Source organism: Streptomyces sp. NPDC027185 (assembly GCF_055567035.1).
Window position 1 is genome coordinate 114000 of the sequence record NZ_JBVHRF010000009.1, and the last position, 115343, is coordinate 229342.

Annotated in this window: 79 protein-coding genes and 1 pseudogene (2 of these 80 cut by a window edge); 33 read left to right on the top strand and 47 right to left on the bottom strand. The window is 73.6% G+C overall.

Annotated features, from left to right (window positions below):
* Together murC and msrB are read left to right on the top strand one after the other, a co-directional pair.
* Window positions 1-1163, top strand: partial view of a UDP-N-acetylmuramate--L-alanine ligase gene (gene murC, locus ACZ4M8_RS26640; protein WP_467611492.1) — the 3' portion only. Its footprint begins 235 nt before the window's first position; only the last 1163 of its 1398 coding nucleotides appear in the window; its start codon lies beyond the left edge, outside the window; it ends in the stop codon at window positions 1161-1163.
* Window positions 1164-1177: 14 nt separating this feature from the next.
* Window positions 1178-1585, top strand: coding sequence for a peptide-methionine (R)-S-oxide reductase MsrB (gene msrB / locus ACZ4M8_RS26645; RefSeq protein WP_467611494.1), 408 nt, complete (start codon window positions 1178-1180; stop codon window positions 1583-1585).
* Between the two features lie 48 nt (window positions 1586-1633).
* On the opposite strand, the gene ACZ4M8_RS26650 is transcribed toward msrB, so the two are convergent.
* From ACZ4M8_RS26650 to ACZ4M8_RS26660, 3 genes are all read right to left on the bottom strand, one after another.
* Entirely contained in the window at window positions 1634-2293 is a 660-nt protein-coding gene (locus ACZ4M8_RS26650) for a 4'-phosphopantetheinyl transferase family protein (RefSeq protein WP_467611496.1), read from the bottom strand.
* Window positions 2290-3225 carry a metallophosphoesterase family protein gene (locus ACZ4M8_RS26655; RefSeq protein WP_467611498.1) on the bottom strand — a complete coding sequence of 312 codons (936 nt, stop codon included), beginning with the start codon at window positions 3223-3225 and terminating at the stop codon, window positions 2290-2292. The genes ACZ4M8_RS26650 and ACZ4M8_RS26655 overlap by 4 nt, the downstream gene beginning before the upstream one ends.
* 447 nt (window positions 3226-3672) lie before the next feature.
* Window positions 3673-5202: a PucR family transcriptional regulator gene (locus ACZ4M8_RS26660; protein WP_467611500.1), complete on the bottom strand. Its 1530-nt coding sequence runs from the start codon at window positions 5200-5202 to the stop codon at window positions 3673-3675.
* Window positions 5203-5628: 426 nt separating this feature from the next.
* Between ACZ4M8_RS26660 and ACZ4M8_RS26665 the strand changes: the two genes are divergently transcribed.
* Complete coding sequence (locus tag ACZ4M8_RS26665) at window positions 5629-6174, top strand: FHA domain-containing protein (RefSeq protein ID WP_467611502.1); 546 nt, start codon at window positions 5629-5631, stop codon at window positions 6172-6174.
* Window positions 6175-6419: 245 nt separating this feature from the next.
* Here the strand turns inward: ACZ4M8_RS26665 and glgX are convergent, their stop codons facing one another.
* On the bottom strand, window positions 6420-8567 hold the full coding sequence (glgX, locus tag ACZ4M8_RS26670; protein ID WP_467611504.1) for a glycogen debranching protein GlgX: 2148 nt from the start codon (window positions 8565-8567) through the stop codon (window positions 6420-6422).
* A 610-nt stretch (window positions 8568-9177) separates the two neighbouring features.
* Here glgX and ACZ4M8_RS26675 point away from each other — a divergent pair.
* Both ACZ4M8_RS26675 and ACZ4M8_RS26680 read left to right on the top strand, forming a co-directional pair.
* Window positions 9178-10422 (top strand): SAV2148 family HEPN domain-containing protein, encoded by a 1245-nt coding sequence (locus tag ACZ4M8_RS26675; RefSeq protein ID WP_467611506.1) that lies wholly within the window; start codon window positions 9178-9180, stop codon window positions 10420-10422.
* A gap of 196 nt (window positions 10423-10618) precedes the next feature.
* Window positions 10619-11341: an exonuclease domain-containing protein gene (locus ACZ4M8_RS26680; RefSeq protein ID WP_467611508.1), complete on the top strand. Its 723-nt coding sequence runs from the start codon at window positions 10619-10621 to the stop codon at window positions 11339-11341.
* A 24-nt stretch (window positions 11342-11365) separates the two neighbouring features.
* Here ACZ4M8_RS26680 and ACZ4M8_RS26685 read toward each other — a convergent pair whose 3' ends face one another.
* On the bottom strand, window positions 11366-12256 hold the full coding sequence (locus tag ACZ4M8_RS26685) for a phosphotransferase (RefSeq protein ID WP_467611510.1): 891 nt from the start codon (window positions 12254-12256) through the stop codon (window positions 11366-11368).
* Window positions 12257-13089: 833 nt separating this feature from the next.
* On the opposite strand from ACZ4M8_RS26685, the gene ACZ4M8_RS26690 reads away from it, so the two are divergent.
* The 3 genes from ACZ4M8_RS26690 (at window position 13090) to ACZ4M8_RS26700 (ending at window position 17522) form a co-directional block, all read left to right on the top strand.
* The gene (locus tag ACZ4M8_RS26690; RefSeq protein ID WP_467611512.1) at window positions 13090-14307 is read left to right on the top strand and encodes a S8 family peptidase; all 1218 of its coding nucleotides are present in this window, start codon (window positions 13090-13092) and stop codon (window positions 14305-14307) included.
* A gap of 887 nt (window positions 14308-15194) precedes the next feature.
* Window positions 15195-16208, top strand: coding sequence for a terpene synthase family protein (locus ACZ4M8_RS26695; protein ID WP_467611514.1), 1014 nt, complete (start codon window positions 15195-15197; stop codon window positions 16206-16208).
* A 21-nt stretch (window positions 16209-16229) separates the two neighbouring features.
* The gene (locus ACZ4M8_RS26700; RefSeq protein ID WP_467611516.1) at window positions 16230-17522 is read left to right on the top strand and encodes a cytochrome P450; all 1293 of its coding nucleotides are present in this window, start codon (window positions 16230-16232) and stop codon (window positions 17520-17522) included.
* A gap of 535 nt (window positions 17523-18057) precedes the next feature.
* Here the strand turns inward: ACZ4M8_RS26700 and ACZ4M8_RS26705 are convergent.
* Complete coding sequence (locus ACZ4M8_RS26705; protein WP_467611518.1) at window positions 18058-19092, bottom strand: serine hydrolase domain-containing protein; 1035 nt, start codon at window positions 19090-19092, stop codon at window positions 18058-18060.
* Between the two features lie 575 nt (window positions 19093-19667).
* On the opposite strand from ACZ4M8_RS26705, the gene ACZ4M8_RS26710 reads away from it, so the two are divergent.
* Entirely contained in the window at window positions 19668-20759 is a 1092-nt protein-coding gene (locus tag ACZ4M8_RS26710; protein WP_467611520.1) for a glycosyltransferase family 2 protein, read from the top strand.
* 65 nt (window positions 20760-20824) lie between these two features.
* Here ACZ4M8_RS26710 and ACZ4M8_RS26715 read toward each other — a convergent pair whose 3' ends face one another.
* The 3 genes from ACZ4M8_RS26715 to ACZ4M8_RS26725 form a co-directional block, all read right to left on the bottom strand.
* On the bottom strand, window positions 20825-20971 hold the full coding sequence (locus ACZ4M8_RS26715) for a hypothetical protein (RefSeq protein ID WP_467611522.1): 147 nt from the start codon (window positions 20969-20971) through the stop codon (window positions 20825-20827).
* Window positions 20972-21161: 190 nt separating this feature from the next.
* Window positions 21162-44444, bottom strand: coding sequence for a protein-glutamine glutaminase family protein (locus ACZ4M8_RS26720; protein WP_467611524.1), 23283 nt, complete (start codon window positions 44442-44444; stop codon window positions 21162-21164).
* A 175-nt stretch (window positions 44445-44619) separates the two neighbouring features.
* Window positions 44620-44928: a hypothetical protein gene (locus ACZ4M8_RS26725; protein WP_467611526.1), complete on the bottom strand. Its 309-nt coding sequence runs from the start codon at window positions 44926-44928 to the stop codon at window positions 44620-44622.
* A gap of 155 nt (window positions 44929-45083) precedes the next feature.
* On the opposite strand from ACZ4M8_RS26725, the gene ACZ4M8_RS26730 reads away from it, so the two are divergent.
* Window positions 45084-45215, top strand: coding sequence for a hypothetical protein (locus ACZ4M8_RS26730; RefSeq protein ID WP_467611528.1), 132 nt, complete (start codon window positions 45084-45086; stop codon window positions 45213-45215).
* Window positions 45216-45721: 506 nt separating this feature from the next.
* On the opposite strand, the gene ACZ4M8_RS26735 is transcribed toward ACZ4M8_RS26730, so the two are convergent.
* The 14 genes from ACZ4M8_RS26735 to ACZ4M8_RS26800 form a co-directional block, all read right to left on the bottom strand.
* Window positions 45722-46489: a sirohydrochlorin chelatase gene (locus tag ACZ4M8_RS26735; RefSeq protein WP_467611530.1), complete on the bottom strand. Its 768-nt coding sequence runs from the start codon at window positions 46487-46489 to the stop codon at window positions 45722-45724.
* A gap of 3 nt (window positions 46490-46492) precedes the next feature.
* Window positions 46493-47509 (bottom strand): ABC transporter permease, encoded by a 1017-nt coding sequence (locus ACZ4M8_RS26740; RefSeq protein ID WP_467611532.1) that lies wholly within the window; start codon window positions 47507-47509, stop codon window positions 46493-46495.
* Window positions 47496-48323, bottom strand: coding sequence for an ABC transporter ATP-binding protein (locus tag ACZ4M8_RS26745; protein WP_467611534.1), 828 nt, complete (start codon window positions 48321-48323; stop codon window positions 47496-47498). Before ACZ4M8_RS26745 ends, ACZ4M8_RS26740 begins: the two co-directional genes overlap by 14 nt.
* Before the next feature lie 31 nt (window positions 48324-48354).
* A complete protein-coding gene (locus ACZ4M8_RS26750; RefSeq protein ID WP_467611536.1) occupies window positions 48355-49464 on the bottom strand; it encodes an aliphatic sulfonate ABC transporter substrate-binding protein in 1110 nt (369 codons plus the stop codon).
* Window positions 49465-49678: 214 nt separating this feature from the next.
* Entirely contained in the window at window positions 49679-51022 is a 1344-nt protein-coding gene (locus ACZ4M8_RS26755) for a sulfate adenylyltransferase subunit 1 (protein WP_467611538.1), read from the bottom strand.
* Window positions 51023-51024: 2 nt separating this feature from the next.
* Window positions 51025-51969, bottom strand: a complete 945-nt coding sequence (gene cysD, locus ACZ4M8_RS26760; RefSeq protein WP_467611540.1) for a sulfate adenylyltransferase subunit CysD — start codon at window positions 51967-51969, stop codon at window positions 51025-51027.
* A 77-nt stretch (window positions 51970-52046) separates the two neighbouring features.
* Window positions 52047-52580, bottom strand: coding sequence for an adenylyl-sulfate kinase (cysC, locus tag ACZ4M8_RS26765; protein ID WP_467611542.1), 534 nt, complete (start codon window positions 52578-52580; stop codon window positions 52047-52049).
* A 47-nt stretch (window positions 52581-52627) separates the two neighbouring features.
* Entirely contained in the window at window positions 52628-53320 is a 693-nt protein-coding gene (locus tag ACZ4M8_RS26770) for a phosphoadenylyl-sulfate reductase (protein ID WP_467611544.1), read from the bottom strand.
* Window positions 53317-53523 carry a hypothetical protein gene (locus ACZ4M8_RS26775; protein WP_467611546.1) on the bottom strand — a complete coding sequence of 69 codons (207 nt, stop codon included), beginning with the start codon at window positions 53521-53523 and terminating at the stop codon, window positions 53317-53319. The genes ACZ4M8_RS26770 and ACZ4M8_RS26775 overlap by 4 nt, the downstream gene beginning before the upstream one ends.
* On the bottom strand, window positions 53520-55217 hold the full coding sequence (locus ACZ4M8_RS26780; RefSeq protein ID WP_467611548.1) for a nitrite/sulfite reductase: 1698 nt from the start codon (window positions 55215-55217) through the stop codon (window positions 53520-53522). Before ACZ4M8_RS26780 ends, ACZ4M8_RS26775 begins: the two co-directional genes overlap by 4 nt.
* A gap of 212 nt (window positions 55218-55429) precedes the next feature.
* The gene (locus tag ACZ4M8_RS26785) at window positions 55430-55513 is read right to left on the bottom strand and encodes a putative leader peptide (protein WP_467611848.1); all 84 of its coding nucleotides are present in this window, start codon (window positions 55511-55513) and stop codon (window positions 55430-55432) included.
* Between the two features lie 195 nt (window positions 55514-55708).
* On the bottom strand, window positions 55709-56323 hold the full coding sequence (locus ACZ4M8_RS26790) for a GNAT family N-acetyltransferase (RefSeq protein ID WP_467611550.1): 615 nt from the start codon (window positions 56321-56323) through the stop codon (window positions 55709-55711).
* A 12-nt stretch (window positions 56324-56335) separates the two neighbouring features.
* Window positions 56336-57019 carry a class F sortase gene (locus tag ACZ4M8_RS26795; RefSeq protein WP_467611552.1) on the bottom strand — a complete coding sequence of 228 codons (684 nt, stop codon included), beginning with the start codon at window positions 57017-57019 and terminating at the stop codon, window positions 56336-56338.
* Window positions 57020-57281: 262 nt separating this feature from the next.
* Entirely contained in the window at window positions 57282-58571 is a 1290-nt protein-coding gene (locus tag ACZ4M8_RS26800; protein ID WP_467611554.1) for a GAF domain-containing protein, read from the bottom strand.
* A gap of 399 nt (window positions 58572-58970) precedes the next feature.
* Here ACZ4M8_RS26800 and ACZ4M8_RS26805 point away from each other — a divergent pair, with 399 nt between their 5' ends.
* From ACZ4M8_RS26805 to ACZ4M8_RS26820, 4 genes are all read left to right on the top strand, one after another.
* Complete coding sequence (locus tag ACZ4M8_RS26805) at window positions 58971-59381, top strand: hypothetical protein (RefSeq protein WP_467611556.1); 411 nt, start codon at window positions 58971-58973, stop codon at window positions 59379-59381.
* Between the two features lie 73 nt (window positions 59382-59454).
* Complete coding sequence (locus ACZ4M8_RS26810) at window positions 59455-60624, top strand: YihY/virulence factor BrkB family protein (protein ID WP_467611558.1); 1170 nt, start codon at window positions 59455-59457, stop codon at window positions 60622-60624.
* A gap of 131 nt (window positions 60625-60755) precedes the next feature.
* Window positions 60756-62396, top strand: coding sequence for a purple acid phosphatase family protein (locus ACZ4M8_RS26815; protein ID WP_467611560.1), 1641 nt, complete (start codon window positions 60756-60758; stop codon window positions 62394-62396).
* A gap of 198 nt (window positions 62397-62594) precedes the next feature.
* Complete coding sequence (locus ACZ4M8_RS26820; protein WP_467611562.1) at window positions 62595-63110, top strand: DUF1203 domain-containing protein; 516 nt, start codon at window positions 62595-62597, stop codon at window positions 63108-63110.
* A 129-nt stretch (window positions 63111-63239) separates the two neighbouring features.
* Here ACZ4M8_RS26820 and ACZ4M8_RS26825 read toward each other — a convergent pair whose 3' ends face one another.
* The 3 genes from ACZ4M8_RS26825 to ACZ4M8_RS26835 all read right to left on the bottom strand — a co-directional run bounded on the left by ACZ4M8_RS26825 (window position 63240) and on the right by ACZ4M8_RS26835 (window position 65063).
* Window positions 63240-64274 (bottom strand): PP2C family protein-serine/threonine phosphatase, encoded by a 1035-nt coding sequence (locus ACZ4M8_RS26825; RefSeq protein WP_467611852.1) that lies wholly within the window; start codon window positions 64272-64274, stop codon window positions 63240-63242.
* A gap of 221 nt (window positions 64275-64495) precedes the next feature.
* Window positions 64496-64747 (bottom strand): hypothetical protein, encoded by a 252-nt coding sequence (locus tag ACZ4M8_RS26830; RefSeq protein ID WP_467611564.1) that lies wholly within the window; start codon window positions 64745-64747, stop codon window positions 64496-64498.
* 187 nt (window positions 64748-64934) lie between these two features.
* Window positions 64935-65063 carry an LPFR motif small protein gene (locus tag ACZ4M8_RS26835; protein ID WP_467611566.1) on the bottom strand — a complete coding sequence of 43 codons (129 nt, stop codon included), beginning with the start codon at window positions 65061-65063 and terminating at the stop codon, window positions 64935-64937.
* Between the two features lie 355 nt (window positions 65064-65418).
* On the opposite strand from ACZ4M8_RS26835, the gene ACZ4M8_RS26840 reads away from it, so the two are divergent.
* From ACZ4M8_RS26840 to ACZ4M8_RS26860, 5 genes are all read left to right on the top strand, one after another.
* Window positions 65419-65814 (top strand): hypothetical protein, encoded by a 396-nt coding sequence (locus tag ACZ4M8_RS26840; RefSeq protein WP_467611855.1) that lies wholly within the window; start codon window positions 65419-65421, stop codon window positions 65812-65814.
* Window positions 65815-66085: 271 nt separating this feature from the next.
* Window positions 66086-66727 (top strand): 2Fe-2S iron-sulfur cluster-binding protein, encoded by a 642-nt coding sequence (locus ACZ4M8_RS26845; protein ID WP_467611568.1) that lies wholly within the window; start codon window positions 66086-66088, stop codon window positions 66725-66727.
* Entirely contained in the window at window positions 66724-67713 is a 990-nt protein-coding gene (locus tag ACZ4M8_RS26850; RefSeq protein ID WP_467611570.1) for an FAD binding domain-containing protein, read from the top strand. The genes ACZ4M8_RS26845 and ACZ4M8_RS26850 overlap by 4 nt, the downstream gene beginning before the upstream one ends.
* Before the next feature lie 44 nt (window positions 67714-67757).
* The gene (locus ACZ4M8_RS26855) at window positions 67758-69881 is read left to right on the top strand and encodes a xanthine dehydrogenase family protein molybdopterin-binding subunit (RefSeq protein ID WP_467611572.1); all 2124 of its coding nucleotides are present in this window, start codon (window positions 67758-67760) and stop codon (window positions 69879-69881) included.
* A gap of 227 nt (window positions 69882-70108) precedes the next feature.
* A complete protein-coding gene (locus ACZ4M8_RS26860) occupies window positions 70109-70600 on the top strand; it encodes an ATP-binding protein (RefSeq protein ID WP_467611574.1) in 492 nt (163 codons plus the stop codon).
* A 63-nt stretch (window positions 70601-70663) separates the two neighbouring features.
* On the opposite strand, the gene hutG is transcribed toward ACZ4M8_RS26860, so the two are convergent.
* A complete protein-coding gene (gene hutG / locus ACZ4M8_RS26865; protein ID WP_467611576.1) occupies window positions 70664-71629 on the bottom strand; it encodes a formimidoylglutamase in 966 nt (321 codons plus the stop codon).
* A gap of 214 nt (window positions 71630-71843) precedes the next feature.
* On the opposite strand from hutG, the gene hutC reads away from it, so the two are divergent.
* The gene (hutC, locus tag ACZ4M8_RS26870) at window positions 71844-72599 is read left to right on the top strand and encodes a histidine utilization repressor (RefSeq protein WP_467611578.1); all 756 of its coding nucleotides are present in this window, start codon (window positions 71844-71846) and stop codon (window positions 72597-72599) included.
* Between the two features lie 43 nt (window positions 72600-72642).
* Here hutC and ACZ4M8_RS26875 read toward each other — a convergent pair whose 3' ends face one another.
* Window positions 72643-73458, bottom strand: coding sequence for an IclR family transcriptional regulator (locus ACZ4M8_RS26875; protein WP_467611580.1), 816 nt, complete (start codon window positions 73456-73458; stop codon window positions 72643-72645).
* 142 nt (window positions 73459-73600) lie between these two features.
* Between ACZ4M8_RS26875 and ACZ4M8_RS26880 the strand changes: the two genes are divergently transcribed.
* Window positions 73601-75067, top strand: a complete 1467-nt coding sequence (locus tag ACZ4M8_RS26880) for an amino acid permease (RefSeq protein WP_467611582.1) — start codon at window positions 73601-73603, stop codon at window positions 75065-75067.
* A gap of 545 nt (window positions 75068-75612) precedes the next feature.
* Here the strand turns inward: ACZ4M8_RS26880 and hutU are convergent.
* Together hutU and hutH are read right to left on the bottom strand one after the other, a co-directional pair.
* Window positions 75613-77280, bottom strand: a complete 1668-nt coding sequence (hutU, locus tag ACZ4M8_RS26885) for a urocanate hydratase (RefSeq protein ID WP_467611584.1) — start codon at window positions 77278-77280, stop codon at window positions 75613-75615.
* A 60-nt stretch (window positions 77281-77340) separates the two neighbouring features.
* Window positions 77341-78879: a histidine ammonia-lyase gene (hutH, locus tag ACZ4M8_RS26890; RefSeq protein WP_467611586.1), complete on the bottom strand. Its 1539-nt coding sequence runs from the start codon at window positions 78877-78879 to the stop codon at window positions 77341-77343.
* 124 nt (window positions 78880-79003) lie between these two features.
* Between hutH and ACZ4M8_RS26895 the strand changes: the two genes are divergently transcribed.
* On the top strand, window positions 79004-79768 hold the full coding sequence (locus ACZ4M8_RS26895; protein ID WP_467611588.1) for an IclR family transcriptional regulator: 765 nt from the start codon (window positions 79004-79006) through the stop codon (window positions 79766-79768).
* Window positions 79769-80186: 418 nt separating this feature from the next.
* On the opposite strand, the gene ACZ4M8_RS26900 is transcribed toward ACZ4M8_RS26895, so the two are convergent.
* From ACZ4M8_RS26900 to ACZ4M8_RS26915, 4 genes are all read right to left on the bottom strand, one after another.
* Window positions 80187-80591, bottom strand: a complete 405-nt coding sequence (locus tag ACZ4M8_RS26900; protein WP_467611590.1) for an SH3 domain-containing protein — start codon at window positions 80589-80591, stop codon at window positions 80187-80189.
* A gap of 223 nt (window positions 80592-80814) precedes the next feature.
* Complete coding sequence (locus tag ACZ4M8_RS26905) at window positions 80815-81003, bottom strand: hypothetical protein (RefSeq protein WP_467611592.1); 189 nt, start codon at window positions 81001-81003, stop codon at window positions 80815-80817.
* Window positions 81004-81136: 133 nt separating this feature from the next.
* Window positions 81137-82054 (bottom strand): DUF6777 domain-containing protein, encoded by a 918-nt coding sequence (locus ACZ4M8_RS26910; RefSeq protein ID WP_467611594.1) that lies wholly within the window; start codon window positions 82052-82054, stop codon window positions 81137-81139.
* Window positions 82055-82204: 150 nt separating this feature from the next.
* The gene (locus ACZ4M8_RS26915) at window positions 82205-82591 is read right to left on the bottom strand and encodes a nuclear transport factor 2 family protein (RefSeq protein ID WP_467611596.1); all 387 of its coding nucleotides are present in this window, start codon (window positions 82589-82591) and stop codon (window positions 82205-82207) included.
* Between the two features lie 102 nt (window positions 82592-82693).
* Here ACZ4M8_RS26915 and ACZ4M8_RS26920 point away from each other — a divergent pair, with 102 nt between their 5' ends.
* Entirely contained in the window at window positions 82694-83272 is a 579-nt protein-coding gene (locus ACZ4M8_RS26920) for a TetR/AcrR family transcriptional regulator (protein WP_467611598.1), read from the top strand.
* A 97-nt stretch (window positions 83273-83369) separates the two neighbouring features.
* Here ACZ4M8_RS26920 and ACZ4M8_RS26925 read toward each other — a convergent pair whose 3' ends face one another.
* Window positions 83370-83831: a hypothetical protein gene (locus ACZ4M8_RS26925; protein ID WP_467611600.1), complete on the bottom strand. Its 462-nt coding sequence runs from the start codon at window positions 83829-83831 to the stop codon at window positions 83370-83372.
* 633 nt (window positions 83832-84464) lie between these two features.
* On the opposite strand from ACZ4M8_RS26925, the gene ACZ4M8_RS26930 reads away from it, so the two are divergent.
* Window positions 84465-86843, top strand: a complete 2379-nt coding sequence (locus ACZ4M8_RS26930; protein ID WP_467611602.1) for a glycosyltransferase — start codon at window positions 84465-84467, stop codon at window positions 86841-86843.
* Complete coding sequence (locus tag ACZ4M8_RS26935) at window positions 86840-88075, top strand: acyltransferase family protein (RefSeq protein ID WP_467611604.1); 1236 nt, start codon at window positions 86840-86842, stop codon at window positions 88073-88075. Before ACZ4M8_RS26930 ends, ACZ4M8_RS26935 begins: the two co-directional genes overlap by 4 nt.
* A 45-nt stretch (window positions 88076-88120) precedes the next feature.
* Here ACZ4M8_RS26935 and ACZ4M8_RS26940 read toward each other — a convergent pair whose 3' ends face one another.
* On the bottom strand, window positions 88121-89356 hold the full coding sequence (locus ACZ4M8_RS26940) for an MFS transporter (RefSeq protein ID WP_467611606.1): 1236 nt from the start codon (window positions 89354-89356) through the stop codon (window positions 88121-88123).
* 116 nt (window positions 89357-89472) lie between these two features.
* On the opposite strand from ACZ4M8_RS26940, the gene ACZ4M8_RS26945 reads away from it, so the two are divergent.
* A complete protein-coding gene (locus ACZ4M8_RS26945) occupies window positions 89473-90261 on the top strand; it encodes an AraC family transcriptional regulator (RefSeq protein ID WP_467611608.1) in 789 nt (262 codons plus the stop codon).
* Between the two features lie 42 nt (window positions 90262-90303).
* Here ACZ4M8_RS26945 and ACZ4M8_RS26950 read toward each other — a convergent pair whose 3' ends face one another.
* Window positions 90304-91308, bottom strand: coding sequence for an alpha/beta hydrolase (locus tag ACZ4M8_RS26950; protein ID WP_467611610.1), 1005 nt, complete (start codon window positions 91306-91308; stop codon window positions 90304-90306).
* 334 nt (window positions 91309-91642) lie between these two features.
* Here ACZ4M8_RS26950 and ACZ4M8_RS26955 point away from each other — a divergent pair, with 334 nt between their 5' ends.
* Both ACZ4M8_RS26955 and rsgA read left to right on the top strand, forming a co-directional pair.
* The gene (locus ACZ4M8_RS26955) at window positions 91643-94612 is read left to right on the top strand and encodes an AfsR/SARP family transcriptional regulator (RefSeq protein WP_467611612.1); all 2970 of its coding nucleotides are present in this window, start codon (window positions 91643-91645) and stop codon (window positions 94610-94612) included.
* 302 nt (window positions 94613-94914) lie between these two features.
* Window positions 94915-96135, top strand: coding sequence for a ribosome small subunit-dependent GTPase A (rsgA, locus tag ACZ4M8_RS26960; RefSeq protein WP_467611614.1), 1221 nt, complete (start codon window positions 94915-94917; stop codon window positions 96133-96135).
* A gap of 281 nt (window positions 96136-96416) precedes the next feature.
* On the opposite strand, the gene ACZ4M8_RS26965 is transcribed toward rsgA, so the two are convergent.
* The 3 genes from ACZ4M8_RS26965 to ACZ4M8_RS26975 form a co-directional block, all read right to left on the bottom strand.
* The gene (locus ACZ4M8_RS26965; RefSeq protein ID WP_467611616.1) at window positions 96417-97418 is read right to left on the bottom strand and encodes a 3-hydroxybutyryl-CoA dehydrogenase; all 1002 of its coding nucleotides are present in this window, start codon (window positions 97416-97418) and stop codon (window positions 96417-96419) included.
* Window positions 97415-98527 (bottom strand): NAD/NADP octopine/nopaline dehydrogenase family protein, encoded by a 1113-nt coding sequence (locus ACZ4M8_RS26970; protein ID WP_467611618.1) that lies wholly within the window; start codon window positions 98525-98527, stop codon window positions 97415-97417. The genes ACZ4M8_RS26965 and ACZ4M8_RS26970 overlap by 4 nt, the downstream gene beginning before the upstream one ends.
* A gap of 78 nt (window positions 98528-98605) precedes the next feature.
* Window positions 98606-99991: an MFS transporter gene (locus tag ACZ4M8_RS26975; protein ID WP_467611620.1), complete on the bottom strand. Its 1386-nt coding sequence runs from the start codon at window positions 99989-99991 to the stop codon at window positions 98606-98608.
* Window positions 99992-100421: 430 nt separating this feature from the next.
* Between ACZ4M8_RS26975 and ACZ4M8_RS26980 the strand changes: the two genes are divergently transcribed.
* Window positions 100422-101930 carry a DNA-3-methyladenine glycosylase 2 family protein gene (locus tag ACZ4M8_RS26980; RefSeq protein ID WP_467611623.1) on the top strand — a complete coding sequence of 503 codons (1509 nt, stop codon included), beginning with the start codon at window positions 100422-100424 and terminating at the stop codon, window positions 101928-101930.
* A 50-nt stretch (window positions 101931-101980) separates the two neighbouring features.
* Here ACZ4M8_RS26980 and ACZ4M8_RS26985 read toward each other — a convergent pair whose 3' ends face one another.
* On the bottom strand, window positions 101981-102463 hold the full coding sequence (locus ACZ4M8_RS26985) for a DUF456 domain-containing protein (protein ID WP_467611626.1): 483 nt from the start codon (window positions 102461-102463) through the stop codon (window positions 101981-101983).
* A 1921-nt stretch (window positions 102464-104384) separates the two neighbouring features.
* Here ACZ4M8_RS26985 and ACZ4M8_RS26990 point away from each other — a divergent pair.
* The 3 genes from ACZ4M8_RS26990 to ACZ4M8_RS27000 all read left to right on the top strand — a co-directional run bounded on the left by ACZ4M8_RS26990 (window position 104385) and on the right by ACZ4M8_RS27000 (window position 108331).
* Window positions 104385-105338, top strand: coding sequence for a PP2C family serine/threonine-protein phosphatase (locus tag ACZ4M8_RS26990; protein ID WP_467611629.1), 954 nt, complete (start codon window positions 104385-104387; stop codon window positions 105336-105338).
* Window positions 105339-105935: 597 nt separating this feature from the next.
* Window positions 105936-107678, top strand: coding sequence for a pyruvate dehydrogenase (locus ACZ4M8_RS26995; RefSeq protein ID WP_467611632.1), 1743 nt, complete (start codon window positions 105936-105938; stop codon window positions 107676-107678).
* A gap of 179 nt (window positions 107679-107857) precedes the next feature.
* Window positions 107858-108331: an ATP-binding protein gene (locus ACZ4M8_RS27000; RefSeq protein ID WP_467611635.1), complete on the top strand. Its 474-nt coding sequence runs from the start codon at window positions 107858-107860 to the stop codon at window positions 108329-108331.
* 21 nt (window positions 108332-108352) lie between these two features.
* Here the strand turns inward: ACZ4M8_RS27000 and ACZ4M8_RS27005 are convergent, their stop codons facing one another.
* The 6 genes and pseudogenes from ACZ4M8_RS27005 to ACZ4M8_RS27030 all read right to left on the bottom strand — a co-directional run bounded on the left by ACZ4M8_RS27005 (window position 108353) and on the right by ACZ4M8_RS27030 (window position 115071).
* Window positions 108353-109462, bottom strand: coding sequence for a DUF2637 domain-containing protein (locus ACZ4M8_RS27005; protein ID WP_467611858.1), 1110 nt, complete (start codon window positions 109460-109462; stop codon window positions 108353-108355).
* A gap of 185 nt (window positions 109463-109647) precedes the next feature.
* Complete coding sequence (locus tag ACZ4M8_RS27010; RefSeq protein ID WP_467611861.1) at window positions 109648-110121, bottom strand: ricin-type beta-trefoil lectin domain protein; 474 nt, start codon at window positions 110119-110121, stop codon at window positions 109648-109650.
* 130 nt (window positions 110122-110251) lie between these two features.
* Window positions 110252-110992, bottom strand: a pseudogene (locus ACZ4M8_RS27015) (PIG-L family deacetylase); the annotation flags it as partial.
* 140 nt (window positions 110993-111132) lie between these two features.
* Complete coding sequence (locus ACZ4M8_RS27020; protein WP_467611638.1) at window positions 111133-112638, bottom strand: DUF6056 family protein; 1506 nt, start codon at window positions 112636-112638, stop codon at window positions 111133-111135.
* Between the two features lie 52 nt (window positions 112639-112690).
* Complete coding sequence (locus ACZ4M8_RS27025; protein WP_467611641.1) at window positions 112691-114130, bottom strand: glycosyltransferase; 1440 nt, start codon at window positions 114128-114130, stop codon at window positions 112691-112693.
* Window positions 114131-114489: 359 nt separating this feature from the next.
* Entirely contained in the window at window positions 114490-115071 is a 582-nt protein-coding gene (locus tag ACZ4M8_RS27030; protein WP_467611643.1) for a TetR/AcrR family transcriptional regulator, read from the bottom strand.
* A 66-nt stretch (window positions 115072-115137) separates the two neighbouring features.
* Between ACZ4M8_RS27030 and ACZ4M8_RS27035 the strand changes: the two genes are divergently transcribed.
* A protein-coding gene (locus tag ACZ4M8_RS27035; RefSeq protein WP_467611647.1) for a hypothetical protein crosses the window boundary here: on the top strand, window positions 115138-115343 show its 5' portion. It continues 805 nt past the right edge of the window; 206 of the gene's 1011 nt are visible here — the first part of the coding sequence; it begins with the start codon at window positions 115138-115140; its stop codon lies off the right edge, out of view.

The following is a 115343-nucleotide window of genomic DNA, read 5'->3' on the forward strand; positions in this document are numbered from 1 at the left end:
TCCGCGAGGACAATCCGGAGCTGGCCGCCGCCCGCGAGCGCGGCATCCCGGTGGTGCACCGCTCCGACGCGCTGGCCGCCCTGATGGACGGCGTCCGCCCGATCGCCGTCGCCGGCACCCACGGCAAGACGACGACCACCTCCATGCTCGCCGTCTCCCTCACCTCGCTCGGGCTCAAGCCGTCGTACGCCATCGGCGGTGACCTCGACGCCCCCGGCTCCAACGCCGAGCACGGCACCGGCGAGATCTTCGTCGCGGAGGCCGACGAGAGTGACCGCAGCTTCCACAAGTACGCCCCCGAGGTCGCCATCGTCCTCAACGTCGAGCTGGACCACCACGCCAACTACGCCTCGATGGACGAGATCTACGAGTCCTTCGAGACGTTCGCCGGCCGCATCCGCCCCGGCGGCACCCTCGTGATCTCCTCGGACCACCCCGGCGCCCGGGAGCTGACCGCGAGGATCGCCGGGAAGTCCGACATCCAGATCGTCACCTACGGCGAGTCCAAGGACGCCGACGTCCGCATCCTGAAGATCAACCAGCGCGGTCTGACCAGCGACGTCAGCGTCTCCCTGGCCACCGGCCGGATCCTGACCTTCACCGTCTCCGTCCCCGGCAGCCACTACGCCCACAACGCCGTCGCCGCCCTCGCCGCCGGTATCGCCCTGGGCCTGCCGCCGCACAACCTCGCCTCCGCGCTCGGCACGTACACCGGTGTCAAGCGCCGCCTCCAGCTCAAGGGCGAGGCGGCCGGCGTGCAGGTCATCGACTCCTACGCGCACCACCCCACCGAGATGACCGCCGATCTGGAGGCCATCCGCGGTGCCGCCGAGGGCGCCCGCGTTCTCGTCGTCTTCCAGCCGCACCTCTTCTCCCGCACCCAGGAGCTGGGCAAGGAGATGGGCCAGGCGCTCGCTCTCGCCGACGCCTGTGTCGTCCTCGACATCTACCCGGCCCGTGAGGACCCGATCCCCGGCGTCACCAGCGCCCTGATCACCGACGCGGCACGCGCCGCCGGCGCCGAGGTCACCGCCGTCGCCGACCGCGCCACCGTCCCGGACGCCGTCGCAGGAATGGCGAGGCCCGGCGATCTCGTTCTCACCATGGGAGCGGGGGACGTCACCGACCTCGGCCCCGCGATCCTGTCCCGCCTGGCCGGCTGAGCTGAGGAGACCCGATGCCGTACGAGATCGACAAACCCGACGAGCAGTGGCGCGCCGAACTGACCCCCGCCGAGTACCAGGTGCTGCGGCAGGCGGGCACCGAGCCCGCCTTCGTCGGTGAGTACACCGACACCACCACCGAGGGCGTCTACTCCTGCCGCGGCTGCGGCGCCGAGCTGTTCCGCTCCGCCACCAAGTTCGCCAGCCACTGCGGCTGGCCGTCCTTCTACGACCCGAAGGACTCCGACGCGGTCGAGCTGATCGAGGACCGCTCGCACGGCATGGTCCGCACCGAGGTCCGCTGCGCGAAGTGCGGCTCCCACCTCGGCCACGTCTTCGAGGGCGAGGGCTACCCCACCCCCACGGACCAGCGGTACTGCATCAACTCCCTCTCGCTGCGGCTGACGCCGGACGGGGAGTGACGGCGGGCGGGCCGGGGCTTCCGCGGAGCACGCCCGGCCCGCCCCGCCTCAGCGCTCCACCGTCACCGCCGTCACGATGAAGCCGTCGGCGACGAGCCAGCCGCCGTGGAAGAGGGCCAGGCGCCGGCCGTCGATCTCGGGGCCGTCGACCAGCAGCCGGGCGGTGAACGACGCGTCGGTGGGGTCGAGGGTCAAGGAGGCGTCCTCGAAGCCCAGCCAGCGGCCGGTGAGCGGGTACCACGCCTTGTAGACGCTCTCCTTGGCGCTGAAGATCAGCCGGTCCCAGTGGATCTCCGGCTGGGCCGCCTGGAGCGCGGGCAGCGCGGCGCGCTCCTCGGGCAGGGTGATCAGGCCGAGGACGCCGGGGTCGCGGACGGGCTCGTTGGGTTCCGCGTCCACGCCGACGGAGCGGATGTCGGTGCCGCGGGCGACGGCCGCCGCGCGGTAGCCGGTGCAGTGCGTCATCGCGCCGACCAGCCCCTCCGGCCAGCGCGGCGCCCGGTCGTCGCCGGGCAGCAGCGGCGCCGGGGGGATGCCGAACGTCGCCAGCGCCGCGCGGGCACAGGCCCGTACGGTGCCGAACTCCCGCTGGCGGGAGGGGACGGCGCGGGCCACGGCCGCCCGCTCCTCGGGGAACATCTCGTCCAGCGGCCGGTCCTCGAACGCCTCGGCGGTCGCGATCGGCGGCGGCAGCAGCTTCTCGATCATGCCGGGACCCCGGCGGTCACCGGCGGCAGGATCTGCACCGGGCGGCCCGGCTGCTTCGCCCGTGGCCGCCATTCGCGCGGATACCCCAGCGACACCTCCTGGTGCGGGATGCCGTCGCAGGTCAGCAGGCGCGGGATGTGCAGATGGCCGTAGACGACGGTCCGGGCGCGGAAGCGGCGCGGCCAGTCGGCGGTGGCCTCACTGCCGCACCACAGGGAGAACTCCGGGTAGCGCAGCGGCAGCAGCGGCTCGCGGACCAGCGGGAAGTGGTTGACGAGGACGGTCGGCAGGTCCTCGGGGATCTCTTTCAGCCGCGCCTCGGTGACGGCGAGCCGCTCCCGGCACCAGGCGTCGCGCGTCGGATACGGGTCGGGGTGCAGCAGGTATTCGTCGGTGCAGACCACGCCGGCTTCGTGGGCGGCGGCGAGGGCGGAGTCCTTGTCGTGGGTGCCCGCCGGCCGGAACGTGTAGTCGTAGAGGAGGAACAGCGGGGCGATGACGGCGGGGCCGCCGTCGCCCTCCCAGAGCGGGTACGGGTCCTCGGGGGTCAGGACGCCCAACTCCCGGCAGATGGCGACCAGATGGTCGTAGCGGGCCTGGCCGCGCAGGTTCACCGGGTCGTCGGGCGGGGTCCACAGCTCGTGGTTGCCGGGGACCCACACCACCTGGGCGAAGCGGTCGCGGAGCAGGGCGAGGGCCCAGCGGATGTCGGCGACCTGTTCGCCGATGTCGCCGGCGACCAGCAGCCAGTCCGCGTCCGACTCGGGCCGCAGCTGTTCGACGATCTCGCGGTTCTCGTCGTACCGGACGTGCAGGTCGCTGACGGCGACGAGCTTGCCGGGCCGGCCGCCCGGCGTGCCGGGGCCGTCGACGGGCCGGGGGCGGTCGGGGACATGGGGCAGGGGGCCCGTGGCACGGATCTCGTAAGTCACCTGGGCAGTAAAGACCGTGGGGCAGGGGGGAGGGAAGAGGCTCCCGGTGCGGCCGGGGCGCGTCGCCCCGGACCGGCGGAGCGGTGCCGGGGCCGGTCGGGGGTTCCGCGGGGCGTGCGGCTGTCACCGGGCGGGGCGGGGTGTACCGGCGCGCCCGGGTGAGTGCGGCTGCCCCCCGGGCTCCCGCCCGTGTGTCCCCGGCTGTTCGTGGGTGTGGGCCGCCCTTCGGCGGGCCGGGGCGCACGGCCGTACCCGGGAGGGAGGCGTACGGCTGCTCCGGGGGGGGGGGGGCGGGCCGGTGCGTTCCGGCTGCCGCCGGGCGTGGAGGCGTACGGCGGTCGGTCCGTACGGCTGTCCCGGGGGTGCGCCCGTACGGCCGTTCCCGGGGGAAGCGGGTGTCCGCACGTCCCCGGGGCGGGCCGGTCGCCGCGGGAGTGTGGCCGGGCGCTACGGGGCGGTGCCGCGGCGGATGCGGGTGGCGAGCCAGAGGTCGAAGCGGTCGTCCGGGTCGTCGAGGCGCCGTCCGGTGAGGGCCATGGCCTTGTCGAGGCGGTTGCGTACGGTGTGCCGGTGGACGCCGAGGCGGCGGCTGGTGGCGTCCCAGGCGCCGCCGGTCTCCAGCCACGCGGTGAGGGTCGCCACCAGCTCCGCGCCGTGGTCGTCGAGGTCGAGCGGGCCCAGCACGGCGTCGGCGTAGCCGAGCAGCGTCGGCCGGTCGCCGAGGTCCAGCAGCAGCCGGCTGGTCCCGGAGGCGCGGGCCTCGGCCGGTTCGCCGGTGGCCCGGCTGACACCGAGCAGCCCGGTGGCCTGCCGCAGCGACACCCGGGCGGACGCGGGGGCGGTGACCGGCCCGATACCGGCCGGGCGGCCCGCCGCGAACCGTCCCAGCACCTCGCGCACCTCGCACTCCTCCCCGGCCACCGCCTCGACCACCGGGCCGCGGACCCGGACCAGACCGCCGGGCAGCGCCAGCGCCAGATCGGCGGCGAGATCCTGGGCGGCCGCCGCCCGCGCCGCCTCGTCCGGCCCGCCCGGCGCCTCGACGGCGACGCCCCGCACCCGCCCGGCCGCAAGACCCGCCGAAACCAGCAGCTCACCGGCGCGTTCGGCGCTCGGGCCGTCGTCGGCGAGGAGTTCGGAGAGCAGCGCCGAGCGGCGGCGGCGCTCCGGCTCGTCCCGCAGATGGCGCCGCTCCAGCTCCAGGGAGAGCAGGGAGACGAGACCGGGGACGACGGCGCGGGCGGCGCCGTCCGGACGCCCGGTGAGCAGCAGCAGACCGCGCAGCCGCCGGGCGCCGAGCGGCTGTACCTCCAGGTGGTGCCCGTCCGCCGTGCTGGTGGCGCTGGTGCGCAGCCCGTGGGCCGCGACCCGGTCGAGCAGTTCGCGGGCCGCGTCCGGGGGCGGTACGTCGTCCCCGGGGGCCGCGCCGGTCGCCAGGGGGCGGCCCAACGGGTCGAGGACGGCGGCGCCCACCGAGGTGGCGGCGGTCCACTCGCGCAGCACGGACGGCAGTCCGCCGCCGACCGCCGCGGCGGTCAGCCGCCGCTGGGTGGCGAAGGACCGGTGCAGCGCCGCGCGCCGCTCCTCGGCCCGCGCCGCGAAGACCGCCTTGGTGACGGCGATGAACGGCACCCCGTCCGGGACGGTCAGCAGCGGCAGCCCCGCCTCCCGCGCGGCGTCGATCAGCGGCCGGGGCGCCTCCTGGTACGGCAGCCCCTGCCCGAGGCCGAGCGCCAGACAGGCGGCGCCGCCCCCGGCGACGTCCCGTACGTACTCCCGGCAGCCGGCCGCGTCGCCGGGCAGCAGCAGTCCGGTGGTCATCAGCAGTTCGCCGCCCTGGAGCCATTTCCCGGGCCGCAGCAGGTCGGAGACGGTCGCGGCCTCGACGGCGCGCTCGCGCAGCGGCGGCGGCACGTCGTACCCGGGGGAGAGCGCGAGGTCCGTCCGGGCCAGCAGGTCGGCGATACGCAGGGGCATGGGAACAGTCTCCGCCACCGGTGGGTGCGGGGGCGCGCGGGCGCCCGTACGCGCCGTCGCGGTGCGGGGCCGCGCCCCTTCGCGCCCGGTGGGGCCCGCGTCCCGCCGCCGTTCACCGGGCCGGGAACCGTGTCTCTTCGCGGCCGGTGGAAGGGCCCGTGCCCCGATGCCGTCCACCGGGCCGGGAACCGCGTCTCTTCGCGGCCGGTGGCGGACGCCGTTCCCCTCCGGCTCCGGGTGCGGCGCCCCGGGCCGGGCGGATCGCGGGCCCGTCCCCGTACCGGGGTGTACCGGGGCGAGCCCGGCGGGGCCGCGGGCAGCGCTGCCGGGCGGGCGGACCTGGTACGACGTCAGGGGCGGTGCCGGGGCGTCCGGAACGGCCACCTCGCCTGGACAGCGGGTCACCCGCCCCGCAGAATTCACCGCATGACTTCGCTCGATTTCCCCGCCCGACCGACGCGCCCGTCGGACGCGGACCGGGAACGTGCGCTGCATCTGCTGCGCGAGGGCGCCGCGGAGGGACGGCTGTCGCAGGACACCTTTCTGCGCCGGCTGGAGCTGGTTCTCACCGCGCAGCAGCACTCCGAACTCTCCCTGGCCACCGCCGACCTGGAGAGCCGCGGCCGGGTCCAGGGCGTGCTGCTCCGTGCGGTGGGCCGCGTCTCGGCGTTCCACCTGCGGATCCGCCGCGCCTGGCGCACGGAGCGGCTGCCGAAGCTGATGCTCCCGGTGCCCGGCCCGATCCCGCTGAGCATCGGCCGGGCCCCCGGCGCCGGTCTGCGTCTCAACCACGAAACGGTCTCCCGCCTCCACGCCGAACTCCGCAGCGAGGGCAGCGGCTGGATGCTCCGCGACCTCGGCTCGACCAACGGCACCTGCGTCAACGGCCTCCGCGTCGTCGGCGAGGTCCCGGTGGGGCCCGGCGACCACATCAGCTTCGGGAACATGGATTACGTGTTGACGGAGCGGTGAGCCGGAAGAGCCGGCGTAAGGACCGGAACGCCTGGCCCGGTGGAGCATGCTTGAGGGGCGAGCCCCACTGGTCGGAGCCGCAGGTCAGACAGCCCGCTTCCCGCGTGCGCGGGAATGGCCCCACCTACGGGGTGGTCATCTGGCATGAACAGATCCGCTTCCCGCGTGTGCGGGAATGGCCCCAGCAGGCACGGATGGTCACCGTTGCTGGTGGTCCGCTTCCCGCGTGCGCGGGAACACCCCCGTCACCCCTCCGCAGGCCGTTGCAACACCACCAAACTCCGCCCGGCCAACACCAGCCGGTCCCCGGCCTTCACCCCAGCACCACCGGAATCGGCACCGGCATCACTCGCCCCGTCCCCCACGTACACCCGCCCCGTATCCACCACCACCCGCCACCGCAACCCATGCCCGAGCGGCACCGTGAACTCCCGTTCCTCGGGGTGGGCGTGGAACATCAGCAGGAACGAGTCGTCCGTGATCGGTTCGCCGCGGGGGCCCGGTTCGGAGATCGCCGCGCCGTTGAGGAAGACGGTCAGGGAGCCGGCCTGGGCGCGTTCCCAGTCGTCCGGGCACATCTCCGTGCCGTCGGCGGTGAACCACGCGATGTCCGGGAGACCGTTCCCGGCTCCGGGGAGCGGCCGTCCCCGGAGGAACCGCCGGCGGCGGAACACCGGGTGCGCGCGCCGCAGCCGCACCAGACGCCGGACGAACGCGAGCAGGTCGTGCTCCCCGGTGTCCTCCGGTTCCGGCCAGCGCACCCAGGAGACCTCGCTGTCCTGGCAGTACGCGTTGTTGTTGCCGTGCTGGGTACGGCCGAACTCGTCGCCGTGGGAGAGCATCGGCACGCCCTGGGACAGCAGCAGGGTGGCGAGGAAGTTCCGCACCTGGCGGGCCCGAAGCGCCAGGACGCAGGGGTCGTCGGTCGGCCCTTCGGCGCCGCAGTTCCACGAGCGATTGAAGCGCTCCCCGTCGCGGTTGTCCTCGCCGTTGGCCTCGTTGTGCTTCTCGTCGTACGCCACCAGATCGTGCAGGGTGAAGCCGTCGTGGCAGGTCACGAAGTTCACCGAGGCGATCGGGCGGCGGCCGTCGCCCTGGTAGAGGTCCGAGGAGCCGGTCAGCCGGGAGGCGAACTCGGCGAGGGTGCGCGGCCGGCCGCGCCACAGGTCGCGCACAGTGTCGCGGTACTTGCCGTTCCACTCCGTCCACAGCGGCGGGAAGTTGCCCACCTGATAGCCGCCCTCACCGAGGTCCCAGGGCTCCGCGATCAGCTTGACCTGGCTGACCACCGGGTCCTGCTGCACCAGGTCGAAGAAGGACGACAGCCGGTCCACCTCGTGGAACTGCCGCGCCAGCGTCGCCGCCAGATCGAACCGGAACCCGTCGACGTGCATCTCCCGCACCCAGTACCGCAACGAATCCATGATCAGCTGGAGCACCTGCGGACTGCGCATCAGCAGGGAGTTCCCGGTGCCGGTGGTGTCCGTGTAGTACCGCCGGTCCTCCGCGAGCCGGTAGTACGAGGCGTTGTCCAGCCCCCGGAACGAGAGCGTGGGGCCCAGGTGGTTGCCCTCGGCGGTGTGGTTGTAGACGACGTCGAGGATCACCTCGATGCCCGCGCGGTGCAGCGCCCGCACCGCCGACTTGAACTCCAGCACCTGCTGCCCCCGGTCGCCCCAGGACGCGTAGGCGTTGTGCGGGGCGAAGAACCCGATCGTGTTGTAGCCCCAGTAGTTGGTGAGCCCGGCGTCCGTCAGCCGGTGGTCGTGGACGAACTGGTGCACCGGCATCAGTTCCAGCGCGGTCACCCCCAGCCGCGTCAGGTGCCCGATGACGGCGGGGTGCGCCAGCGCCGCGTAGGTGCCGCGCAACTCCTCGGGCAGGTCCGGGTGGCGCATCGTGAGGCCCTTGACGTGCGCCTCGTAGAGCACCGTCTCGTGGTACGCGGTGCGCGGCGGACGGTCGTCGCCCCAGTCGAAGTACGGGTTGACCACCACCGACGCCATGGTGTGCGGTGCCGAGTCCAGGTCGTTGCGGGAGTCGGGGTGGCCGAAGTGGTGGCCGTAGACCGCCTCGTTCCAGTCGATGCGGCCGCTCAGGGCGCGTGCGTAGGGGTCCAGGAGCAGTTTGGCGGGGTTGCAGCGGTGGCCGCGGGCCGGGTCGTGGGGGCCGTGCACCCGGAAGCCGTAGCGCTGGCCGGGCATCACCCCGGGGAGATAGGCGTGGCGGACGAACGCGTCGGTCTCCCGGAGTTCGACGGCGCTCTCGCTCCCGTCGTCGTGCAGCAGGCACAGTTCGATGCGCCGGGCGGCCCCGGAGAAGACCGCGAAGTTGGTTCCGGCGCCGTCGTAGGTGGCGCCCAGTGGATACGTCTGTCCCGGCCAGACCTGCATGCGGCGGCTTCCACCTTTTCGTCGGGGGCTGCGGCGGGCCCGCGGCGCACGGCCGCGGACCGCCCCGGATCCTTCCCCGACCCGGCCCGCACATCTGGGTCATTCCCCGATATTCGCTGGAAAGCGGGCATTTTCGAGCCTAGTGGGACCTTCCCGTCGTGTCGTCGGAGCCCGCGACCGGTGACCATCTCGCGTACGCCAGATGCGGTAGCGGCTAGCTCATCCAGGCGGAGCCCACCAGTAGTGCTCCGGCCAATCTCCCGGCGCTCCGGTGGCCGTCCGGGGCGTGCCCGGTGCGGGGCCGCGCGCCGCCGTGCCGATCGCCCCGGACCCCCGCCCCGGGCGCGGACCTGCGGCGGGTGGGGCGAAGGGCGGCGTCCGGACGGTGGTCCCCGATATGGCGCGGGGTTTGCGCCGCGGCGTCGCGCCGAGGGCTGCCCGGCCCCGTCGCGGCTATGAATCCGCTCACGTCCGCCCCGTGCCCCGGGACGCAACGGCGGGGTGTGACATGGGCAGTTGGCGGACCGGTCGCCCCATCCTGCTGCACCGTTCCCCGCTCCGCAGTAGTCTGCCTTGATCGTTGGCGCGGGGGTTCGGAAGGCGGTGGCAGGTGAGCGGCGGGCTGGAGTTGCCCCCTGGTGACGAGGGTCACGAGGGCCATGAGGGCGGCTCCGTCGACGCGCCGCCCGGTGCGGTGTCCCTGGCGCGGCCACTGGAGATCGGTGCGGAACTCGACTGGGGCGCCGACGCCTGGAGCGAGGTGCGCACCCGCGCCCGCCGGGCCGGTCGCGCCTATATCTGGCTGAATCTCGTCGAGCAACGGCTCCGCGCCGTGGTCTCCGCGGTGCTGCGTCCCGTCTACGAGCCGGTGCACGGCGACGAGTGGGTGATCGCCGCCGCCGGGCCGGCCGGGCAGGAATGGGTCCAGCGCGCGGTGGCCGTCCGGGAGGTCAGCCGCCGCAAGGGCTACCTCCTCGACCCCGCCGACGACAACATCGTCAGCTTCCTGACCCTCCCGCAGCTGCGCGAGCTGATGGTCCAGCACTGGCCTTGCTTCGCGCCGTACTTCGACGACCGCCGGGACGTGGAGCTGGGCCTCGATGAGCTGGAGGTGGCCCGCAACATCGTCTCCCGCAACCGCGCCCTGTCGGAGACCGTCCTGGCCCAGGCCGAGCGCGCCTCGGCCCGCCTGCTGGATCTGCTGGGCTCCGGGAGCGGGACCCGTACCTCCGGGCGGCTGCCCATCGACGCCGTCGAGGACCTGGTGGGCGACCGCTACGCCGATGTCGTCGGGGTCCACGCCGACCGGGTGCGGCTCCAGCGTCAGCTGCCCGCCGAGGACCTCTTCGGCGGCGCCCGGCGCCTCGACGCGGTGGGCATCGGGCTCAACCTCCTCGTGCAGAACTACTCGGGGCGCCGCCTGGTCCACCTCGCCGAGTCGGGCTGCCGGATCCGGCTGCTCTTCCTCAACCCCGCGAGCAGCGCGGTCCGCCGCCGGGAGCGCGAGATCGGGCTGAAGAAGGGCGAGATGAGCCGGTCCATCGAGATGAACATCCTGCACATGCGGCGGGTACGGGCGCGGCTGCGCGACCCGGGGGCGTTCGAGATCCAGGTCTTCGACGAGACCCCGCGGTTCACCGCCTACCTTGTCGACGGTGACGGGCCCGACGGACTGGCCGTCGTCCAGAGCTATCTGCGCCGCAGCCGTGGCATGGAGTCGCCGGTGCTGGTGCTGCGCGGCGGGGGCAGGGACGTGGTCCGGCAGGGCGGTGGCCGGGAGGGCGAGGCCGGGCTGTTCGAGACGTACCGCGAGGAGTTCGAGAGCGAGTGGGCGGACTCCCGGCCGGTGTCATGACCTGGGACGGGGCCGGGCCGGGAGCGACCGGGGTGCGCGTCGGCCGCTCCCGGCCCCGCTGCCTCACGTCCGTCCGGGGCCCGACGCCCCACTGACCGCTTTGCCCCGCTCTGTTCCTCGCCGCCGGTCGCGTTGTCAGTGGCGCGTGCGAGAGTGGCGGAGCAACGGGGGACGCACCACCGAAGGAGGCCCCGCCATGAGCTGGCATCAGGACTTGTTGGCCGGTTTCGACCTGGAGACCACGGGCACCGACATCGAGCGGGACCGCATCGTGACCGCCGCGCTGATCCGCCTGGACGGCGACGGCACGACCGCGGTCCGGCAGACATGGCTGATCGACCCGGGCGTCCCGGTCCCCGAGGAGGCCGCCGCGATCCACGGCATGTCCACGGCCTACGTCCGCGAGCACGGCGCCCCGCCCGGGACCGCCGTGGAGGAGATCACCGCATCCCTGGCCGCGACCCTGCGCGCCGGGATACCCGTGGTGGTGATGAACGCCCGGTACGACCTCTCCCTGCTGGACCGGGAGTGCCGCCGCCACGGCGTACGGCCGCTGACCGAGCGCCTGGGCCGCGCCCCTTCCCCGGTCATCGACCCGCTGGTGCTGGACCGCCACGTCGACCGCTACCGCAAGGGCAAGCGTGCCCTCCAGGCCCTCTGCGGCCACTACGGTGTGCCGCTCGTCGGCGCCCATGAGGCGGGCGCCGACGCCATCGCGGCCGCCGGTGTCGCCCGGCGGATAGGCGAGCGGTACCCGGACGTCGCCCTGCCGTCCCCGGAGGCGCTGCACACGCTCCAGGAAGGCGCGGCGGCGGAGCAGGCCGCCGACTTCCAGGCGTATCTGCGGCGTTCGGGCAAGCCGGAGGCGTACGTCGAGGGTGCCTGGCCGCTCATCCCGCACCAGGCGTCGCGCGACTGACCCGCCGGCCGCCCCCGCGCTCCGTCAGAACGGATACCACCGCACGGTCGCGTCCTTCTCGCGCAGCGAGGCGATACGCCGGGCGAATTCGGTACGGGCCGCCGGGTTGCCGGGCGCGTGCTGGGAGACCCAGGCGCAGCTCGCGGTCTCCCGGGAGCCGCGCAGCACCGCGCATCCCTCCCACTCCCGTACGTCCCAGCCGTAGCCGGAGACGAAGGTGTCGTACGCCTCGGCGGGCAGTCCGTAGCGATCGCGGCTGAGGGCGAGGACGACGAGGTCGTGCTCGCGCAGATCGGAGGAGAACGTCTCCAGGTCGACCAGGACCGGCCCGTCGGGCCCGACATGGACGTTGCGGAGCAGGGCGTCCCCGTGGATGGGGCCGCGCGGCAGATGCGGCTCCAGCGCCGTCGCGGCGAGGGCGAAGGCGTCCCGGCGGCCGCGCAGGTACTCCGCGTCCCGCGGGGAGACGGCGTCCCCGGCAAGCCGCAGCCACCGCTCGACGCCGCCGAGCAGATCGCGGCGCGGCAGGGTGAACGGCGGCTCCGGCAGGGCGTGCACCAGCCGCAGCAGCGCCGCGAGGTCGCCCGCCGCGGCGGGGCGGACGGACTCCGGCAGCCGCTCCCAGTACGTCACGGGGTGACCGTCGGCGAGCTGCGCCTCCGGCTCGGCGGCGCGTACGGCGGGGACGCCCGCCTCGGCGAGCCAGCGGGCCACGGCCAGTTCCCGTTCGGCGCGTTCCAGGAGTTCGGCGCTGCGGCCGACGCGGATGACCGGCCCGCGCTCGCCGAGCGCGAAGACGGCGTTCTCGCCGAGCGAGAGCAGCCGGGCGTCGGCCGCGGCGTCCGGCCGCCCGGCGGCCGCCAGCGCGGCGCGGGCGCGGGCCTCGGTGAAGGCGCCGGGGCGCGGTTCGTTCATGGTGATTCCTCCTGCCGGGCGTGACGCGCCCAGTTTCGCAGGTACCCGCACCGGGCCCGGCGGGCGGACCGGGTGGGTGGCGTCGGGGGAGAGGCGCGAGGGCCTCGGGGCGCGGGGCCGACGTCGAGGCGGGCGGGGCGCGGTCCGAGGCGGAACGGGGCCGGCGGCGACGCTCGGGGCATGGCGGGCTCCGCGAGGAAGCGGTTCACGAAGCCCGTCCCGTTGCGCCCTTGGGCTCGACCCGGACCTCATGCGAGGGGGACGCCCCCGGCATCCCTCACGGCAGCCCTTGGGGTGGACCGACCCGGGCACTGTCTGGGAAGAGGCGACCGCGCCGCCTTCCGCTCCTCCGGGCGCTTCACCCGGACCGCGCGGGCGAAAGAGGGGTCCGGGTACCGCCGTCCCCGGACAGGACCTTCCGACGGCGCTTCCGTGTCCGCGCGCCCCTCGCCGAACCGCCCCTGGCCTCCCGAGGGCTGACGTAGCGATGCCTGACGCTCACTCCGCCCTCCGGACCATCAGCTCCCGTACCCACGGGCACCCCTGCCTCAACGGGCTGTCGGTAGCGGGCAATCCACCGTCAGTAACCGCAGATTGCCGAAATGTAAACGCCGTTGAGGCTCGAATGTTCAACTACTCGATTCTTTTGCTCCACTTGGGACCGATTTTGACTTTATGCAGGGTTGTTGTTTATCTCACACGACGCGGCTGGCCTTGAATTGAACTCGTCAATCCGACAGGGTTTCGAACCAGCCCGGCCGCAGGACTTCCTGTCGATTCGGGCTGTTGCGCAACGCTTTCCCCCCACACCACGAACGAGGAGAACCCTCGCTATGGCTCACAAGCGTTCCAGCAAGAAGCGGCTCGTCACGGCCATCACCGCCGCCGTAGCCGCCACTGGTATCGCCGCCGTCACCGCGGTCACCGCTGGTGCCGCCCCCGCCGAAGGCAAGATCTACGGTGCCGAGGCGAAGGGCGCCGTCAACGGCAGCTACATCGTCATGCTCAAGAAGTCGGTCGGCAGCGCCTCGGTGTCCGCCACCGCCCACAACGACCTCGCCTCGAAGTACGGCGGCAAGGTCAAGCGGAACTACACCGCCGCCCTCAACGGCTTCTCCGCCACCGGCCTCAGCGCCGACGAGGCCAAGCGCCTCGCCGCCGACCCGGCCGTCGACAAGGTCGTGCAGAACAAGAAGTTCCACATCGACGCCACCCAGGACAACCCGCCGTCGTGGGGCCTGGACCGCATCGACCAGGCGGACACCGAGGGCGACAAGAAGTACACCTACCCCGACGCCGCGGGTGAGGGCGCCACCGCCTACGTCATCGACACCGGCGTGCGCATCTCGCACAAGGACTTCGGCGGCCGTGCCTCCTACGGCTTCGACGCCGTCGACAACGACAACGACGCCAACGACGGCAACGGCCACGGCACCCACGTCGCGGGCACCATCGCCGGTGCCGAGCACGGCGTCGCCAAGAAGGCCAAGATCGTCGCCGTCCGCGTGCTGGACGACCAGGGCTCCGGCACCACCGAGCAGGTCGTCGCCGGTATCGACTGGGTGACCAAGAACCACAAGGGCCCCTCGGTCGCCAACATGTCGCTCGGTGGCGGCGCCGACGAGGCGCTCGACGCGGCCGTCCAGAAGGCGATCGCCTCCGGTGTGACCTTCGCCGTCGCGGCGGGCAACGAGTCCGCCGACGCCTCGCAGAGCTCCCCGGCGCGGGTGAAGGAGGCCCTCACGGTCGCCTCCAGCACCAACAAGGACGAGCAGTCGGACTTCTCCAACTACGGCAGCATCGTCGACATCTACGCCCCCGGCTCCGACATCACCTCGGACTGGAACACCGACGACAACGCCACCAACACCATCTCCGGCACCTCCATGGCCACCCCGCACGTCGTGGGCGCGGCCGCGGTCTACCTCGGCTCCCACCCGGACGCCAAGCCGGACGAGGTCGCCAAGGCCCTCACGGACGGCGCCACGCCGGACAAGATCTCGAACCCGAGCGAGGGCACGCCCAACAAGCTGCTGAAGGTCGTCGAGTAACCGACTTCCCCTCAGTACCGCACGCCGGCCGTCGCGCTCGCCCCCACGGGGCGCGGCGGCCGGCGTCGTCGTGTCGAAGTCCCGCCTGGCGCGGCGAAGCCGTCCACAGGAAGACGGCTCCGGAACCGCGGTCTACGTCCCTTCGCTACCGTCGGTCACACGCCTGAGAGGCAGGGGAGGGCAAAGGCGGGGCAGGCGGCGCCTGCCGTCGACGACTGCGCCCGATTCGTGTCGTATCGGCCCGACGGCCTCTCTTTGGTGGCGAGTTGGAGTCGAGCGCGCGTGTGGGGCGGGCAGGTGGCGACGTTCGCGTGGGGGAGAAGGGGGGAGGGGGCCCGAAGGGGCCGTTCAACTGACATGTGCTGCTGTACAGCCCCAGGCGGCAGCGGCGCGCTCCAACCCGTCGAAGGCCCGTCAGGTGTCGGTCTCAGGACTCGCACCTGCTTCCGAAGCCGAAGGTCCGACGACAGCACCTCGGCAGGCATGCGGCACATTTCCTCCAACAGGCCCCGCAGGGTATTGCGCAGTTGAGGGTGGGGATGATGAGGTCTGCAGGTATCGGCGGTTTCCCTGAACGGAGCGGAGGGATTTGCTCCCATGTCTGCTCTGCCCAGCCCCGCAACGGCTCTGGCGGCTTCGTTCACTTCCCCGGGGAAAGCAGTCCGGCTGGCGGCAGCCGAGAAGGTGCGGTTCTTACCCCCTGCATAGGATGTGTGTAAGAGCGAAGATCGGTAGGGCTCTTCCGAGCGCGCCCTCAGCTCAGCTCCCTTCGCGCTGGGCGACGCGCATTTTCCGGCTCGCTGGGCGAAAAAATTCACCTTCTGGCTCAACTTTTCCTCGGAAGCGGAACCGGATGTGCCGGATCGAACCATGATCAAGGGGGGCGCGTGAGCGACTTTCCACTGTTTCCCTCTCAGCAGCCACCTCACGTCCTGGAAGCAGCGAAAGCCCTTCACCGGGACCTCCTCGTATGGACCTGTAAATTTCCCACGATTGCATACGCCCGCCGAGGTAAGGCTGTCCCGTGGGCGGCCTACTCGATTTCTGTCGCCTTTGATGGTCGAGTTGACGAATCGGCGGTCCATCTGGCGAGGTTCACCATTGCTTCGATTGAACTTGACGATCTGCTTGACGGCGGTCCGGAAATGCGAGACGGGAGTACTGCCGAGGACCTCATTGAGATGTGCTGGGACGCGGTAGCTCGTCCGACTGCAATGACGTACACCATTGCTGAAGAGCGTGTGAGACTCCCCGAGGTCGTTGTGGCGCTGAATGATGTCGCGAGGCAGCTGTACCGGCGGAATCTTCCGGCTGATTACTGGGAGCACTTCCTCACCTTGTTCCGGAGCATGCTTGACGCCGGCAGGCAAGAAAATAGGTGGTGGTCGGAGGGATTCCCGCGGCTGACGCTCAGCCGTTACCTTGACTGCGGTATGCATACGATCAACAGCCCATTGGGCTGGTGGATCACGACGATGTGGGCGGCACGGCAACCCGTCCGGCACGAAGAGATCGACGGTCTCCGGCAAGTCGCCCTGAATTCTGGGTGGTGTGTGCGCGTCGCCAACGATATCAACGGGCTGGAGGATGATCGCCGGGCAGGTCGTCCCAACGCGGTCCTGGTCGCGGCTTCGGAGTGGGGCTGCGATGAAGCTGAGGCTCGGCGGAGGCTCTCCGGCATGGTCAGTCGACGTCTAGCCGAACTGGCACAGACCGCAGGGAGCGAAGGGCATCTCGCCCGAGAAAGCCGTCGTGTTATTGCTCGGGGAACAGCATTTTTGATCGGATGGTATATCGCTCGAAGCGATATTACTCTCGAATCCGTCGACCGAGCCGTTCTCGCGTCCTTTGGTCTGCTTCCTGATCATCGGAGCGCGAGCGTCAAAAATCCCTCATTGTGATGGCAAGAACGGACGTGAAACATGGACACCAATAACCCATCACCATATGTGTGCCTGCGGGATCCGGTTTCTCAGTCCACGGGCGAGACCGTGTACCGGGAAAGCATGGAGCCGGATGTGAACGGCCAAACTCTCACACGGTACGACGCTGAAGGGGGAGGGGCGTTGTTGTGGCCGCCGGAACGGGTCGGCGAGATACAGTGCCGTTACGCCAGTGAGTGGCGGCGTTCACCGATCCTCCAGGTCACGACGGCAAGTGGAAGGCCTGCCTGGCTGGTCACCGGGTATCGGGAAGCCCGGATGGTGTTGTCTGATCAGCGGTTCGGTATGAGTGCTGAACCACTGCACAGAGGCTCGGAAAAAGCAGCACAACGAGTGGGGAGAATTCTGCGGATCGATGGCGCTGAGCACCGCAGGCTCCGCCGAATCATGATGCGGAGCCTGGACGCCCGGACCGATTGTCTGGAGCCATTGATCGAGGCTGTGGTCCGGAAACAGCTCGACCGAATGGCCACCCAGGGCCCGCCCGTGGACCTCGTCGAAGCTTTTGCGCTACCCGTTCCGTTGCTCATCACCTGTGTCCTGTTGGGGCTGCCGTACGAGGATCGGGAAATATTTCACGACCGAGGTGCGGCGCACCTTCTGGCCATCAGGCCGGACCCACAACGAGCCGAAGCGCATGCTCTCACGGTTCTGACCTACCTCGGTGAAATCGTCTCCAGCAAACGCCGTGTGCCGGGCGAGGATCTGCTCAGTCATCTCATTCAGCATGAGAAGCTGAGCGACGAGGAGGTCGTTGAGATCGGGGTGACCTTGCTGCTTGCCGGTTACGAGGCGCCAGCCGGAATGATCGGAAAAGCGGCTCTCGAGCTGATCAGGAATCCGGGCTTGCGTACCGCTGTTACTGGTTCTCCCGAAACGTTCCGCGATGCGGTCGATGAGTTGTTGCGCGGCATCACGATAATTCAATACGGAGTCGATCGGGTGGCGCTCCAAGAAGCGACGCTGGGTGATTATACCATCCGGCGTGGAGATTCCGTCATTGTGATGCTTCCTGCAGCGAACAGAGACCCGGAAGTTTTTCCTGAACCGGATGTCATGGATATCGGCCGCCCGTCGGCCCCGCATATCGCCTTCGGGTATGGCCCTCATGCCTGCATCGGTCAAAGGCTTTCGCGCACCATGATGCAGATCTCTCTTACGCGCCTTTTCGAGAATTTTCCATCTTTGCGTCTTGCTGACGAGGAGGAAGAACCCCTGGAGCGTGATGAAATGGTCATAGGGGGGTATCGGCGCTTGGAAGTGACCTGGTGAGGCCTGACGAAGAGTCGAAGAGGGCGAGGCGGCGGGGGTGAAAGTTTTCCTTCGCATTCACTGCGTCGAGGGTAGCCTTGGTAGTCGCTCGGTCACAACGGTGGAAGTCTGTCTCGGGCGGCGGTCAGGCGAATCGCTGTCCCCGTCTTCCCTCTGGTGTCGGGAATGGAGCAGGTCGGGGTAATCTGTCACTTCCCGGAAAGCTGGAGTCCCTCGACAGTACGGCCGGACCGGTATGTCCATTCATTGTATCGAATAACGTCCTGGAGCCAGGTCAGGACCCTTATGCGGTACACGCCCGCTGCGCGAAAGCCTGGTAGGCCGATGAGGCAGGAAGGGCGCGAATGCCGGCGGAAGGCCCCTGCTATGAAACACATTTCAGGAGTCATCGGTTGCGAAACCGAGCTGGCGCTTTGGGGCGGGAACGGCAGTTCCCGACTCCCCGCACGCTCGCGAGCCGGAATGGTGCAACGTGTCGGGGCCGGTTTCGGCGTGCCGGTTTTCCGGCGTGACACCCCACGGGGCGCACCACGAATTATCCGCACACGGCGGCGTCGAGGGTGGCCCGGACGTCGGCGGGGCCCTGCTCGGTGGGTGCTCCGTCGGCGGTGACGGCCACCGTGATGGAGCGGCCGTCGGCGGTGACACCGGTGCGTGTGCTGTAGCCGGGGATGTCGCCGCCGTGTCCCCAGACCAGGCCGCCGCAGGTCAACCGGGTACTGGTCGCCCCCAGCCCGTACCGGACGCCCGGCCCGAGACCGAAGTCGTCGGGGACCTTCACGGTGGTGCGCATCTGGGCGAGCTGTGCGGGCTTGAGCAGCTTGCCGCCGAACAGGGCGGTGAAGAAGCGGTTCAGATCGCTCGGGGTGGAGATCACCTGCCCGGCGGCCCATGTCCAGGAGGGGTCCAGCCGGGTGATGTTCTCCAGGGTCCCCCCGGGCGTCGCGAAGTACCCCTGCGGGTGGGGTTCGCGGATGCTTTCGTCGCCCACACCGGGGAAGTAGGTGTGGCGCAGCCCCAGCCGGCCGATGACCCGCTTCGTGATCTGCTCGGCGACCGGGCGGCCGGTGACCTTCTCGATGAGCAGACCGGCCAGGACGTAGTTGGTGTTGCTGTACGACCAGCGGGCCCCGGGAGGGAACAGCGCCTTGTGCGCGAGTGCGGCGTCGAGCAGGGCGCGGGGTTCGAGATAGGTGTGGCGGGCGTCGCCGGTGAGATCGCCGATGTGGTCGGCGTAGTCGGGAAGTCCGCTGGTGTGCTGGAGCAGCTGCCGCACCGTGATGCGTCGGCCGTCGATCCCCTCGCCCCGCACCAGGTGGGGCAGATAGTCCTCGATCGGGGCGTCGAGCGCGACCTTGCCCTCGCCGACCAGCTGCAGGACGACCGTGGCGGTGAATGCCTTGGTGTTGCTCCCCGCCCGTACCTGCCCGTCCACCGGGACCTTCGCACCGGTCCTCACGTCCGCGACGCCGGCGGTGAAGTGGTGGACGCGACCGTCACGGCCGAGGACGGAGGCCAGGGCGGCGGGGTACCGGTCCTTGTGCACGAGGCGGCCCAGGCTCTTCTTCATCGCGTCACCGGAGCCAGGGGCTCGCGCGGCGGACGCGGCGGGCGCGCTCCCCGCCACCAGGGCCGCAGCCACCAACGCGGCCGTCGCGCTGCCCGGCCGCCGCCTGGTCGACGAGGCGCGCACACGCGATATCCAATGGGAATGATCGCTCACGGTTACCCCTCCCTGCGCACCTCACCGAGTGCTCGGAACCCTGGAACCGCTCCAGCCTACGGCCGAGTCCGTGCCGAACGACGCTGAACGCCGTCCCATGAAAAGGGGTCCCGGGCGGGTCGGGATGCCGTTCGCCCCGTCAACACGCAAGAGGTAGAAGCAACTTGGTCTCCTGTGCGCTTTCGTCCCTCCGGTGCGCGGGAAGTTCCGGCCGGGGTGCCGGGCCGGAGCCGAAGGACTGCCCGGACCCGCGGAGTTATCCACAGGAGGGTGCCTCCGGAAACGCGATGCGCGTTCTCTCCCTACTCTCGGTGACATGCACGGAGGACTGCCGTTCATCGGCATCAGCACACTCGTCTACGGCCTGATCGGGCTGCTCACGCTCGTGGCCGGAGCACTTCGCACCGCAGGGGGAGTTCGGCATGCACACCATCACCGTCATCGTTCCCGCACACAACGAGGAGGAAGGGCTGCCCGCGACGCTGGAGTCACTGGCACGGCAGACGGTGCCACCTGACCGCGTCCTCGTCGTCGACGACGCCTCCACCGACCGCACCGGCGAGGTGGCCGCCGCTCACGGCGCGACCGTGCTGCGCCCGCCCCGAAACCTCGGCAGCAAGGCCCGCGCGCAGAACCACGCGTTACCGCACTGCACCACCGACCTCGTCCTCGCCGTCGACGCGGACACCGTCCTCGCGCTTGACTACATCGAGACACTGCTGCCGGTCTTCGACGACCCGGCCGTCACCGTCGCCGCCGGCACGGTCCGCACCCGCCACACCCGCACGATCTGGGAGCGCGGCCGTTCCACGGAGTACCTCTTCGGCTTCCACTGGCACAGGCCCATCCAGGCCCGCGCCAACAGCCCCATGGTCTGCTCCGGTTGCTGCTCGGTCTTCCGCCGCGCGGACCTGACGGCCTTCGGCGGCTTCCCCGAGCGCACCATCGTGGAAGACATGGATTACACGTGGAGTCAGCAGATCGCCGGCCGCAAGGCGGTCTACGTCTCCGACGCCGTGGCCCTCGCCGCCGATCCGGAAGACCTCACCTACCTGCGGAAACAGGTCTGGCGCTGGATGGCGGGCTTCTGCCAGAACGTCCGCCTCCACCTCGGCGCCCTGCTCCGGCACAAACCGTTGCTCGCTCTGTGGGTGGCGCTCGCCGTCTTCGAGATCCTGACCGCGCCGCTGTGGTGGGCGACCCCGTTCGCGATGGCGGCGCTCACCGACCGACCGCTGCCCGTCACCTTCGGCTGGTGGGCCGGGACGGACCTGCTCCTGACCACACCGCCCCTCCTCTACGCCGCCCGCCGCCGCAAACTCCGGACCCTGGCCGTCCTGCGCGACCTGCCCTGCGTCTACGCCACCAAGGCCGTCAACCTCGTCTACGCCTGGAAGGCCCTCGTCGTCGAGTTGCTCCTGGTGCCCCTCGGCCTGTCGAAGGGGCTGACGGTCTATGAGAAGGGGCGGGCCGATACGCCCGGAGCGGCCGGGGTGGTGCCGGCGCCGGGGTGAACGGGATGCCGTGACGCCATGTGGCCGCCGCCGGCGCGCCTCCGGCCTGTGCCGGTCAGCGGGATTCAGGGGCTCTTGGCGGAGGCGGGCCGGGTGACACCGCCGAGGTCGGTGAGGAATTCGATGGGGCGGGTCGGCTCGGCGGCCGGGGCGTTCTGAAGGAGGGTGTACAGCGCAGGGTGAGGGCGACTGCGCGCTGCTGAACGCCTCATGATCAGGCATTCCAGCGACTGCATGTCATCCAGGTCGACGGGCCGTCCGGGGCGGCGGGGCGATACCGATCCGCGGGCATCCTCCTGTTCGGTCCGGCACCTGCATGTCCGTTCGGAGCCCTCCCGGGCCGCACCGGTCCTCCCGTGGCAGCCGGTTCCGGGACCCTACAACGGGCCCCGGAACCGGCGGCTACCGGGCGGATTCGCAGTTGTTGACCATCAGACCCTCCGGCCTGGCCAGTTCGTGCATTCTGGCGACCAAGGCAGCGGCCTCGATGTGCCACAGGCCGCGGCCTTCCAGGCGTCCGAGGCCCAACACGCCGAGCATCTCTGGGGTCAGTACGGCACCGTCGGTTTCCACGAGCACGAGATCGGCCCCGGGGGCGAGCTGGTTGCCTTCGGCCAGTTCCGCGGCCCGCCGTAGCAGTGCCGTGATGATCTGCTGGGCCTCGCTGCCGTCCCCGCACACTGCTCCGGTCAGGTGCAGGACGCGGGGCGGCTTCCCGCCGCTGTGGACGTCCGTAGCCGTCTTCAGCACGGAGTCCTCCGGGGCGAGGCTCCTGGTGTCGAGCGCCCCGAGCCGGTAGCGGATCTCGCCGACCGGCGCACCGGACCGCTCCGGTGCATCGGAGGTTACCCACCTCGACACCTGCAGGTGCCCGCGGATCAGACTCTGGTCGGCGACGAGCGGTACCAGGGGTGCGGGGGCGACCGGGGTGGGAGCTGAGGGAGCGGCCGGTGCGTGCTGCGGCATGACACCCAGGTTGGCGATCGGCAGCGGCGCGGGCTGCGCGTGCGTTGGCCGTACAGGCGGCGCTGCCGGCTGCGCCGCCTGGACCGGCTGCCTGGCCGAGACCGTGTTCTCCCCCGAGGGCGTGTGCTCCTTCGAGGCCGTGCGGGCGTGGAGCGTCTTCGGCAGGGGCTCCAGGAACGAGGCCGCGGGCAACGCCGCGGGTATCGTCACCGTCTGCGACGAATCCTCGCCATGCGTGAGCGGCTCCTCGGTGGTCGCATCGTTCCCGGAGACGTCTCCGGTCTCGTCGTCCAGCCAGGGCGCCACCGGATGCGACCGGGAGAGCGCGCTCTCCCCGCCCTCCGTCTCCGTGGCACGCCGCTCGTCCACGGCGGGGACCTGAGAGGCGACGGGAGCCTGCTGCGCCGCCGCGTCCTGCACCGCCGTGTCAGGCGCCTTCACCGGTTCGGTGGACGGCCGCACCGGGATGCCTACCGTCACCGGTGTCATCCCCTGGACCGAGCCGAGGAGCGTCTCGCCACGGTAGTAGTGGAACGTCACCCGCAGATGGCCGGTGCGGATCTCGTGCGGCCGGGGCGTCTTGGTACCGCTGATCACCCGGCCGTTCTCGATCAGGATGCCGCCGTCACGGGACTGGCGGCCACCGCCCAGGGAGACGGTGCCCCGCACCTTGACCGCGCCGGCGTTGCCCTCGGCGCCGAACTGCGCGCGGCCGGAGCCCTGCGTGGTGTCGTGCTGGGCGACGCCGTAGCGGTGCCCGGCGTCGCTGCGCTCCGCCGCCTCGGCCGCCTCGTCGACCCGGGCCAGCTCCAGTTCCTCCGGAAGGTCGATGGTGGCCGTGATCCGCAGTTGTTCGCCGTGCTCCTTCCACAGGTCGAAGCCGAGCGAGGTGCTGGGCGGCAGGTAGCTGATCTCCGGGCCCGACTCCGACTCGGGAACCGACTCCGGCACCGACGCCATGTGCACCAGCCACGCCTGGAGCTTCGCGTGCTGGAAGGCGTTCTCCGCCTGCTGCTTCCAGGTCCGGCGGCTGCTTCGCGGCGCGGTGTTCCACCGTGCCGGGCCGAAGTGCTCGATGGCGCCCGCCGACAGCATCTGGTGCACTCCGCCGATGGAGTCGAGGCTGCGGATCACCCAGTCGCCGGTGGGCCGCAGCTTCGCGGGCCGCGGGTCGGTGACCGGTGGCACGTCCTCCACCAGTACGGCGAAGCCGACGGAGACCGAGCCGAGGGAACGGCCGGCGCCCTTCCGCGTCAGCGACGCCTGGAGGGACGTCAGCAGCGAGCGCCACTCCTCGGCGGACTTCAGCTGCCGGTCCCGCAGGGATTCACGCCACGCCGCCAGGACGCCCGCGATGCCGCCGGTCCGCGTGGCGGTACCGGTGTCCGACGCCGTCCGCCGGGCCAGCCGTTCGCGCTTCCGGTGGAGGCTGCCGAGGGCCTCCTGCGCACTGCGGGCCCCCGTGCGGTACAGCGAGCGGAGCGCCGCGTGGTGGACGCCGTTGTCCGTCGCCTGCAGGTCGAAGTGGAGCAGGACACGGCCGTTGTGGAGCGCCGAGACGACCTTGCTCTTGGTGGTCTTGGAGGTCTTGGCGGTGGTCCCGGCGATCGAGACGGTGTCATGGCCGGTGTCGGTGGCGATGCTGGCGCCGCCCACCAGGCTCACGCCGGGCGCGACCTGACCGCTTCCGGTGACCTCCAGGCTGTGGCCGGTGGCCGTACCGCCGGCCAGCGCGGACACGCCGTCCGTACCGCCCTCGCCGTGGACCTGCTCGGCGCCCACGGTGAACTCGGTGACGCCGGCCTGCCGGCTGCCCGTCAGCTTCTCCACGGAGGCGGTGACGCGGACGACACCGCCGCGCACCTCGATGTCCAGCGGCTGATCCGCCGACATGGTGCGCAGGTTCTGCGCGATCCGGTCGGTGGGCAGCGCAGCCGCCAGGTCCGCCTTGGCCTGCTTCCAGCGCCGCGACGAGCCGAAGACCCGGCGGCCCCGGTCGTCCAACGCGCCGAGCAGCGTGTACATGTCCGCCGTGTGCTCCAGCGTCACGTGCTGGACGATGTCGCTGTCGCCGAGGCGACGCGTACGGAGGATCCGCTCGGGCGCCTCGCTGCGGGCGGTCGGCTGCCCCTGGGTGCCGGTGTCGCGGGACGGGAAGGCGATGACCGCCGCGACACCGGCTTCCGCCGTCAGCGTCGTCCGCACCATCCGGGTGGGGGACGTCGCCGGGCCGTTCGCCAGGAGGTCCGCCCGCATCTGGTCCGGGGTGAGCGACCGGGGCCGGGTCACCGTGACGTCGAAGAGGAACGAGATCTCCGCGTCGAACAGGTCGTAGGGCTCGGTGGTCTTGCCCTTGGCGACCGAGGTGCCGCCCGTGTCCACGGCGAAACCGGTGGTGGTGTCGGAGGTACGGGTGTGGGTGTAGCGCGCCTTCGCCGCGGTCGGGATCTTGCCGGTCACCTCACCGATGAGCTGGGCACGTTCGCGCTGGTCCCGCATCGAACCGGTGGTTCCGGTCCGCTCCGTGCCGGTCTCCGACTCGAAGGCGGACACGGTCCGGCGGTGACGCATGCCGTGGACCTTCAGGCTGCGCAGCGACACCTCGGCGGTGATGCCACCGGCCTGCACGGTGAGCGTCCCCAGCGCGTCCGGCTGCTGGCTGAGCTGGGGGATACGGGGCCGCAGCGCCCGCAGGTCGAGGAAGACCGCCAGCTGCGAGGCGGCCTCGGGCCAGTGCGGTCCGAAGGTCTCCGCGAGCTCCTCGCGGAGCGCCGTCAGCGGCCACCGGCCGCCCGGCAGGCTCAGCACATGGTCGGTCAGGGCGAGATGGCCCTGCTCGGAGACCCGGCGCGGCGGCTGCTTCGCCGTGCTGGACGTCGTGGTGGACGACATGCTCTTCGGGGCGGTGCCGGGTGTCCGGCGCCGGGCCGCGGCGAGTTCCCGGCCGCGCGTGAAGACAGCTGTGCCGTTCGTGCTCTCGGTGCACAGCGACTTCGGGATCGCCACGAAGAACGGCAGGACGGCGGTCTGTTCCGCCGCCGGCGCCGGGATCGGCCGGCCGTTCTCGTCGGTGACGTCGAAACCGATGGTCGCCTCTCCGGCGAACACCACCATCGGCTCCGGGTACTTGGCGTTGGTCAGGCTCTTGGCCTGCTCCGCGGCGCGGCTGCCGGTACGGGTACGGGCGCTTTGGCCGACGCCACCGGTCGGCTGGAGGTAGCCGTCCTCCGGGAAGGTGATGTCGGCGCCGCCGAGCGCCTGCCAGCCGCCCTCGCGCCAGACCAGGTTGCGCAGCGCGTTACCGCTGCCGGTCTCGCTGAGGACGTTGAGCTGGGCGCTGTCGATCGTCCTCAGGTAGCGCAGCGACCGGAGGGAGGCGTGCGCGGAGATCGTGGTGAGTTCCTTGCCGATGGCGCTGCCCAGCGGCGCGCTGGCCAGCCGGTCGCCGCGGGTCAGGCCGCAGAGCCCCGCCGCGAAGTGTTCACGGCGGAAGCTGCTGCGGTAGTGCGCGCCGAGGCGCGCCCACTCCTCCTTGGTGAAGACCGATGCGCCGATGGCGTCGATCCGCTGCCGGATCCCGGTCGGCTGCGTACCGGAGGACGGGCCGGTCCCGGCGTGCTCCGGGCAGAGCGTGAAGCCGCCGTCGGGGAACACGTCGAAGACGACGGACGAGTCCGGCAGGCCGCCGTGGCCCGGCTTCAGGCCCCACACCGTCAGCGGCGGCCGGTAGAGGGTCTCCTGTGCGGAGAACTCCCTCGGTGCCAGGTGCCGCTGCTGCCGTTCGGGGACGGCCGGGATCTGCCCGCTCGCCGCGCCCTCGGTCAGCTTCCGCACCTCAGGCGCGGTGAAGACCGTGGGGCCGTCGGCCTGTTCGGTCTCCGCCGTCTCGGACAGGGAGCGGAATCCGACGGTGGTCAGGGCGGTGGACAGCGTGTCGCGGCCGCTCTCCGGCCGGACGAACTCGATACGGACGAGCGCCACACCGTCGAAGACCGAACCGGGCGCCTTGTTCTTGACGGCCGTACCGGTGCGGGCGGACAGCGTCCCGATGGTCACGCCGTCGCTGCCGGACTGCTCCCGGCGCTGGGCGGAGCCCTTGAGCGGCAGGTCACCGATCGGCGCGGCCTGGCCGCCGCCGGTGTACGAGGTGCTGAAACCGGCCGATGTCACCTGGTTGACCGTGCGGGTCACGTCGGTGCCGACGTTGAACTCGCTCTCCTTGGTGTCGTGCACGTGCCGCATCGACGCGACCTTGGTGGAGAGCATCACCGAGCCCAGTTCGTCCGGCAGGACGATCTCCAGCGGCTCCCCGTTCATCGTCGCGGTGAACCGCTCGTGCAGCAGCCCGAAATCGATCCGCACAAGCAGCTGGTGGCGTACCGCCGGCCAGTTGGTGCCGTACACCTCGCGGCCGATGTCGTCGACCGACCGGCCGCCGGCGACCCGCTGGGTGAGCAGGTCGTCGAGGCCCCGGAGCCGGTTGCCGTCGAGGTCGCAGGCGTGGACGTCCAGGACGATGTCGGTGGAGCCGATGGCGAGGAGTTCTTGCACACGGGCCGGGGGCAGACGGTGCAGGAGCGGGCCCTGGGTGGCGTCGGCCGAGTCCCACGCGGGGATCAGCAGCTGTGCGGGGAGCGACACCGTGAGCAGGTGCGGACCGGCGGACGTGACGTCGGGCCGCGGGTCCTGGACGGCCAGTGCGGTGGAGCCGTTGCCGGTGGTGGCGTGCACGTGGGAGAAGTCGAGCGTGATGTCGGCGACGGCCTCGACGCGCATCGCCGGGGACGACGTCTTGGCGCGCGCGATCATGCGGTCCAGCTGCTCGGTGCCGCCGCCGGACGACATCTGGTGCCGGGCGGTCACCGACAGGTCGGTCCGCCCCTTGGGGAGCGTCACGCGCAGCGCGGCGCCGTACGTGAGGTCGCGGGCCTCGTCCGCCATGTGGCCGGTGCCCGAGGAGGACTCCGCGCCGTTCTCGAACTCGACCTTGGGCAGCACCTCGGTCGTCACCGCGTCGCGCAGGACCGCGCCGACCTCGACCTCACCGGACCAGCCCGGCACGTCGAGCGGTACCCAGCGCTTGCCGCCGCGGCTCAGGCCCGACAGCCACGGCTTGAACTCCTGAGTGCCCAGGTGGTCGAGGAACTGCCGGCGCGCCTCCTCAGCGGTCTTACTGCCCAGCGTCCGGATCAGCGCCGGCATCAACTGGTCGACGAGCGCCTCCTCGTGCTTCCCGAGGGTGTGCACATGGTCGCTCGCGGCGAGCTGTCCTGCGGCGAGCCGGGCCGGCGGCGCCGGCAGCTGCGGCGCCGTCACCGTCCGCACCGAAGTGGCCTTCGGGGCGCGGGACTCCTCCGCCACGTCCCGCTCCACGGGCGCGGACCTGGACGTGGAGGACGTGGAGGCGGTGGCGGATGCCGCCGGCACGGTGCGTTCCGTGGTGAGCGACCGGTTTTCGGGGACCGGCGCGTTCCGGGTGACCGCTGTGTTGTCGGTGACCGTCGGCTCGACGGTCACCGGCAGGTCCGTGGTGACCGCCGTGGCAACGGCGGCGGGAGCGGTGGAGAGATAGTGCTCCTGCTTGTTGCCGGTCAGGACTCGTACCAGGTGGACCGGGTGCCCGTGGTCGGTGAGCGCCTGCCAGGTGGCGCTGTCCTGGTTCAGCACCGACAGCTGGACCTGCGGATACACCCGGGAGAACAGCAGCGGTACGAGATCGCCGCCGATGCCCGTGTAGTGGCCGGGCGTCTCGACGTCCGTGACGATCTGCCGGGTGATCCCGGTGGTGTCCAGCACGGTGCGCCACGCGGCGATGTCGAGGGTCTCGTCCAGCAGCCGTCCCGCCAGCTCCGGCCGGTCCGCGACGTGGCTCCGGATGCGCTGGACGTCGGCCTCGTGGGCGCGGTACTGCGGCGAGCCCCCGCCGGCCCGGTACGCCTCGGCCAGCGGCGGGAGGACCTGGTACCAGAACGCCGGCTCCTCGCGGCCGAGCTGGGTGTGCAGCTCGGGCAGCAGGGAGGCGCGCAGTGCCCGGATGTCGCCGGGCTGCTCGATGCCGAGCCGCCGCGGGTCCTGCCCCTGGGCGTCGAGCGTGCGGAGCACCGCGTTGAAGAAGCAGTCACCGTCGGTGGTGACGGCCCCGGGCTCCAGCTCGGAGCGCTCCAGGGCGAGCGTCTGCCGCCCGTCCACCCCGAGCGCGGCCCACGCGGGGTGGACGGCCTGCTGTTCCTTCTTCCACTCCGCCGCCACGGAGCCGGTCTTCGGCGGGGTGGTGTCCGGCGAGGTGGTCTTCCCCGTCTCGTTCGCCGCCGGCACCGGGACCGCCATGACCCGTGCGAGGCTGTCGGCCGGCAGGAACCAGAAGAGGGAGTACTCGGCGGCCGGGGCGCGGTTCAGCTCCGGGAGGATGTAACGGTCGGTGAACTCGGCGGTGGTCAGCTCGTCACCGAGGGCCGTGACGGTGCCGCCGGGGCCCGCCGTGACCTGCCAGAGCATCCCGTTCTCCGGCACCTCGGCCTCCTGGGCGCGCCGCAGTTCGCGCAGGAGCGGATCGTGCCGGTCACGCGCGGGGCGCGGCGGCACGTACCAGCCGGAGGGGGTGCGGACCGGTCGCAGCTCGGCGCGGCCGAGTCCGAGCAGTGCCCCTTCCGGGGACAGGCTCACGGACAGCAGGTTGCGGACGAGGAACGTGGTGTCGAAGACGTCGCTGCTCCAGCTGACGCCGCTGCGGACGTTCCGGGTACGGAGGGCGATCCGGACGTGCGCGTCCGTCGGGCCGTACGCGTTCCAGAAGGTGTCCGCCGTCGTGCCGCCGCTGCCGGACGCCACGGAGGTGACCGCACCGGTGCCGTGCGCGTCGCGTTCGGCGGTGCTCGGCCGGGCGGCCAGGAAGGGGCCGGGCCGGACTGGGACGATCGAGACGTGCACCGCTCCCCGGGTTTCCTCGGCGACCCGGTCCACCGTCGTGGGGTCGGCCGGAAGCTCGTGGAGGGTTTCGGTCAGGCCGTGCCGGTCGAGGTGCCGGGCGAGGACGTCCGGGGTGATCAGCTCGCGCAGCGTGTCCTGCGTGAGCCCGGCGGGGCCGTTGCCCGGACCGCCGGAGGCCGCCAGCTCGTCCCGCAACGCCTGGAACAGCGTGCTGACGGCCTCCGGGGCGAGCTGGACCAGCGCCGCCTTCCGGGCGAGCTCGTCGGCGTCGATGCCGTAGCCGGTCCGGGTAGCGGACTGCTGCCGCTCGGGCGCCGGGGTGCGGACGTCCTCGGCCTTCCCGGCCGCGTCGGGCCCGCGCCGGGACGCCTCGTGTTGGACGATCTCGAACTCGATGTACTCCTCGTAGACGTCGTCCTCGGTCTCGTCCTCCAGGACCTCCTCGACGGACGCCGGTGCCTGGGTGGTGAGATGCAGATAGCCGTCCGGGCCGGTCTCCCCCCACGTCAGGTCGTGGCCCTTGGCGGCCGGGTCGGCGTGGACGTACTTCTTGACGAACTGCTTGCGCGTCAGCTGGTCGCCGTATGCGAGGACGTCGTCGCCGGGGGCGGTCTGGACGCGCCAGATGAGGGCGCCCTTCTGCTCCGGGATCCGCTGGGCGTCGGCCAGGTCGTTGAGGAGGGTGTCGTGCGGGCCCGTCGCCGTGCGCGGCGGCACGAAGCGGCCCGACGGCGTGTGGATGGCGGTGGCCGGAGCTCCGCCGAGGCCCAGGAGGGCGGCCTCCGGCGAGTACCGGACGGCCAGCAGGTCCTGGACGCGGAACACCAGGTCCAGCGAGGTGCCGCCGTAGCGGGCACTGCCGCGTTCGTTGACGCCCTCGACCTCTACCTTGACGTACGCCTTGGCGAAGTCGAGGGAGTGCCACAGCGTGGTCTGCGCGGCACCGTCGACGCGGTGCATCGCCCAGCCGGAGGCACCGGTGGACTGTCCGGTGGACCGGTCGTACGACAGGCCGCCGTTCACCGATCCGACGGGTGCCTGCCCGCCCCAGCCGAGGGAGAGGCCCTGCCCGGCGCCCTTGCTCAGCGTCATGCCGTTGTTCTGGGAGCCGTAGTCGCTGCGCTCGGACGTGCCGGGGCGCCAGCCCAGCGAGCGGCCCGTCGTGGCGGGGACGACGGCGATGCGGAGCACCCCGGCGGTGTCGGTGAGGGGGCCGCCGAGGCTGCGCAGCGCCGGGCCGACGGCCGCCGTGGTGGTGCCGAGGCCGTGGAGCAGCACATGGCGGGTCAGGACGTGCGGGTCGAAGTAGCGGTGCAGGCCGTCCTGTGAGAACTGGCCGTCGCGCACCAGGTCGCCCGGCTCCGCACCGTACTGCTTCAGCGCCGCGACGACCTGATCGAACAGCTCGCGTACCGCGGTCGGGTTGAAGACCACGGTCACGGCCTTGCTCGCCAGGTCGTGCGCCGCGATCCGGTACGTCTTGGCGGCACTGGTGAGCTTGGGGAGCGCGTGGGGCACGGACAGCCGCTTCACGTGCGGCGTCGCCGGCCGTGGCGCGGGCCGCCGGCCCTTCAGCTCGGACAGCGGGACGACGATCTCCTCGCGCAACGCGACCGTGCGGCTGGGCACGGAGCCCGGGCTCATGGCCTGGAAGAGGCGGGCGGTCTGCCGCGCCAGGTCGAGGCTGACGGTGTTGACGCCCCGCGACGGCACCACGGACCGGCGGAGGCTGATCTTCAGCTCCCCGTCCAGCTCGAAGGTGGCCAGGGTGTCGGAGAGGGTGTACCCGTCGTGGCGGCGGGCCTGAACGGCCTCGCTGAGGCTCTGCGAGGCGTTCACCGACCGGCTGTACCCCGCCGATCCGCCCGAGAACATCGCGGAGAACGCGTGGCCCGTCGCCGTGGAGCGGCTGACCCCGAATTCCTTACGGGTGTTCCACTGCGTGTAGCGGCTGATGAGGCCGGGCGCGGTCTTCCCGGTGAAGCGCGCGGTCGTGCCGCGGTTGAGGCGGAACACCAGCTGGAGGTGGGTGGAGTGGCCGGGGCCGTCCACCGTGGTGTGCAGGACCACACCGGGGCCGGCCAGCGCGTCGGCCATCGCGTGCAGGGTGCGTGCCGTGAGGACGGTGTCCAGGGTTCCGGGCAGGGCGGTGCCCGGGACCTTCGGCGTCCACTGGGCGTCGAGGGCGCCCTTGGCGTGGGTGCCGAGAAGGTCACCGACCTTCTCCATGACGCTCCGGGTGAGCGTCACCGGGTTCACCAGGTCGTGCCCGGACACCGTGACCGCTCCCGCGTCCGTGGTCTGCGGTGTGCCGGCGGCCGGCAGGAAGCGTTCGGTGACCGACGCGTACGGCAGGGTCGTGGTCTCCAGCGTGGCGGGGACCTGCGCCGCGTCGGTGGCCGCGGGCCACTGCGGGGTGAGGAACGAGACGCCCTGCGGGACGGACACCTTCTCCGTGCGTTCGATCGGCGACCAGTTGCCCAGCTGGTTGACGTTCGTGGCCTGGACCGTCAGGTACCAGACGACCTTGCCGGTGCGGGGCCGGTGCGGGAGCGCTCCGTACATGATGAAGCTGCCCGGTGCGACGCTGGTGATCTCGGCGACGCTGCGGCCCTTGCCCGGTGACGACGACCTCTCGTACCCGGCGCCGCCCGTCAGTTCGCCGGAGCCGCCGCTGAAGGTGGCGGAGTGGGCGTGGTTGAGGTGGTGGGTGGTGACGCTGTCGGTGCCGGAGAAGCCCGCCGAGTACTCGACGAGGTCCATCGTGGACAGAGCGATCGGCTCCCCGGAGTCCACCACCTCGCTGATCTCCGCGCGGACCGTCAGCCGGACCCTGCGGTGGGTGAGGAGGCCGTCCAGGGCCACCTGGAGGGCGGTCGAACCGGCGCCGGTGTGCAGCGCCGCCACCAGCTGGTCGTGGCTGAGCCCCGTTTCGAGGTGGGCCTGTGCCTGGTGGGCCGGGACGCCGTACTCCGTCAGCAGGGTGAGGGCGCGCCGGCGGATCTCGGCCGCGCCCGACACGCCGAGCAGCCGGTCATGCTGGGTCAGGGCGACCTGGCCGTTCGGCTCGGGGGCCTGCCGCTGCGGCTCCTGTCGCGTGGTCCGCTCGGGGGCCGGGACCAGCCAGCGGGCCTCGGCGTCGACCGTCCGCGGCGGGGCGGCGACCTCGGTGGCCTTAGCGGTGCGCGGGGTGAACGGCAGGGTGCGCAAGGGCCGGTTGAGCGGGCCGGGCGCCGGTACCCGCCGCGCCGTGACGGACGTGTGCAACTGGACCCGGTAGGTCAACTGGTGCGCCGGTCCCGCGTAGCTGACGCCGGACAGCAGGTAGGCGTAGGAGTTGAGGCCGTTCTTGGCGGTGTGGCTGCGGGAGAACAGCTTCAGGTCGCTTCCGTGACCGGCGTGCTCACCCCAGCCCGTCGCCACGCCCGTGGACAGGGACGCCGAGGAGCCGTGCGACTCGGTGTGGGCGACATCCCGCATGGCGCTCGGCCACAGGTCGACCCCGGCCTTCTCCAGGTACACGGCGGACGTCGGCTCGATGCCCCTGCCCTCCTCTACGGGCACCCGCTCGGCGCGCACCCGGAAGTGGACCGTCTCCGTCCCGCCGTCGGCCAGCGGCCGGACGAAGGTCCGGTGCAGGCCCTGTTCGCCGGCGGGCACGGACGCGTTCCGGTCGCCGAACAGCTCCGGGAAGCGGGTGTCCAGCGACTGCGTGTGGAAGTGCGTGTCGAGGAACATGTCGAGGGACGCCAGCTCCGCCGCCGTCCACTCCGGTGTGCCGATGGACCGCCGGGTGAACAGGAACTGCTCCCGCAACTGCTCGCGGGCGTCGGTGCCGCTCCCGCGCACCTCCATGCCGGACAGCCCGACGGGCCCGAACATCCCCGTGCTGCCGGTCGGCTCACTCAGTTCGGCCGGGGGCGCCGCCTCCGGGGCGCCGGTCTGCGTCGGGTACGTGAGCGGCAGCTGCTTGCCGGGCAGGGGACCGTGGCTCTCCGCGGCGACGATGCGGTGCATCGCCTCCTGGAAGGCACCGGCCAGCTCTTCGGGTACCCGTACGACGGCCGAGACGTTCGCGGTGTGCTCCCGGCCGAAGGTCTCGCCGAGGATCCGCGCGGCGGCCTCCAGACGGACGGTCAGTAGGAACGGCACGCTCCGGCCGTTGAAGCGGGTGTAGTGCCAGTGGCCGCCGCCGGTGTCACCCGCGGAGCTGAACGACGTGGACGTACCGACGTCGAACTTCACCGGGAACTGGAACGACGGCAGAGCGGTGCCGAGGGCGGTGGTCACCCCCGCGTTGAGGGAGAAGCCGCCGCCGGTGGAGGCGGAGGCGCCCTGGAGCTCCAGCCCGCGGAGGTTGAGCACGGCGGGCAGGTCGCTGGCGTCGGCCAGCCGCTCGACCCCGGTGATCTGGCCCGACAGGCCGACGCGGAGCGTGCGGCCGCCGCTCAGCGGCACCGGCGGCAGGGTCATCCCGCCGTCCAGGATCCGGCTGAAGTTGTTGAGCACGCCCAGCTCACCGAGGCGGTGGTGCACGAACTCGTGGAGCGCGCTGCCGGTCCGGCCATCGGCCAGGTGGTCGCCGAGCAGCTGGTCACGGAGCGGGCCGAGGCCGCCGACCTGCTGCGCGACGGCGCAGAACCGCAGGGCCTCCCGCGTGAACCGGCTGCGCAGCGCGTTGCCCGCGGTGGTGGGCAACGCGGCCCGCCACGGGGCGCGGGTCGAGGTCGTGGCGAGATCCACCAGCTCCGTGGGGAACGCGACCAGCAGGTCCCCGGCCGCCCGCCGCGTACGGTGCTCCGCGGCCACACCCGGCCCCGCCGTGGTGACCTCCAGCTGGACGTCGGCGAAGGAGAAGTGCTTCAGCTCACCGCTGTACCCCAAAGAGGGGTTGGTGTACGCGTAGGTGCTGCGGCTCTGGTCGTACGAGCGGGACGACGACAGGCCGATACCGGCCTTGGGGGTGACGGTGGTGGTGCCGGGGGTCAGCGCCACCTTGAAACCGGCGCTGAGGCCACGGGAGGCGCCGGTGCTCTCCGCGCTGCTCGTGGCACGGACGGACGAGGACTCCTGCAGGCCGAGGCTCTTCTCACCGTACGGCCGGTACGGCGACTCGGTGAGGAGGGTGGCCCGGTCGCGCTGGATGTCGGTCAGCTTGACGTGGACGGTGTAGGTGCCGCGGCCGAAGCCGCCGGGCACGGTGAGCGTCAGGCCGCCGTCGACCAGGCGGCGCGCGAAATTGTTGTGGCCCAACCGGTCCATTTGCGCGCCGAGTTGGGCGCGTACCGAGGACTCCAGGCGGGCGCGGGCGCCCTCGCCGGGGAGCTTCGCGGGCAGCAGGGAGGCGACGAGGTCACCGAGGCCGCGGTCCTGCCGGGCGCCGGGCAGCACGGCGCCGTCGAAGCGGAGCCCGCCGAACGCGACCACGAAGCCGAACACGCCGAGCGGGAACTGCGGCGCCTGCCCGGGAAGGTGCACGGCACCGAAGCCGACCGGCGGAACGGCCTTCGCGACCTGTGTTTCCTCCGGCAGACCGAGCGAGGCGCGGAGCGCGGCGAGGTCGGGCAGCAGCTCGGGGAAGGCGTCCGCGCCCTCGCCGAGGTCGCTCAGCTCCCGCGACGGGGTGAGCAACCTGCCGTCGGCGTCCACGTCGATGGAGGCGATGGTCTCCGGCTCGTCGGGGAAGAGCGACTCCGGCTCCGTGTGCCACTCGTTACGGCCGGACTCGGACCACAGGACCCGGCCGTCGAGGTTGACGGCGTGCAGCGAGGGCCGCGCGGTGTGGAAGAGCACGCGGGACGCCGCGCCGGGGCCCGCCTCCGCGAGCTGCGTGGTGATCTCGCGGATCGCCGAGCGGGGGATGTCACTGCGGACCACGGCGGCCAGGGCGCGCCGCAGCGCGTTCCACTCCTCCAGGAGATCGGCGGCGCTCGGCACGCCGGACACGGCCTGGCTGACCTGGACGGATCCGCCGGACGAGGACTGGGGCAGGGGTGCGCTGACGGTGAGGGGGAGGGTGTGGGGGGCGACTGCCTTGCGGAGGTCCTCCACCGTGAGGCGCCGCCATAGCCACTTGGCGTCCTTCGCGGCCGTGATGAGCAGCCTGCGGCTTGCATTGGTGACCGGCGTCTCGTTGCCGAGAACCTGCCGGATGAGCCCGTCGAGCGTCGACGGCTTCACCCGGCCCGGACCGCTCAGACCTTCCCGCTCGGACAGATCGGCCAGTCGGCGCAGGGCCAGGAGGGCGGAGTGATCCCATTCGTTACCGAACTCCGACCGCGGGAAGAGCGCGTCGTACGTCGCCGCGATGTCACCGGCCCGCAGAAATTCGGGCAGTTTCAGCGCCTGATCCGGTGTCTTGCGCGTCAGTATGCCGAGGGCGCTCGCGCCGCGCGGGCGAAGCTTGTACGCCAGCTTGGCCTGTTGCTCGGGGGAGAGCGCCTTGCGCTCCTTGCCTGTCCGGGTCTCCTCCGCGGCGCTGTTGTCACTTTCCTCGGTGACCCAGCCGAGCGGGAGCCACTGCTCCCGCAGCACGGCATTGATGGGCTCGACCGTTTCACCGGCTGCCAGTGGGAACCGCGACGCGTACTTCTGGGCCACCTCGATGAGGTAGGACGGACCGGTCATGTCGGAGCTGGCGTTGATGAAGTTCTGATACCTGATCAGGCGTGTGAGGTCCGCCATTCCCCAGCTGTGGCTGTCTTCGAGCGACTCCGGGATGGTGTCCTCGATGACGGGCAGTTCGGCCAGCACCGCGGTCAGGAAGGCTGAGCCGGGCGGTGTGATGATGAGGTTGTTGTTGTGGTCCCCCCGGGCGTACCGGTAGCGCGCGGCGCTCTCCAGCTGCTGGTCATAGCTGGTCCCGGCGCTGATGTTCTCTTTCCCGAGGCGTTCGAGGATGCGTTGAAGGGTGGCGTTGTCGCGGAGCAATGGCGCCAGCATGGGGAGGTTGGGGCCGTCCACGGCGAGTTGGAGCTCGTCCGTGGGCAGCGTGAACCGGCCCGGCGCGAGGTCGACATCGAGGTATACGCCGCCGTGTGCCCACAGCACGCCGTACCGGACGACGTCGCTGGCGGAGGCGTAGGCGTCGCGGGAGAGCGCGAAGGCGACGAGGGTGCGGACCTTGTCGCGGTCGCTCTCGGGGAGCCGGTCGTAGAAATTGGTGTCGTCGATGCTCTGGACGGTGAGGGGGGCGGGGGCGAGTGCGCGGGTGAGCAGCGGGGTGTTGGCCGCCCGGGCGCTCGCGTCGAGCCAGAGGTTCACCTGCCAGCCGCGGTCGCGGCCGTGTTCCACCCAGGAGCGCACGTTGTTCAAGGCGGTGTCCGTCATCCGGCCGCCGAGCCACATGAAGTGCAGTACTTGCGGGACAGGGACGAGTGTGCCGTCGGTGCCGCCGACGGTCAGGTTCTTCGGCGGACGCTTGAAGACGAGCCGTTTCAGGGTGCCCCAGGTTTCTTGCCTGGCGCGGGAATCGAATTCGCGCTGGAGCTCGGCCTGGCTGAACGGTTCGGGGGGCTGAACCCCCGTCGACTCAGGCTCGTTCCGCGGCAGCTCCTGACCGGACTGCCTCACCGGACGCGGCACGTCGATCCCGCTCGGCGGGACGGTGACTCCGGCCGGGAGCTGTCCGGCGGTGCTGGAGGCCGCGGACGTGGCGGTGGCGACCGCCTTCTGCGGGAAGAACTTCCGCCACTCGCCGCGTCTGCCCTGCTCGTCGCGGTAGAGGAGGAAGCTGAATTCCTTCACGTCCGGGGTGGCGGCCAGCTTGGTGGTGGGCGCCACGACGTTCATGCCGGTGACGTCCGCAAGCTGCTGCGCGATCGAGTTCCCGTCCGCGTCCACGGCGCCTGCCTCACAGGCGCCGAGGATGATCCATGCCTTGTCGCCGGCACGTTCCTTGAGGTCGATGACGCTGCCGCGCCGCCGGAGCGTGTGGGCGAATTCCGTTCCCGACATCCGGACGGGCCTGCCGTTCACCGGAACGGTCAGCCATCCCTTCTCACCGTGCAGCAAGGCCAGGTAGAGCTCGTCCCCGGCGCCCCACGGCACGGTGTCGAGGTCGGCGGCGGACACCGTGTGCCGTACGGTCATGCCGCCCCGCCCGTCGGGGACGCTCTCCTGGGCGTTCGGGTCGTAGTGCGCGAAGTGCGGCTTCGTGAGGTCGAGGTCGGTGTGGGCGAGCAGCCGCTCGCGGGTGTCGGTCTCGGTGTGGAAGGACCGGCCGGCGGGCTTGAGGGAACCGGGCGCCACGATGAGCAGGTTGTCGATGTCGGCGGCCTTGACGGTCTCCCCGGCCGACGTCGTCAGCTCCAGGTCCTCGTAACCGGCGTTCTCCTGCTGGAGTTCCAGCTCCCGAAGCTCCGCCTGGGCGCAAAACCATTCCTGTACGCGCGGGTGGAGGCGTTCCCGCGGCGGGTTGACCGTCCGCGGGTCGTGGTAGGCGGCGTACGCCTCGGCGAACCATTCGCCGGGCGCGGAGAACTGGTAGTTGGAGACGGCGTGGGAGCGGGCCTCGACGGCGTAGCTGACCCACTGGCCGCTGTCCTTGTCGACTTGGTAGATGCGCCCATCGTGCTCCAGCGCGCTCGCGCCGCCGTCGTCGAACATCCACGGCTGCGCCATGGCGGCCCGAAGCCGGGTCACCATCGCCGTCAGCCGCTCCAGTAGCGTCTCGTCGCCGCCGGCGAGCTGCGCGGGGATCCGCTTGATCAGCTCCGGTTCCGGTCCCCTGTGCTGCGCGGAGCACTTGATGCGTAGCGCCACCTTCGTGATCAACGTCTCGAACGCCTCGGCTTCCGGGCTGCCCAGCGCATGGCCGGCGCCGGTGATGCCCTCCATGGCGAGGAACGCCTCAGCGACAAGAAGCAGCCCCTGGCCGTTGGCGTGCGACTGCCAACCGCCGAACTCCGGCTCGTGGGCACGCTCCTGTGCCCACCGTGTCCGGGCGTCGACGGAGTGGCCCACCTCGTGCCGCAGGGTCCACTCGACGAGGTTGCCGTGTGTCAGGACGTCCGAGACCCCGGCCATCACATGGCGGCGCGGGCCCGTGAGTCCGAGGACATCGGCGGTCGTCAAGCCTTGGTATCCGTGCATCGCGACCAGATCCATCACCCACTGGAGGGCCGCACCGTCCCGGTTCAGCTTGGTGTACATCCAGGAGGGCATACGGAACGGGCGGGCGATGCGGACGGCACGCTCGTCGCGCCGGTAGGAGCTGACGGGGGTGCCGGTCTCGTCCTGGGTGATCCCTTCGAGCAGCGCGTTGCCCTCCACGTCCCGCCGCGGCAGGGCGTCGAGAACCCTCTCGATCGTGTCGAGCATCGAGTGGCTGAAGTGGTGACCGGCGCCTTCGCCGGACCCGATGACCGTGGCGAACCGGCGCGTCAGCTCCGCCTCACGGTCGCCCGCCCCGGTGTTGCGCAGCCACGCGCCGACCGTCCGCGTCGCCTCCTCCACCTCGGGCCGGGACAGTGCGCCTCCCTGCGGGTTCGGCGCCGGGATGGTCACCTGCACGAGGGCCTTGGGGTGCGTGGTCGGCAGCATCTTGCGCATCTCCTGCGACAGGGCACTGTTGTCCGGCAGCAGCGACCTGGCCGCCAACAGGTCATAGCTCCTGGCGGCCCACTCCCGCGTCTCCTCATTGCTCTGGCCGCGGCGCTGCTCCACGCCTTCCCGGGCCGCGCGCAGCCAGGCGCGCTCCCCGTGTGCCACCGTGTGCGTGGTAAGCCAGTTGACGGTTTGGGTCCTGCTGTGGAGCTGGGCGTCCGTCTCCTTCAAGGTCAAGGGGGTGACGAACGAAGGGGCCAGGACAGGGGAGGTGGGGTAGCCGTAGGCGGCCGCGTCGGTCTGGATCACGATCGTGTTGCCGGGGGTGGGGAAGAACCGGCTGCCGCGGGGGTACCACTTGTGGGGAGAGCGCTGGGCGTGCTGGTCGATCTGCTGGGCGACCTGTGCGGACGAGCCCCGGATCACCAACGCCTCGCTGCTCTTGACGCCGACCGCCTTCAGCCACTCCGTGAAGGTCAGCGGGCCGAGCTCCAGGGCCGGGTCCAGCACCATCGTCTCGGCGCGGCCCTTCTGCAGCTCGACAGGGACCGCCGAGGCGATGTGGTACTGCCACTGGACGGGCTGAGGGGACAGCATGCCGAGGGCAGCGCTCGGGAGATTGTACGAATGCGCGGTCAGCTGGGGGCCGGTGCGGGCGACGATGACCTTGCTGACCGGCGCGTTCCACTCCTGGAGCTTCATCGCGATCATGTGGGCCCGCAGGAAGCAGCCTTCTTCCGGATGCCGGTTCGGCAGCGGCACATCACCGAGGTCGCGGTGCCGGTACCGGAGGTCGGCCAGCTGGTTGTACCAGCCCTGGGCTTCCTGCACGGTGGGCAGGGCCGTGCGGAAGACATCACCGAGCGCACGGCCGACGCGTTGCCGGTGTGCCTGAGCTCGTTGCAGGTGTGGCTGGGCCTGCTGCTGGAATTCCTGAGCCTTCTTCTGGTGTTCTTGGGCCTGTTGCCGGTGCTCTTCGGCTTTCTGCTGGTGCCCCGGAACACTCTGCTGGTGTCGGTAAGCCTGCTGCTGGAATTCCTGAGCCTTCTGTTGGTGTTCCTGAGCCTGCTGCTGGTGCTTTTGAGCCTGTTGCTGGTGTGACTGAGCCTGCTGCTCATCGGACAACGCGGGTTGCAGGAGCGCTCTCCGGAGCGGCACGCCGCCGAACGCCTCGAACGCGTCCTCGACAGCCCAGATCTTGCGCAGGTGGCGGTCGAGGTTTTCGACCATGTCCAGGGCCTGGAGGTGGAGGCCCCCGTCCACGAGGTAGCGAAGGCGCAACGAGAACGCCTGCACCTGCGGAAGCCGCTGGTACGGCACCCCTTCGGCGACGTACCTCAGATCGATGTCCCAGGGGGCGCCCGGCCTCTCGGGGGCGTAGAAGTGCCTCAGGACCAGCCACGCGTTGTCCCGCGTCAAGCTTCTTCGTGGGTGAAGGGCGAGGGCCTCGGGAAGCGTGTGCCCCGTCTTGCGGAAGTACTCGGCGTCGAAGTCGTCCTGGGCGAGGAGCCCGGCGGGACGGGTGTGTCCGTTCAGCAGCTCGGGCACATCGGGCAGCCCGGGAACCACGGGGACGCCGGTCCGTATCAGGTGATCGAGCTGCTGGATGAACCACGCGGGGCTCGCCGGGATGGCGGCACTGCTGGAGGAGCTGGACCCGGAGCTGGAACTGGAGCCGGAGGAGGTGCTGACGGTGCTGGCACGCCGGGAGGTGAGGACGTTGTTCGAGGCGGTGCCGGCTGCGTGGGAGGACGAGGGCTTGAAGGGGATGAAGGAGAGGGACTTGAAGGGGCTGGGGATTGTCCGGGTGGTTCCGGCGGTGTTGGAGGCCGGAGGGGTGGAGAGGTCGTTCAGGGGGGTGCGCGCCGTCATGGCGGGCTCGGACCGGGATTTGAGGGTGAGGGCCCGGAAGGGGTTGGGGATCCTCCTGGGGGTTCCGGTCGTCCGGGAGGTGGCGCCGGCGGAGGTGCCTGCCGTGGTCCCGCCCTGGAGGGCGGCGGTGGCGTTCGAGGCGGCGCCGGCCGTGCGGGTGGACGAGGACCTCAAGCGGTCGAAGGAGCGGAAGAAGGGGTTGGTCCGGACGGTGCCGGTCTTGCCGGGGGTGGTGGCGGGAGAGCCGGCCTGAGGTGCGGGGACGCCGACCGGGATCAGCTCCGCCGCCTTCGCGAGCTGGGCCTGCGCGGACCGGCGAGTCAGGTCCCGGAGCATCGAGGTGTCCCGCACGGCCTCCCGCGCCGCGTTGATCCGTGCGCGGGCCTCGTCGAGGGACCGGCACAGTTCATCGAGCCCCTCCTTGTCCATGGCCACGGTGGCGTGCCGGACGGCCCGGTCCGTCCGGAGGAGGCCGTCGTACTCGCGTAGTCGCTGTTGGAGCTCCGTCTGGGCCTGCTCGTACGCGGCGGCGGCCTGGAGGGCGTCGGTGAAGTGGTCCCCGGCGGTTTCCAGCGCCTCTTCCACCACGGCGGGGGACGCCGCGGCGTCGGTGGAGCCAGGCCCCTGTGGGAGCGGCCCGGTGCCGGGCGGGAGCAGCCACCGGCCCCGCAGCCGGGTGACGGCCACGCTCGGTTCCGGGGACTTCCCGGCCCACCGCGCGGTCTCGTCGGCCTGCCGCTGAGCCGCTTCCCAGGTCTGCTGCGCCATGGTGAGATCCTGGTGGGCGCGTTGTGCGTCCTGCCCCGCCTGCTCCAGCCGGGCAGCGGCGTCCGAGGGAGGCACCACGAGCGCCGTCTCCTGCGGCGGCACGGTGGTGTACGGCTCGATGTCCTCGTCGGGCACCAGCGCCGCCAGGTCTTCGGGGGTCAGTGCGGTGCCCTGCGGGTCGAGGACCTGCGCGATCATCGGTGCCGCGCCGGGGCCTTGGTGCACGGACGCCGGCAGCATGGTGAGGACGGACCGGAAGCCGAAGCCGATGCTGTCGGTGCGTGTCCACAGGGTGCCGAACGCGCCCGTGTTCCGGGCGGACCAGACCGGTGCTCCCCGTCCCGTGCTGTTCAGGGCGAGGATCTGAGCCTGTGCGCCCCGGCCGAGGGCGTGCAGTGTCGCGTCGAGCCGGGAGACGGCCACCGCGCCGTTGCCGAGGTGGACGTGGCCGGCCGGCACCGGGCCCACGGACGGCTGTTCCCCGGCGTCCCGCTCCGCACCGCCGGACGTCCGCCGGACGTCCTCCGCGGCAAGCGCCCGTCGGTGCGCCACGTCGGCTGCGTGCAGCCGGGTGAGCGCCTTGCGGTACGTCAGGGAGTGCTGCTGGAGTTCGGCCGCGGCTTCCTCGGCCGCTTCCCGGGCCTTCTCATGGCGGAACGCCGCAGGGGTGGCCGGCACCTCGTCCTGGAAGGCGGCACTGCTGTCCGGCTCCGTCTCCCAGGAGGTGTCCGAAGGCGTCGCGACGGGCTCGGCCTGCGGGGCCGCGGAATCGGGGATGTGCACCGAGGACCCGGAGAGGTCGTGCGGCGCCCACACACGGCGGTACAGGGCGAAGTGGTCCTCGCGGAACTGCGCCGCGAAGCGCGCGCGGGCGAGGTCGTCGATCCCGTGGGCCTCGGCGAGCGCGGCGTACGCCGCGTCGCCGGCGCGCAGGACGGCCGGGACCTCTGCCGCGAAGCGGAGGTGTCCGGGGAGGGTGTTAGCCAGCCGGGTGAACCGGCGCCGCCACTCCGGGACGCCGCCGAGCAACCGGTCCGCCTCGGACCATGAGTCGGCGAACGACGCGTCGAAGGCGGCCGTCACGCGCTCGCGGAAGCCCGCCGCGGCCTCCTCGGCCGCCTCGTCCGTCAAGGAGAGCCCGGGATTCGCCTCCCGCCAGTCCGCCAGCTCCTGCGCGAAGACCCGGTCGGCCTCGCTCAGCGCGGACAGTTTGGAGATGACGGCTGTCAGCCGCGTCCGGAGGCGCTTTGCATCGGTCAGTTCCGCGTACGTGTCCGCCCACCCGGCGAGCGGGTCGGCGCTGTCGAGGGCCTTCTCGAACGCGGCGTTGACCTCGCCGGCGATGGCGTCCTGAACCGCCGTGACCGCGTTGGCCAGTGCCTGGTCCGGTACCGGGAAGTGCCGCAGGAACTCCTCTGTGGAGCCCGATGCCTTCAGCAGCGTCGCGGCGGTGTTCTCGACCTCCTCGCGCGCCCGCAGCACAGCGGCCTCGCGGATCGTCTGGAGGACCAGCTGCGCCGGCACCTCCTGAAGGAGGGCGGCGTACTCCTGATGCCACTGCTCCAGCGCCTCGGGGCTCTCCCCGAGCATGATCGGGACGGAGTCGGACGCCAGGTGCCCGTCGAGCCGGCCGAGTGCCGCGTCGAGCGCGGCGAGCAGGTGGTCGCTGGTAGCGCCGAGGCTCGCCTGCGAAAGGCTGTGGCCCTGCGCCTCGAACGTCTTCAGCAGCTCCCGCTGCTCCTCCGTCAGGTGAGCGGGGAGGTCCATGGCGATGGCATGGAAATCCTGCTGTGCGCGGTTGAGTTCCGAGATCCGGAACGCCCGCCTGTCCAGGCGGTTGGGGAGCTCACCGAGCAGATTCCGCAACTGCTTCAGCCCGGCCCGGACGTTGAGGGGCAGACGGGTGCCCTGCGCGTCCGAGGGCGAGGCGAACGTCGCATGGATACGGATGTCGAGGTACTGCTCGAACAGCACCCACTCCTGCGCCGCGACCTTCGTGACGAGTTCCTCGTCGGGCGTGAAGGACGACGACGCCGTGCCGGCGGCACGCGACGACAGGCCCCAGGTCCGCACGGCACGTTCGAAGGCGGCCCGGCCGTGACCGAGCGCGGTCTTGCGCGCGGCGTCCAGGGCGAGGTGGCTACGGAAGGATTCGTGCAGTTCCTCCGTGGTGCCGGTGCCGGTGCCGGGCTCCTGGGCGTACTCGTGCGGCCCCGTGCTGCCGGGAACGGGCTCCTGGGAGCGGGACGCCGCCTGGGCCAGCTCCTCCGCCTGCTGCGGCGTCAGCGTGTGCCCCTCGGCACGTGCCCACTCCTCGACTGCCGCGGACAGCTGCCGCGAACGCGCGTCCTCGCGGCTCATCTCCGTGAGGAACTCGGCGTACTCCTTCCGGAGCTGCTGCTCCTCGGCGTGCATGACCGCCTCGCGCCAGTCCCCGGACGCGGCGTGCGCGGGGGTGGGCGCGTGGACGGTGTGGGTGTCGTCGGAGAGGACCGGGTTCTCGCGGAGTTCGGCGCTCCGGAGCAGGACGTGCATCCGCTGGGCGTGGTCCTTCTTGACCGCGTTCAGCGAACGGGGGTCCAGTTCCAGGGCCTCGGCCGCATACGCCTCGGACCGGAGCTGCTCCCCCCGGTACCAGAGGGCGGTCTCGGCGCTCCAGGAGGAACGCGGGTGGAACTCGTAGGACTTGCTGTACTCGGTGAAGCGCTGGTGCACGTAGGAGAGGGGACCGGCGAGATCGTTCAACCGTTCCGCCGCGGCGCGGACGGTGCGGTCCGACAGGGCCCGGACGCCGTCGCCGGGCGTGCTGCGGGCGTCGATGTACTCCTGCTCCAGCTGGGCCAGCTTGTTCTCGTACCAGGCGGTGGTGCGGCCGTCCCAGTGCGGCTGGGGGCGGCCCAGGACGCTCTCGTGGAGGAGCTCGCCGGCCATGCGGGGGCGGGGAGTGAGCGGGCCCTGCTTCAGCAGCGAGCGGAAGCCCTTGCGGAATCCCTCCTCCAGGCTCTGCCGGGCCTCCCAGGCGTCCCGTGCCTCCTTGTAGGCGGGACGTACCTTCTCCAGGGCGGCCTCGGCGGCCGCGCCCTCGGGCAGCCCGTGCCGCTCGATGTTCTCGCTGAACACCCTGGTGAATTCGGACCTGAGCTCGGCGGCCTGCGGTGTCCCGCCGAAGCCGGAGTGCGACGGGGCGTCGTCGAGGCGGGGGTGGTACGTCCAGGACCGTTCGAGGAGGTAGCCCTGCCGGGCCAGGTCCTTGTCCGCCGCCCTCGTCGGGGCGGGCCGCTCCTGGACGGGCCGCTGCTTCGCGGCGGTGTCCTGAACGAGACCGGACGCCTTACGGGTGGCATTCTCCGCCGTGGGCAGGCCGTGGTCCGCGCCTACCAGCTTCTTGCGGTCTGCCGGGCCGGGGGAGCCCGCACCGTGGCCGGACACTCGTTGGACGGATGGCGTCTCGGCGTGCCCGTCCGTGTCCCGTGGTGACGTCGGCATGTCCTCGTGCGGCGGCATGTCCTTGTGCGGGGTCGTCACGTCCTTCTCGGCCCCGAGCGGGGGGTCCGCCGGAACGGAGGGGGCGGCGTTGACCGGGATCTTCGGGTCGGGCTCGTACATGACGACATCACCTGGATGGGGGAGCGGAGAAAAAGGGGTAACGGGAGAGAGGGATGGGATTCGGGAAATCGATGAAATGTCAGCGGACCATCAGTGAGGGGGTGCCCGGGAATACCTCCCCGGGCGCGGACCGGGCGAGGCCGGCTATATTCTTCTTCCCGCTGCGTCCGTCACCTCAGGAAATAAGCTGGGAAGCGAAGTTGCTGCACTCTTTGAAAATCGCATCCTCCATGAAAGGAAATTGTTCCCCGAGAGCATCAGGGAGAAGGGGGTATGCACCGGCGCGCTGCTCGCCCGGCCGTCCTGGTCCCGGATCTACGAGGCCCCTCGTGCGGTGGCGCCGGGCGGTCTCGTTGCGGCGGAAGGTTTGCTCCATGGCCGCGGCGTCCGTCTCGGTGGTGCCTCCCGCCACCGTGGAGGCGGTGTAGCGGAGACGATCGAGCTCGACGCGGAACTCGGGGAGAGCGGAAGTGTGAGAGGTCACACGGCGACTGTAAGTGCACATTTCGTCGGTGGGTATGTCCCAACTTCCGCCTAGCCACGTCACTGAACAGGGACCTATCCAAAAGGCTGCCGCGTGGATGGGTTGGGATCAACCGGGCTTTATCAGGATGATCGTGATGGAAGGCGCCTGAGGCAATGGGACTCAAGGGCTTCCGGTACTGCCCGCACCCGGTGCGCATCCCTCTGGAAGGAAAGGGCGAGATGGAGGCGTGGAGCACCGATCCGCTGTGGAAGACGGAGACGCCGCCGACGCCCTCCTTGCTCTGAGGATCCACCGCCCTGCGTGCGGTGCGAGAGCCTCAAGGCGTTCGTCATGGCCGCTGACGCCTCCCGCACCGTCTTCAGCGAGCAGACGTTGCCGCGGGCCGGGTGGGCACATCCGTCGACGTGTCCACCCGGCCCGCGGTGCGTGCGTGCTCGCCCATTCCGGGCCGTGAGGGAAAAACGCCGGAAGTGCCACTTCCGGGTAATAGGAAGCGACCTTCGAGAGCGCCCTCCGTAAGGAGGGTGATTCCTCTTGTTCGAGGGTTTTCCGGCGTTCACGCGTGGCCGTCCCCGTGAGGGGGAACACCGTGGTCCGGGGGGAGGAGCTGCGGCGGATGGTTCCTTTCCCCGGAGTGGAGAGGAACGCCCATGTCCGGCAGCGCCTGAATTTCTCTCATCGGGCACGGACACGGGCATCGGCCCTCGCCGATCCCCCGCCCGGCGAGGGCCCGGAGCGGTCGGTTCTCCAGCGCCCGAGGTGCGCCGCGGCCCGTGCGGGGAAGGACCGGTCAGGCCAGGAGCGCCGGCAAAGGACCCGCGGCGCGGTCGGCCGCGGCCTCGTACCGCCGCAGCAGCAGCCGGCCCAGTTCCGGGGCCGGGCCGAGGACCGGGGCCAGGACGTCGGCGCGGGCCTCCCGGGCGCCGCGGGCGATGCGGTCCGGCAGGAAGCCGGGCGCGATGACGTACGGGGCGACGGCGACGCGCGCGACGCCCTCGTCCCGCAGGGCCCGTACGGCGTCGGCCGTACGGGGCAGAGATGCGGAGGCGAACGCAGGTCGCACGGCACACCAACCAGCGGTGCGCCGCCACTCCCGCGCGGTTTCAGCGATCACTGCGATCGCCTCCGGGTCACTGGAGCCCGCCGCGGCCAGGACGACCCCGGTCGAGCGGCGGTCGTCGGGCCGTAGCCCGGCCTCGCCCAGCCGCCGCTCCAACGCGGCGGTGAGCAGGGAGGAAGGGCCGAGCACAGCGGCCTGGTGGACGGTGAGCCGCGGCAGGCGCGCGGTGGCCTCCCGCAGCGCCGCCGGGATGTCCGACTTCGCGTGGAAGGCACGGGTGAGCAGCAGCGGCAGCGCCACCACCTCCCGCGCCCCCTCGGCGGCCAGCCGTTCCAGCACCCGCGGTACGGACGGCGCGTTGAAGTCGAGGTACCCGACCTCCACGCGCAGCCCCGGCCGCAGCGCCCGCACCCGCGCGCAGAGCGCGGAGACGGTCGCCGCGTGCCGCGGGTCACGGCTGCCGTGGGCGACGACGAGGAGGACGGGGGAGACGTTCATGGGTCAGCTCTTCACCAGGAGTCCGCGGCTGCGCAGCACCCGGCGTTCGAGCGGGGCGAAGACCAGCAGTTCGATACCGATACCGACGATGAGGATCAGCAAGATCGCGGAGAGCACCCAGGGCATGTCCTGGAACTCCCGGCCCTGCTCCAGGAGCTGGCCCAGACCGGTGCCCAGATCGGGTGCGTTGACGATGAGTTCGGCGGCCATCAGCGAACGCCAGGAGAACGCCCAGCCCTGCTTGAGGCCGGCGATGTAGCCGGGCAGCGCGGCCGGCAGCAGCACATGCCGTACCCCGGCCGCACCGGTCGCGCCGATGGTCCTGCCCGCCCGCAGATAGAGCGGGGAGATCTGGTCGACGCCGGCCACCAGGCCGTTGGCGATCGACGGGACGGCGCCGAGCAGCACCACCGCGTAGATGGTGGCGTCGCTCAGGCCGAACCAGATGATCGCCGCGGGGACCCACGCCACCGACGGCAGCGACTGCAGCCCGCTGAGGATGGGCCCGATCGCGGCCCGCACCGCCTTGACGCGGGCCACGATCAGCCCGAGCACGGTGCCGAGCACCACCGAGGCGAGGAAGCCGAGTGCGCCCCGGGAGAGGCTGGTCCACACATAGCCCAGCAGTGTGCCCTCCAGCCACTTCTCCTGGAGGGAGCGGGCCACGTCGACGGGGCTGGGCAGCAGATAGTGCGGCTTGACCTCGAAGTGGTAGGCGAGCTGCCACAACACCAGCACGATGACGACGGCGATGGCCGGGGGGAGCGCCTTCGACGCGAGCGTACGCAGCCAGGGCTGTCGGGCGGCGACGGTGGATTCCAGGGCGTCGAGCCCGGCCTCCAGACCTGCCAGGGAGTCCGGCGCCCCGGCGGCGTCCGGGCCCGCCGGGCGCGCGGCGGGCCCGGACGTTCCGGCTCCGGCCGTGCCGCTCTCCGCGGTGGCCAGGCGGGCGGTGTCCGCCGGGGTGTCCTCGCCGGGTGCGTCGCCCGCCGGCCCGGTGGTGGTCTCAGTGCTGGCCATGGCGGCGGATCTCCCCACGCAGCTGTTCGGTGATCTCGACGGAGAGGTCGGCGACCGCGGCGTCCTCGATGCGGCGAGGCTGGGCGATACCGACCTGCCACTCCCGGGCCACCCGGCCGGGCCGCGAGGAGAGCAGGACGACGCGCTCGGCGAGCCGTACCGCCTCCCGGACGTTGTGGGTGACGAAGAGCACCGACAGGCCGCCGGAGCCGGGGGCGCCGTCGTTCGACGCGTGCCAGATGCGGGTCAGTTCGTCGTGCAGCACATCGCGGGTGATCGCGTCCAGCGCGGCGAACGGCTCGTCCATCAGCAGCAGCCGGCTGTCCTGGGCGAGGGCGCGGGCCATCGCGACGCGCTGGCGCATCCCGCCGGAGAGTTCGTGGACCCGCTTGCCGTACGCGCCCTTGAGGCGGACGAGTTCGAGGAGGCGTTCGGCCTCCTCGCGGCGCTCCGCGCGCGGCACCCCGCGCAGCCGCAGCGCCAGTTCGACGTTGCGGCCCGCGGTCAGCCACGGGAACAGCGCGTGTTCCTGGAACATCAGCGCCGGCCGGCCGCCGGGCGTCTCGATGGAGCCGGACGTCGGCGCGTCGAGCCCGGCCACCAGGTTCAGCAGCGTGGACTTGCCGCAGCCCGAGGCGCCGAGCAGGCAGACGAATTCGCCGGGCGCGACGTCGATGCTGATGTCGTCGAGCACGTGCTGGCGGGCGCCGGGGCGGCCGAAGGACTTCGAGACATGGTCGATGCGCGCGGCGTAGGGGGCCGCCGGGCCCGCGTCCGCCGTACCGGCGGGCCGCTTGGTGAGGGTGGTGGTCATCGGTGTCACCTCCTGGAGTGCGGTGCGGGCGTCAGTCGTCGCCGAGGCCGGCGGCGTCGACGGGCTTCTTTCCCTCGGCCTTGAGGACCTTGTTCAGCAGCCGCAGGTCGTAGATGCCCTTGAGGTCGGGCTTCTGCAGCAGACCGGCCTTGACGGCGTGGTCCGCCTCCTGCTGGAGCGTGGCGGCCAGCGGGTCGTCGGTGACGTCGGTGTTCTTGAAGGCCGGGCCGATGATGTCGGAGGGCAGCGCCTTACCGGAGATCTGCGGGTCGGCGAGCTTGTCGTTGAGCGCCTTCACCGCCTCGGCGGGGTGCGAGCGGATCCAGGCGTTGGTCCGCACCGAGGCGCGCAGCACCGCCTCGACCGCCTTGGGGTGCTCGGCCAGGAACTTCTGCGAGACGATCATGTTCGTGATGACGAACTTGCCGCCCTTCCACAGGTCCTTCTCGTTCAGCAGCGTCTTGCCGCCGATGCTGACGAGTTTGGCGGCGGTCGGCTCGGGCACCCAGGCCGCGTCGATGGCGCCCTGCTGGAAGGCGGTCGGCGTCACCTTGTTCTCGGTGCGCTGCACGGTGACGTCGCCCTTGCCGGTGGTGGCGTCGACCCGGTAGCCCTTCTCCGCCAGGTAGTTCAGGAGCGCCACGTCCTGGGTGTTGCCCAGCTGCGGGGTGGCGATCTTCTTGCCCTTGAGGTCGTCGAGGCTCTTGATCTTCTTGGGGTCGACCACGAGCGAGACACCGCCGGAGGCCGAGCCGCCGATGATCTTCAGGCTCTTGCCGTGCGACTTGGCGTAGCCGTTGATCGCGGGGGAGGGGCCGATCCAGCCGATGTCGATGGCGCCGGAGTTGAGCGCCTCGATCTCCGCGGGGCCGGCGTTGAACACCGAGGACTTCACCGCCGTGCCGCCCAGCTCCTTCTGGAACAGCCCCTTCTCCAGGCCGATCAGCGGGGTGGCGTGGGTGACGTTGCCGAAGAAGCCGATCTTGACGGTGTCCAGTCCGTCGGTCTTCGGACCCTTGGCGGCGGTCTCGGCCGCCGGGTCCTTCTTGGCCTCGGAGCCGTAGCCGCAGGCGCTGACCGCCCCGAGCAGCAGCAGGGCGAGGGCGGCGGCCGCCGGATGGCGGGGTCGGACGGCAGGCACGGGAGGCGTTCCTCTCGTTGGGCCGGGGCAGTACGCGCCCCTCTAGGGCGCGCCCGGCGGTGCGATGGTTCTTCGTACGGGCGTGAACGGGCGGGCGAAGTGGTGCGTCGTCAGCTCACACATCGGCCGACTCCGCCCTGCCCGCTGCCGAGGGCGCCGCTGCCGATGCGGCCGCCCTCCTTCGCGAAGGTCGAGAACACGTCCTGGTGCACGGTCAGAAGTCCCAGCCCTCGTCGTCGGCCGCGGTGTCCTCGCCCGCCTGCGCCGCGAAGGCGGTCCCCGCCATGCCCGCGGTCAGCGTCGTCCCGTCCGACGGGTCGATCAGCAGGAACGAGCCGGTGCGGCGGGAGTCGGCGTAGGCGTCCAGGGCCAGCGGCTCGGCGGTACGGAGCCGGACCCGGCCGATGTCGTTCGCCGCCAGTTCGCCGGGGGCCGGGTGCTGGGAGAGGTCGTCCAGCGTCAGCCGCGACGGGATCTCCTTGACGATCGCCTTGACGGTCCGGGTGGTGTGCTTGAGCAGCACCCGCTGCCCGGCGGTGAGCGGCCGGTCGGCGACATGGCAGACCGTCGCCTCGACGTCCTGGGTGACGGCCGGTGCGCCCGCCGCGGGGGCGAGGAGGTCGCCGCGGGAGATGTCGAGGTCGTCGGCGAGGGTGACGGTGACCGACTGCGGCGCCCACGCGGCCTCGACGGCCCGGCCGAGCGCGTCGATGCCGGTGACGGTGGAGGTACGGCCGGACGGCAGCACGCTCACCTCGTCACCGACGCGCAGCACACCGGAGGCGATCTGGCCCGCGTAGCCGCGGTAGTCGGGGTGGTCGGCGGTCTGCGGCCGGATGACGTACTGCACCGGGAAGCGGGCCGCGTCGCGCGCCGGGTCGGTGTCGACGGGCACCGTCTCCAGGTGTTCCAGGACGGTCGGGCCGCCGTACCAGTCCATGTGCGCCGAGGGGGACACGACGTTGTCGCCGGCGAGCGCCGAGATCGGGATGGCGGTGACCTCCGGGACGCCGAGCGAGCCCGCGTAGGCGGTGAACTCCTCGGCGATGGCGGCGAAGACCGGCTCGGCGTAGTCGGCCAGGTCCATCTTGTTGACGGCGAGGACGACGTGCGGGACGCGCAGCAGGGCGGCGACCGCGGCGTGCCGGCGGGTCTGCTCGACCACGCCGTTGCGGGCGTCGACGAGGACCACGGCCAGTTCGGCGGTGGAGGCGCCGGTGACCATGTTGCGGGTGTACTGCACGTGCCCGGGGGTGTCCGCCAGGATGAACCGGCGCCGCGGGGTGGCGAAGTAGCGGTAGGCGACGTCGATGGTGATGCCCTGCTCACGCTCGGCGCGCAGCCCGTCGGTCAGCAGCGCCAGGTCCGGCGCCTCCTGGCCGCGGCCCAGCGACGCCCGCTCGACGGCTTCGAGCTGATCGGCGAGGACCGACTTGGAGTCGTGCAGCAGCCGTCCGACCAGCGTCGACTTGCCGTCGTCGACGCTTCCGGCGGTGGCGAACCGCAGCAGCGAGGCCGCTTCGTGCCCGACGACTCCGTGCTCAACAACAGTGCTCATGGCTAGAAGTACCCCTCGCGCTTGCGGTCCTCCATGGCGGCCTCGGACATCTTGTCGTCGGCCCGCGTCGCGCCCCGTTCGGTGAGGCGGGAGACGGCGATCTCGGCGATGACCGCCTCGATGGTGGCGGCGTCGGAGTCGACGGCGCCGGTGCAGGACATGTCGCCGACGGTGCGGTAGCGCACCGTACGGGTCTGGAGACGCTCGCCGTCCTTGAGACCGCCCCAGTCGCCGGGCGACAGCCACATGCCGTCGCGGGAGAAGACCTCCCGCTCGTGCGCGTAGTAGATGGCGGGCAGTTCGATCTTCTCGCGGCCGATGTACTGCCAGACGTCCAGCTCGGTCCAGTTGGACAGCGGGAAGACGCGGACGTGCTCGCCGGGGGAGTGGCGGCCGTTGTAGAGCTGCCACAGTTCGGGGCGCTGGCGGCGCGGGTCCCAGCCGCCGAACTCGTCGCGCAGCGAGAAGACGCGCTCCTTGGCGCGGGCCTTCTCCTCGTCGCGGCGGCCACCGCCGAAGACCGCGTCGAAGCGCCCGTTGGCGATGCCGTCGAGCAGCGGCACGGTCTGGAGCGGGTTGCGCAGTCCGTCGGGGCGTTCGCGCAGCTCACCGCGGTCGATGTAGTCCTGTACGGCGGCGACGTGCAGCCGCAGCCGGTGCTCGGCGACCACCCGGTCGCGGTAGTCGATGACCTCGGGGAAGTTGTGCCCGGTGTCGACGTGCAGCAGGGCGAACGGCACCGGCGCGGGGGCGAACGCCTTCAGCGCCAGATGCAGCATGACGATGGAGTCCTTGCCGCCGGAGAAGAGGATCACCGGCCGCTCGAACTCGCCCGCCACCTCGCGGAAGATGTGGACCGCCTCGGACTCCAGGGCGTCCAGGTGCGACAGCGCGTACGGGCCGGCGGAGTCGGTGCTCCCGGCGGCGGCGCCGGTGGTCGTGGTCATGCTGCCCCTTTCGTCGGGCTGTCCTTCGCCGGGCCGCTCGGCCCGGGGCGCCGGGGCCACGGCGTGCCCGGGGGCGCTCATGCCAGGCCCCGTTCGGTGAGCAGACCGTGCAGCGCCGCCGCGGACTCCGCCACGGTCTGGGTGTGCGCGGCGATCCGCAGATCGGGCGCCTCGGGCTGCTCGTACGGATCGTCGACGCCGGTCAGCCCGGAGATCTCCCCCGCCGCCTGCTTGGCGTAGAGCCCCTTGACGTCCCGCTCGGAGCAGACCTCGACGGGCGTGGCGATGTGCACCTCCAGATACGGGGTGCCCTCGGCGCGGTGGCGTTCGCGGACCGCCGCGCGGGAGGCGGCGTACGGGGCGATGACCGGGACCAGCGTGGTGACGCCGTTGCGCGCGAGGAGTTCGGCGACGAAGCCGATGCGCTGGACGTTGGTGTCGCGGTCGGCGCGGCTGAAGCCGAGACCGGCGGAGAGGAAGGTGCGGATCTCGTCGCCGTCGAGGACCTCGACGCGGCGGCCCTCGGCGCGCAGCCGGTCGGCGAGCGCGCGGGCGAGGGTGGTCTTGCCGGCGCTCGGCAGGCCCGTCAGCCACACGGTGGCGCCGGTCATGGGTATCTCCTCAACTTCCGCTGCGGCGGGCGCAGTTGTCCGTTCCGTCATCCGTGCAGTCCGCACTCGGTCTTGTTGCTGCCGGCCCAGCGCCCGGCCCGCGCGTCCTCGCCCGCGAGGACCCGGCGGGTGCACGGGGCGCAGCCGACGGAGGCGTAGCCGTCCTGGAGCAGCGGGTTGGTCAGGACGCCGTGCTCGGCGACGTACGCGTCGACGTCCGCCTGCGTCCAGCGGGCGATCGGCGAGATCTTCACCTTGCCGCGCCGGGCGTCCCAGCCCACGACGGGGGTGTGGGCGCGGGTCGGCGACTCGTCACGGCGCAGCCCGGTCGCCCAGGCGTCGTATCCGGCCAGCCCCTCTTCCAGCGGCTTGACCTTCCGCAGCGCGCAGCACAGGTCCGGGTCGCGGTCGTGCAGCTTCGGGCCGTACTCCGCGTCCTGCTCGGCCACCGACTGCCGGGGAGTGAGGGTGAGGACGTTGACGTCCAGCACCGCGGCGACGGCGTCGCGGGTGCCGAGGGTTTCGGGGAAGTGGTAGCCGGTGTCGAGGAAGACGACGTCCACGCCGGGCGCGACGCGCGAGGCGAGGTGGGCGACGACCGCGTCCTCCATGGAGGAGGTGACGCAGAAGCGCGGCCCGAAGGTCTCGGCGGCCCACCGCAGGATGGTGAGCGGGTCGGCCTCCTCCAGGTCACGGCCGGCGCGCTCGGCGAGCTGCGGCAGTTCGGACGCGGTGGTCACGGGGCACCTCCGGCGGGGTCGTCGGACGGGGACGGGGCGGTCAGCCCCTGTGAGAGCAGGCCGAGGAACTTCAGCCGGAAGGCGCGGTTGCAGGCGCGGCACTCCCAGGCGGCGCCGGTGCCCCGCTCCGAGGGCGCGTCGCAGGGGCGCAGGTCCTCGTCGCCGCAGTACGGGCAGTGGAACGGCGCGGCACGTTCGCTCACTTCAGCGCACCTTCTTCGGCCCGGCCCACCCACTGGGCGAACCGCTCGCCCTCGGTGCGCTGCTCGGTGAAGGCGGTCAGCACCCGCTCGATGTAGTCGGGGAGTTCGGCGGCGGTGACCTTCAGCCCGCGCACCTTGCGGCCGAAGCCCGCTTCCAGACCGAGCGCGCCGCCCAGGTGCACCTGGTAGCCCTCGACCTGCTCGCCGTTGCCGTCCAGCATCAGCTGGCCCTTGAGACCGATGTCCGCGACCTGGATACGGGCGCAGGCGTTGGGGCAGCCGTTGAGGTTGATGGTGACCGGCTCGTCGAAGTCGGGCAGACGGCGCTCCAGTTCGTCGATGAGCGCCGCGCCGCGGCCCTTGGTCTCGACGATGGCGAGCTTGCAGAACTCGATACCGGTGCAGGCCATCGTGCCGCGGCGGAACGGCGACGGGGTGACCCGCAGGTCCAGTGCCTCCAGGGCGGCGACGAGCGAGTCCACGCGGTCCTCGGTGATGTCGAGGACGAGCATCTTCTGCTCGGCGGTGGTCCGCACCCGGCCCGAGCCGTGGGCGGCGGCCGCTTCGGCGATCTTGGTGAGGGTGGCGCCGTCCACCCGTCCCACGCGCGGGGCGAAGCCGACGTAGAACCGGCCGTCGCGCTGACGGTGGACGCCGACGTGGTCGCGCCAGCGCTGCGCGGGCTCGGCGGGCGCCGGTCCGTCGTGCAGCTTGCGGCCCAGGTACTCGTCCTCCAGGACCTGGCGGAACTTCTCCGGGCCCCAGTCGGCGACGAGGAACTTCAGCCGGGCGCGGGTGCGCAGCCGGCGGTAGCCGTAGTCGCGGAAGATGGAGATGACGCCCTCGTGGACCTCGGCCGCCTCCTCGGCGGAGACCCAGGCGCCGAGCCGGACGCCGAGCTTGGGGTTGGTCGACAGGCCGCCGCCGACCCAGACGTCGAAGCCGGGGCCCAGCTCCGGGTGGACGACGCCGACCAGCGAGATGTCGTTGATCTCGTGGGCGACGTCCAGCAGCGGGGAGCCGGAGACCGCGGTCTTGAACTTGCGGGGGAGGTTGGAGAAGTCGGGGTTGCCGACGATCCGGCGGTGGATCTCCTCGATCACCGGCGTGCCGTCGATGATCTCGTCCTCGGCGATCCCGGCGACCGGCGAGCCGAGGATGGCGCGCGGGGTGTCGCCGCACGCCTCGGTGGTGGACAGGCCCACGCCCTCCAGGCGCCGCCAGATCTCCGGGACGTCCTCGATGCGGATCCAGTGGAACTGCACGTTCTGCCGGTCGGTGATGTCGGCGGTGCCGCGGGCGAACTCCTGGGAGATCTCGCCGATGACCCGCAGCTGATCGGTGGTCAGCCGCCCGCCGTCGATGCGCACCCGGAGCATGAAGAACTCGTCGTCCAGCTCCTCCGGCTCCAGCACCGCGGTCTTGCCGCCGTCGATACCGGGGCGGCGCTGGGTGTAGAGGCCCCACCACCGCATGCGCCCGCGCAGGTCGTTGGGGTCGATGGAGTCGAAACCGCGCTGGGCGTAGATCGTCTCAATGCGTGTCCGCACATTGAGACCGTCGTCGTCCTTCTTGAACTGCTCGTTTCCGTTGAGCGGGGTGAAGTGGCCGGCAGCCCACTGGCCCTCGCCGCGGTGGCGTCCGGCCTTGCGGCGGGTCGTGGCAGCTGCGGGTCGTTCCGGGGTGGCGGCCATGGGTGTACGTCCTTCTGGGGCGGCTCAAGGGAGGCGGGAGGGCGCGGGAAAACCCGCGTTGACCTGCGTGGACACGCGACAGAGCGGCGCGCGGCGGCGCGTCGTGAAAGGGGGGCGGGGTCTCGGGAGGCCCGCCGCGGCAGGGGCGGCGGAGGGGGGAACGCGTGGGGGACGGAGCTGTGGGGGCGGTGCACCCCCGGGCCGAGGTGGCGTCAGCGCGCCGGACAGACCGCGCTGGACAGGCGGCCGAGGTCGACATGGAGTCGGCTCACCAACGCAATTCCTGTTCGAGACATGACCGCAGCGTGGCACGCGTTTCTTGCGGCAGTCCACCATCGTCCGAAATCTGGACAACAATTTCTCGTACAGTGAGATGCTGTGGTCTTGCTCACGCGGCTGCCGGGCGCTTCGGGTACCGCCGCGGACGGGCCGGACCCGGGCGTGCGGGCCCGGCCGGACCCCGCCGCACCCCCGGGCCCGGCCGGTCGCCGTCAGACCGTACGGGCGGCGTCCTCCCAGGTGGGCAGGGCCGTGTCGCCGGCGCCCGGCCACGGGCCCGGGGTCCGGGTCACGGCCTCCTGCTCCACCGTGGTGTCGTACCGCGTGAAGCCCCGCCGCTCGTAGTTGCGCAGCGCGTGGGGGCCGTCCTTGCTGCAGGTGTGCACCCACACCCGCCGCGTCGGCCCCCGGCCCTCGTACCGCTCGCCCAGATCCCACGCGCGGGCGGTGCCGAACGACAGCAGATGGCCGCCGATGCCCTGCCCGCGGAAGGCCGGGATCAGCCCGAAGTAGGCGATCTCGACGGCGGAGCCGTCCGTACCGTCCAGCTCGATGAAGCCCGCCGGGGTGCCGTGCGCGTACGCCACCCAGGTCTCCACGCCGGGCCGCGACAGATACTCCGCCCACCGCGCGTACGGCCACCCCAGCCGGTCGGTCCAGTGGATGTCGCCGCCGACCGCGGAGTAGAGGAACCGGCTGAACTCGGGCAGCGGGCGCCGCGCCCGCACGATACGGACGTCCTGTGCGGCGGGCGGCGCGGCGGCGGGCGTCAGGGCGTCCGGCGCGGTCTGTTCGAGGTACCAGGTGGTGACGGTGAGGCTGCTCATGGCGGCAGCCAATCACGGTGTTCCGGCCGTCCGGCGCCCGCCCCCGGACGCGACGAGCCGGGCGAAGACGACGGTGTTCCCGGTGTACCCCGAGCCCGCGTGGTAGGTGCCGCCGCAGGTCAGCAGCCGTAGCTCGGGGCGGCCGGTGGAGCCGTAGACCTGTTCGGCGGGGAAGCGGTCCTTGGCGTAGGTCCGCACGGCGTAGACGGCGAAGACCGCGCGGCGGCCGTCCGCGCGGCGCACCGCGACGGTGGCGCCCCGCCTCAGCCCGCCGAGACCGTAGAAGACCGCCGGGCCGGTGTAGCTGTCGACGTGGCCGACGAGGACGGCGGTACCGCGTTCACCGGGCGTCGGGGCGCCCCGGTACCAGCCGGTGACGCGGGTGTCGCCGGACGGCGGTGCCTCGATCGCGCCGTGTGCGTCCAGCCCGCGGGAGATCACCGGGGCCGCCACGTCGAGCGCCGGGATCTCCACCCGGTCGGGGACGGAACGCGGCAACGCCGGGGCGGCCGGGGCGCGGTCGGCGGGCGCGGCGTGCGCGGGGCCGGGCCGCGGCGGGCCGCCGGGCCGCTCCGGCAGCCCGGTACGGATCAGGAAGATCCCGGTCAGCGCGGTCAGCGCCAGCGCGCCCCACGGCGTCCGCCGCCGCTGTGGCGGCTCCGGCCGCCACTCCGGCCACCCGGCCCTCAGGCTCATCGCACTCCCTACGCCGCCCGCCACGCGCGCTCCGCTCCCGGCACCGTAGGCACACCGCCCGCACCGGGCGATCGGGGCGCGGCGAACGGGGGAGGGCGCGCGGGGCGGCGACAGCGGCCCCGGGCCGGGGCCGTGCGCGGTGGCCCGCCGTTCCGGCCGGCGGCGCGGCCGGGCGTCCTGTGGCGTCCGGGCCCGCCGACCGGAGTACCGCCCGCCGGGCCCCGGGCGACCGCCGCCCGCGAGCCGTCCCGTCCCGGCGCTCCTACCCTGCCCCGCCCCCGCCGTCCCGGGCCGCCCGTACGCCGGGGGCCGTCGAGTGCGGCAGCAGGTGGGCCGGGTCCGCGGGGAGACGCAGCTCGGGGACGATGCCGTCGGCGAAGCGGTACGGGCGGTGGGCCAGGAGGCCGGCGAGGTGGCGGCGGAGGCGGGAGAGTTCCGCGCGGACGGTGACCGTGCGGCCGCCGTCGCCGAACAGATCCCGGGCCAGCTCCGCGGCGCTCCGCCCCTCGGGGTGGGTGGCGAGCAGGAACAGCAGCTCGGCGTGGCGGGGGCTCGGCTCGTGCGTCCAGGTGCCGGCCGGGCCGCTGACGGTGAGTACGGGGCGGTCGGGCGCGGAGAGGTCGAGCAGCGCCCGGTGCGGCTGCGGTGCCGGCTCGCCGCCGACGCGGATCAGCCAGCCGCCCGGCAGCGGCTCCAGCACGCACCGGCCGTGCCGCGGCAGCCACAGCGGTCCCGGGGCGGGCGACTTCGGCAGCGCCACCCGGTCCGGCGGCGCCATCCCCACCGCGCCCGCGACCCAGCCGTCCCGGTCGACGGCGAGCGCCTGCCCGCCGAGCCGTGCGAGCACCGGCGCCGCGGTGGACCGCAGCCGCTCCACCGACGCGTGGTGACGCTCCCGCAGCTCCCCCTCGGCCAGCTTCGCCACCGCCGAGACCAGCGCCAGCGTCGCCGGGTGGAAGCCGTGCGCGGGTCCGCTGACGTCGACGGTGCCCAGCAGCCGCCCGTCGCGCGGATCGTGCAGCGGGGCCGCGGTGCACGTCCACTGGTGGTGCGAGCGGACGAAGTGCTCCGCGCTGTGCACCAGGACCGGGCGCCGGGCCACCAGCGCGGTGCCGATGGCGTTGGTGCCGACGACCGGCTCCGTCCAGTCGGCGCCCTTGCCGAAGCCGTGCCGGTCGGCCATCCGCCGGATCGGCGCCGCCCCCTCCAGCCACAGGACCAGCCCGTCGGCGTCGGTGACGACCATGATCTGCTGGGCCGCGTCGGCGGCGGGCAGCAGCGCGTCGTGCAGCACCGGCAGCACGGCGGCCAGCGGCGAGGCGGCCTTGCGGTGCTCCAACTCGGCGGCGGTCAGCGGGCGTTCACGCCGGTCGCGGTCGGGGTCCACACCGCAGCCGCGGACCCGGCGCCAGGAGTCGCCGATGACGTCGCGCGGCTCCGGCCCGCCGTCGCCGGAGAGTGCCGCCTCCCGCAGCGCGGCGAGGCGGCGGGCGGTGGCGCGGACGTCATGGGCCGTCCCCGTGACGTCGCCGTCGGTCGTTCTCTCGCTCACACAGCTCTCCGTCGTGCCGGGCCCCTCCCGTCCGGGCCGTGCCGTCGCGTTACGGGAGAGCCCATTGCATCGAGCCGGTGCAACGGAACGCAACCGTTGTGACCTCTGATGTTCCCGGGGACCGTGGTCCGGGCGGCCGGCGGGGCACCGTCCCCCGCGGTTCCGGCCGGCCGCCCCGCGCCACCTCACCCGTACCGAACGGCGGGCCCGGAGGGGCCGGGTGGAACTGGCCGGCGGGCCGGACGCGTGACAGGTGCTGAAACGTCACGCCACCCCGGACGCCGGGCGGGCGGAAAGGCGTCGCCGCACGGGAACCCCCCGTGGCGGGACGCCGTTTTCCCCGTGTGCCGCCGCACGGAAGCGGCGGAAGGCCGCTTTCGGTGGGGGAGGGGAGACGCCATGAACGCCGCCAGGGACGCCGCGGCCCCGCGCGTCGTGGTGCTCGGCGCCCACGGCCCGCTGCGCGCCGCACGCGCCGACCGGCTGGCCGCGCACTACCGCGTCCCGCGCCGCACCGCCGACTCCATCCCGGCGGCGGTGTACCCGCCGTCCGCCGGGTACGTCGTCGACGCCTCGCCCGGTCTGCTCGCCCGCTTCGCCGGGCGGAGCGGCCCGCCCCCGGCGCTCGCCTTCGCCGATCTGATGGTGTACCTGCGGACGGTGGCCGGCGGCACCGGCGACGCCCACCGCGCGATCCGCTACTACGAGGCCCGCGGCGTCCTCGTCGGCTTCCGCCCCGACGTCCCGGACGAGGAGCTGTACGTCGCCGTCGAGGCGGCGCTGCGCGAGCGCCGCGGCGGCCCGCGCTGAGGCCGCCCGCCCGGCGCCGCCGGGCTTCCGCCATCGCCCCGCCGCCCCCGCGCCGCCCGGATACGGTGGGCGGGTGCAGCCGGAGAACGAACCGACCGAGCGGCCCGAAGGGCGCCTGACCAGGGCCAGGGTCCTGTACCGCAACGTCTCCAAACGGCGGCTCGGCTGGCTGCTCCTCAAGGACGTCGTCCACAGCTGCATGACGTACCGGGTCACCGGACTCGCCGCCGAGGCCGCGTTCTTCTGCCTGCTGTCGCTGCCGCCGCTGCTCCTCGGGCTCATCGGTCTGCTCGGCTACCTGGAGCCGTGGATCGGACAGGCCACCATCGACGGCGTGCGGGAACAGATCCTCCACGCCTCGTCCGCCGTCCTCTCCGCGCAGGGCGTCAACGAGATCGCCCGCCCACTGCTGAACGACGTGTTCACCGGCCGCCGCCCCGACGTCGTCTCCCTCGGCTTCGCCCTCGCCCTGTGGTCCGGCTCGCGGGCCCTGAACGTCTTCGTCGACACCATCACGATCATGTACGGGCTGGACGGCCGCCGCGGCATCGTCCGGACCCGGCTGCTGGCGTTCGTGCTCTACCTCGGCGCGCTGGTCGTCGGCGCCGTCGCGCTGCCGCTGATGGTGGTCGGCCCGGACACCCTGGTGCACTGGCTCCCGGCGAGCGCGGACGTCATCCGGGTGCTGTACTGGCCGGTCGTCCTGCTGCTGTCGGTGGCCTTCCTCACCACGCTCTACCACGTGTCGGTGCCGGTCCGCTCGCCCTGGCCGGAGGACATCCCCGGCGCGGTGGTGGCCCTGGCGATGTGGGTCCTGGGCAGCTTCCTGCTGCGGATCTACCTCACCGCGACGGTCGAGGGCCCGACGATCTACGGCTCGCTGGCGGCGCCGGTCGCGGTACTGCTGTGGATCGGTGTCTCGGCGTTCGCGGTCCTCGTCGGTGCCGCCACGAACGCCGCCACCGACCGCGTCTGGCCCTCCGTCACGACGGCCGCCGCCCGCGCGGAGAAGGAACGCCGGGCGGCGGAGGCGTCCGCCCGGCGCGAGGCCGCGGCGCGGGACGCCGCCCCGGAGGAGACCGGCGAAGCGGACGCGGACGACGAGGACGACGCGGACGGGGACGACGACGCGGACGAACCGCCGCCGCCCGCCGAGTACCCGGAGCGGTGGGCCCGCTTCCTGCCGCCCGAGGAGATCCGCGGACGGCTGCCCCGCCGCCACCGGCGCCCGCGCCGCCGCTGACCGCCGGGCCCCGCCGCGCGGCGGCCGCCTCCCCGCGTCCCCCGGAGCCCGCCGTTCCGCGTACGGGCGGGCCACCGGCTGCCTACGCTGACCTCCCGCCTCGCAGGGGGGCTTTCCGGCAGGAGGCACACATGACACTCGCGCGCAGATCCGTACTCCGCGGCTCGGCGGCGACCGCCGGCGCCGTCGCGGGCGCCGCGGCACCGGCCCCGGCGACGGCGGCGCCCACCGGCACGGCCGGTCCGGACGGGCCCCCGGCCACGCCGCTGCTCCTCCGGCAGCCGCACCGGCTCGGCACCCCGGCGGTCAGCGGCGTCCACCTGCAGTTCGGCACGGACCCCGCCACCCAGATGACCGTGTCCTGGATCAGTCCGCGGTCCGTCCGCAGACCGCAGGTCCGGTACGGCTCACCCGACGGCGGTACGGGCACGGTCGTCGACGCGGAGACCGTGACCTACCGCGACGCGCTGTCGAAGGAGGAGGTGTACGTCCACCACGCCCGGCTCACCGGTCTGCGCCCCGACACGGTCTATCTCTACTCCGCCGGGCACGCCGGGACCGTCCCCGACACCGGGTCCTTCACCACCGCCCCGCGCGGACGCACCGCCTTCACCTTCACCAGCTTCGGCGACCAGGGCGCGCCCAATCTGCGCCGCGACGTCCACTGGCCCGAGGGCAGCGGCACCCCGTCACCGTCGGGCCGCTTCCCGCTGTACACCAGCAGCCAGGCGGGCACCGCCGCCTCCGCCGACATCGTGGCCGCGATCGAACGCGTGGGCCCGCTGTTCAACCTGATCAACGGCGACCTCTGCTACGCGTCCGCCGCCGGGGTGTTCCACGAGAACCGCGTCGCCACCTGGGCCGACTGGTTCATCGGCAACAGCCGCTCGACCCGGCTGCGCCCGTGGATGCCCTGCGTCGGCAACGCCGAGAACGAGGCGGGCAACGGCCCCCTCGGCACCACCGGATACCAGGCGTACTACGCGCTGCCCGCGTCGGACGCGTCCGCGGCCCCCGAGACCCGCGGACTCTGGTACGCGTTCACCGTGGGCGCGGTCCGCTTCCTCTCGCTCGCCAACGACGACGTGGCGATCCAGGACACCGGCGACACCTACGTCCGCGGCTACTCCGCAGGCGCCCAACGGCGCTGGCTGGAGCGCGAGTTGCGGGCGGCGCGGCACAGCCGGGAGATCGACTGGATCGTGGTCTTCATGCACCACCCGATGATCTCCAGCAGCCGCAGCGGCTCCGGCAGCGACCTCGGGGTCCGCGCCGCCTGGGGCCCGCTCTTCGACGCCTACGGTGTCGATCTGGTGCTCGGCGGCCACGAGCACTACTACGAACGCTCGCTCCCCGTACGCGGCACCCTGCCCAACGACGCCCGGACGCCCGTGCCGACGCAGACCCGCACCGATGTCGCCGACACCGGCCGCGGCACGGTGCACCTGACCATCGGGGGCGGCGGGAACTTCGCCACCACCCAGGACGACCTGTTCCAGGAGGCCAAGGGCCGGGTGGTGGTGGACCTGACGACGGAGCAGGAGGGCCGGCACCGCAAGCCGGTGTGGTTCACCGAGGACGCCCCCTGGCGCGCGTTCCAGGACCGTGAGCACACCCACGGCTTCGCCGCCTTCGACGTCGACCCCGGCGACCCGCGGGAGGGCCGCACCCGGATGCGGGTCACGTACTACACGTTCGACGGCCCCCACGGCGAGCTGACCCCGGTGGACGGCGTCACCCTGGAACGCCCGCGGGGTGACGCACACCGCTGACGCGGCCCGGTCACCGGGACGGGAAGGGCGGCGCCACCGGCCGCCGGCGCCCAGGACGCCTGCCGGACGGCCGTTTCCGGGGCCGGCGCGGACCGGGAAGGATGAGGACGACCGGTGCCGGGCCGCCTCCCGCCGGGTCCCCAACGCGACGTCCGTTTCCCGCCGGTGCGTGCGCGGGCGCCGCTCCAGCATGGACCCATGACCACGTACACCGCGCTTCCCGTCCACGCCGCCGCCCTCGAAGAACTGCGGGTCACCGACGACGCGGGCCGCCCCTGCGCCCCGTACCTCGCGACCGCTGACGACGAGGGCTCCCCGCTCCGCTGCTGCCTGCGCCCCCTCGCACTCGGCGAGCGGATCGCCCTCGTCTCGTACGCCCCGTTGCGCCGCTGGGCCGCCGCGAGCGGCGCGGGGCCGGGCGCGTACGACGAACAGGGGCCCGTCTTCATCCACGCCGAGGACTGCGGCGGGCCGCTCCCCGGCGGGGGCTACCCGTTCGCCCGGCCGGGCGCCCTGCGGACCGTGCGCCGCTACGACGCCCGGGGGCATATCGCCGGGGGCCGCATGCTGGAGATCCCGGCGGATGCCACGGCCGGTTTCGACGCGGCCCTCGACGAGGCGTTCAGCGACCCGGACGTGGTGCTGGTGCACGTCAGGGCGCTGGAGTACGGCTGCTTCCACTTCGAGGTACGGCGGCCCGCCGCCGCGGGGTGACAGCGGCCCGCCACCGGTGGGCGGGCCCGTCGGACCAGTTGCCCGCAGCGGCCCCGGGCCCTGCCGGCCGTGCCCGGCGGCGCCCGCCCCGTGCGGTGGCCGGTCCGGCGCTCACCGGGCGCCTCGACGCTACGGCCCCTCGGAATCGGCCGCCCAGGGCGTCTCCCGGTACCGCACCAGCAGCATCGCCGCGTCGTCGTGGAGCGGGCCCTCGGCGTGGGCGACGACGTCCTCGCGGACCGCGCACAGGGCGGCCTCGGGATCGTCGTCCTTCAGCAGCGCCGCGCGCTCGTCGAGCGGGTAGAACCGGCCCGCCCCGTCGCGCGCCTCGGTGACCCCGTCGGTGTAGAAGAGCAGCTGGTCGCCGGGGGCGAACGGCACCGTGTGCGGCCGCGGCCCGTCGTCGCCGCCGTACGCCGCGAGGCCGAGCGGCAGGGCGCGCTCGGGCGGGGCGGCGAAGTCCACGGTGCCGCCCGCGCGGACCACCAGCGGCGCCGGGTGCCCGAAGTTCAGCAGCGTCGCGGACGGCCCGTCGCCGATCTCCGCGAGCACCGCCGTCACGAACCGCTCCCCGCCCAGATGGCGGCCGAGCGCCCGCTCCACCCGCGCGCCGACCGCCGTCAGCTCCGCCTCGTCGTGCGCCGCCTCCCGGAACGCGCCCAGCACCACCGCCGCGCTCTCCACCGCCTCCAGCCCCTTGCCCTGGACGTCGCCGACGATGACCCGTACGCCGCCGCCGGGCGAGGGCACCACCTCGTACAGGTCGCCGCCGATCCGCGCCTCGGCCACCGCCGAGGTGTACGAGACCGCGATCCGCAGCGGGCCCGCGCCGCGCGGCACCGGCCGCAGCAGGACCCGCTGGGCGACCTCCGCGATGGAGCGGACGTTCGCCAGCTCCGCCTCACGCCGCTGCCGCATCACCGCCGCCACCACACCGGCGACCGTCACCCCCGCGACCGACAGCAGCGCGGGCAGCCCGCGCCGCCCCTCGAACAGCCCGTCGTAGAGCCCCAGCCCCAGGCAGAGCAGGAACGCCGCCGAGCCGACCACGGCGGTACGGCGCCAGCCGCCGACCAGACCGGCGAAGGCGGGCCCCAGCGAGACGAGGGGCAGGAACCCGACCCCGGGCCCGGCGCTGACGTCCACCGCGGTGACCACGGCCATCACGCCGTAGGGGAGTACGGCCAGTACGCGGGCGCTCAGGGGCTGCTGCGGGGGGTCCACGGCCAAGGGGTGCTCCGGCGGTTCGAGGAAAGGGACGGGCGGCGCGGTGTCCGGCCCGGCCCGCCCCGCCGGAGCTGAGCATAAGCACAGGTCGGTGGGCGAATTACCGTGAATGCGCCCCGTTACCGAATCGCAGTGGCCCCATCCGCCGGCACGCCGCCTCAGGGCAGGAACAACCGGGCCGACTCCACCCGCCCGGGGCGCAGGATACGGAGCGGGCCGAGGTTGCACGCGGGGCACTCGGTGCGGGACAGCGGCGAGGGGACGCGGACCCCTCCGGAGTAGTACACGGCACGGCGCCGGCCCGCGAGGTCGGTGGTGTGCCGGATCTCGTAGCTCTCCTCCCAGCCGTGCCCGCAGTGCAGACAGACGAAGGAGTACGCCTCGTGAACGGTCTCGGCCTCGCGGTCCATGTCCACCCACATCCTTCCGCGGCCCCGCGACCCGAACGGCGGGACCTCATCGGTGGCATACCGGGTAGTTCGTGCCTTATCCGTCCATTATTGCTCGATCGGCCGGGCGAGGGTGAATGCCGGAGGGTGCGGGGCCCGCACGCGCGGACGGCGGGCCGAAGCCCGCTCCGGGAGCCCGGAGCGGGCTTCAGTGACGGCCGTGCGCACTGTCGGCGACACCGCCGAAAAGGCGGGCGACGGCCTTGAAGGGCAGGGTGACAACGGTGGCGATGGCGCTGCCTATGGACCTGAGAACATCTGCGATTGCCGTGAGCATGGGGTGTCCTCCGCTTCTCCGGCGGTCTTGCCGACCGCGAGGTGCCGACGGGCGACCGGGTGCGCGGACCTGGCCACCACTGCGGAAACATCATGATTTCCGCCGGAATTCCTGCCGCTGCCCGCACCGGAGGCCCGCCCGTGGGCGGGCGCCGCGCCGTGGCGGGCCACCCGTCCGTACCAGAGGTCCCGGCGCGCCCCGGAAGCAACCCGTACGCCGTGGTCCTGCGCCGGGCCGGGTGTCTCCGGTCGCAGGTGTCCGGCGGGCGGGCCAGCCTGGAGATGTCGCCCGAGCGAGAGGAAGGCCCACCGTGAACAGCGCGCAGCAGGCGAACCAGCCGGGGCAGCCGGGCCCGGTGCAGGGCAGCGAAGGTCCCCCGGAGCCGTCGTCGGCGTACCACCCGGACGCGGAGGTGGTCGTCGAGGTCACCGACTGTGCGACGCAGGACGCGCACGCGGTCTTCAGCGCGCTGCGTACCTCCTTCGCGTGCGACCGGGCGCCGGACGACGTGCCGCGCGCCGTCGCGGGGCCGCATCCCACCGTCTGGACCTCGACGTTCGACGTGACCGAGCTGCGGGCGGAGCCCGCCCCCGCCCGGCTGACCGCCCCCGTCTCCGTCAGCCTCCAGGGCGGCTACTGGGCGGTGGCCCGGCTGCGGGACAGCCTCCGTCCCGCCTTCGCCGTCCAGGTCACCGGCACCGTCGCCGGCGATCAGGAACAGGAGGTCCAGCTCCGGCTGGAGAACCGCTGACCGTCACCTGGACGGCACCGGACCGGCCGGGCGAGGCGCGCGCCGCGGCGGCCGCGTCGGCGGGCGGGCGGCCATCGCGCCTGATAGGCAGAGGGGACCGCCCCCGGCGGACGCGGTCCGGCCCGGCAGCCGCGTCCCGGCGGTCCGGCCCGGCCCGCCACCTCCGGCCGGGCCGGGCCGCCGGGGACCGCCCCCAACCGTCCCGCAGCCGCACCTCCCGCCGCGTGTGCCCGCCGACGGCGGTGCGCGGCCCAGCCCGAAAGGCGAGCGCGTGGAGCCCACCGCACCCCCTCCCGACGCCGGCGGGGCGCCGCCCGGAGCCACCGGCTCCACGGTCACCCTGCACGTCAACGGCGTACCGCACCGGCTGACCCTCGACCACCGCACCACCGTCCTCGACGCGCTCCGGGTCCACCTCCGGCTGACCGGTACGAAGCGGGGCTGCGATCACGGGCAGTGCGGCGCCTGCACCGTCCTCGCCGACGGGCGGCGGGTCAACAGCTGTCTGCTGCTCGCCGTCACGCTCGACGGCGTCCCCCTCACCACCGTCGAGGGGCTCACCGACGGCGGCGACCTCCACCCGCTCCAGCGCGCCTTCCTGGAGCGGGACGCCTTCCAGTGCGGCTACTGCACACCCGGCCAGCTCTGCTCGGCGGCCGGGGCGCTCCGGGAGGCCGCGGACGGGCACCCCTCCCACGTCACCCCGGACACCGCGCCGCCGGGCGCGCCGGTGGAGCTGACCGCCGAGGAGATCCGGGAGCGGATGAGCGGCAACCTGTGCCGCTGCGGCGCCTATCCGCGCATCGTCGAGGCGGTCGGCGACGCCACCGCGCACCGGGCCGGACCGCCCGCGCCGCCCACCGTCCACGGTCTCGGCACCGTTTCCGTCCACGAGGCCCGGGAGGCGTCGTGAAACCCTTCGGCTATCTGCGCCCCGCCACCGTCGACGAGGCGGTACGGGTCCGGGCCGCGCACCCGGGGGCCGCGTTCCTCGGCGGCGGCACCAACCTCGTCGATCTGATGAAGCTCGGCGCCTGCGCACCGGATCCGCTCATCGACGTCGGGCGGCTGCCGCTGGACCGGATCGAGGAACTGTCCGACGGCGGGCTGCGGATCGGCGCCACCGTCCGCAACAGCGATCTCGCCGCCGCGCCCGTCGTCCGCGAGCGCTACCCGGTGCTCTCCCAGGCGCTGCTGGCCGGCGCCTCGGGGCAGTTGCGCAACGCCGCGACGACCGGCGGCAACCTCCTCCAGCGCACCCGCTGCGGCTACTTCCAGGACGTCTCCGTGCCGTGCAACAAGCGGGAGCCGGGCAGCGGCTGCCCCGCCGTCGAGGGCGTCCACCGCGATCTCGCCGTCCTCGGGCACTCCGCGCACTGCGTCGCCACCCACCCCTCCGACCTGGCCGTGGCCCTCGCCGCCCTGGACGCCGCCGTCGAGGTGACCGGCCCGGACGGAGCCCGTACCGTCCCGGTCACCGCCCTGTACCGGCTGCCGGAGAACCATCCGGAGCGGGACACCGTCCTGGAGCCGGGCGAGCTGATCACCGCGGTGCGGCTGCCCCCGCCGCCGCCCCTGGCGCACGGGCGCTACCGCAAGGTCCGCGACCGTGCCTCGTACGCCTTCGCGCTGGTCTCCGTCGCCGCGCTGCTGGAGGTCCGCGACGGGACGGTGCACCGTGCGGCGCTCGCCTACGGCGGGCTGGCCCACCGGCCCTGGCGCGCCACCGCGGCGGAGGAGGTGCTGCGCGGCGCCCCGGCCACCGCCGACACCTTCGGCCGCGCCGCCGACGCCGAACTGGCCGCCGCCCGCCCGCTGCGTGACAACGGCTTCAAGGTTCCGCTGGCCCGCCGGCTGACCGTCTCCGTCCTGGACGGGCTCGCCGCCCGCCACCGCTGATCCGCGTACCGCCCCGCCGCCCGGACCCCGTGAGGACGCGCCCCATGAGCCACGATCCGCAGCCCGCCGCCCCGGGGGCGCCCCGCCCGCCGCTGGGGGCGCCCGTCGCCCGCCGCGAGGGCCACGCCAAGGTCACCGGCGCCGCCCGGTACGCCGCCGAGCCCGCCCCGCCGGGGCTCCTGCACGCCTGGCCGGTGCCCGCCACCGTCGCCCGTGGCCGGATCACCGCCGTCGACACCGCCGCCGCCCTGGCCCTGCCCGGGGTGCGGGCCGTCCTCACCCACGAGAACGCCCCGCGCCTGGAGCCGCCCGAGGACCCGGCCGTCGCCGTCCTCCAGAGCCCGGCCGTCCCGCACCGCGGCTGGTACGTCGCGCTCGCCGTCGCCGACACCCCGGAGACGGCCCGCGCCGCCGCCGAAGCCGTCCGCGTCCGCTACGACGCCGAGGACCACGACGTCACCCTCACCGCCGACCACCCGGGGCTGTACGTACCGAAGGAGGCCAACGGCGGCTACCCGGGGGCGCGCGAGCGCGGTGACTTCGACGCGGCGTACGCCGGTGCGCTGGTCACCGTGGACGCCACGTACACGGTGAGCGCCCTGCACAACCACCCCATGGAGCCGCACGCCTCCACCGCGTGGTGGGACGGCGGGCGGCTCACCGTCCACGACTCCACCCAGGGGGCGACCAAGGGGCGGGACGATCTGGCGGCGCTGTTCGGGCTGGAGCGGCGGGACGTCACGGTCGTCGCCGAGCACATCGGCGGCGGCTTCGGCTCCAAGGGCACCCTCCGCCCGCAGGCGGTCCTCGCCGCGATGGCCGCCCGCGTCACCGGGGCGCCCGTCACCCTCGCCCTGCCGCGCCGCGAGATGCCCGCCGTGGTGGGGCACCGGGCGCCCACCATCCAGCGGGTGCGGCTGGGCGCCGGCGCCGACGGGCATCTCACCGCCCTCGCGCACGAGGTGGTCACCCACACCTCGACGCTCAAGGAGTTCGTCGAGCAGGCGGCGATCCCCGCCCGGATCATGTACACCTCGCCGAACAGCCGCACCGTGCACCGCGTGGTGGCGCTGGACGTACCGAGCCCGTCGTGGATGCGCGCCCCGGGCGAGGCGCCCGGGATGTACGCCCTGGAGTCGGCGGTGGACGAACTCGCCGTCCTCCTCGACCTCGACCCGGTCGAACTGCGGCTGCGCAACGAGCCGGAGACCGAACCGGACTCCGGCCGCCCGTTCAGCAGCCGGGGCCTGGCCCCGGCGCTGCGGGAGGGCGCGGAACGCTTCGGCTGGCGCCCCCGCGACCCCCGCCCCGGCGTCCGGCGCGAGGGCGATCTGCTGCTGGGCACCGGCGTCGCCGCGGCCACCTATCCGGTGCTGATCGCTCCCTCGTCGGCCGAGGCGCACGCCGAACCCGACGGCGGCTTCCGCGTCCGGATCAACGCCACCGACCTCGGCACCGGTGCCCGCACCGTCCTCGGACAGGTCGCCGCCGAGGCGCTCGGCGTACCCGAGGAGCGGGTCCGCGTCGAGATCGGCCGCAGCGATCTGCCGGACGCCTCCCTGGCCGGTGGTTCCTCCGGCACCGGCTCCTGGGGCTGGGCCGTCCACAAGGCGTGCCGCGCCTTGCGGGATCAGCTGACAGCGTGTCAGGAACCGTTGCCCGCCGAAGGGTTGACCGTCACGGCGGACACCCGCAAGGAGGTCGCCGCCGGATCGCCCTACGCCCGGCACGCGTTCGGCGCCCACTTCGCCGAGGTGCAGGTCGACACCGTCACCGGGGAGGTGCGGGTGCGCCGGATGCTCGGCATGTTCGCGGCCGGCCGGATCCTCAACTCCCGCACCGCGCGCTCGCAGTTCATCGGCGGGATGACGATGGGCATCGGTATGGCGCTGACCGAACACAGCGCCCTGGACCCGGCCTTCGGCAACTTCACCGCCCGCGACCTCGCCTCGTACCACGTCCCGGTCTGCGCCGACGTCCACACGATCGAGGCGCACTGGATCGACGAGGACGATCCGCACCTCAACCCGATGGGCAGCAAGGGCATCGGGGAGATCGGCATCGTCGGTGCCGCCGCGGCGGTCGGCAACGCCGTCCACCATGCCCTCGGCGTCCGCCTGCGCACCCTGCCGCTGACCCCGGACGCGGTGCTGCCGCATCTGCCGTGAGGCGGGGCGGCGCTCCGGAGCGCCGGGTGCGGGCGGGGCCGGACGGGATGCCGGGCGCCCCGGGCCGGTCCGGCGCCGGTGACGGTGGCCCGCCGCCCGCCCTCCCGCGTTGCGGCTCCCCGGCGGCCGGGCGACGATGGCCCTCACTCAACGTTTACGCACTCTCACCCTCCGCGGTGGACGTCCGGGGGAGGCGGGTGAGCCGTGCGTGTGAAGGAGCCACTCCCATGACCGCCACCGCCCACCGTCACTACGCGGCCGAGCTGCGCCTCACCACGGAGCGGGTGCCGCGGATCCGGCGGATCGCGGCCGCGCATCTGCGCCACTGGCGGCTGGCGGCGGAGATACCGGCCGCCTGCCGCGGACTGACCGAACTGCTGGCGGGCGCCCTGCGGCAGGCCGGTCCGGAGACGGTGTGCGTGGTCGAACTCCGCTGGAGCGGCCGGCATCTGACCGTCTCGGTCGCCGACCGCGGCCCGCGGCTGCCGCGGCTGGACAGCGCGCAGGGCGGCGGGCTCGCCGTCGTCGCCGGACTCAGCGACAGCTGGGGCACCTGCCCCACCGCCGACGGCAAGGTCGTCTGGTTCACCCGCCGGGTCACCGCCGCCCGCGAGACCCCGCTGACGGCGCCGGTGCCGGTGCGCTCCGTCCCCGGCGCCGCGCACCGCCCGGACACCGGCCCCGGGCTCCCGGCACCCGGGGCGCCCACGGCGGTGTGAGCCCGCCGTACGCCACGGCCGTTCTCCGCGCGGCGGGCCACCGCGCGGAGAACGGCCCGCTCGTCAGCCCCGCCGCTCCCGTGCCTGCGGGGTGCCGGTCAGCGCGCGGTGCACCAGCCGGGCACCGGCGCGGGCGGTGCGGGCGTCGATGTCGAGGCCCGGGTTCAGCTCCGCGATGTCGATGACGGTCAGCTTCCCGCTCGCCGCCACCGCCGTGACGACGCGCTCCACGATCTCCATCGGCACCCCGTACGCGGCGGGCGCGCTGACGCCCGGCGCCACCGCCGCGGGCAGCACGTCCAGGTCGACGCTGAGGTGGACGAGGTCGCAGGAGTCGAGGAACGCGCCGGTGAACGCCTCGACGCGGTCCGGCGAGAGCAGTCCGCAGTCGGTGTCCTCCAGATAGCGCACGCCCAGCCGGTCCGCGGTGCGGAACAGCCGCTCGGTGTTGCTCGGGCGGCTGATGCCCAGCACCCGGTAGTCCAGGCGCCGCCCCTGGCGCTCCTCGTCCCGCGCCATCTGGAGGAACGGTGTGCCGGAGCTGGGCCGGGGCGCGTCGCGCAGATCGAAGTGGGCGTCGAGGTTGAGCACCCCGAGCCGCGCCCCGGCCCGCATCGCGCGGCTCCCGGCGATACCCAGGTACGTGCCGTACGCCACCTCGTGGCCGCCGCCGAGGACCGCCACCGGGCCGCCCGCGTCGAGCAGCGTGGTTACCGCCGCGCCCAGCCGGCGGTGGCCGTCCTCCAGCGCACCGTCGCCGACCACGACATCCCCGGCGTCCACCGCGCGCAGCGGCGCGGGCAGCGCCATGGAGGCGAGGGCGGACCGCAGCGCCCCGGGACCGGCGGCCGCACCCGGCCGTCCCTGGTTGCGGCGGACACCTTCATCGCTGCGGAAGCCGACGAACGCGGCGTCCCGGGGTGCGCCGGTACCGGTGTCCGGCACGGTCACGTGGTGCCAGCGCAGCACGTCGTCGCCGTCCCCGTCGCTCCGCCCGGTCCACGGCTCCGCCGCCACGTCCACGGTCATCGTCCGCCCTCTCCGCTCGTCCGCCGCGGCCACCCGGCCCGGCCGTCCCATGACAGCGCCGCGGCGCCGGGCGGGCCAGCGCCCGGCCCGGTTCTCCTCGGATCCGAGACGGTGTTCGGATACGCCCTAGAATCTTCCTGGCGCGGTACCCACCCGCGCCGCCGGTGGAACGGGCAGATCGGTACGAGTGACGACGACGAGGGCGGGAAACGGCGTGGCGGCGGAGACGGCGGAGCTCGCGCGGCGGTACGCGGCGACCGCGTCCGGGGCGACGCCCGCGTACCAGCGGGTCAAGGACCTGGTGACCGAGCAGATCTTGAGCGGCCGGTGGCGCGAGGGTGACGCCCTGCCGTCGGAGAGCCGCTTCGTCGAGGCGCTGGGCCTGTCCCGGATGACGGTCAACCGCGCCCTGCGGGAGTTGGCCGGGCAGGGACTGATCCGCCGCGTGATGGGCGTGGGTAGCTTCGTCGCCCTGCACAAGGGCAGCTCGGCGCTGGTCGAGGTGCACAACATCGCCGACGAGGTGGCCGCGCGCGGCCACCGTCACCGCGCCGAGGTGCGTTTCGTCCGCGAGGAGGCGGCGGGCCAGGAGATCGGCGCCCGCTTCGGCGTCGGCGAGGGCACGCCGGTCTTCCACTCCCAGGTGGTGCACTTCGAGGACGACGTCGCCATCCAGCTGGAGGACCGCTACGTCCACCCTGACTTCGCGCCCGGCTATCTGGAGCAGGACTTCACCCGGCGCACCCCGTTCACGTTCCTGTCCGAGGTGGCGCCGCTGGGCAAGGGCGAGCACGTCGTGGAGGCGGTGCTGCCGTCGGCGGACGAGTGCCGGATCCTGCGGGTCGCGGCGTCCGAGCCGTGCCTGCTGATCCAGCGCCGTACGTGGTCGGGCGAGGCGCTGGTGAGCGTCGCGCGGCTGCTCCATCCCGGCTCGCGCTACCGCCTCATGGGCACCTTCGACTCCCGCTGACCGGACGGGCCCCTTCCGCTTCAGCTCCGGGGCAGCGGTACCGTCAAGGCGCCCGCCCCCGATCCGGCGCGCGGCCGGAGACGGCGGCGGTCAGCCGGGCGGCGCCGCGCAGCAGCGCGTCACGGACCCGTTCCGCGTCGTGCGGCCGGTGGTGGCGGCACCAGGTGGCGGAGAGCGCCGCGACCGGGTGCCCGAGGTGGTCGAAGGCGGCCACGCCGATCGAGCGGAGTCCGCGTGTGATCAGCTCGGTCTCCTCCGACCAGCCACGGGCCCGCTCCCGGTCCAGCTCCGCGCGCAGCTCGGTCAGCGACCGGGGGCCCTTGCCGGTCCGGGTGACGAGGTCGCCGGGGCGCGGGAAGGCGGCGCGCAGCTGGGCCTCGGCGCAGTGCGCGAGCAGTGCCCGGCCGGTGGCGGTCAGATGGGCCGGCAGCCGGACGCCGACCTCGGTGACGAGGGTGCGGGCCACCTCGTGGCGGTGGGCCGGCGGCTGCTCCTTGAGCAGGTAGACCGTCTCGGCGCCGTGCAGCACGCCCAGGTGCACGGGGTGGCCCAGCTGCCGGGCGAGGGTACCCGCGACCGGGCGGGCGAGACGTTCCAGGGGTTCGTGGCGGCGGTGTGCCGCCCCGAGCTCCAGGGCCGCGGCACCCAGGCCGTACGCCCGCTCCTCGGGGAGATGGACGACGAAACCGCGATCGATCAGGATCGCCAGGATGTGGTAGGCGGAGGATGACGGAATTCCCAGCTCACGGGCGAGCGCCGCGGCGCGCACCGGCCCGGGACGGGCGGCGAGGTGGCCGAGGATGTCCAGCGCCCGCCCCACGGCGGGCGAGGCGCTCGACCCACGCTCCTGTTCCTGCACCGGACCACCTCTTGACGTGCCTGTCTATACAGGAATATACAGGCGCTCTCGCGGTCTTGCGAGGGGCGCCGGCGGGCAGTTGGTCCGGGCCACGCGCCGTATGTCAGGGACGGACGTGCCATTCCCCGAGGAGGGGCATTCTTTGACCACCGAAAAAGCGACTCTGCGCAGGGGCCTGCGGTCGCGCCACATTCGTTTCATCGCGCTGGGTTCCGCCATCGGGACCGGCCTTTTCTACGGATCGTCGGAAGCGATCCAGGCGGGCGGCCCGGCCGTTCTGCTCGCTTATCTTATCGGCGGTGCCGCGGTGTTCCTGGTGCTGCGTTCGCTCGGCGAGATGGCCGTGCACAATCCGTGCGCGGGCTCTTTCGGCGAGTACGCCACCCGCCATCTGGGATCGCTCGCCGGATTCACCACCGGCTGGACCTACGCCTTCGAAATGGTCATCGTCTGTATCGCCGACATCACCGCACTCGGCGTCTACATGGGCTTCTGGTTCCCCGAGGTGCCGCGCTGGATCTGGCTGCTGGCGGCGATCGCCGTCATCGGCGTGCTGAACCTCTTCCACGTCAAGGTCTTCGGCGAGATGGAGTTCTGGCTCTCGCTGGTGAAGGTGGTCGCCATCATCGCCATGATCATCGCCGGTGTGGTGGTGTTGATCATCGGATTCAAAGGTGGCGGCGGTGAACACACCGGAATATCCAACCTCTGGACGCACGGCGGCTTCTTCGCGCAGGGCGCCCAGGGATTCATCCTCTCCTTCGCCGTGGTGATGTTCGCCTTCGGCGGCACCGAGATCATCGGCGTCACCGCGGGCGAGGCGGAGAATCCGAAAAAGACGCTCCCCGGCGCGGTCAACTCCATTCCCGTACGTATCGTGCTCTTCTACGTACTGACCCTCGCGGTCATCATGTCGCTGAATTCCTGGGAGAACGTCGGCACCAACGGCAGCCCGTTCGTGCAGATCTTCGTCGGCCTCGGTATCAAATCCGCCGCGACCGTCCTGAATGTCGTCGTGGTCATCGCGGCGCTCTCCGCCATCAACAGCGACATCTTCGCGGCGGGCCGCATCATGTACGGAATGGCCGAGCGCGGTCAGGCGCCGAAGGTCATGCGGAAGCTTTCCCGCAGCGGAGTCCCGGTCATGACCGTCACGATCATGATCGGCGCGCTGCTGCTGGGCGTCCTGCTCAATTACCTGATCCCCGACAAGATCTTCCTCATCATCTCCTCGATCGCGACGTTCGCGACCGTCTGGGTCTGGCTGATGATCCTGCTGACCCAGATGAAGGCCCGCCGTTCGATGAGCCCCGAGGAGCAGGCGGCACTCGACTACCCGGCGCCGTTCTGGCCCTACGGGCAGATCATCGCCGTCGTCTTCATGGCCGGGGTGACGGTGCTGCTCGCCTTCTCCGGGAGCACCCGCGTCGCGCTGATCGTCGGCGCCGTCTGGCTCGCCCTGCTGGCCGTCGTCCACCGCCTCTGGCTCCGCCCCCGCGAGGCCGCCCGCGCGGCGTCCCCGGCCACCGCCGGACCCGTGGCCGCCGGGTCCCCGGACGCCCAGGAGCCCGAGCCCCGCGCCTGCGCCACGCCCACCGCCGCCGAGTAGCCGCACTCGACGCATCCCGGGCTCTGCCGAAGGCCCCGTTCCACGCGCCAGGCGTGGGGCGGGGCCTTCGCCGTGGCCGGGGGAGGGGCGACGCCTGCCGGTGGCCGAGGAGGTGGGCCGGGGCGCGTGGCGGCCGCCGGGGCTCGGGGCGGAACCGGGGCAGATGTCCATGCCGGGCGCGCGGCCCCCACGGGCGCGCGGCCCCCACGGGCCCGCGGCCCCCACGGGCCCGCGGCCCCCACGGGCCCGCGGCCCCCACGGGCGCGCGGCCTCACACCGGCCCGTGGTCCCGCCGGTACGCCCGCCGACCCGGGCACGTCGCCCTGTAGGGGTATGGAGCCCACCCGGGTGCGCCGCCCCGCACCGGTACGCCGCCCCTCGCCCGTACGGGCCGCGCGAGCCACGCCATCGGGCCACCGCCCGCGCCGGTACGGGCTCCGGGCCCCGCCTCGTACGGCCTCACTCCGTACAGGCCCCGAACGCCGGACGCCCGCACCCCGCAGGAAAGCTGCGGCGTGCGGGCGTCCGGCGTTCGGCCGCGGGGGTCACGCCTGGGCGTCGTCCTCCCGCATGGGGACGCGGACGCCGCGCTCGGCGGCGACGTTCTCGGCGATGTCGTAGCCGGCGTCGACGTGGCGGATGACGCCCATGCCCGGGTCGTTGGTCAGCACCCGGCGGACCTTCTCACCGGCCAGCGGCGTACCGTCCGCGACGCAGACCTGGCCCGCGTGGAGCGAGCGGCCCATGCCGACGCCGCCACCGTGGTGCAGGGAGACCCAGGACGCGCCGGAGGCGACGTTGACCATGGCGTTGAGCAGCGGCCAGTCCGCGATGGCGTCCGAACCGTCGAGCATCGCCTCGGTCTCGCGGTAGGGGGAGGCGACCGAACCGCAGTCCAGGTGGTCACGGCCGATGGCCAGCGGGGCCTGGAGCTCGCCGGAGGCGACCATGTCGTTGAAGCGCTCACCGGCCTTGTCGCGCTCGCCGTAGCCGAGCCAGCAGATCCGGGCGGGCAGACCCTGGAAGTGGACCCGCTCACCGGCCATCTTGATCCAGCGGTGCAGCGACTCGTTCTCCGGGAAGAGGTCGAGGATCGCCTTGTCCGTCTTGTGGATGTCCGACGCCTCACCGGACAGCGCCGCCCAGCGGAACGGGCCCTTGCCCTCGCAGAACAGCGGCCGGATGTACGCCGGGACGAAGCCGGGGAAGGCGAACGCCCGGTCGTAACCGGCCAGCTGGGCCTCACCGCGGATGGAGTTGCCGTAGTCGAAGACCTCGGCGCCGGCGTCCATGAAGCCGACCATCGCCTCGACGTGCCGGGCCATCGACTCGCGCGAGCGGGTGGTGAAGCCGGCCGGGTCCTTGGCGGCGGCGTCCTTCATGTCCTCGAAGGCGATGCCGACGGGGAGGTAGGACAGCGGGTCGTGGGCGGAGGTCTGGTCCGTCACGATGTCGATCGGCGCGCCCTCGGCGAGCATCTGCGGCAGCAGCTCCGCGGCGTTGCCGAGCAGCCCGATGGAGAGCGGCTTGCGCTGGTCACGGGCCTCGGTGGCGAGCTGGAGCGCGTGGGCGAGGTTGTCGGCCCGCACATCGAGGTAGCGGTGCTCGATACGGCGCTCGATGGCGCGCGGGTCGCAGTCGATACAGATCGCGACGCCGTCGTTCATCGTGACGGCCAGCGGCTGCGCGCCGCCCATGCCGCCGAGACCGGCGGTGAGGGTGATCGTCCCGGCCAGCGTGCCGTGGAACTTCTTCGCGGCGACCGCGGCGAACGTCTCGTACGTGCCCTGGAGGATGCCCTGGGTGCCGATGTAGATCCACGAACCGGCGGTCATCTGGCCGTACATGGTCAGGCCCAGCTGCTCCAGGCGGCGGAACTCCTCCCAGTTCGCCCAGTCACCGACCAGGTTGGAGTTGGCGAGCAGCACCCGCGGCGCCCACTCGTGGGTCTGCATCACGCCCACCGGGCGGCCCGACTGGACGAGCATCGTCTCGTCCTGCTTGAGGGTCTTCAGCGTGCGGACCATCGCGTCGAACGAACGCCAGTCGCGGGCGGCCTTACCGGTGCCGCCGTAGACGACGAGGTTGTCCGGGTGCTCCGCCACCTCGGGGTCCAGGTTGTTCTGCAGCATGCGCAGGGCGCCTTCCTGCTGCCAGCCCAGCGTGCTCAGCTGCGTGCCACGGGTGGCCCGTACCGGTCGTGCACCGTGCATGGTGAGGAGTCCTTTTCCGTGAGGAGGGATCGGTGAGTGGGAGAGCGGGGGAGGAGCGGGTCAGCGCAGCGGGCCGGTGACGGACTCCGCGGCGCGCAGCGCCTCGCCGGAGGCGACGTAGCGGACCGCGGCCTCGATCTCGGGGGCGAGGTAGCGGTCGGTGCCGGGGCCCTCGACGTCGCGGCGGAGCCCGGCGACGACCGCACCGGTGGCCGGCGACGGCGTCAGCGGCGCGCGCAGGTCCAGGGCGCGGGCGGCGGTCAGCAGCTCCACGGCGATGACGCGGGTGAGGCCGTCGATGGCCTTGCGCAGCTTGCGGGCGGCGGACCAGCCCATCGAGACGTGGTCCTCCTGCATGGCGCTGGAGGGGATCGAGTCGACGGAGGCGGGCGCGGCGAGCCGCTTCAGCTCCGAGACGATGGCCGCCTGGGTGTACTGCGCGATCATGTGGCCGGAGTCCACGCCCGGGTCGTCGGCGAGGAAGGCGTTCAGCCCGTGGTTACGGGCCACGTCCAGGAAACGGTCGGTGCGGCGCTCGGAGACCGAGGCGACGTCGGCGACCGAGATGGCGAGGAAGTCGAGGACGGCGGCGACCGGCGCGCCGTGGAAGTTGCCGTTGCTCGCCACCCGCCCGTCGGGCGTCACCACGGGGTTGTCGACGGCGCTCGCCAGCTCCCGCGAGGCGACCAGCGCGGCGTGTGCGGCGGTGTCCCGCGCCGCGCCGTGCACCTGCGGCGAACAGCGCAGCGAGTACGCGTCCTGCACCCGGGTGCACTCCGGGCCGCGGTGGCTCGCCACGATCGCCGAACCGGCCAGGACCGCGCGGAGGTTGGCGGCGCTGTCGGCCTGGCCCGGGTGCGGGCGCAGCGCCTGGAGGTCGGCGGCGAAGACCGCGTCCGTACCGAGCTGGCCCTCGACGCTCATCGCCGCGCCGATGTCGGCGGTGGCCAGCAGCGTCCGCAGGTCGTGCAGGGCGAGCACCAGCTGGCCGAGCATGCCGTCGGTGCCGTTGATGAGGGCCAGGCCCTCCTTCTCCGCCAGCACGACCGGGGTGATCCCGGCGGCGGCCAGTGCCTCGCCCGCCGGGCGCAGCGTGCCCTCGGCGTCGCGGACCTCGCCCTCGCCCATGACGGCCAGCGCGCAGTGCGCGAGCGGCGCCAGGTCACCGGAGCAGCCGAGCGAGCCGTACTCCCGCACGACGGGGGTGATGCCGGCGTTCAGCAGCGAGGCGTACGCCTGCGCCGTCTCCGCGCGGACGCCGGTGCGGCCGGTGGCCAGGGTGGACAGGCGCAGCAGCATCAGCGCCCGGATCACCTCGCGCTCGACCTCGGGGCCGGAGCCCGCGGCGTGCGAGCGGACCAGGCTGCGCTGGAGCTGGGCGCGCAGCTCGGTGGGGATGTGGCGGGTGGCGAGGGCACCGAAGCCGGTGGAGACGCCGTAGTGCGGGGTGACGTCGTCGGCCAGCGCCTCGACGACCTTCCGGCTCTGGCCGATCTCCTGCTGGGCCGCCGCCGACAGCTCCACGCGGGCACCGTGGCGGGCGACGGAAACGACATCGTCGGCGCTGAGCGGGCCGACATCAACGAGAACGTGGTTCATGCCTCCATGAAGCACCCCGGGGCCAGGGTTCCGCCACGTCCGTCAAGAGTCTTGTGTCTGGGATCCAAGACATTCGACGCTGCCGCGGGGCGTCCCGCCGGCGGGACGGCGGTAGCGTCACCACATGTCCATCGTGCCCGCGGCGGCCCAGGTCCTGGCCGTACTGCGCTATCTCGCCCGGCAGGCCGGCCCGGTCCAGGCCGCCGCCATCAGCCGCGACGTGGGGCTGCCCCGCTCCACGACGTACCACCTCCTCGACACCCTCGTGCACGACGGTTTTGTGGTGCATCTGGCGGACGAACGCCGCTACGGACTCGGCGTCAGCGCCTTCGAGCTGGGCTCCGGCTACAGCCGCCAGGCACCGCTGGCCCGCCTCGCCCGGGTCCCGCTCGCCGGTCTGGTGGACCGCACCGGCCACAGCGCCCACCTCGCGGTGCTGCACGGCCGCGAGGTCCTCTACGTCATCGAGGAACGGGCGCTGGGGCGCCCGCCGCTGGTGACCGAGGTGGGGGTGCGGCTCCCGGCGCATCTGACGGCCAGCGGCCGGGCGATGCTGGCCCGGCTGGCGCGGGCGCAGGTCCGGGCACTGTTCCCCGACCCGTCGGCGTTCGTGGAGCGCACCGGCACCGGCCCGCGGTCGCTGTCCGCGCTGCACCAGCTGCTGGTCGAGGTCCGCCGGCGCGGTTACGCGACGGAGGAGGGCGAGGTCACCGCCGGGTTCTCGTCGGTGGCGGCGCCGGTCCTCGATCACGGGGCGCACCCCATCGCCGGGGTGGCGACGACCTTCCCGGCGGCCGGGGTGGACGCCGCCCGGCGCGCCGAGCTGGCCGAGGAGGTCGCCCGCACCGCCCGCGACCTGACCCTCCGGGTCGGCGGCACCCCCGCCTGAACGGCCCCTTCCGGCAAGGGCGTTGAGGCAACGTTCAGCGAACGGCAACCCGCCCCGCCCACGCTCTTCCGTACGGGCCCTCGCCGATGCGCCACGGGGGAGAGGGCCCGGCCAGATCCCGGGCGGCCGTGGGGGGCGGACGCGCCGGGGGCACGGACGCGGGGCCCGGCGGGGGGAGGGTCCGGCGCCCGTGCCGGGGCCGTTCGTGGGGAGGACGGTCCCGGAGCCGGGTGGCGCCCGGAACCGGCCCACGGGCGCCACCCCGGACGGGGAAGGGCCCGGCACCGCGGGGGTGCCGGGCCGTGGGTGCGTCCGTGGGGGGCGGACGCACCCGGGCGGGTCCGCGCGGGCGCCGCGCCGTGAGGGGCGGACGGGGCGGCGCCCGCGGACCCGCGCCGGGGTGACCGTGCGGGAGCGGTCAGCCCCGGGCGTCGGCGGGGGTGGCGTCGCCGGTCCGGAAGCGCTGTACGTCCTTGCAGAACCGGACGGGGCCGGTGTTGACGACGTACTTGGCGGCGACCCAGGTCGGGCGGTCACGCAGCAGGTACCACACGTCGTTCCCGCGGATGTCCTGCGCGCGGACCTTGCAGCTCAGCCCCACCTGCGCGCCGTGGCGCAGGAAACCGCGGCCGGCGGAGTCCGTGCTCGGGTACTGGCGCTCGTGGATCCCGGTGGACGCCACGACCGTGCCGTACGGCACCGGGATCGCCGCCTGGGCCGGTGCCGCGCCGAGCAGCGTGGTGGACAGGGCGGCGGCCGCGGTCAGCGCGCCCGCTGTGGTCACGAACTTCTTGCCGCGTGCGAGGGTGCCGCTCATGGACATGGGAGGTCTCCTGTTCTCGACGCGCAATGACGCCCATTGCCGCGAAGGGGACATTACGCCCAAGAGCCCCCATACCGCGTCGAATCGCGGCGGAAGAGCTGATCGTGTCCGTCGTGCCCGCGTGTCGCGCCGGGGCCCGGCCGCCCCGGCACGCAAAGGTGCTCCGCGGCTCCCGGGGGCGCAGTGGCCCGGGAGCCGCGGAGCACGTCCGTGGCGCCGCCGCTCAGGGCAGATAGCGTTCGAGGGCGGCGGCTCCTCTCTCCTCGATCATGCGCTGGGCCCACTTCAGGCTCTCGGGGCTCGGCTCCCGCCCCGACGCCCGCACCAGATCCTCGGCGTCGAACGGCCGCTCACCGCCCGTGAACAGGCGCTTCGGCCGCTCGGCAGTCTTTCCCTCATCGTCAGCGCTCACGGATTCCTCCTCTTCCGGCCCGCCCGGACGTCTGCTCAACCTCCGGCCCCGGCCGCCGCTCACTTCGGGTCCCTCCATCATGCTGCCGCCGCCCCGGCTCCGCACGGCGTCGGATCCGGGGCGCGGGCGCCGCTCACCGCGCCGTACGGTCGGCGTCCCCGGTGGTTCCGGCCGGCCGGGTGAACCGGTGCCCGGTGGCGGGATCGGCCAGGACGAAGTCGGTCACCTCCGCCGAGGTCTGCCGCACCGCGACGGTGCGGCCCGGGTCGTATCCCGGCCACGCCCCGCCCCCGGCGGGCGGCGCGGACTTCAGCTCGACCGGCGGGGTCAGCGGGGTGCCGCCCGCGCAGCGCACCCGCGGCACCCCGTGCCCGTCGACGAGCACGGCGGTGCCCGCCCGCATCACCGCCTGGTAGTCGGTGGTCTCACCGCCGCGGAAGCCGTGGGCGGTGATCCGGGTGTCGTACCGCAGCTCGACGGGGGTGAGGGCGCGCAGCGCCGGAGGTACGGAGGTGTCCTCGATGCCCTCGGTGTCGGCGAACGCGGCGTTGCGGGCGTGGTCGGCCGCCAGGTACCGGATCAGCGCCTCGGTGTCGCAGGAGGACGTACCGCGCCTGGCGCCGTGCAGAGCGGGCAGCGAGCCGGGCAGGTCGCGGACGGAGTGCGGGCGGCTCGGGGCGGTGTGCGGTGCGGGCGGGCCGGTCCGGTGGGCCACCGACCCGGTGAACGGGTCGGGCCCCGGCTCCTGGAGCGGCAGCGGCAGCAGTCCGGCGCGGGCCTGGGCGGCGGCGGGCGCGCCCTGGTACGGCCGGGTGAGGAAGCCGGACAGCAGCAGACCGGCGGCCAGGATCCCGGCGGGCAGGGCGAGCCGGGCGGTCCGGTGCCACCAGGGGGCGCGCCCGGTCGGGCGGACCGGGCGCCCCGGCGCGGCCGGATGTCCCTCGGGCGGGTGGCCGGCCGGTGTCCGCCCGGCGCCGGAGGGCTCGCCGGGGCCGTCGGCGCCGGGCGGTTGCGGGGGGCCCTGTCCGGGCGGGGGTGGCGTCGTGGTCACGGCCCTCTCCGATCGTCCGGCGTCCGTGGGCGGACGGTGCGGCGGGACGGTGTGCGGGGGCGTCCGGATGTGTCCCGTTTCCGTCCCCGGACCATTGTCTGCCCGGTGGCGCCGAGGGCCGCAAGCCGGGCGGAGAGGGTGTGCCCGGCGTCAGACGAAGAACGCGTTCATCCCGGGGACGTCGGAGAGGTAGGTCTCGATCCGTGCGATCCGCCCGTCGCGGAGCGTGCAGACCGTGGCGAGGTACTCGTCCAGCACCGCGTCGTCGCGGCGCGCGGTGTTGTGCAGGGAAAGTGCCACGTTCTCCCTGCTGACCAGGGTGTGCAGCAGCGCGAAGTCGAGGCCGTAGGAGGCGATCAGCCGGGCGCGGTCCACCACGGCGTCGGCGCCGTGGGCGGTGCCGGAGACGGTGTTGTCGCCGGGCAGGGTCCAGGTGGCGTCGGGGTGCAGCAGGGCCCGGATCCCGTCCCAGTCGCGGGCGACGAGGGCCTGGTGGAAGCGGTGTCCGAGGGCGAGTGCGGTGTCGTCGGTGGACATGGTGATGCCTTTCGTGGGGCTGTTAACGCAGAGATCTCTGCGTTAAGACGACTGTAGCCACAGTGCCGACTAAGGCACAAGTCTCTGCTTTAAGATGGCGGGGTGAACGCAGACGCCTCGACGAAACGCCCCGGTGGCCGCAGCAGCCGCGTCCGCGCCGCCGTGCACGACGCCGCGGTCGCCCTGGTCGCCGAGTGCGGCGCCGACCAGGTCACCCTCCCTGCCGTGGCCCGCCGCGCGGGCGTCAACTCCAGCACCCTCTACCGGCGTTGGGGCAGCGTCGCCGCGCTGCTCGCCGATGTCGCCGAGGGCCGCGACGACGCCGGTGCGCCCCCGCTCGTCGGCGACCTCCGCGCCGACCTGGAGCGCCAGGCGCTCTGGACGCTCACCGAACTGTCCCGTCCCGGTGGCATCGCGTTCTTCCGCGCCGAGGTCGCGCCCGGCATCGACGAACGCCATGCCGGACTGCGGGACTGCCTGCGCCGGGTCAGCGACCGCTTCCGCCCCGTCCTCGACGCGGCGCGCGAACGCGGTGAAACGCCCCCGTCCCTGGAGCGGGTCCTGGACCGGATCGTCGCCCCGCTCTACTTCCGCGTCGTCTTCTCCCTCCCCGGCACGGACGAGCCGTACGTCCGCGGCCTCGTCGCGGAGCTGCTGGACGGGAGCGCGCGCCGGGGGTGAGTTCCCGGGCTCCGAGCGGTGCTTCGGGTGAACTGCCTTCGCCGGTACGGGGGTTGGGCTCTCGTGTCGCGATCGCCGGGGTGGCCTGCCGGGTCGCTCAGAGGCGTTGGCCGGCAGCCGTGACCAGGTCGTCGATGGCGTCGCGGGTCCGGATGCGGCGCGCCTCCAACTCCTGCCGGCTGTCCGCCCGGGGGATCGCGGTGATGCCGGAGAGCACCTCCTGTGCCGTCCGGCCCAACTCGTCGTCCGTGAGCATCCGCACCCGGAACAGCGCCTCCTGGGCCTGGTTGCGCAGGTCGTAGGAGCGGAGACGGACCGCGCCGGGGTCCTCGGGCGGGGGCTGTTCGTGTGTGCAGAACCAGAGGTGCACCAGGCAGCGCCGGTAGTTCAGCAGGGCGCCCGCATAGGCGGAGCAGGCGTCGAGCCGCTCCTGCCGGAGCTGCTCGCGCCGGGCGAAGTGGCGCTCCCGGTCGCCGGCGCGCCGCTGGGACACCAGGGTGAGCGCGGAGCCGAGGAGGGTTCCCAGGACGGCTACGGCGCTGGCGATGACGGATTCCACAGCGTCAGCTGATCACACCGGCCGGGGCCGGTCCACCGGCCGCCCCCGCTCCCGGCCGCGGCGGGGTCAACACCCCGGCGTCACAAGAGCGTTACGTGAATGACGGTGCGGCTTCACAGTGGTCCGTGAGGCTGACGTTGCCGAGGTGGCCGCAGGCCGCCCGGTGTTGTGACATCCGGTCCTCCCCCCACGATCCGATCAGGATGGGACCTCGATATGCGAACTCCGCCGGACCGCGCCCGCGCGCGGTGCGCCGCGGTGCGCGGGTGCCCCTTGCCCCGCCGTGCCGCGCCCCATGGATGTGATCACGTCCACGGGATGGTCATGTATTCAGCAAACAGGCCGGGTGCGGTGCGACACCCGGCCGTCCGCCCTGTCGCGCCGCGCGCGCGGACGAGAGCGCGCGAATAGCCCCGTTCCCCCCGGCCGGCACCCCGCGGACCCGTCCGCGTACGGCGCCGCGCCGTGGGGGAACGCGCGCCAGCGACACGGCAGTTGACCCGGACCGGGCCGCCGCCGGACCGCGGGGCGCGCCGTCCGCGCGGCCCCGTGACCGGGGCGCCGCACCAGGACGGCGCGGCCCCGGCCGGCCCGCGGCCCGGCCCCGACCGTGGCAAGAAAGGACCCTCACCGGTGCTCACCTCGCACCCCGCACCCACCGCCCCGCGCCCGCCCGAACCGGCCGCGCCTCCGCACGGGCCCACTCACCGCACCACCGGACACATCCTCCTCGTCGGCGCCCCCGGGCCCCGCCGCGACCGGCTCACCGCCACCTTGACCACCACCGGCCACACCGTCCGCCACGCCGCGCCCGGCGGCGTCGCCGACCACGTCGGCCAGGCGCCGCCGGACGCCGTCGTCGCCCTCGGCCCCGCCCCGGACGTCGCCGGACAGGAGGCTCCCGCCGCACCCCCGCAGCCGTGCCCCGCGCTCGACGTCGTCCGGGAGATACGCACCGGCCCCGCGGGCCGGGCGCTGCCGCTGATCGTGGTCGGCGACGCGGACGTCGCCGCCGTCCTGCGCCACGGCGCCGACGACTGCGTCCCGGAAGCCTCGGCGCCCGCCGAACTCGCCGCCCGTATCGAGGCCAAGCTGCGCCGCGTGCCGGTGCCCGTCGAGAACCTCCTCCTCGACCCGCGGACCGGGCTCTACTCACACCGTCACTTCCGCGCCGAACTCGACCGTGAGCTGCGGCGGCCCGAGGGCGGACGCGGCGGCGGGGCGCTCGCCGTCGTCGCCGTCGCCGAGATGGCCGCCCTGGAGGCGCGGCTCGGCCCGCGGGTGCGCCGCGAGGTCGCCGAACGTCTCGCCGGGGTCGCCGAACGGCTCGGCGGCGCCTGCGACCGCTTCGGCTGGGACGAGGACGGGCAGTTGCTGATGCTGCTGCCCGGTGTCGGCGAGGACGCCGCCCGCCGCGCCCTGGAACGCTTCGCCACCACCGTCGCCGGGACCCGCTTCGTCGTCGCCGACGAACACGTCCGCCTCACCCCGGCCATCGGCTGGCTGCCGCTCGGCGCCTGCCCCGACGCCGACCGGGGCCCGCGGCTCGCCGCCGACGCCGCCACCGAGGCGCAGCGCCACCGCGATCTGCGGCCCGTCCGGCACGCCGCCTGGATGCGCGGCGCCGAACACCGCCGCCCCCGCCGCACCCTCGGCTCGCTGCTGCGCCCGCCGCTGTCCGCCCTCTCCCCGGCGCTCTCGCTGCTCCTCGGCGTCGGCGTGCCGTACGCCCTCTACCGGCAGACCCACGCGCTCGGCTGGGAGCTGGGCTCCGCGATGTACTGGGTGGTCGTCGCCGGACTGGTGCTCTCCGCGCTGCTCATCGTCGTCGAATGCCTCTTCTCGCTCGACGCCGACGAGCGGCCCGAGAAGCCCGGCGCGCCCTATCCGCCGGCCAGCGCCGTCATCGCCGCGTATCTGCCGAACGAGGCGGCGACGCTCGTCGAGACCGTCGAGTCGTTCCTGCGCCTGGAGTACCCGGGCGAGCTGGAGATCGTCCTCGCGTACAACACCCCGCATCCGCTGCCGGTCGAGGAGACCCTGCGGGAGATCGCCCGGCGCGATCCGCGGCTGGTGCTGCTGCCCGTCGCCGGGTCCACCTCCAAGGCGCAGAACGTCAACGCGGCGGTGACGCGGGTGCGCGGTGAGTTCGTCGGCATCTTCGACGCCGACCACCACCCGGCGCCCACCGCCTTCCGCGACGCCTGGCACTGGCTGTCCAACGGCTACGACGTGGTGCAGGGCCACTGCGTGATCCGCAACGGCGACAGCTCCCGGATCGCCCGGCTCGTCGCCGTCGAGTTCGAGGCGATCTACGCGGTCAGCCACCCGGGGCGCACCCGCCTCTACGGCTTCGGGCTCTTCGGCGGCTCCAACGGCTTCTGGCGCACCGATCTGCTGGCCCGCACCCGGATGCACGGCTCGATGCTCACCGAGGACATCGACGCGACCCTCCGCGCGCTCGGCGAGGGCGCCCGCTTCGCCGTCGACCGCACCCTGATCTCCCGCGAACTGGCGCCGACCACCACCACCGCCCTGTGGAACCAGCGCACCCGCTGGGCCCAGGGCTGGCTCCAGGTCACCCTCGCCCACCTGTGGCGGGCGCTGCGGTCACCGGTCCTCACCGCCCGGCAGAAGCTCGGCCTGTTCGTGCTGCTCGGCTGGCGCGAGGTACAGCCCTGGCTGACCCTCCAGATCCTGCCGGTGCTGCTGTACGCCTGCTGGCGCGCGGGTGGCCCCACCCACCTGGACTGGGCGGTGCCGGTCGGCGTCCTCGCCACCTTGCTGACGCTCTCCGCGGGCCCGGTGCAGGCGCTCTTCGCCCGGCGGCTCGCGGTGCCGGAGATCCGCCGCCGTACGCCGTGGTTCTGGTTCTACTTCGCCGTCTCGACCGTCCTCTACAGCCACTTCAAGAACATCGTGGCCCGGCAGTCGCACCTGAAGGAGGCGCTCGGCGACCGCCAGTGGCGGGTCACCCCGCGGGCCGCCGCACAGGCGGTGGCCCGCCGATGACCACCGCCACCGCACCGCCCGCCGCCACCGCACCGCCCGCCGCCACCGCGCCCGCACCGGCCACCGGCCGCGCCTCCGATCTCGACGGGCTGCGCGGACTCGCCGCGCTGAGCACCGTCCTCTTCCACGTCTGGCAGCAATACCACCGCTACGACGCGTCCGGCAGCCATCCGCCGATCGATCAGCCCCTGGTCGGCGCGGCCCTGTCGTTCGAGGTCATCGACCTGTTCTTCGTGATGTCCGCGTACCTGCTGACCCTCTCGTACGCCCGCGCCGCCATCGACGGCGGCGCCGTCCGCACCGCCCGCGTCTTCCTCTTCCGCCGCGCCGTGCGCATCCTGCCGCTGTACGTCCTCGCCGTCTGCACCGTCTGGGCGCTGCGCAACCCGGACCTGCCCGGCGACTGGCGGGACCTGGCCGAACACCTCACCTTCACGCACCTCTTCGACCAGCGGCGGATCTTCTACACGCTCGGCCCGAGCTGGTCGCTGTCGCTGGAGGTCTGCTTCTACCTCGCCCTCGTCGTCCTCGGGCCGCTCGCGGTGCGCCTCTGCCGCCCGCTGCGGCGGCGCGGCGCCCGTATCGCCGTGTGCGCGGCGGGCTGCGCGGCGCTGTACGCGCTCCCGTGGATCTGGATCACCGTCGCCCACCAGGCGTTCGGCGTCCCGCACACCGACTGGGTGGTGTACTTCGGCCCGGCCGCGCGGTGCGGCGGGTTCGCCGCCGGGATGGGGCTCGCGGTGCTCGCCACCGCGCTGGGCGAACGGGGCCGGCCGCGCCGCGCCGTCGCCCTGCCGCTGACCGCCGCGGTACTCGCCGCGCTGTACGGCCTGTCGCTGCTCTCCGCCCCGGAGAACGCGGCCTTCACCTACTACCACCCGCTGGCCTCCGGGCTCTGGGCGGTACTGCTCTTCGCCACCTTGCGGGTACGCCGGCGCACCGTCTGGAACCGCTTCCTGACGGCCCGTTGGCTCACCGCGGTCGGACTGGTCAGCTACAGCCTCTTCCTCTGGCACGAGCCGGTCATGCTCCAACTGCACCGCGCCGGACTGCTCCCGGCCACCCAGGCGGGCTTCCCGCTCGCCGTGCTGATCGTCCTCGCGGCGGCGCTGCCCTTCGCCTGGCTCAGCTACTGGCTGCTGGAGTACCCGGCGGGCCTCCTCGGCCGCCTCAAGGACGGCCGGGGCCGCCCGCGCGAGTTCTACCCGAAGGCGCCGCGCGCCACGGCGTGACGCCCGCCGCCGGGGCCCGTCCGCGTACGGGCCCCGGCGGCACCGTCACCGCTCCGCGCCCCGCGCCGGCAGCAGGCCGACGAGGAGACCGGCGAGGGCGGCGGCGCACCCGGCCGTCACCACCGCCGGCCAGCCGCCCGCCGTCCAGGCCAGCGCCCCGCACAGCGAACCGGTCGCGATCCCGCAGAACCGCAGCGTGAAATAGAGGGTGTTGAGGCGGTTGTGCTCCGCCCCGTCCAGCCGGAACAGCACCGTCTGCATCGCCGCCTGACCACCCCACACCCCCACGTCCAGCACGATCACACCGGCGATCACCCACCACAGCGAACCGGTCCCCGGCAGCAGCACCAGCCACCCGGCGACCACCAGCGAGGTCAGTGCCGCCAGGGCCCCGCGCCGCCCCCACCGCTCCGCCAGCCGCCCCGCGGACGGCGACGCCGCCGCGCTCGCCGCGGCCACCAGCCCGAACAGCCCGATCCGTGCCGGATCCAGCCCGTGCCCCCGCGCCAGCAGGAACGTCAACGCCGTCCAGAACGCCCCGAACGCCACCCCCACCAGCGCGCCCGACACCGTCACCACCCGCACCACCGGCCGCCACCACAGCCCAGGGAGCGAGGCGAGCGTGGCGCGGTAGCCGGAACCCGTCGCGGGCGGCACCGGCAGCCCCGGCAGCGTCCGCCGCAACACCGCCATCAGCCCCAGCGTCAGCGCACACGACACGGCGTACACCGCCCGCCAGCCCGCCAGATCCGCCAGCGCCCCCGCGTACGCGCGCGAGGCCAGCACCCCGACGAGCAGTCCGCCCTGCACCGTGCCGACGATCCGGCCCCGGCCCGCCGCCGGGCCGTCCGCCGCGTCCGCCAGCGCCACCGCCAGCGGGGTCAGCAACTGCGGCACCGGCGACAGCACCCCGAGCGCGAACCCCGCCACCAGCAGCCACCCCACCGACGGCGCCACCGCGCACACCGCGAGCGCCGCCGCCGACCCCCACCCGAGCCTCAGGATCAGCCGCCGCCGGTCATGGCTGTCGCCCGCCGGCACCAGCAGCGCGATGCCCACCGCGTACCCCGCCTGGGTGACGGTGGGCAGCGCCCCGAGCGTCCCGGCGTCCGCGCCCAGCGACCGGGCGACGGCGTCCAGCAGCGGTTGGTTGAGATAGACGTTGGCGGCCGTGACGGCGGCGGCGAGGGCCAGCAGCGGCACCGGCGACCGGCCGCCCGGCCCCGGCCCGAAGCCCGGCGCACCGCCGCTGACCTGGGCAGAAGGAGTGGAGTGAGTCACAGCGACCGACGCTAGGGCGCCTTTGCGCGGCATACTTTCGAGCCCCGGCCGTCCCCTGTCGAGAAACTGCCGGGAGCGGCGGGCCCACCACCCGCCGACCGGAAGGAGCGGGCGCGGTGTACGGCAAGAGCGAGGACCGGGACGACTACCAGCACGTCCCCAGGCCGCTGGCCGCGATGGCCCGCGACCTCCCCGACGGCCACCACATCCCGCCGCACCGCCACCGCCGCCACCAACTCCTCTACGGCACCACCGGCGCCATCACCGTCACCACCGCCCACGGCACCTGGATCGTCCCCGCCACCCGCGCCGCCTGGCTCCCGGCCGGTCTCACCCACGCGATGACCTGCGCCGGAGCCGTCGCGATGCGCACCCTCTACATCGACCCGGCCGCCGCCGCACACCTCCCCGCCGACCCCGCCGTCGTCCCCGTCACCCCGCTGCTGCGCGAACTCATCGACGAGGCCACCCGCATCCCCGTCGCCTACGACCCCGACGGCCGCGACGGCGCGCTGATGCGGCTGCTCCTGCTCCAGCTCGCCCCCGAACCGCTGCCCGCACTCCACCTCCCGGCCCCCGGCGACGCCGATCTGGCCGGGCTCTGCGCGGCGATCCGCCGTGACCCGGGCGCCCGCTGGTCCACCGCCGACCTCGCCGCCCGCGCCCACCTCAGCCCCCGCGGTCTGCACCGCCGCTTCACCGCCGCGACGGGCATGACGCCCGCCCGCTGGGTCCAGCAGGCCCGGCTGCTGCACGCCGTCACCCTGCTGGCCGCCGGCACCCCCGTCACCGCCGTCGCCGGGGCCCTCGGCTACGCCACCCCCAGCGCCTTCACCGCGATGTTCCGCCGCACCCTCGGCACCACCCCCAGCGGCTACTTCACCGCCGCGGGCGCCGCGGAGTGACGCGGGGCGGCCGGGCCCGCCTCACCCGGCCGCCCCGGCGCGTCACGCCTTCTTGAGCCGGGCGACGATGCCGTCGATGTCGTTCCGCGCCCGCTCCGGCCGGACGAAGTGACCGCCCGGCTCCTCGAACGCCTCGTACCGGATCCCGGCGCCGTCCAGCGCGGCCTTGAACTCCTGCTGGCCGCGCAGCACCTCGGTCTCGTTGAGCAGGTCGAACGGGTCGACCGGGTTGGGGCTCGTCCCGGCGACCAGGAAGACCCGCTTGCCGCGGTAGCTGTCCAGGTGCTCCATCGGGTTGTCGGCGCTGACCTTCGCCTCGTCCCACAGCGGCGCGCCGTAGATCGTGCCGCCCGCCAGGTCGAGGGCGGCGGCCGAGACGTTCGCCCAGTTGGCGACGGCGCCCAGATCACGGCGGAGGCTGGGCGGTCCGGAGTGCGCGCTGACCGACGCGAAGCGGTCGGGGTACTTCGCCGCGTACTTGAGCGCACCGAAGCCGCCCATGGAGAACCCGGCCACGGCCCGGCCGTCGTACTCCGCGTACGTCCGGAAGTTCGCCTCCACCCACGGCATCAGCTGGGCCATGTGGAACGTCTCCCAGTTCCGCGGCCCCGCGTGGGAGTTGACCGGGTCCGAGTACCACCCGGCGTGGCCGCCGTCGGGCATGACGACGATCAGCGGCTTCCCCGCGGTCCAGGCGCGGATACCGCCCTCCGGCAGCCGGTCCCAGGACATGAAGTCCTGATCGGTGCCGCCGCCGTGGAAGAGGTAGAGGACGGGGTAGGTGCGCTCGCCGGTGTGGTAGTCGTCGGGCAGCAGGACGTTGACGGCGGGCTGCCAGCCGATCGCGTCGGTCGCGAACCGGTAGAACCACATCCGGGAGTCGTGCTCGTCGCGCTGGACGATACGCAGCCCGGAACCGTCGCCAGGCGCCGCGCCGGCCGGACCGGCGGCCGACAGGACCCCCGCCCCGCCGAGCGCCAGCGCGGCGGAGACCCCGCCGACGGCCTTCAGCACGTTCCGTCGGCTGGTGCGGTGCTCGCTCAACATGACCTCCAGGTCGAAAGGCGGCACGGCCGGTGCGCGTGCCGCGAGAAGTCCGGATGCGTCACCGGGGCCCGCCGGGCGGCGGGCGGAGCGGAGGAGCCCGACGGGCCGGGAAAGGGGCGCGCCGGGCGGTACGGGCCCGGCCCCCGGGCGCACATGCCGAAGGCACCGGAAGCACGGCAGGGGCGCACGCCCCACACGTCACGCCCGCTGCCTGCCATCGCCGTCCCCCGTGTTCCCCCGTGTCCCCCGGTGGCGGCCGGTGGTGACGCGCACACCCTTGCGGCCGGTGCTGAAATGCCGATGAAATTCCGTTGATGCCGACAGGGGGACGGACGTGAGCGGAGACTTCGCGGGAGACGGCGGCGGACGGTGGCGGATCGCGGTGCTGGGGCCCGTACGGGCCTGGCGGGACGGGGTGCCGCTGCGGCTGGGGCCGGCCCGGCGGCGGGCGGTCCTGGCGGCCCTGGTCCTGCGGCCGGACACCCGCGTCAGCCATGAGCAACTCCTCGACGACGTATGGGGCGCCCACCCGCCGCCCACCGGCCGCCGGGTGCTGCCCAGTTACGTCTATCCGCTGCGCAAGGCCCTCGACCCGCCGGGCACCCTGCCCGCCCGGTCGGTGATCCGCAGCGACCGCGGCGGCTACCTCCTGTGCACCGAAGGCGTCCTCCTCGACACCGCGGAACTGGCCGCCCACACCGCCGCCGCCCACCGCGCCCGCACCGCCGGCGAGGCGGCCACCGCCGCCGACCGCCTCGCCGCGGCCCTCGCCCTCCTCGGCGACGAACCGCTGAGCGGCCTGCCGGGCCCCTTCGCCCACGCCGAACGGCAGCGTCTCGCCCGCCACCGCCCCGCACTCCGCCGCGACCGGCTGGCCTGCCTCGTGGACCTCGGCCGCGCCGCCGAAACCCTCGACGGCCTCGCCGCGCTCTGCGCCGCCGACCCGTACGACGAGGCACTGGCGGCGCTGCGGATGCGCGCCCTCTACGCCGGCGGACAGCAGGCCGCGGCGCTCGCCGTCCACCAGGAGATGCGCACCCGCCTGCGCGACGAACTCGGCGTCGACCCGGGCGAGGAACTGCGCCGCACCCACCAGGCGGTCCTGCGCCGCGACGACGAACGGCTGCGCGCCCCGCAGAGCCGCCCGTCCGGCACCACCCCACTGCCCGCCCCGGCGCCCCGCCCCGCCGTCGACGACCTCCCCGCCGGACCCGCCCGCCTCATCGGCCGGGCACCGGAACTGGCCGCCCTCACCGAGGAGTTGCCCTCCGGCGGCGTCACCGTCCTCGCCGTCGACGGCGTCGCGGGCGTCGGCAAGAGCGCCTTCGTCCTGCACACCGCCCGCACCCTGCGCGATCGCCACCCCGACGGCTGCCTCTTCGCCGACCTGCGCACCCACAGCGCCGACCGCCGCCCCCACGACCCGCGCCGGGTGCTGCGCCGCCTGCTGCGCGCGGTCGGCGCGCCCGGCAGCGAGGTCCCCGAGGACCTCGACGACCTGACCGCCGCCTGGCGCGCCGCCACCAGCGCCCGGCGCCTCCTCCTCGTCCTCGACGACGTACGCGACGCCGGACAGATACGGCCGCTGCTGCCCGCCGGCCCCGGCAGCATCGTCCTCGTCGCGGGCCGCCGTCGGCTGCCCGGACTCGACGCCGACCGCCGCGTCACCCTCGAACCCCTCGGCGGCGACGCCGGTCTGGCCCTCCTGCGCGACCTGATCGGCGCCGCCCGCGCCGACCGCGAACCGGCCGCCACCCGGCAACTGGTCCGCCTCTGCGACGGCCTCCCGCTGGCCCTGCGCATCGCCGGCGCCCGCCTCCAGACCCGCCCCTCCTGGACCCTTGCCTCGCTGGTGGAGCGGATGACGGGCGACGACCACCGGCTGGGCGAACTGCGCGCCGGGGACCGCAGCGTGGAGGCCGCCTTCCGGCTCTCCTACGACCATCTCGCGCCGGAGCAGCGGCGCGGCTTCCGGGCGCTCGGCGCCGCCCCCACCGTCGAGTTCGACGTCCGCACCTCGGCGGCGATGCTCCACCGCCCGCCCCAGGAGGCCGAACGCCTCCTGGAGGGCCTGGTCGACGCCAGCCTGCTGCACCAGCCGGGGCCCGGCCGCTACCGCCTGCACGACCTGGTACGGGCGCACGCCCGGCGGCTCGCGGCCGAACACCCCGACGAGACCGCGGCCGCCCGCACCGCCGGACTGCGGCTCTACCTCGACGCGGGCCGCATCACCAGCGACTGGGGCCCCGAGGGCTTCCCCACCGGCCCGCGGCCCACCGCCGCGTTCACCGACTGGCAGGACGCCGACGGCTGGCTGGACGCGGCGGGCGGCGAACTCGCCGACGTCGTCGCGCACGCCGCCGCCCTCGGCGAGAGCGACCACGCGTGCTGGATCGCCGAAGCCCTCAGCGACTACTTCGCCCGCCGGGGCCGCTACCACGAGTGCCGCGGCGCGCTGCGCACCGCGCTCGCCCACGCCGACGCGTCCGGCGACCCGCGGATGCCCGGCGCCCTGCGCAACTGCATGGGCATCACCGACGTCTACCAGGGCCGCCACGAACAGGGACGCGCCTGGTTCACCGAGGTGCTGCAACTCGACGGCGCCCGCGCCGACCTGCGCGAACAGGCACGGGCCCTCGGCGGGCTCGGCGCCGCCGAACTCCACGCCGGCCGCCCCGAGCATGCCCTCGTCCACCTCACCGCCGCGCTGGCCGTCGCCCGCCGCCTCGGCGACCACTGGCTCAACGCGATGGGCCTGTGCGTCCTCGGCGCCCTCCACCACACCCGGCGCCGCCACGAACAGGCGCTGGCCTGCTACACCGCCGCCCTCACCCACGCCGAGGCCAACGGCCGCCCCCGCATGATCGGCAAGACCCTCGCCGCCACCGCCGACGTCCACCTCGACCTCGGCCACTTCGGCGAGGCCCGCGCGCTCTACCGGCACGCCGCCGACCTCGCGCAGCGCTCCGGCGACGTCCTGCTGCACGCGATCATCCTGACCCGCATGGGCTCCGCCGAACACGGCGCCGGCAACCTCCCCGCCGCCACCGCCCTCCACCACCAGGCCCTCGCCCGCCACGCCACGCTCTCCCCGCTCTCCGAACCCCACCGCGACCGCCTGGAGATGGACATCCGCTACCGCCTGGGCCGCACCTACTCCGCCGCCGGCCGCGTCCCGGAGGCCCGCGAACAGTTCCGCACCGTCCTCACCCTCCCCGGTGCCGACGCCCACCCCGACCAACGCGCCCTGGCCCTGCAAGCCCTGCGCGAGAGCGGCGCGGAGGGACGGGGGGAGCTGCCGTGAGGAGGCCGTACGCGGCGGGCCGCCCGCCGCGTACCGGCCCGGGGAAAACCGGTGGTGCGGGCGAGCGCCCGCGGGCTACCGTCGAGGCGTTGCGGACGATGCCGACGGGGCTTCGTCGCAGGTGAAGAGGGAGGTGCGGCTGATGGCTGCCGTTGCGAGGGGCAACGCCCCGTTCCAGAAGCTCATTCCGTCCACCTCCGTGGCCACCGGCTGACCCACCACCGACGGCGCACGCCGTCACCCCACGCCCGCCCGTATCCCGGGCCGGGGCGTGCGGCCGGGGCCCGTGCGAAGGGCCTGTCTTGTCTTCCCTGCTTTCCTCCCCATCCGCTTCCTCCTCTTCTCCGTCCGCGGCTGCCGCGGACGGCCCCTCACCCCGCCCCGCCGTCACCGGGGCGCCCGCTTCCGGTGCCGCGCCGACGCTCGCCGCGTACGGCTGGGACGACGGCTTCGCGGACGGCTTCGCGCCGTACGCCGGGCGTGGTTTCGTCCCCGGCCGGATCATCCGGGTCGACCGTGGCCGGGTGGACGCCGTGGTGCCGGACGGCGCCGGTGTGCGGACCGTGCTCGTGGACACCGCGCCGGTGGCGACCGGCGATCCGCTGCGGGTGCCGTGCACCGGTGACTGGGCCGTCATCGACCTGGAGAACGGCCGGGTCGGTCCGCATCTCGACGGGCTCGTCCGGGCGTTGCTGCCGCGCCGTACCGCGTTCGTGCGGTCGACGTCGTCGAAGCGGTCGGACGGGCAGATCCTCGCCGCCAACGCCGATCACGCGGTGATCGCGGTCTCGCTCGCCGAACCGCTCGACCTGGACCGTGTCGAACGGTTCGTCTCCCTCGCCTGGGAGAGCGGCGCACAGCCGCTGCTGGCGCTGACCAAGGCGGATCTCGTGACGGACGCGGCGTGCGCGGCGCAGCTCGTCGCGGACGCCGAAGGCGCGGCGCCGGGGGTGCGGGTGCTGGCTGTGAGCGCCGGGACGGGGGAGGGCACCGAGGCGCTGGCCGCCGCGTTGGCCGGCCGGACCGCGGTGTTGCTGGGCCGGTCCGGCGCCGGTAAGTCGACGCTCGCCAACGTCCTCGCCGGCCGGGCCGCGCAGCGGGTGCAGGCCATCCGCGACCGCGACGGCAAGGGCCGGCACACCACCACGACCCGCGATCTGCTGCCGCTGCCCGGCGGGGGCGTCCTGATCGACACCCCGGGGCTGCGGGGCGTCGGTATGTACGACGCCGAGGGCGGGCTCAGCCGTACGTTCGCCGATGTCGAGGAGTTGGCCGCGCGGTGCCGCTTCCCCGACTGCGCGCACGGCACGGAGCCGGACTGCGCGGTCCGGGACGCGGTCGAGGACGGCCGGCTGGCCGTCCGCCGCCTGGACAGCTACCGCAAGCTGCAACGCGAGAACCGCCGCATCGTGGCGAAGACCGATGTCCGCCTCCGGGCCGAGATGCGCCGCGAGTGGCGGCTGAAGCAGGCGGAGGGACGCGAGAGGTCGGCACGGAAGAGGGGGACGGGCCGGCGCGGGTAGGGCCGGTAGGGACTGGGCCCGGCGGCTTCGTGAGAGGCGGCCGGGTCCGGGGTGTCGCGCAGTCCGGGTCCGGGGCCGGCCGGTCGCGTCCGAGGCGGGGCGGTGCGTGCCGGGCGGTTCGGGCCGGCCGGCGGGCCCGTGCAGGGCCGGGTGGTTGCGCAAGAGGGGGCCGGGTCCGGCCGGTTGCGCGCAGTCCGGGTCCGGCCGGGCGGACGGGGCGACGGCGCCGTGCCGGCCGTGACCCGCCCGCCCATGGTCCGCCGCCCGCCGCCCGCCGTCCGTCAGTCGTGTTCCGGTGGCGCGGCGGGCCGTTCCGGAAAGGGGGCGTCGGCGCGCAGTTCGGTCTCTCTGAGGCGCAGCAGCTCCTCGAACTCCCGCAGCCGGGCCGCCCGGTACGCGGGGACGTCCTCGGGCGCGTAGTCGTAGAAGCCCGTGCCGTCCTGCGGGCCCCGGCGGCGGGACCGCATGTTCTCCTCGACCACGTCCGGTGCGCGGAAGCGGTCGCCCAGGGCGGCGGCGAGGTAGCGCGACGCGTAGTACAGGGTGTCGCCGCCGCCCCAGTCGATGAATTCGAGCGGTCCCAGCACGGAGAAGCGCGGGCCGAAGCCGGCGCGGACGGCCCGGTCGATGTCGGCGGCGCTCGCGACGCCTTCCTCGACCATCCGCGCGGCTTCGTTCATCACGAGGACCTGGAGCCGGGGGACGATGTAGCCGGGCGCCGGCCCGCAGACGACGGGGACCTTGCCGATCCGCCGCAGCAGTCCGGTCAGCCGGCTCACCGCGCCCGGATCGGTCCGCTCACCGCGGCTGACCTCGACCAGCGGCATGAGTTCGGCGGGGTTGAGCCAGTGGGCGTTCACGACGCGGCTGCCGTCGCCGAACGGCGCGGCGAGCTCGGTGACGAGGAACGTCGAGGTGGTGGACGCGATGACCGCCGAGCCGGAGGCGACGGCGTCGATCCAGGACAGGACGGAGCGCTTGACCTCCAGCACCTCGGGGACCGCCTCGAACACCACGTCCGCCCCGGCGAGCCGCTCCTCGGCGGCCGCGCGGCCGCACACGGTGAGCCGCGGCGCCCGCCCGGACGCGGGGGCGGGCCGCGCGGCCAGGCGGTCCAGGACCTCCCGCCTCGCCGCCCGCCGGTAGGGCGCGCGGTCCTCGTCCGTCTCCTTGACGTCCGCCAGCGTCACGTCCGTCCCCGCGGAAAGGAAGGCGAGGGCGATGCCCTGCCCCATACGGCCCGCGCCGACCACCACCACACAGGGGTGCGCCTCATCCGTCATACCGGGAACCCTTCGTCCAGCAGCTTCGTGAGTGCGGGGCGGGGCAGACCGGCGAGAGCCAGCGACTCCAGCGTGCGGCCCCGGGCGTACAGATCGGTGCCGGTGACGGCGGAGGCGAGGCTCAGCAGGCCCTGCGCGACGGGCGTGGGGCACCCCGCCCACCGGCCCACGGACACCAGGAACGACAGGCCGAGGCAGGTGTCCTCCCGCAGGTAGCGGTGGCCGAGCAGGTCGATCGGCTCCCGCCAGTCGCCGCTGCCGGTGAGTTTCCCGTGCGCGCCGCGCCCGTACATCCACTCCTCGCCCGCCGTCGCGTAGTGGTCGGCGAGCGGGAAGTGCGGGGGGCCGTACCCCAACGCCTCGCGCACCGCGATCCGTTCGGCGTCGAGGGCGTCGGTCACCCGCCGCACCGACGGCTGGGTGCCCTCGTCGTGGAGGTCCCAGGAGGCGCCGTGCTCCAGGGGCCCGGCGTTCATCAGGAGCAGCGGTGGGTGGATCACGGGGCCCGCGTTCATCAGCGCCCCGCTGAGGCAGTCCCCGACCGGCTCGACGGCCGGATACGCCTGCCGCAGTACCCGGAAGGCGGCAGCGGCCGAGCGGGCGGGGAGGACGCCGGTGGGCAGCCGGGTGGCGTACGCGCTGACCGCCACCTCGTCCGGGCCGCGCGTACGGGCCAGGTAGGGCAGCGTGCCGCTCTCGGCGAAGACGGTGCCGGCGCGGTTGCCCGCCGCGGCCATGGCCTTCGCGAAGAGCACCGTGCCGAAGGTGCCGGGCGGCAGGAGGACCACCTGACCGTCGCCGAGCAGCGGCGCCACCCGGGCCGCCAACTCCTCGTGCGCGGTCGCCGGCAGGGGCACGACCACGAGCCGTGCGCCGCGCACCGCCGCCGCGAGGTCCGGCTCGGCGTGGATCGCCCCGGGGCGGGCCGCGGCGACCACCGGGATCCGCCGCAGCCCCCGGTGGTCGCGGAGACGGAGGGCGCCCCGCTCCCGCAGCGCGGTCAGGGCCGGGGCGTCGCGGCGCCACCAGCGCACGGTGTGGCCGCGCTCCGCGAGCGAGGCCGCCGCGGCGAAGGCGCCGTGCCCGCCGCCGAGAACGGTGAGGTCCATGAGGGGTTCCCTTCGGTCGGGCGGAGCGCTTCGGTCGGGTCGGTCGGGCGGATCCCTTCGGCGCCGGTCGGACCGGTCTCAGCCGGCCGCGCCGTCCGCGACCGCGTCCCGTGGCTCCTGGCCGGTCGCGCTCTCCTGCCGGGCCATGCTGCGGCGGAACGGCGCCAGGCCCCGCCACAGCAGGACGGTGCTGAGGACGGCGGAGATCCCGTACACCAGCGACAGGGACGTACCGATACGCGCCTCGGAGCCGAGGAGCCCGTCGGTGACCAGGGCGACCAGTGTGGTGCCGACGCCGACCGCGCTCAGGCTCAGCACCAGCAGGAACAGCGCCGACACCTGGGCACGTATCTGGTTCGGGCTGAGCAGTTGCACGGCGGCGCTCGACGCGGGCATCGCGAACGAGGAGAAGAACATGGTGACCGCGAGCAGCGCCAGCGACAGCCACACCGGTCTGACGTGCGGGAAGAGGATGACCGGCACCGCCATGCCGACGGCCCCGACCACCCCGGCGCGCATCGCCCCGTCCGGGTGGCCGTGCCGGGTGAACCGGTCGACGAGCCGGCCGCCGAAGAGCACACCGGAGCCGTTGGCCACGAGCACGACGACGCCCAGCGCGTATCCCGCCTGGGTCGGGGTCATCCCGAACGTACGGAGGTAGAAGGCCGGCGCCCACGCCATGAGACCGAGGAGCACCACCGCGGAGAGGGCGAAGCCGGCGTGGTGGTGGAGGACCGTCTTCGCGTGGCCGCGGAGGAAGGTGAACACCTCGCGCATCGCCACCTTCCGTACGGCGCCCGAGGCGTCCCGGGCCAGTCCGCGCCGTTCCGGGTCGCGGACCGTCAGGAAGAACAGCGCCGCGAGCAGCAGACCGGGCAGACCGATGACGAAGAAGGTCAGCTGCCAGGCGTGGACGTCACCGACCAGCGGCAGGGACAGCGCGTCGACGTCCTTGACCAGCCCGATGACGTATCCGCCGATGAAGAAGGCGGCGCTGCCCCCGAGGAACGAGCCGAGCGAGTAGACCCCGAGGGCGCGGCCCAGCCTGTCCTTGGGGAACATGTCGCTGAACATCGAGTACGCGGACGGTGTCAGCGCCGCCTCCCCGACCCCCACGCCTATCCGGGCGAGGAACATGTGCGCAAAGCCCTTGCTGAGGCCGGAGACCGCGGTGGCCAGGCTCCACAGCGCGATGCCGACGGAGATGATCACGGGCCGGGAGCGGCGGTCCGCCAGCGCGGCGATGGGCAGCCCCATCACCGCGTACAGAAGAGAGAAGGCGAGTCCGCTGAGCAGGCTGAACTGGGTGTCCGTCAGGCTGAGATCGCGCTTTACGGGCTCGATCATCAAGGACAGCGCCTGGCGGTCGACGAAGGACAGCACGTACGCGGCCGTGCATATGGCCACGACGTACGTCCTGTACCGCGTGGACCTGGGGTTCTCCGGAAGCAGTTGCTCGGTCATGAACGGCGCCTCATCGGGGGACGGTGGTGCCCGGAATGCGGTGGAGCCCAAAAGCAGCGAGAGCCCACACCGTATCCGTGACCGCGGGCCACACGCCCGGCCGTTGAGGGAATCCCGGGGACAAACCGGGGTTCTCCCTTACGGGAAAAGGGACTTCGCGGTTTCACGGCCGCCGGCCCGGCGGATATCAGCGCATATCAATGGCGGAAAATCACGCCCGGGGCGGCACCGGGCCGCTTTCCCGCCTGTACGGGACGGCTTCCCGCCCGTACGGGGCGACGCGGGCGCCAGGACGTGCCGGCACCGCCGGTCGTCCGGGGACCCGGCGGCTCCCGCCCGCCCCGCTTCGTACCGGCCGGGCTTCCCGCCGCCCACGCCCACGTCCGATTTCCGCCGGTCCCGGCCCCGGCCGCGGCGCACACTGGGAGGCATGAGGGATGACGGGACCAGGCACGACGGCGCCCGGCATGGTGGTGCCGGGGACGACGAGACCCGGTACGAGGCGGTGTCCAGCCGGGACGCGCGGTTCGACGGGGAGTTCTTCTTCGCCGTGACGACCACCGGGATCTACTGCCGCCCGAGCTGTCCCGCCCTCACCCCGAAACGCGCCAACGTGCGGTTCTTCCCCTCGGCCGCCGCCGCGCAGGCGGGCGGATTCCGGGCCTGCCGCCGCTGCCGCCCGGACGCCGTACCGGGCTCCGCCGAGTGGAACGTCCGGGCCGATCTCGTCGGCCGGGCCATGCGGTTCATCGGCGACGGCGTCGTCGACCGGGAGGGCGTCGCCGGGCTCGCCCGCCGCCTCGGCTACAGCACCCGCCAGGTCCAGCGGCAACTCACCGCCGAACTGGGCGCGGGGCCGGTGGCGCTGGCCCGTGCCCGCCGCGCGCACACCGCGCGGGTGCTCCTCCAGACCACCGAGCTGCCCGTCACCCAATTGGCGTTCGCCGCCGGATTCGCCAGCATCCGCCAGTTCAACGACACGATGCGGGAGATCTACGCCGGAACCCCGCGCGAACTGCGCGCCGCCGCGCCCCGCAGCCCCGCCCGGCGCGCGGCGGACGGCCCCGCGCCCCACGGCATACCGCTGCGCCTGGCGTACCGCGGCCCGTACGCCGCCGCCGAACTCTTCGACTTCCTCACCGCCGAAGCCGTCCCCGGCGTCGAGGAGACGACCGGCCCGCGCGGCTGCCGCACGTACCGGCGCACCCTGCGGCTCAGCTACGGCACCGCCATCGCCGAGATCGACGAGGCCACCGGCGGCGCGGCCCGGCGGCGGGCGCGCGCGGCGGAGGGCGGCGCGGCGCGGGCCGCGGACGGCGGCTGGCTGGAGTGCCGGTTGCGGCTGACCGACCCGCGGGACCTGGCCACCGCCGTCCAGCGGCTGCGGCGCCTCTTCGACCTGGACGCCGACCCGTACGCCGTCGCCGAGCGGCTGGGCGGCGATCCGCTGCTGGGCCCGCTCGTCGCCGCCCGCCCGGGGCTGCGCTCACCGGGCGCCGCCGACCCCGAGGAACTGGCCGTCAAAGCGGTGCTCGGCGGGCCCCCGGAGCGCGCCGCGGAGCTGGTCGCCGCGTACGGCACCCCCCTGGACGCCGCCGACGGCGGGCTCACCCACGTGTTCCCGGCCCCCGGCGACCTCCTCGCCGCCCGGGGCGGCGCGCCGGTCCGGGCCCTGTGCGCCGCGCTCGCCGACGGCACCCTCGACCTCGGGGCGGGCGCCGACCGCGCCACCGCCGTACGGGTGCTGCGCACGCTGCCCGGTGTCGGCGCGCGGACCACGGGCCGCCTCCGGATGCGGGCCCTGGGCGACCCGGACGCGGGCCCGGACGGTGCCCCCGACGCCTGGCGGCCGTGGCGCGCCTACGCCCTGCACCACCTGTGGCACGCGGGCCTGGTCCCGTACGGCACGTTCGCGCTGCCCGCGCTCGCCGCCGGGTGAGAGCCGGGGCGCGCCCGGGGCCCCGCCGGGCCCACGCCCGGTGCGCCGCCTCACCCCGCGAGCACCGCGCCCGCCCACGCGCCCACCACCAGCAGACAGGCGAACAGCTCCACCAGCACACTCAGCCCGACGGCCCGCAGCGCCGTACGGGTGGCGGCCCAGGCGTCGCCGTGGCTGCCGAGCCGGACCCGTTCCAGCAGGTAGTGCGTGCCGAGGGCGCAGAGCGGGCCGCCGATCACCGGAATCACGAAGAACCCGACGATCCCGGCGGTACCGGCCAGGAACAGCACGCGGTACGGCGTGCCCACGGCCCGCAGGTTGCGCGTCGGCAGCAGGAACTTCACCGCCTGCTGGAGCAGGAGCAGCGCGGTGGCGGCGATCAGCACCGCCCACGCCACCGATGTCTGCTCCGTCATCGCCCACCACAGCACCCCCGCCCAGACGATGGGCGTCCCGGGCACACCAGGAACCAGCACCCCGAACAGCCCGAGCAGCAGCACCAGCCCGACGCCGAGCAGCTGCCAGCCGCTCATCCGGCGCTCCCGGCGGGCCCGGCGGCCACCCCCGCCCGGCCGCGTCCCGGCCCGGCGGCCCCCCGTCCCGGCAGGCTGTGCACGCTCATGGCCCAAGCCTGCCCGACGTACCCCGAACGCGCTCCCCGGACCGGTCCCACCGGGACGCCGGGCGCCCGCCCGCGTGGTACGCGCCCCGGGGCCACCGGATGCGCCGGTCGCCGCCGGTCCGGGACGTGCCCGCGGCCGTCCGAACCGTCCGGTGGAGCGCCCGTCCGAACATCTCTTCGCGCCCTGTTTCCCGGCCGCCGGCGCATGGACAATACGGCGCATGAACCAGCAGGGCGCACCACGCCGCGGGCCGGAAGACGACTGGTGGCGGCAGCTTTACGGGGACATCCGTCCCGACCGCGACCACCCGGGCCGCACCGGCCTGGCCACCACGCCCCCGACCGACACCGGCCCCTCCGCAGCCACCGACACCCTCGACGAACGCGTCGCCTCGGCCCTCCGCGCGTTGCATACGGCTCCGGGGGCGGGCCCGGGGGCTCCCACGGTGCCGCCCACCGCCCCGCCCACCGCCCCGCCCACCGCCCCGCCCACCGCTCCGCCCTCCGGCCCGTCGTCCTTCGCGCCGCCCTCCCCGGCCCCGGTCGGGCAACCGCCGGACGACGGGCCCGAGCCCCCGCCCGCCGGTCCCGGCGCCCGGCCCGCACCTCCGACGTCCGGGAACGGCCCGGAGCCGCCCCCGGCCCCCGGCCCCGGAGACCGGCCCGGAGCCTCGCCCGCCGAGGCGGCCCCGCCCCTCCCGGACGCCCCGGTACCGGCGGACACCACGCCGGGCCCGGCTCCGCTTCCGTCGGACGGCACGCCGGTCCTGGCCCCGCTTCCGGCGGATGGCACGCCGGGGCCGGCCCCGCTTCCGTCGGGCGGCACGCCTGGCCCGGCTCCGCTTCCGGCCGTGGGGCTGCTGCCGCCCGGGTTGCTGCCGCCGGAAGAACTGCCGACCGGGCAGTCCGCCGCCGACGCGCCACCCTGGCCGTTCCGGTCCGGGCCCCTCCCGCCCGGGTTGCTGCTCCCGGAGGAGCTCCCGACCACCCGCCCCGGCGCGGGCCCCCGCACCCCGCCCGCACCGCAACCGCTCCCGGCGGACCGGCCCCGGGCGCAACGGTCTGCCACAGCCGCCGCACCGCCGCCCGCAGCTCCGCCGTCGGCCGCCGACGTGCGACCGCGTCCCGGCACGCCCCCGCCCGGCACCGTGACCCCCTCAACCGCACCACCGCCCGTGACGGCCCCGGCTCTCGCGACACACCCCGCCGAGGCGGTACGGGCCGAGACCGCACCTGACCTCCCGCCCGCCCCGTCCCCCGAGGCGACATCAGCTGCCACGGCCCTACGGGGCACGGGAGCCGCGCCCACCGGGTTCCCCGGAACAGCCACCGGGGCTGGCTACGGATCGAGCATGGGGCCTGAGCCGGGGCCTGGGCCTGGGCTGGCGCCCGAGCCCGAGCCCGAGGTGGAGACCGAGCTGGAACCGGGTCCTGGGCCGGGGTTGGAACCTGAGCCGGGCTCCGAGCCGTGGCCGGAGCCGAATCTGGAGCCAGGGCCGGGGCCAGAGCCAGAGCCAGAGCCAGGGCCTCAGCCGGATGCCGAAGCCACCTCGTCCTCCTCCAGCAACGTCCCACCCCCGGCTGAAGAAGCGACCGCTCCGGCCGCACCGGCCACCCCCACCGCACCGCCCACCGGGGCCGCCCGCCTCGATCCGGGTCCCGGTGCTCCCGCTCCGACGTCCGAGGCGCGCCCCGCCACCCCGGTCGCACCGCCCACCGGGACGGAGCCGTTCGGAGCCACCGCGCAACTTCCCGTCGCCCCCCACCCGGCGCCGACCGCCCCCGGGTTCATCGGGGACCGGCCGCCCACGTACGCGGCGGAGCCGGTGGCGTTGCCGGTCGTCGAACCGGCGGGGCTCGGGCAGTTGGTGCCGGACACCGTGCTGGACGGGGCGCAGTACGGCTCGTTGACGCTCCGTGCCGTCTCGCAGCGCGGGGACTCGGCGCGCTACCGGGGCGCGCCCCGCCGGGACGCGCTGTTGCTGGCGCGGTTCGGCACGGGTGCGCACACCCTGCTCCTGGCGGCCGTCGCGTCCGGGCCGGCCGGTGGGGACCCGCGTGCCGCGCACGACGCCTGCGCCTGGATCGGCGGGGCCGTGGCCCGTAGCTGCACCCGGCTGGCGGAGGACCTGCGATCGGGCCACCGCAGCGCCCTGCGGTCCGGGCTCCAGCGGCTCGCCGACCGCGGCTACGGCAAGCTGCGGGCGCGTGGCGCGGTGACCGGCGGAGCACCGGAACCCCCGGCGGCGGTGCGCTGCCTGCTGCTGCCCGCCGACCCGGCATGCCGTACGCGGGTCTTCTTCGGCGTCGGTGAGGGCGGCTTCCTGCGGTTGCGCGGCGGTGTCTGGGAAGACCTCGAATCGGCCGCCCAGGACCGGGAGCCGGTCCCGTCCGCGCCCGGCCAGGGGCCGCCCCCGCCGGGACCCTCCGCGCCGGACCCAGCCCTCACACCGGGCGCCCACGCGCCGGCTTCCGCCGCCGTCCCGGACACCTTCCCGCCGGGCCCCGCCGGCGCCCCCCAGGTCTCCGCCCCGGCCCGGAACGGCGCGTCCCGCCCCGCGCCGTTCCTCTTCACGACCGTCACCGGGCGGCGCGGTGACACCCTGCTGCTGTGCAGCGCCGGACTCGCCGAACCGCTCGCCGACGAACCGGCCCTCGCCGCCCGCCTGGCCACCGACTTCTCCACCCCCGAACCCCCCGGCCTGACCTCCTTCCTCGCCTCCGCCCAGATCCGCGTCAAGGGCCACGCCCGCGACCGCACGGCCGTCGGGGTGTGGGACACGTAGCCCACGGACGGAGAGACAGGGGAGACGTGGGGCGGCGGCGTGTGCCCGCCGGACGTGCCGTACGCCCCACCCGAAGGGCGTACCGGTTCCCGTACGGCCGGGGGGCGCCGCACCCGGCCGTACGCCCCACGCCGCGACGGCCCCCGGCCGGACGCGGCGGCACCCGGGCGCACCGGCCACTCGGCGGACAGGGTGCCACCGGGCCGTCCGCCGAGCCCCACCCGGTCGCTCCGACGGCGGCGGGGCGACCGTACGCCCACGCCCCGCCCCGCCCCTGTACGCGGCACGAGCGCCCGCCCACCTGCCCCGCACACGCGTACCCGCGTCATCCGGCCGCCCCACCGGCCCGCGCCGCCGACCGTCCCCTGCTCCGGCATCGGGCGGCGGCGTAGCCGCACGCAGCGCACGCCCACCGGAGCGCGGCCACCGTGCGGGCGCCCCCGACCGGCGGGCGCCCCGTTGCCCGCCCCGCGGCCCCGTGCCCCGGAGCCCTCCCCACCGCCCACCCGGGTGGTCCCGGAGGCGCGTCCCGCCGCCCCGTGGGTTCATGGGAGGGACGAAGCGGTCCACCGACGGCGGTGAAGGAGCGAGCGGGACATGGCGAAGCAGACCGTGGCCGAGCAATTCGTGGACATCCTGGTACGGGCCGGGGTGCAGCGGCTGTACGGCGTCGTCGGTGACAGCCTCAATCCCGTCGTCGACGCGATCCGCCGCTCCCGGGCGATCGACTGGATCCAGGTCCGGCACGAGGAGACCGCCGCGTTCGCCGCGGGCGCCGAGGCACAGGTCACCGGCAAGCTGACCGCCTGCGCCGGATCCTGCGGACCGGGCAACCTCCACCTCATCAACGGGCTCTTCGACGCCCACCGCTCGATGGCCCCGGTCCTCGCGCTCGCCTCGCACATCCCCGCCGGCGAGATCGGCACCGGCTACTTCCAGGAGACCCACCCCGACCGGCTGTTCGCCGAGTGCAGCCACTACAGCGAGCTGATCTCCAGCCGTCAGCAGATGCCGCGGGTCCTGCAGACCGCCATCCAGCACGCCGTCGGCCGCAGCGGCGTCGCCGTCGTCTCGCTGCCCGGCGACATCGCGGCCGAAGCCGCGCCCGACCGCGCCATCGAACACGCCCTGGTCACCGCCCGGCCGTCGGTCCGTCCCGGTGACGCCGAGATCGACCGGCTCGCCGAACTCGTCGACGCCGCCGGCAAGATCACCCTGTTCTGCGGCAGCGGCACCGCGGGCGCCCACGCCGAGGTGATGGAGTTCGCCGAACGCGTCAAGGCCCCCGTCGGCCACGCCCTGCGCGGCAAGGAGTGGATCCAGTACGACAACCCGTACGACGTCGGCATGAGCGGGCTGCTCGGCTACGGCGCCGCGTACGAGGCGACCCACGAGTGCGATCTGCTGATCCTGCTCGGCACCGACTTCCCGTACAACGCGTTCCTCCCCGACGATGTGAAGATCGTCCAGATCGACGTCCGGCCCGAACACCTCGGCCGCCGCTCCCAACTCGCCCTCGGCGTCTGGGGCGACGTCCGCGAGACGCTGCGCTGTCTGACGCCGAAGGTGCAGATCAAATCGCGGCGCGCCTTCCTCGACCGGATGCTCAAGAAGCACGCCGACGCGCTGGAGGGCGTGGTCAGTGCCTACACCCGCAAGGTCGAGAAGCACGTCCCGATCCACCCCGAGTACGTCGCCTCCGTCCTCGACGAGGAGGCCGCCGACGACGCGGTGTTCACCGTCGACACCGGCATGTGCAACGTCTGGGCCGCCCGCTACCTGACGCCCAACGGCCGCCGCCGGGTGATCGGTTCGTTCACCCACGGCTCCATGGCGAACGCGCTGCCGCAGGCGATCGGCGCGCAGTTCATCGACCCCGGGCGGCAGGTCGTCTCGATGTCCGGCGACGGCGGCTTCACGATGCTGATGGGCGACTTCCTCACGCTCGTCCAGTACGGACTGCCGGTCAAGGTGGTGCTGTTCAACAACTCCTCCCTCGGCATGGTCGAGCTGGAGATGCTGGTCGCGGGCCTGCCGTCGTACGGGACCAGCAACCGCAACCCGGACTTCGCCGCCGTCGCGCGGGCGGCGGGCGCGCACGGCATCCGGGTGGAGAAGCCCAAACAGCTGCGGGGCGCGCTGCGTGAGGCGTTCGCGCACAAGGGGCCCGCGCTGGTCGACGTCGTCACCGACCCCAACGCGCTGTCCATCCCGCCGAAGGTCAGCGCCGAGATGGTGTCCGGTTTCGCGCTCTCCGCAGGGAAGATCGTGCTGGACGGCGGTGTCGGCCGGATGCTTCAGATGGCGCGGTCCAACCTGCGCAACATTCCCCGTATGTGACGTCCCCTCATGCAAGAGGTGAATGCCGGGTGGCCGGATCGCGGCGTTCCGCGTCCGGCCCGCCACCCGGTGGGGTGGACCTGTGAAAGTCGAAGCATGCCGCCTTGCCCCGTGGGCATGCATCTCCGTGAAGCTGTTCGAGAAGAGCCGGTGAGACGTTGTTCGGGGCGGGGGAGAGGATGCGTCAGCCTGTGCGGCGCGAGGACGGCGAACGATACGAAGCGGCGGCCGAGGGGGGCCGGGCCACCGCGGTGGCCGCCCGCGAACCGGACGTACTGGAGCGGAGGATCCGCCCGGCCGATCTCGGCGCGGTGGCGGAAGTGCGGCGCGCGTTACGGGAGTTACTGCGGCGCTGGGACGGCCCGGTGCCCGCCGGGCTCTTCGACACGGCGGCGCTGCTCGTCAGTGAGCTGGTCACCAACGCCCTGGTGCACACCGCGGGCGGCGCGCAGCTCACCGCGACCGTCACCGACCGGCTGCGGGTCGAGGTGCGGGACTGCGCCTCCGCCCGGCCCGAACCGCGTCCGCCGACGGGTGACGGCACCTCGGGCCGGGGGCTGATACTCGTCCGCTCCCTGGCCGACGCCTGGGGAGTGCTGCCGCACGCGTTCGGCAAGAGCGTCTGGTTCGAGCTGGGGAGCGGACCGGCCTGAGGCGGCGCGGTCCGCCCGCGCTCAGCCGAACTGCCGCTCGATCGCGGCGAGTTTCTCCTCCAGGGAGTCCAGCCGCGGCAGCGTCTGGGTGTCGTCCTCCGCCGTCAGATCGACGGTCTGCGGACGGGCCCCGGCGGAACGCCCCTCGGCCTCCGCGCCGTCGACGGCCTTCAGCGCCGGGCGGGCGGCGGTCGGCAGCGCACCCGCGGGCGCCTGCCGCGCCTCGCCGACGGGCTGCGGCCGCGGCGCCCCGTCCGGTACGGCGCCGGGCTCCGGCAGCGCACCGGCCGGGGCCGCGGACGGCTCGACCGGCACCTGGCGGGCCGCCCGGCGCAGGCCCCAGCTCCGGTGCTGCCGGTTGAGCGCCCGGATCCGGGCCCGGTCGATGCGCCCCTGGTCGCGGCGGTGCAGTCGGCGCCGGGTCTTCTCCCGGCGGTCCTCCCGGACCTCCTCGACCGCCTCGTCCAGCGACCGCACCCCCTCCAGCAGCATCAGCGACCAGGCGGCGAACGTCTCCCGGGGCGCCCGCAGCCACCGCACCACGCGGATCTGCGGCAGCGGACGCGGCACCAGACCCTGCTCCCGCAGCGCGGCGCGGCGGGTCTGCTTCAGCGCCCGGTCGAAGAGGACGGCCGCCGACAGCGACATCCCGGCGAAGAACTGCGGCGCGCCCGCGTGGTCCAGGCCGCGCGGCGCGTGCACCCAGTTGAACCACGCGGCCGCCCCGGCGAACGTCCACACCAGCATCCGCGAGCCGAGCGCCGCGTCCCCGTGGCTGGCCTCGCGCACGGCGAGCACGGAGCAGAACATCGCCGCGCCGTCGAGCCCGAAGGGGACGAGGTACTCCCAGCCGCCGGAGAGGTTGAGGTTCTGCTTGCCGAAACCGACCAGGCCGTGGAAGGACAGCGCCGCGGCCACCGCCGCGCAGCAGAACAGCAGCAGGTAGGAGGCCATGGCGTAGACGGCTTCCTTGCGGCGGCGGCGCTCCTCGCCGCGCTCCCAGGAGTCCTCACCGGACGACGGCCGGTTCGCCGTCCGCCTGAACAGCAGGACACCCCCGGCGGTCAGCACCCCGGCGAGCAGCAGCGCCCCCGGAACCAGCCAGTCCAGCGCCGTGTCGGTCATTCTCATTCGGGGATCCTTCGGGTAGTGGTACGCGTTTTCGCGCGCCACCTTGACGGAAGTCGCCGCCCCTGCCCCGGGATTCGGGACAACTGAACGCCAAGGGGTGCAAGGAGGTCCGCCCGCGTCGGCGTGTCCGTCGAACTCCCGTACCCGCTTGCCGGGGTGTGTTCGACGGGGTGGGAGGGGCGGGCTCAGCGGCGCCAGAGGAGTTCGGGACGGTACGGCGTGCAGGGGGCCAGGCGCAGGACGGGCGCGGGCCTGGCCAGGTCGTCCTGGTACAGGCAGCGGTCGCCGGAGCCGATCCGGCCCCGGCCGTCGGTCCACCACCTTTGGCCGGGCGACGCGTCGCACGGGGCCAGGCCCGGTGCGGTGGCGGCCGTCAGACAGAGGTGCCCGGCCGCCGGGCGCAGCAGCCCGCCGGGTCCGTACGTCCACGACTGGCCGGGGGAGCCGTCGCAGGGGCGGGTCCGGGCGGCGGGGGCGCCGCCGGCGTCCAGGCAGCGTTCCGCGGGGCCCGGTCCGTCGGCGCCGCCGATGCCGGACAGGATCTCGCCGCCGCGCGGCGCCCGGTGCGTCAGCGGGTACTCCCGCGCCAGCCAGCCGCGGTACAGGCCCGTCGGACGCGGCCGGGGGCAGTGGAGCGGGGCGCAGGTGACACCGCGCAGATACGCGCCGAACGCCGCTGTCTTCCGGGCCTGCCCGCGGCGTCAGGTTGGCGGGCAGGGTGGTCAGCGGGTAGCCGAGGTAGCCGCGGACGTCGGGGTGGTCGCGGACGGCGAAGGCGGCGCGCCGGAAGTAGCGGGCGGCGACGGCGTGGTCGCTGTGGTCGGCGAGGCGGGCGGCGGGGGCGCCGAAGCGGGTGGCGTCGAAGTCCAGCGTCCGGAAACGGTCCGCCTCGGTCTCCCGGGCCAGTGCGGCCAGCGCGTCGGTGAGGGAGGCGTCGGTGTAGGAACGGGTGCCGTCGGTGGAGTGCAGGACGCGGCGCTCGCCCCGGAAGAGCTTTTGCAGGCTCTGGCGGTGGTGGGCGGCGCTGCCCTCGCCGTGCGGGAGGCCGTCCGGCAGGCCGAAGAAGGTCAGACGGACCTCGGGACGCCCGGCGAGCGTGAAGGACGGGATCAGCGTTCCGCGTACCGCGAGATCGTCGTGGCGCCAGGCGTCGCGGGCACCGGCCAGTTGCGCGTAGGCGGCGCGGACACCGTGCTGGCGGTCGAGGACGTACGCGCCGCGGGGCCCTGCACGGCCCGCGTCGCCGGTGGTCAGGTAGACGGTGTGCACCGGGCAGCGGGCGGTCAGCAGCCGCTGGACGGACGGGGTGAGGAAGAGCAGGTCGTCGTCCTCGTGCGCGACGCCCACCAGCGTCCGGTGGCAGGGCGCGGCCCGGTCGCCGTCCCAGGGCCGCGCCGGCTCGCCGGTGGCGGCGGGACGGCCCGGTGTCAGCAGCGCGGTCAGTGTCAGGGCCAGGAGCAGCAGCGCCGCCGTCACCGCGAGGGGGCCGGGGAGCGAAGGCCGCCGGCCGGTGCGTGGTCCGTCAGCCATGTGCCCTCCCGGTGTGCCTGGGCAAGACCTCACCGCAGGGGTGGCCGCCCTCCACAGGGGCGGGCCGCCGGTGGGAGGGTGCCGCCGCCGGGTACGGCGGAAACCGGCGCGCCGTGGCGTTCACCCGGACGGCGGAGGCGTCAGGGCTGCCGGGTCCCGAGGGTGAGGCGGTCGAGGTGGTAGTAGCGCGCGGCGCACGCCGCCGACCAGCGCGGTTCGCCGTGCGCGTCGAACGGCTCCGTCATGTCGGCGATGACCAGCGGGGTGTACGGCGCGGTCCTGGCGCCCGCGGCGGCCTCGGCGCGCAGCGACCGGTCCTGCCGCTCCCACGCGTGGGCCCGCGTCCGCATGGCGGCGTCGAGGTGGGCCACGGAGAGCAGCAGCGCCGCGCAGACCACGGCGCACACCGCCGCGGCGGCGGCGAGCGGCGGCCCGGTCCGTCGGCACCGCCGCCGCACGGCCCGTCCCAGGAGTGCGCCCGCGCCGGTGAGCAGCAGCAGATACGGCAGGACGAAGTCGTTCCAGATGCGGGTCGAGGACGTCACGTGGCCGCCGAAGACGGGATAGGCCAGCAGCGTGCAGAGGTAGCCGGAGACCAGGAAGACCACGACGGCGGCGGCGGTCAGCAGGGCGACGGGGCGCGCCGGGCGGGGCGGTGCGCCGGGGGCGGGCCGTGCGAGCAGGGCGAGCAGTACGCCCGCGGCGACGGCGGCGAGGTAGGCCCGGTTCGTCAGCAGCATGCCGAGGATGCGGGCGAATCCCTCCAGTGCGCCGAGCAGGGAATCGGCGGCGAACATCTCGGAGGTACCCGCGCCGTGCCGCTCACGGCGGATCCGCAGCCCCGGGGAGGTGTACAGCACCACCCCGCCGGCCAGACAGCCCGCGAGCCCCGCCGCGCACCACCGCCGCAGGAAGGGCCGGGCGCCCTCCCCGGCGATCCGCCCGGCCAGCAGCCAGGCCGCGGTCAGGGAGAGTACGGCGATGACGGTGGTCTCCTCCGAGAGCGTCGCCATGAGGACACCCGCGACGAGGACGGTGGCGAGCGCCGCCCGCCGTCCGGCGCGGCTCCGGGCCCGCAGCAGCGGCAGCGCCGCCGCGCAGGCGAGCACCGGCGGCAGCGTGTGCGACACCGAAGCGGCGGGCCAGAAGAACGTCTTGTACGTGTTCCGGGAGGCGAGGAGGAAGAGCGCCGTGACGACACCGGCGACGAGCGGCGCGGTGCCCCGGGGCGCCGTGAGGGCGGCCCGGCGCAGCACCGCCGCGGTCACCGCCCACAGGACTCCCAGCATCACCACGCCGCTGAGCAGCGGGAACCACTGGTGCCCCGGCACACCGAACTCGGCGTACGCGCCGACCAGCAGGGCGTTGACGACGCGCCCGTTGTCCTTGGCGTAGAAGGTGTCGACCAGCGCGGCGATCCCGCCGTCGCGGACCACCGGCAGGAAGCACCACTCGTCGCCGCTCGGCCGCACCCAGCGGCCCGCCCACGCCGCGGCGGCCAGCGGCGCCAGCGGGGCGAGGGCGAGCAGCGCCAGCCGGCGGCCGCCGGGCCGGGGGGTGGCCCGGGGTGCCGCGCTCCGGTGCGCCCGCTGCGGCGGCGGGCCCGGTTCGCGGGGGACGGTGGTGCCGGTGGCGCGGTCGGCCATGGCGGTACTGCCTTTCGACGTCGCCGCCCGGGGCGGCCGGTCCATGAGGTGATCAGCCCGCCTCGGGCCGGTCGGCCGGGCGCCGGAGCGGGGCGGCCGGCCGGCGCCGGGGGGCGGACGCCGCGTCGCCCGAGGTGATGGCCCACCGGGCGAGCAGGAAGGAGACGGGGGTGACGAGGACGCCGGCGGCGAGCGCGGCGAGGTTGCGCTCCACACCGAACCGGCTGACCGCGACGTAGAGCAGGACGCCGGAGGCCACCAGGTTGAACAGGCTGGACAGCGGGTAGCGGACGAGACCGCGCCAGGTGGGCCGGGCCCGGCAGGTGACGCGCGAGTTGAGCAGGAACGACCCGAGCGTGCTGACGGCGTAGCCCAGTACGTGCGCGGCGAGATAGGGGATGACGCGGTTGAGCGCCGCGTACACGGCGAGGTACACGCCGGTGTTGACGCAGCCGATCAGCGCGAACGTCACGAACTGCCGGGGCGCCCGGAGGTGCGCGCGGCCCGGCTCGGGCTCCGCCGCGGCCGCCGCCGGTACGGTCACGGGCAGCGGATCGGCCGCCGGAGAGGCGTCGGTCTCCCGGACGACGTACGGCGGCCGCCGTTTCGCCTCGTGGTAGATGCGGCCGACGTATTCGCCGATGACCCCGAGGGTGACGAGCTGGATTCCGCTCAGTGCGACGACGGCGGTCAGCAGCGTCGCGTAACCCGGTACGTTCGCGCCGTTCAGGGCGACATTCGCGACGACCCACAGGGCGTAGGCGAGCGCGGAGAGGAAAACCCAGAGTCCGGCGTAGATCGCGAGGCGCAGCGGGCGGTTGTTGAACGACAGCAGGCCGTCGATACCGTAATTCAGCAGCCTTCTGCTGCCCCATTTCGACGAGCCCGCGGCGCGTTCGGCATTGCGGTACCGGAAGGTGACCGTGTCGAATCCGATCCAGGAGAAGATGCCTTTCGAGAAGCGGTTGCTCTCCGGGAGGGTGAGGACGCTGTCCACCGCGCGCCGGGACAGCAGCCGGAAATCCCCGGCGCCGTCGACCAGTTCGACCTCCATGAAACGGCGCACCAGCGTGTAGTAGGCGCGGCTGAGCGCGGTGCGCACCAGTCCGTCACCGGCGCGGTCGCGGCGCGGTACGACCTGGTCGTAGCCGTGCCGCTGGAGGGCGACCATCCGCGGGATCAGCTCCGGCGGGTGCTGGAGGTCGGCGTCCATCAGCACCACCGCGGCGCCGCGCGCCATCCGCAGCCCGGCGAGCATGGCGGCTTCCTTGCCGAAATTCCGGCTGAAGAAGGTGTAGCGCACCCGGGGGTCGGCCACGGCGAGGGAACGCAGCAGCGCGCCGGTGCGGTCGGCGCTGCCGTCGTCCACGTAACAGACCTCGAAGGGCTCCCCGGTCCGGTCGAGGGTGGTGACGAGTGCCGTGTGGAACTTCTCGATGACCGCTGCCTCGTTGAAGCACGGCACCACGACCGACAGCTGCAGGGCGGTCACCTTGCTCTCCTCGCCTCGGAACGGACGGATTTCCGTACCGGAACGGGCCGCATACCGTGCCGGAGCAGGTGGGCGGCGAGGTCCCGGTACGCCGCTGCGGAATGCGGGTGCGGCCCCTGAATTCACCCGAATGGCGCGGGCGGCCCGGCTCCCCTTCGCATCCCACGGCCGCATCTAATCACTGAACGTGTGCCGTGCATTCGCCACACGCCCTCGGGGGCGGGGGTGACCCGATCGGCTCAATCGCCGCCCTTCCCGCGAGGAGGCGGAAGGGACGGTGAAAGGCCCGGGGGAGGAAACAATCAATACCGTGAAGGAGTCGGAGGAGAGGCGCGGCGGAATTCCCGGGTATTTCCCGGCTACTGTTTCCGCCCCGTCAACCACCCGGTGATCACCCGGAGTTCGGCGACGGTGGCCGTGCGGTCCGCGCTCTCGTCGGCGAGATGGGCGGCGTCGATGAGGTTGCGGATCCACCGGGCGGCGGACGGCGCGGGCAGCGGCAGGGCGCGGCCGGGGAGATCCGCCAGCCGTGCCAGCAGAGTGGTCAACGCCTCCTGGAGCTGGGCGTCCAGGGAGGTGAGCAGCCGGGCGAACTCCGGGTCGCGGTTGGCCTGGAGGGCGGCGGCGGAGGCGAGGCCGGGGGCCAGCGGGTCGGTGAGTTCGCCGATCAGGTGGTCGGTGAGGTGGTCGAGGCCGGTGTCCGGATCGGGGGCGGCGAGCGCCTCGGCGCAGCGCCGGGCGGTACGGGGCAGATCATCGGCGAAGACCGCGTGGAACAGCTCGCGTTTGGTGGCGAAGTAGTGGAAGAGGGTGCCGGAGCCGATGCCGGCCCGGCGGCAGATCGCCGCGGTGCTGGTCCCGTCGACGCCGTGGGCGGCGAACTCGGCGGCGGCGGCCTCGACGATCGCGGCGCGGCGGCGGGCATGGACTTCGGGATTCACGGTGCGCACCCCTGCATGATGACGCACCCCTCATTAATAGAGTGGCTGCTCTGTTAATGTGCCCGCGTGTCCTCAGACTCCGTAGCTCCCGCCCCGCCCGCGCGGCGCCCGTGGTGGCGCCGCGCCGCGCCGGTCACCGGTCTGCTCCTGCTCTCGCCGTTCTGCGCCGAGTACCTCGTCGGCTACCAGGGCGTGCTCACCAACCCCGTGGAACTGCTGGGCGCCGTGGTGTTCGTGCTGCCGATCTACGGCGCGCCCGCGGTCTTGATCCG

Bases quoted from the DNA above. Each gene is read 5' to 3' on its own strand.
- ACZ4M8_RS26820 (WP_467611562.1), top strand. From the start codon at position 62,595: ATGACCACGTACACCGCGCTTCCCGTCCACGCCGCCGCCCTCGAAGAA.
- ACZ4M8_RS26690 (WP_467611512.1), top strand. From the start codon at position 13,090: ATGGCTCACAAGCGTTCCAGCAAGAAGCGGCTCGTCACGGCCATCACC.
- ACZ4M8_RS26915 (WP_467611596.1), bottom strand. From the start codon at position 82,591: ATGTCCACCGACGACACCGCACTCGCCCTCGGACACCGCTTCCACCAG.
- ACZ4M8_RS27000 (WP_467611635.1), top strand. From the start codon at position 107,858: ATGCGTCAGCCTGTGCGGCGCGAGGACGGCGAACGATACGAAGCGGCG.
- ACZ4M8_RS26935 (WP_467611604.1), top strand. From the start codon at position 86,840: ATGACCACCGCCACCGCACCGCCCGCCGCCACCGCACCGCCCGCCGCC.
- ACZ4M8_RS26650 (WP_467611496.1), bottom strand. From the start codon at position 2,293: ATGATCGAGAAGCTGCTGCCGCCGCCGATCGCGACCGCCGAGGCGTTC.
- ACZ4M8_RS26830 (WP_467611564.1), bottom strand. From the start codon at position 64,747: ATGGACCGCGAGGCCGAGACCGTTCACGAGGCGTACTCCTTCGTCTGT.
- ACZ4M8_RS27020 (WP_467611638.1), bottom strand. From the start codon at position 112,638: ATGGCCGACCGCGCCACCGGCACCACCGTCCCCCGCGAACCGGGCCCG.
- cysD (WP_467611540.1), bottom strand. From the start codon at position 51,969: ATGACCACGACCACCGGCGCCGCCGCCGGGAGCACCGACTCCGCCGGC.
- ACZ4M8_RS26735 (WP_467611530.1), bottom strand. From the start codon at position 46,489: ATGAACGTCTCCCCCGTCCTCCTCGTCGTCGCCCACGGCAGCCGTGAC.
- ACZ4M8_RS26975 (WP_467611620.1), bottom strand. From the start codon at position 99,991: ATGACCGAGCAACTGCTTCCGGAGAACCCCAGGTCCACGCGGTACAGG.
- hutU (WP_467611584.1), bottom strand. From the start codon at position 77,280: ATGCACGGTGCACGACCGGTACGGGCCACCCGTGGCACGCAGCTGAGC.
- ACZ4M8_RS26720 (WP_467611524.1), bottom strand. From the start codon at position 44,444: ATGTACGAGCCCGACCCGAAGATCCCGGTCAACGCCGCCCCCTCCGTT.
- ACZ4M8_RS26895 (WP_467611588.1), top strand. From the start codon at position 79,004: ATGTCCATCGTGCCCGCGGCGGCCCAGGTCCTGGCCGTACTGCGCTAT.
- ACZ4M8_RS26815 (WP_467611560.1), top strand. From the start codon at position 60,756: ATGACACTCGCGCGCAGATCCGTACTCCGCGGCTCGGCGGCGACCGCC.
- ACZ4M8_RS26835 (WP_467611566.1), bottom strand. From the start codon at position 65,063: ATGCTCACGGCAATCGCAGATGTTCTCAGGTCCATAGGCAGCGCCATC.
- ACZ4M8_RS26985 (WP_467611626.1), bottom strand. From the start codon at position 102,463: ATGAGCGGCTGGCAGCTGCTCGGCGTCGGGCTGGTGCTGCTGCTCGGG.
- ACZ4M8_RS26970 (WP_467611618.1), bottom strand. From the start codon at position 98,527: ATGGACCTCACCGTTCTCGGCGGCGGGCACGGCGCCTTCGCCGCGGCG.
- ACZ4M8_RS26980 (WP_467611623.1), top strand. From the start codon at position 100,422: ATGAGGGATGACGGGACCAGGCACGACGGCGCCCGGCATGGTGGTGCC.
- ACZ4M8_RS26965 (WP_467611616.1), bottom strand. From the start codon at position 97,418: ATGACGGATGAGGCGCACCCCTGTGTGGTGGTGGTCGGCGCGGGCCGT.
- ACZ4M8_RS26680 (WP_467611508.1), top strand. From the start codon at position 10,619: ATGAGCTGGCATCAGGACTTGTTGGCCGGTTTCGACCTGGAGACCACG.
- ACZ4M8_RS26715 (WP_467611522.1), bottom strand. From the start codon at position 20,971: ATGAGGCGTTCAGCAGCGCGCAGTCGCCCTCACCCTGCGCTGTACACC.
- ACZ4M8_RS26740 (WP_467611532.1), bottom strand. From the start codon at position 47,509: ATGGCCAGCACTGAGACCACCACCGGGCCGGCGGGCGACGCACCCGGC.
- ACZ4M8_RS27005 (WP_467611858.1), bottom strand. From the start codon at position 109,462: ATGAGAATGACCGACACGGCGCTGGACTGGCTGGTTCCGGGGGCGCTG.
- ACZ4M8_RS26665 (WP_467611502.1), top strand. From the start codon at position 5,629: ATGACTTCGCTCGATTTCCCCGCCCGACCGACGCGCCCGTCGGACGCG.
- ACZ4M8_RS26730 (WP_467611528.1), top strand. From the start codon at position 45,084: ATGGGACTCAAGGGCTTCCGGTACTGCCCGCACCCGGTGCGCATCCCT.
- ACZ4M8_RS26785 (WP_467611848.1), bottom strand. From the start codon at position 55,513: ATGTCTCGAACAGGAATTGCGTTGGTGAGCCGACTCCATGTCGACCTC.
- ACZ4M8_RS26700 (WP_467611516.1), top strand. From the start codon at position 16,230: ATGGACACCAATAACCCATCACCATATGTGTGCCTGCGGGATCCGGTT.
- ACZ4M8_RS26805 (WP_467611556.1), top strand. From the start codon at position 58,971: ATGAACGCCGCCAGGGACGCCGCGGCCCCGCGCGTCGTGGTGCTCGGC.
- ACZ4M8_RS26995 (WP_467611632.1), top strand. From the start codon at position 105,936: ATGGCGAAGCAGACCGTGGCCGAGCAATTCGTGGACATCCTGGTACGG.
- ACZ4M8_RS26825 (WP_467611852.1), bottom strand. From the start codon at position 64,274: ATGGCCGTGGTCACCGCGGTGGACGTCAGCGCCGGGCCCGGGGTCGGG.
- ACZ4M8_RS26900 (WP_467611590.1), bottom strand. From the start codon at position 80,591: ATGTCCATGAGCGGCACCCTCGCACGCGGCAAGAAGTTCGTGACCACA.
- ACZ4M8_RS26790 (WP_467611550.1), bottom strand. From the start codon at position 56,323: ATGAGCAGCCTCACCGTCACCACCTGGTACCTCGAACAGACCGCGCCG.
- ACZ4M8_RS26745 (WP_467611534.1), bottom strand. From the start codon at position 48,323: ATGACCACCACCCTCACCAAGCGGCCCGCCGGTACGGCGGACGCGGGC.
- ACZ4M8_RS26950 (WP_467611610.1), bottom strand. From the start codon at position 91,308: ATGTTGAGCGAGCACCGCACCAGCCGACGGAACGTGCTGAAGGCCGTC.
- glgX (WP_467611504.1), bottom strand. From the start codon at position 8,567: ATGCAGGTCTGGCCGGGACAGACGTATCCACTGGGCGCCACCTACGAC.
- ACZ4M8_RS26660 (WP_467611500.1), bottom strand. From the start codon at position 5,202: ATGCCCCTGCGTATCGCCGACCTGCTGGCCCGGACGGACCTCGCGCTC.
- hutH (WP_467611586.1), bottom strand. From the start codon at position 78,879: ATGAACCACGTTCTCGTTGATGTCGGCCCGCTCAGCGCCGACGATGTC.
- ACZ4M8_RS26795 (WP_467611552.1), bottom strand. From the start codon at position 57,019: ATGAGCCTGAGGGCCGGGTGGCCGGAGTGGCGGCCGGAGCCGCCACAG.
- ACZ4M8_RS26685 (WP_467611510.1), bottom strand. From the start codon at position 12,256: ATGAACGAACCGCGCCCCGGCGCCTTCACCGAGGCCCGCGCCCGCGCC.
- cysC (WP_467611542.1), bottom strand. From the start codon at position 52,580: ATGACCGGCGCCACCGTGTGGCTGACGGGCCTGCCGAGCGCCGGCAAG.
- ACZ4M8_RS26705 (WP_467611518.1), bottom strand. From the start codon at position 19,092: ATGAAGAAGAGCCTGGGCCGCCTCGTGCACAAGGACCGGTACCCCGCC.
- ACZ4M8_RS26860 (WP_467611574.1), top strand. From the start codon at position 70,109: ATGACCGCCACCGCCCACCGTCACTACGCGGCCGAGCTGCGCCTCACC.
- ACZ4M8_RS26780 (WP_467611548.1), bottom strand. From the start codon at position 55,217: ATGGCCGCCACCCCGGAACGACCCGCAGCTGCCACGACCCGCCGCAAG.
- msrB (WP_467611494.1), top strand. From the start codon at position 1,178: ATGCCGTACGAGATCGACAAACCCGACGAGCAGTGGCGCGCCGAACTG.
- ACZ4M8_RS26755 (WP_467611538.1), bottom strand. From the start codon at position 51,022: ATGAGCACTGTTGTTGAGCACGGAGTCGTCGGGCACGAAGCGGCCTCG.
- hutG (WP_467611576.1), bottom strand. From the start codon at position 71,629: ATGACCGTGGACGTGGCGGCGGAGCCGTGGACCGGGCGGAGCGACGGG.
- ACZ4M8_RS26855 (WP_467611572.1), top strand. From the start codon at position 67,758: ATGAGCCACGATCCGCAGCCCGCCGCCCCGGGGGCGCCCCGCCCGCCG.
- ACZ4M8_RS26710 (WP_467611520.1), top strand. From the start codon at position 19,668: ATGCACACCATCACCGTCATCGTTCCCGCACACAACGAGGAGGAAGGG.